The following is a 108,994-nucleotide window of genomic DNA, read 5'->3' on the forward strand; positions in this document are numbered from 1 at the left end:
AAAGCAGTAGCTCGGTGGATCGAAGTGGTCTACAACCGTCGTAGGCGGCACTCCAAGATCGGGATGATCAGTCCCGTAGAGTTCGAAAACCGGATCAACGACCAACGACAACAACAAGCAGCTTAACTACGTGTCCACGATTTGCGGGCAACCCCAGCCGACCTGTGGAGGGTCGATGGATGGCATCTCGGGCACCTCAAAGACCGGTAGCCGCTACTACTCCTGTCTCAACCAGCGTAAGAAGAAGTGCTCAGCCAAGACCGTCCGAAAGAACGAGATCGAGCTGAGAATCGAGGAGATCGTCGAGTCCTTCCTTCATGAGCCCGAGATGTTGGCCTCACTCGCAGTGAACCTCGCCGACCACTACAAGAAGACCCACGGACGCGGAGACGAGATCCTCAAGGCCCTAGAAGCCCGACGCACGGACGGGGAGATCAAACTCGCCAACTTCGTCAAGGCCATCTCCCAGGTCATCTTCAACGCGAGCACAGCTGAAGCGATGAACGCTTTGGAGGCACAGAAACAAGAGCTCGACGCTGCCATCCAGGCCGAGCACGTCAAAGCCACCCTCTACGAGGACGAGGCTTCGATTGGCGCGTTCTACAAGAGGTTTGCCGAGGCCACCATGGACACGCCCGAAATCCGCGACCAGCTCTTCGAATACTTCGTAGACAAGATCTTCATCGGACGCGAGCAAATCATCATCGCGCCCTACTACCACGACAGCGCAGGGCCAATCGAGTTCGAAGAGCTTGAAGAGGCGCTGACCAGCGGACACAGAGCGGGGGAAGTGCGAACCTACGCTCGAAAGCGAGAGTTCGACGCTTCCCCCTGGAGTGGAGCTAAGGGGGAAGTGACTCGGAACGTGACTACCTGCAAAAATAAGAAATATGAACGCCTCCGTGGGGTTTACGCGGGGTTCTTTACCTGCGAAAACAGAGAAATCACACCCCACGCGCTTGCGGCCCGGGAGCGTCAGAACTCCACCTCCAGACTAGATCTGAACCCACCACCCAGCCCCCCGCTTACTCTCCTTCCACTTTTCCCACAACAAATCAATCCCCTTCCCGGCAAGAATATTAAATCCAGAGATAAAGGACATACCCAGAAAAAGTAGCGAAAAAACAAACGAAGCCTTAAGAAATCCCCACTCGCTAAACGCATAAACCATAATCGCAATCAGAAACATGAACGCCATTAGCCCGCTCATCAATAGGGGAAATATAACTAGACCACTATCAAGATTAAGCCAATCAAACCTCCCCTTTATCTCCCTACGCCTCTTTCCATCCACCACCGATTGAAGATCCTCCACATCCCCTTCCATACTATCTACCCAACGCTGGTGTGCATCTATCACATCAATCTGTGACCTCTTTCGAGAAACCGCAAAGAAAGTTCCTACCAAAGCAGCAATCACTGGCCCTGCCGTCGAAATAATTGCTATGATTACCTGTTCAGACATCCCTTTACTTTCTTTCCTATATGTTGAGCTTCAACCTCCCTCATTATAATCACGCCTGCGCACAAAAATAAGGCCCCGCCCCAAGAAAAAAAGGGGCGAGGGGCCACAACCTCATATCACCACTACTTCACGTCCTCCCGCAGTACCTCCGGCACCGGCGGGCGGCGGGCCACCGGCACCAGGGGATAGAGCACCACGATGTAGTCCACGGCCACGCGGTAGCGCTCCCGCAGCGCGGCCTCCTCCCCCTCCATCCGGGCTAGATCCCGCCGCAGCTGCTCATACTCCGCCTGCAACGCCCTCAGCTGCGACCGGAGCTCGGAGTTTTCCGCCCACAGCTCCTTGCGCAGCCCCTCCAGGTCATGCACAAGGGACTGATACTGGGAAGCCGCAGTCTCCTCCTGGGCGGAGTGGCGCTGCCACAGGCCCACCATCAGCCCCGACGCGGCGGTCACCACAGCGATAATCAGGCCCTCAGGCATCACGGTGGGCCACCTCCTCAACGACTGCCGGGTCCCCGCGCCCAAAAGCCCAGGTCCCGAGCGCTGCGACGGTGATGTAGCTCAGCGCGGTGACATACCCGCGATCCGAGGCGCCGGCCGCCCAGGCCGCGATGTAGATCCCGCCCCACATCGTATGCAGCGCCACCAGGACCCCGGTGACCACCGGCAAAGCCCGTCGTATGCGACCGGCCACACAGATCATGGCCATCACCCCGGCTCCTAGCCACAGGCCCGACCACGACCACAGCGGCAGGTAATGCTCCAGGGCGGGAATACGATGACCCTCGGGGATCACGGCAGGCAGGTAGCAGATCCCACGGATCAGCGCGGTGACCCCGAGGATGACCTCCCCCGCCCACACCGACCGTAGCCACACCCGCACACGCGGACTCATCGACGCCGCCATGCTAGTGCTGCTCATCGGGGGACAATGCTAAATCCCCACGGGTCTGATCGACCACATCCTCCACCGGAACCGGAGCTGCGGCCTCCAAGCGCGGCGCCATCGACGGAGTAATCGCCCCCGGGGTCGCAGCATGCACGACCACCTGAAGCACACCGACAACCACGGCGATGGCCACCGCCGCCACCGGAGGCCAATCCGTGGCCTGCGCGGCCACGATATTGACCATCTGAAGGATCGTGCCAGCCGTCGCAGCGATCGTGTCTTTTCGGCGAGCAAACCACGGCTGTTCCTCCAGCGCGGCCGCCACTGCCTGCGAAATCGTCACATCCATCTCAAAGTCCTTTCTTGTTGCTACTTCTTCTCGGCCCGGTCCGCCGCAATGGCCTCAGCGATGACCTGGTCGGCATCCACACCGACCTTCTCCGCGATGGCCTTGACCACCTGGAGCATCGACCAGGTATTAAGGTCCTGTACGGCCATCAGCGCCCGCGGGTGAAATTTGACCTTGGGGTTGACCGCTGAGGTGATCGGCTGATCCCAGCTGGCGATCACGTCCCGGGTGGCCTGCGCGGCTAGTTTCGTGTCGTTGAGGGCCGCCTCGTGCACCGCGTTAAACGGCACCGAGCGCGGGCTTATCGAGATAATCGGGGCGGCGGCGTGCTTCGGGCCCTGGGCCTCACGCACATACCCCAGGAAAACGTCCCAGGGGAAGTTCGGGCCGGGGTCGGTGTGGTCCGTCCCGCCCCATGCGCGGGTCGCATCGTGGGTCGTGATCCCCGGCAGCCCGCCCACGCCAACTTGTTTGACTGGCCAGTCATACCGCGAGCACCAGTAGGCGACCACCTCTGCCCCGGCGCGCAGCATCTTTTCCTGGGCTAGCCACTGCGCGCGGCTGTAGTGCGCCCGGAACACGAAGCTAATATGCAACAGCAAATTATTGCCCTGGTTGCCGCTCGACCAGGTGATCCAGTCATCGGTGTTTTCCCGCAGGCGCGTACCTGCGGAGTCCACCAGCATGTGGTAGCTGCCGGACTGGGAGCGGATCTGGTAGTCGGCCACAGCGGACGCGGGGGTACCGGGATCGTTCTCCGTGGTGTGGATACACACTCCCCGCAGGGCGCCGACAGGGCGCGGGCCGCCGAAAGAAAATCTCGGCGACCAATCAACATCAAAATAGGACATGGTTTTACCTCCCATGCGTCGGTGAATTTCCTTAGCTTTCCGGCCACCCTTGCGCGGTCATATATACAGCCGTTCCGTGTACGAGATTGGACGCACTTGGAGCGCGCTCAACAAATATCTTCCTGCGTGAACGGTCAATATTTATCAAGACTACCCCTACTGGATCGGACAGCCATGTTACTGGGGCATAGCACGGCTCCACTACCGGCAGAAATCCAGCCGGAATAACCGCAGGGATGGAGCTGCCTCCATTATGCACCTTTACCGTCACCATATTTCCGATTCGGTAAAATGTTGCCCACCCGGATTCTACTGTCAGCATACGCGGGGAAGATATGCCCTTTTGTATCATATCAAGGACGTATGGACTTAGCCCTGATATTCCATCGGTGCTGTGCGTGTGATTCACCGGGGCGGCCTTTTTTACCTCATCATCGACATACTTCTTCGTTGCAACAGACCCGCCTGTTTTGGGGGGTTTCGCACACAGGTTACCGGAGTTATCGAGACGCACCAGGCGATTGGCGTATGTCGCGGATTGTGACGCGGCCTCCGCATCCACCGCATCGGTAATATCCGCACTGACGTGCTTATGTATCTTAGCAGCCTTGGCTTCCAGGGCTGTAGCGTCAGCCTTTTTGGCAACCTCACGATCTACATAACCTTTATTCGTCAGCGCAGAATCATCTGTTGGGGTTCCGTGCTGGATAATCCCATTTGGGCTATTGGAGGTAATTTTCCCCTTTTGGGAATCCATTACAATGGTTGTACTTAGCCCCATAACCCCAGAACTCGGGATACGGACCAATTTTCCACCGTCACCCGTGAGTCCGTCTACCGCGTCGGTAATGTCCGCGCTCACATGCGTATGCACTTTATCTGCCTTAGTACCCAGGGCCGCGATATCCGCCTTGGCATCTATTTTATCTGTCAGCCGAGATTCAACCGCGTTATCCTGGTCATTGACAAATTTCCTATTGACAGCGTCATTGGGCTGAAAGTTCGTCCCGCCCAGATATATTCGCCCGTCTGGATACACATAAATCCGACTTCGCACATTGAGGTCACCACCACTATCGGCGGCGAGAAGTTTCCCCTGATTGCCTTTATTGACAACACTCGTCGAGTCGGTAATATCCGCACTTACATGCTTATGCGCCTTGTCCGCCTTGGCCCCCAGACCTTCTGCCACCTCCGCCTTGGTAGCCTTGGCGTCGATGTCCGCGCGGACCTCGGGGGAAATCCCCGACACCGCCGTGGAGGCCGCCTGCTCAGCGCGATCAGCCTCCCCTGATGCGCGGGTGGCCTGCTCCCCAGCGCGCTGCGCAGCAGCATCCGCGGCGGTGCGCGCGGCGGTGACAGCCTCGGCGGTACCGATACGATCCGCACCCGCAACCGCCCGGCGTGCCGCCTCTTCCGAGCGATCCGCTTCCTGCGCGGCGCGAGTGATCTGCCCGGCGGTCTCAGTGGCGGACCTACCCGCCTGCGTAGCCGAGTTTTCCGCATCACGGGCAGCCCCCTCCGCCGCAGATTGCCCTTGCATGGCACGGGTAGCTGCCTGCCCCGCACTCGTAGCAGACGTGCCCGCCGTGGAGGCCGCCTGCTGCGCACGCTGCGCCGCCCCGTCAGCCTCGGTCGCGGACCGCCCCGCCTGAGTCGCAGACGCGGCAGCCTGATCCCGCAGCGCAGTCGCACCATCCCTAGCGGCCTTAGCCTGAGTAGCGGCAGTACGAGCCTCATCACGGGAGGCCTCTGCTCGGCGGGCGGCTGTTTCGGCTTTAGCTTGGGTTTTTTGTACTTCGGAGATGACTTCAGGTTCCCAGGTGTAGACCTTGCTGAGAAGATCAGTGAAGTTCACATCACTGTCGGGGATAGTCACAACGAGGTCATGAGCGATGTTGTTTCCGGTGATTGTGAATCGTGTGGGGCCAGGAGCAAGGTTGTCGAAGGTGAACTGGCCCTGGGTGATCCGAGTGGTGCGGCGTTCGCTGGTGATAGCGACTTTTCCTGCGGGGCGGAGGTCTACGGACCAGGCGGTGATAGTGCCTTCGGTAGGCATTCCGTCGGTGGCTTTGAGGGTGCCGGTGATGCGGGACATAGGCGTTTCCTTACTGTTCGTCTGCGGGGCGGGGGCCTTGGATTGGGTCAGGGGGAGTTTGTGATTCCTCGGCACCAGTAGCGCCGTCTTCCCCTCTGCTTATGTGCTGGACGACGAGGCGGTTCCATGCTGGGCCGCCGAGGATGGTGCGGCCTACGCCTAGGGAGGTGAGCTCGACCTGGACGAGGTATCCAGGTGATGGTACGACGACGGAGGACACCAGGGTTTGCGTGAGACGGCTACTGGATGTCACGGTCGCACGCTGTACGGAGTAGATGCCACCCTGGGGATTTTTGACCACTACCCGCCATTCCATACGGCCGGTGACGATGATCGCGGCATCCGCTGTCAGCTGGGCTCGGATGTCCCAGAGGCCCTGGTCATCTAGCCGAATACCGTTAGCGTCTAGGTGGCAGCCGCGCATGGGGCCGATTTGGGTACGAAATGGCATGACCCCCGTGACATCGAATCCTGAGAGGTTGCCCATGTAAGCGCTGCCGTAGTCCAGTAGCGGGGAGAGCAGATCCGTGCGTCGAGTCAGGGCTTCCTGGCCATCACGGTAATCTTGGCCTGCGCGCCCGATAGGGGCGAACCAGCTGGTGGGATCGAAGATTCCTCTAAGGGCTTGACCGATGCCGGTGAGCATTCCACGTAGGCCTTCGGCTACATGTTGGGATCCAGTGGTGTGGCGAATACGGATGAGGTCTTTAACTGACGCTTCGGTGACATCCTGAAGGCGAGCCAGAGTAGCGGCGGTGTCTACGCCTTCGGGGACAGGCTTTTGCTTGGGGACGATGCTCACAGGGCCTCTCCTTCGTCCGGGTCGTTGGTGGTGAGTCTGCGGCGCAGCTCCTCGCGCGCGGCAGGACTAAGCGCGGTGAGTACCTCGTCGATCTCGTCGCCCTGGGGTGGGTGATCCTCCCACCTACCGGAGGATTGCTCCCACAGGGCATCACTGGCAGGCGGGTGATACCAGCGCTGCTGGGCTGTAGGGTCATGGCGGAAACCACAGGCATACAGGTGCGCGGAGAGGTCCTCCATCATCGGGCGCGGGAGGAGTAACGGCGCTCCGATTTTTCCGCCCATCGACACCAGGGCCCACAGCAGGTGCTCGCGGGGATTATCCATATCCATCTGAGGTTGCAGCGGTATAGCCATTTAGACCACTCCTATATCGTGTAGTGCATCCGTGAGGCCACGGATCTTGCTCAGCGCATACTCCAACGGGTCTTGATCCACCGCCAGATCACCTAGTGTGATGTCCCACTGGTGCGGAGTCTCCGCATCCCATGCCAGACTCAGTGCTGAGACCCGCTCGACAACGACCTGACCATCAGGAGCACCCGGTATCTGGCCACCTACACGGTCACCTAGCCAGAAGTGCCCTCGGCCACGCTCCCCCACCAGGTACGGTGCCCCATCGCCGACCTTCATCGTGTGGCTCGTGCGCTGCCTCGACCTATAAAACCCGGCGCGCAGAGCCATGACAGCGCTCAGGGTGTAGGCCTTGTCGGCACCGTCTTCGAAGTTCTCGTAGTAGTGGGACCATCCGAGGCTGCGAGTTCTGAGGGGTGATTTGAGGGATTGGAAGGCCAGCAGGACGTCGGAGTAGAGGGGTTGGAGGATGGTGTCGAGGGGGCCGCCGAGGTTGGGGATGAAGGGGATGAAGGCGGAGAGGAGGGCCGGGCCCATTTGGATGGCGGCGGAGATGCCTTCATTGATGCCGGGCATGGAGGAGCCACCGACGGTGATTTGTCCGACGGTGGCGGGTTGCCAGGTGAAGCTGGTGGTTTCGGCGGTGTTGGTTCCTTGTTCGGTATCGGTGCGGTAGACCACCCAGGGTTGGGAGGGGACGACACCGAGGAAGCCGGGGATGGTGTATTGGTCGGTGAGGGTGACTTTTTCGAGGGCGAATCGGGTTTCGTCGATGAGGTTTTCGGCGATGTCTACGCCGGTGCGGATGAGGCCACCGGCGATGGTGCCGCCGATGGCGGTTTCTTCGAACCACCCGGACTTGTCCTCGATGTCGATGATGAGTTGCCCGTTGCGGTTGAGGTTTGCTCCTGGCCAGGGTTGGGGGTCGCCGATAAGCCAGCGGCGGCAGGTGACCATGAGCTGGCCGTCCTCCAGAGTGGGGGTGGCCATATCTGCCCAGGTTTTAAAACGGGAGTTGATGATCGTCCATTGGGAGTCATCGAGGAGCAGGGAACTGGGCTGAACCAGGATGGGCCAGTCCCTGTAGTTCAGGGATTGGACCCAGGAGCGAAAGTCCAGGGGGTCATCGGGCAGTCTCCAGAGGTTTCCTTGTAGGCGGAAGAGATTGAGGAACAGGGCGCATTTCAGGGTCCAGATGGCAGGTCCTGCCAGGAGGAAGGTTTTGGGGAATTGCACGGCAGCAGGGGTAAAGGGGTTGGGCCAGACCTGGATGTGGCGTAGCTCCTCAAAATCATGGAGGAACGTGAGCGTGGTGGTACGTAGCCCCATGTCATCTTGGGAGGTGGTGACTTCGCTGAGGCGGCCCGACCAGCGGGCCCCGTCTTTGTCCACGGTGATGTGGATGTTTTGGGTGCGGCGCTTCCAGTACTGGGCTACCCAGCGGGCAAGGTGATGCTCGGCGGGGAGTTCCACCGTGCCGGTGCCAGTGTCGTTGAGCTTCCACTCAAAGGAGGCGGCATATTCCCCGGAGATGCGGCCGCGAAGTTCCCAGGCAGCATCCCACAGGCGCACCAGCGGCGGCTCGCGGCGAGTGCGGGCACGCCCGGCGCGCTGGGACATGGCGGTGTCCCAGATGCGGTCGAGTTCTTGGGTGGTGGACATGAGTTACTCCAATCCCCAGGGTCGGGACCACTGGCGGTTGATACGTACCTGGGCGGTGGCTCCGGCCATGTTCGCTACCGAGCCGTACGCGCGCACGATGGCCTCTGAGATCACCTCCGGTAGTAGCCCACCAATCAGGGTTGGTGAGAGGCGCTCTAGTGCGTCGGGGGTGAGGGCGAGGATGATCTCGCGGATCTTCTGTCCCATCTGTTGCGGGGTCACCGCAACGAATTTCGATAGGCCTAGTGCGCGGGCCCATTTTTCTACCTCGGTGGCCACGATCTTTTTCAGCCATGTGGGTACGATCCACCCGGTGTGCGGCAGCGGGTCCACCGCGACCGGGATTCTCGTGGGTGGGGTGTGTGGTGGAATGGGGTAAGAGAAGAACTGTCCTTCCATCTGCGCCCACAACAGGGTCGCATCGTTGGCGACGATCATCTCCTCCAGCGGGTCGGTATCCACGACCACTTCGCGGCCTAGGGGTTGGAACGGGAGGTCGATCATGCGATCCTGGTGCTCGCCAGCGCGGAAGGACACGTCCGGCAAAATGAACTTCGCCGGTGCAGTGAGCACCCATTTCGGCCACGCGGGCTGGTCGGTGGGGTTGGAGACCTCCACGGATCCTGAGAACCAATTCAGCCCATCGAAGGTGAACGAGTCCTTGTGTTGCTCGGACTCCCACATCGGGTTCGCGGCTACTAGGGGGTAGAGCCACTGGCTGACTCCGTGGCGATTCGGGTTGATCTCGCCTCGGTACTGCGGCTGTTCCGCTAGACGAACCTTCAGCTGGCGTGCCCCAGATAAATCGGTTTCCACAGTAAGCGTGGCGTCCTCGGTGTAAGAAAACGCGCGGCGGAAATCCGAATCCAAGCGCGCCCACTCCAACCGGTCGCGGTGATGCACCGTGATCGGTAGCGCGAGGTGACGCTCTAGGTGGCGGGCAGCAGTAAACGTAGACCCGGACTGCCCGACCCTTGGTTTATAGCTGGTGGTGGTCGGCGCGTCGAAGAGGTCGCCTACCCCGCCTTGTTCGATGAACACGGACTTATCACGGTGAGAGTGGAGATCCCACCGTGATCCGTCTACGCCGGTGAGGGTGATACGCACCCCACTGGTGATCGCCATTTATCGTGCTCCTTTCACCCCGGCATGTGCGCTCGACAGCGCACGCCGGTACATCTGATACATCTCATCGGTATTAGATGCCATGAACGTGATCCCGCCGGAGGCGATTGCCCCTGCGGCATTACCCACCTGCACCGCCCCCGGCACACCAGCAGCCTGAGCTGCGGCCCCCAAGGCCACCGAGCCTGCCGAGACCGCCTGCGCAGTTGTCTCCAGCGCCATCGATGCCCCCGCAGACACCGCCGCACCGGCACCGTCAAGCACCGAAAACGCCGCATCAGCAGTCGTATCAATCGCCGCATCCAGTGCCCCTTTCCCTAGCTGCATGGCCGTATCCACCGCACTATCAAAGAGCTCCTGGCCCCAGGTAGAGACCTGCTCCACCATCGGGGTGATCGACTCCTCAACAAACTGCGCCACAGGGGAGTTCTCCGCCTGCTCCTTAGCCCAATCCCCCAGAATGTCTTTCGCCTCCCCTGCGGCCTTGACCGCAGGAATGCTCTCAGGATCAGGCAAGCCCAGCACCTCACGGGCATCTGCCAGCTGCCCATCTACCGCCGTCTGGCCGACCTTGATCGCCTCATCACGCGCCTGGAGTCCTACCTCATGGATACGCTTACGCGCCTCCTGAAACTCCTCCGAGGCTTGCCCGGCGCGCTTTTCGATGTGTCCGAGGAATCGGTTGGTGATCTCTTCGGCTGAGAGGCTCTTGGTGATGGTATCGGAGATCTCGGTGATTTTGCGGGCCAGGGGTGTGTTTTTCAGGTCCTCGGTGATTTCGCCTAGTGCGGCGGCCGCGTTAGCGAGGTCGCGGCCGTTGTCCTCGCCGACGAATTGGGAGAGTGCGCCGTAACCCCAGTCGCCGCCTTTGTAGGCGACGTTGAGTTCTTCCCAGGCTGCGGTGGCATCAGCATGGAGGTCAGCCTGTCCGGTGCTGATTTCTGCGAGGTAGCCGGTAGCAGCGTCCCAGGCCTGCGGTCCACGGTGAGCTAGATTATCGAGGGCTGGAACGATACTCGGGAGTGCAGCAGCCACGTCTGGGAGAGTTGCTACTGCGTCCCACTGAGATGAGGTCAGCACGGCTTCCGGTTTCCCGGAGAGATTGAGTGCCACACCACCGTGGGGCAGCAGCCCGCCGGTGTCGTAGAGACCACCACGGGCAGCGTCTTCCACGTCGCTGGCTCCACCCAGGGCTTCGCGGATGAGGTCATCGACATTGGTGATTGCCCGCCAGACGGTGCCTAGAGCGTTGCCGATACCGTCGATGGCAGCAAAGGCCCCATCGATGACCGCATCTGTGCCCCTATCCAGGACGCTGCCGGGGATGGCGGACCACTGCGGCGGCGGGGAGGGCAGTAGACCCTTGATTGGCTCGGTGACCTTATCCATGACCTTGTGGACTGCACCGCGTATGGCCTCCACCATCATCGAGGCGGACATGCCACCGCCTTCCCCACCGGAGATAAACGCTCCGTCTGCCCCGATAGGAAGGTGGTACTGCATGGTGAACTGGGGGTCGTCGGCTCCGGCAGCGCCGATGCCGTACTTGACCATCGAGGGCGCGCCACCGGATTCGACGTTGGTGGCCCCGTAGCTGCCCGCAGGCCCAAGGGTTCCTGCGGTGTGCCCACCATAGGGACCACCGTTGAAGATGCCGATGGAGAACCCCGAATCCAGGCCCGGCGCGAATCCCTGGGCACCAGGGCTGGGGAAGCTCATGGTGGCCCAGTAGCGCTGCCAGGGGTTGGTGCCCTGGATGACGGCGGCAATCGCAGCCATGAACCCCGAGCAGTCGAAGGAAGAGCCTTCGCCGGTGGGACCTGCCCACTGATACGGCTTGCCGTGTTGGGCTTGGGCGAACTCGTGGGCTGCTTCAAGCTGGATCTCGTACATGGGGCGGATTTCGCCGCCGTCTTTGTAGCCGGGAAGCATCAGGCCGGGGGCAGCACCAGCGAGGTCACCTGCACGGTTGTTGGTGTGGGGTAGGCCGGTGAGTTGGCCTTCCGCATCCACAGTGAACGGCTGGCCTGCCATGAGCATATGCCGCATGGCATAGACTGCGCTCTGTCCACCGAGGCGGTGCACCTCAGCAGCAGTGAGCATGTGCTCGCCGTTAGACCCCCACATCAGCACATCATCAGATGTGCCGGTGCCAGGGCCCTTGACCGCACCACCGATAGCGTGCTCAGGGATCCCATCAATCGGCGATCCTTCAGAGAGCCCAGGCAGGAATCCTGCCATGACGTTCCAGGCGCGCAGAATGCCGTTGTTGTAGACGGTATTGATCATGAAGTTGATCGGCTTGGCCAGCTTGCCGCGCAGGGAATCCCAGACCTTGCCGATGGCTTCGACTGCGCTACCAAAGAAGCTCTTGACCGCCTCCACGCCCTGCTGGACCTTGTCGAAAGTGGGCTGGATGATGGTGTTGCGGACGTACTCAATACCATCGCTCATCACCGACCAGGCTTTCTTAATCCCGTCAAAGGCAGGCGCCAAAATGGTGTTCCACAACCACTGTGCCGCCGTGGCCACCGCATCCCAGGCGGGTTTCAGTACGTTATCCCAGGCGGCCTTCATGAGGCTGGTCATGCTCTCCCAGGTGGCCTTAATGCCGTCGAAAGCGGGAACCAGAACCGTGTTCCACAACCACTGTGCCGCCGTGGCCACCGCATCCCAGACAGGCTTGAGTACGTTGTCCCACGCCCACTTAATGCCATCGCTTAAGGCTTTCCACGCGGTTTTGATCCCCTCAAAAGCAGGAACCAGAACCGTGTTCCACAACCACTGTGCCGCCGTGGCCACCGCATCCCAGGCGGTCTTAATGATGGTCTCCCAGATGACCTTGATCGCGGTGGCCATGACCTGCCAGTGGTCCTTGATCCAGGTAAATGCCGGAGAGAGGACCGATTCCCAAAGCCACTGGGCAGCTGTGGCTATTGCGTCCCAGGCAGGTTTAATCAGACTTTCCCACGCCCACTTGATCCCCTCACTCATCGAATTCCACGCAATGAGCAGCGGGGCGAGAATGACCGTACCGATCACACCAAGGGTGACCTGGGCTACCTGCCAGATGAAGTTGAACACCGGCTGGATAATCGAATCCCAAGCCCACTGGATCGCCCCAGTAAACGTATCCCAGGCACCCTGGATATAGCCCCAGGCCTCGTTCCACATCGGAACCAGCGTGCCGGCGATGAAGCCGACGAAGGGATCCCACACGGTGGTTTTGATCCACTCCCAGCCTGTCGAGAGAACCTCGGTAAACCAATTCCACGCATCACGCAGAACACCCATCGCCTGGCTCCACACGCGCTGACCGGTTTCTGTCTCGGAGAAGAACCACGTCAGCGCACCCACAGCCAAGGTGATACCCGCCACCCAAGGATTGACGAAACGCAGCGCAGTCATCAATCCCTTTCCTATGGGCTTAAGGATCTTCCCGGCAATACCGGCCGCTTTACCGAAGCCCTCCACGCTCTTACCAGCCTTAGCCAGCACCGGGTTGGCGTCACCGGAGTACTTCCCCAGCTCCTTAACGCCAGCTACCAATCCCCCGGCGCGCACGAGAGTGGAAGCGGTGGAGGCGGCTTTGCCGACGTTGCCAATAGCTGTGGCTGCCCCCACCAGCGGGCCAGCCACAGCAGAGGCTACTTTAAAGCCGCCGATGGCGACCACCATCGCTTTGACCGCACCGGGATTTTCCTCAGCCAGGCGGGCCACATCCTCTAGCGCGGGAACCAAGAGGTCACGCACGAGGGGCGCAGTGGCATTGATGACGTCCCCGAGAGCCTGCCAGGTAGCCACTGAAATCTGCTGGCCGATCGTAAACAAAGTTCCGCCGAGGGACTCCACAGCAGGCCACAGGTTCTCTGCTTCACTACGCACCGAGGAGAACACTTCTCCGATGCGCTCCCAGGTGGCAGGATCCACGGCTACCTCGGTGATCTTGACGGCCCACTCCCCTGCCTTCCGCGCGCCCTCGCCCAAAGCCGGGGCAAGGCGGGTTTCAATCAAGCCGGAGACCTTCTCCACCGCAGGGGCCAGCAACTCTCCGATCTCGGTGGCAGCGGGTTTCAGCGCGGTGGAAAGAGCATCGAAGCTCTTGCCGATCGCGCCGAACAGTGGCGGGGCGGCAGCGAAGGCCGGGGCGACAAGCTGCTCGCCGAACCGCCCCATTGCGGCATGCATGTTCTTAAATGCGCCTTGGACGGTCTCACCGGTGCGCTGAGCAGCACCACCTAAGTGTTCTTCCATTGCGGCCTGGAAGGTCTGGAAGTCCACCTCGCCGTTAGAGACCTTCTCTCGCATCTCCTCGATAGAGACACCCAGGTGATTAGCAATAGCAGCTCCTGCGCCCGTGGCGCGGTCATCGAGCTGGGCGAGGGTTTCACCTGTGACCTTCCCCGCTCCGGCAATCTTGGCCATAATGGAGGAAACATCATCCATCGAGGTTTGCCCCTGAGCAGCAATATCAGCTGTGAGCTTCAGCGTGCGATCAAGGTTCTCACCGACCGCCACACCCACCGCAGAGAGCTTCGCTGCCGAGCCGGAGGCCTCATCAAGCCCAAACGCCGTGCCCTTCACGGAAGCAGACACACCATCCATCGCGCGGGCGACATCATCGGAAGACATCTTTAAGCCCCGCATCATCGACTGGGCATTATCCAGAGAGGTCAGTCGGCCTAGCCCCTTAGCAATGGACACACCCAGCACGCCACCGGCGGCCACACCGGCGGTAGCCACACCCGCTTTCAGGGTCGTTCCCAGACCGCTGGCGATCTTGGAGCCTAGTCCCTTGCCTGTGGTCTCCCCGGAAGCCTCTACCCCACCGAGAGCCTTTTTGACCTCCTTAGTGAGCTGGCCGGTATCAGCAACAATGCTGACGTACCCTGTGCCTAGTTCTACAGCCATAAGAAGCCTCCTTATAAGCGGTGCATTACTCCCAGCCCAACCACGTGTTAAGCGCATCCACAGGGGTTGGCACACCCATAAACACGCCAGATTCTTCTTCCTTGAACGGGTCACCCTGTGGTGCCTCCCGGCGCGCGGCTGTGGGTGTGCCGTGGGAGCGGATACCTGGGCGTGGGATGGGTTTGGGTTTGGTGTGTGCTTTGCCGCCGGAGCGTTGCCAGTTGGCTCCGTTGAGTGCGTCTACGGCGGCGGCGAGGAGTTGTTCGGTCAGACCCCAGGGTTCGTCCTCGCCGGTGAGGTGGGCGTAGATCGCGTCACCGTGTCGTGTGGTGCGGATGAGAGTGATCAAGTCACCCCAGCTGAGGCGGTCGGTGCCGTCGGCGAGCCATCGTAGGCGGAGGCCTGCGGTGATGAGGTCGCGCTCAACGGCGAGGCGGAAATCATCGTTGAGCGCCAGATCGTCGGCTAGGCCTCGGATTCCCCCAGGGAAGCGGATCGGCCTTCCTGCCAGGAACGGGAGAAGCGATTGAACTCCCGGAGGGGGAGATCAAGGATCTTCTCGTATGCCTTGGCGTTGGTGTCGTTCATGGCGGCGACGTGCTCAAGGGCAGGCCAGACTCCTTCCTCGTTGAGGCGGGTGGCGTTGTCGCGGGCCCAGCGAGCGGATACGACGTCTTCCATATAGGGGAAGGCAATCTTGGTGTCACCATCGGTGGTGGCGAAGTGGAACTTTTCAAGAGCCATGACGAGTGTCCTTTCAGTTGAGTTATGTAGGGGTTGGTGTGTCCTTCGCTTCCGCACATTGGCGGTGGGAAGGGTCGAGGTGAGGAGAAAGGACACAGTAAAGTCCTCACCTCGACCAGCTGTTGGGGGTTATTTAGCCTTCGGAGAGACCCTCAGACCGACCAACCCCTGCTGTGGTGGCCTTTTCGTCAGCACGCTTAATCAGCGAGATCAGCTTCTTGTTGTCCACGTCGAAGCATTCCAAGGTCGCCTCGTACTTGATGACGTCGGCACGCACGTAGGAGACGTCGCCCACGGAGGTGCACTGGACGTCCGGGGCGAAGACGCGAATCTTCGAGCCCCGGCCGCCCTTGATCTCAAAGGCGATGGATCGGTGCGGTAGTTCATCGGCGTTGTCGATGACCTTGATCGTGTCGCCTTCTTCGACGGTGACGTTATCTTCGCCTGCGATGATCTTCAGGACATCGGCATTAGCAGCCTCCATGAACGTCAGCGTCAGGGTCACAGAGTGGTCAGACTGGGTGATCAGGATGGTGTCGCCGTTCCAGTCCTTGATCTTTTCGGTGGAGCGGTCCACGGTCTTCGAGACACCGTCTTCGGAGATGTAGCCTGCGGGCACCATCTTGAGCTCGGTGGAGAGCTCCTCGGTAGCAGAGCTCGGGAAATGCTCGGATTTGGTGGCCACGGGTCCGATAAGGATACCGCCGGACGCAGTAACGTCGGGCGCTCCGACGAGGACGTTGCGGCGGTTACGCATGTCAGCCATGAGAAATTTTTGCCTTTCTGATGTGAAATCCCCCACCTGGTTTAGGTGAGGGTGTAGATCAACTGCCCGGTGAGCTGCCACCGGGTATCGGGAATGTCGGGATCGGGGAACTCCACAAGCGTGTGCTCACCCCACCCAAATACGAGGGGGTCGTCTGCGTCGATGCGATCGGTCAGGTACTGGCGGCACGCGGAGACCGTGGTGAGGACTTCTTCAAGATCGAGGCCGTAGACCTGAATTATGACCAAGGCCTGAGCGTGGACGGGTGACAGGGCTCGTGAGGTGGAAGAGTCCACCCGCACGAACAGCGGTGGGCGCGGGTTAGGCACCTTGGAGACCACCGGGGCGGTGGTCACGCGGCGCAGCCCGCGTTGAACGAGTTCGATGGGGGTTATCACCAGCCACCGCCTAGATGCTTAACCAGGGTGTTATTCCGGGCGTTATCGCGGGCAGCCTTGCGGGTCGCTGGGTAGACAATCGCGCGGTAGCGGCCCTGGTAGCCCGCGCCTCTACGCGGGTTCCAGGCAGGGGCTGGGCCTTTCTCGCCCTGGCGGGCATCCCACTCGTATCCGCGCCCAGAAGCCATAGCGATGCGCTCGGCGTGGCGCTCGACCTCACGCTGCACCGGCGGAGAACGGCGCAGCTGCTCAAAGCCCTTGTTAAAGGGCACGAACCGAATACCCATGATCTATCTCCCCTGATCCTGGGTAGTGGTAGCCAATCGGAATCTCACCCACTGGCCCGGCGCGAATCCGGCGAGGAAGCCGGATTGGTCTGCGCGGTAGACCACGAGTGCTCCTTCCATGATCTCGATGGCGGTGGAGGGGAATCGGTAGATGGTTAGTGATTCGTGTTCATCAGTAGCGAGGACTTCGAGCATGGTTATCCTTCCGTCTTGGTGCAGGTGATGGTAACGAGGCCGGGTTGCCACCAGGGGCCGTTATCGAAGCGTTGGGGGTGGCCTTGGACTTCCCAGGTGGTGTTATCGGGCAGGCGGATGAGGTCGGCTGGTTGGGCGGGGTGGTTGGCGTCCATGTAAACCAGGAGGCGCTCGGTGGTACGAAGCGCTGAGTCGCCGGTTTCCTCTTGGGTTGAGTTGATTGCCCAGCCTGCTACCGCGTGGGTTTCCCAGTGGCCGGGGCCTGCTATTTGGTCGCCGAAGCGGTTGGTGGTGACCGTGGGGGTGTAGACCTCTACGGTTTGGCGCAGGGGGACGAAAGGGCTCATGGGTAGTGGCCTTTCGGCGTGAGGTGGTCTGGGCCGTTGACCCAGGCAGATTCTAGGGGGTGGCGCGGCGGTGATGCCGGGGTCATGTCAAGCCCGGCGTGGCGCTTCGCGCCGCCGGTGAGGATCGCGCGGTGCATCGGGGTGAGATGCAGGCCTGTGCCGATGGTCTCGGTGCCGAAGGTGGTCTGCTCGGTGAACACGCCTGCGGTGTTGGATTTCTGGCGCACCCCGTCGGGGTTTTTGAGCACCTGGGAGACCAGCTGTACCTCCACGAGAGTGACGCGGCGTAGCCACTCCCCTCCGGGGTCATGGGCCATTTTCTCGGCCACGTGCGGGTACTCGGCCAGGATGAGTGTCTCGGCGTCATCGAGCCAGGCCTGGATGAGGGTGTCCGCAGGTAGTGCCTCGGTGGCGACCCAGCGGGCGCGGACATCGGCGGGGGTGGCCCAGGTGTTCGCCATGATGGTCCCTTTTCGCTAGCTGTTGGTCTCGGCGGCGAGCTTGGCCGGGGTGAGCACGCCTGCGGGGTAGATCTTCTTGCTGCGGCCTACCCGGGTGGCGGGGGCGGCTACCTGGTAGCCCAGGCGCATCACCACGCGCAGAGCCTTGGCGTCCTGCTGCATGAGGTTGAAGAGGACCTTGCCGTTCGCGTCGGTGATCACGCCCTCGGAGAAGAGGTCATAGGTGACATCCTGGCGGATACCGACGACGAATCGGGACCAGTCCACGGCGATCAGCTTGGCTTTGGCGGCATCGAAGCCGCCGGTGTAGACCTCATCGAGCGGGCGGCCAAAGAGGGTGTCCGGCTGCCCCTCGGCAATCGAGGGAGCGTAGATCGGTGCTCCCTGGGCGGTGCGCAGGCCGATGAGTTCCCAGTTCAGCCCTGGCTCCGAGAGGAAACCGTTGACCTGGTAGCCCTGCTTGGCAACCTTGCCTGCCAAAGTGGCCACATCCACGCCCAAATCAGCACCGTCTCCTGCAGCCACGGTGTTGCCCGCCTTGATCGCGGCCGGAACTAGACCCTCGGGCCACGAGTCCGGCTTATCCACCCCAAATAGGGCTGCGGCGTCGATCTTCTGCCCGATGGCCTCCACGATCAGCGGCTTGATCTGCTCCCACAGCGGCACCTGGGCATCAGCGACCAGGGCGTCCGGGATGGGCACAATGACAGCCAGCTCCTCAGCAGTCATCGTGAGGTTCTCCCAGCCCGTGGTGGTGGTCTGCTTTAAGCCTGTGTCACCATCGACCCAGAACGCTTCTGGCAGAGTGCTCAAAACCGGCTGCTTGGACTTCGCCGAACTCATCGCCACCCGGCGCGCCCGGGATAGGACGACGGACTGGGCGGGGGCCTCGGCGAAGATTTCGGTGAGGACCTGGTCGGGTAGGTGCGCCTCGGATACGGCGGCGCGACCGACGATGTCATTGTATGCCATGATGTTCTCCTTCGATTGAGGCTTTTAGTGTTGGCTGAGCTTGTTGCGCAGCCAGTCGGTGTGCGGGGTGGAGACCTGGCCACGACCCTCCCCGGGCACGACCGGGGCCGTCGGCGCGGGTGCTGCGGCCTTAATCGCTGCGGCGATCTTTTCTGCGTGTGCGGCCAGCTCCTCTTCGGTGGCCCCGGCAAGCAGGTCGGCGTCGAGGTGATGCTCGGCAGCGATACGAGCCCGCGCACCGGCAAGCCGCTCGGCAGCGAGCTCGGCTTCCAGAGCGGTGATACGCTCGGTGGCCTTCTGCTCTGCGGTCTTCTTGGCCTCCTGGGCCTCGTCGTACTTGGCGGCCTTGGCCTTGTACTCGTCATGGCCCTGGTACTTCGCTCGTTCGCGGGCAATGCGGGCCTCGATGATGCGGTCCAGATCCTCCTGCGTGGCCGGGGGCTGGTAGTCGCTCGTGCTGGCCGGGGCCGGCGCGGGCGCGTCCGGGGCGTCGGTGGTTTCGGTGGTCATGGTCTCCCTTTCTTCTCCCCCGCTACCAAGGGCGGGGTGGTGATGGTGTCCGTCCCTCCCCAAAGGTGGGCAGGGTCGTGGGTTTCCACCCGCGCATGACAAAACCCCGGCCACCATGACGATGATCGGGGTTTAACCTGGGGGTGTGGTTCCTCGCCCGGGAGTCGAACCCGGCGCGCCCACCGTACCAGGGGCGAGGATGTGCTTGGTTATGCGGCCTGTGCCGCCGCCGAGCGCAGTGTGGTGATGCTGGCGACGAGCCCGCAGTAGTCCTTCGTGCGGTTCATCTCATCTTCGACCTCATCGAGCAAGCTGCCGGGGACGGTTAGTCCGTGGTGCGCGGCGTACCACAGCGCGTAATCCATGCCGACCCATGCGTCCCCGTAGTATCCGTCCTCAACAACCTGAGCCTGTACTTCATGCGGCAGGTTGCCCCAGAGCAGCGACACCACGTTGAAAGGAATCGGATCATCTTCGTACTCGTTTTTCATGCCCTCGAAAGTTACTGCGAGCTTCATCGTTTGCTCTCCATTCCTTTCTCATCAAACGGTTCAATCAAGCGAGTTCCGTCTTTCGTATTACGGTACACCGCATCGCCGGATTTGGGATATGCCGTACGGAAAATCGGCGTGCCCGTGGCCTCGTCGGGCACGTAGTACTGTGCCTCGACGATCACCCGGGATCCGTGGCGCTGGACGATGCGTCTGAGCACGCGGCGGTCACCGATGTAGATAGAGCTATGCGGGTCATCGAATGTTTCCTGCACGCTGTCGATAATATCTGCATCCGACCAGCTGGGAGGAAACTCCGTTTTGCGTCGCCTGCTGGTACCTGCTCTATGCCCACCTTGGCGGGGATTATCTGGCTCCCCATCAAGGATGTGTCGGATGGCCTTGTCTGTAAGCGCCGGGCGTGGATCATCTGCTGGAACCTCCATGATAAACCGTGCGCTGCGGCGTGTGGGGCGTGTGCGCTTGATGTGTTCGCGCCACGCGGCCGCTTGGTCGGCTACCGGGCCGCGCCCAGTGTAGGTGGCTTCGTACCACTCTGCCTCCAAGTCCTTGACGATCTGAGGCACATCAGCGTCGCTGAGCACCTCCCTGGCACTGCACGAGCAGTTGTCGTGATACCGCGCGCCTTCCGGGCGCTTCGCTTTCTTTCCTACCGCCAGCACGGTGTCTTTGGCATATACCGCGCCACGGGAGGCCAGCATGAGGCAAAACGCACACGCCCTGGGGCCCGGTACTCGGACATAGCCGGTCCCGGCTACCCTCGTGGACTCCCAGACCGTATCGCGCGCTGCCTGCCGCACCATCCGCCCCACCGGGCCCGCAAGCCTGCGCGCCGCAGTGGGAAAATCACCGTCTGCTTGGTTGATCGCCCAGGACACCGTGGAGCGTGTCTGATCGATGTTCACCGGCTCGGCGGGCACCGGGGCCGGAAGATCCCGTGCACCGGCTTCCAAGCGGCCGGACTCCAACGCAATGAGTGCCGAGGCCACCGCCACCTGCCCGTACTGCTGCACCAGCAGGGTCACGAGCGCCTCGAACTCTAACTTGCTCATGGAAGGCCGCGCATCGGTGGTCTTTATCAGCGTATCCACCGCACGAATCACCGCCAGGCGCAGGTGCTCATTGTGCTCATCCCACACACCCACCTACCCCACCTCCCTTTCTATGGGGCCATAGTCACCCCGGTGTGCTCCTCGTCGCTGGCAGCGATCAGGGCCTCCGGGGTGGGCTCTTCATCCTCGTTGGCCATGAGGTCGTGGAGCATCTGCTGGCCTTGGTCGCGGAGGGCCTCGGCTTCTAGGCGGCTGATAGTGACAGGGTCGAGGCCCAAGCGTTCCCAGGTGACCCGGGAGCGCGCGGGGTACACCCCGGCCTGCACCAGGGACATCACCGATTGGGCGTCCGCCGCCCGCGTAGGGGTGGCAGGATCGCGCCACTGGGCCTGGAGACCTGCCATGCGCTCATCCGGGATGCCATCGCGGATGTGCTGGGCGATGCGAATGACCTCGACCCACTCGGCGCCGTAGACGGCCTGGGCGCGCTCGGCGATCTTGACCAGCTCGGCTTCTCCGACGCGGATAGCGTCTGCCGAGGAGGGATTGTCATGGATGATGCCGAGTGCTCCAGGTGGGATGCCGGTTTCCCCGGAGACCAGCATGGCAATCGCCTTGAGCTGTTCGATGTGCGGGGCTGGGGAGGCCGCGCCGAAGGTTCCTACTTCAGGCTTCGCGCCGCCGTCCTCGGCGGGGCTGAGCACTAGCAGGCGGTTGAGGTAGGTGGTGAAGGTGTCCTGGTCGAAGTCCTCCGGCTGGGCGTTGAGGATGTAGCGCTGGGGGAAGGAGAAGAACTCCGCGGTTCCCTCCATCCGTAGCAGGGTGCGCGCGGCGGAATCCGTGGCATCCATCAAGGGCCGCGAGATCCGCGACATGCCGTAACGCTTAGTCATACGAGGCCGATACGGCAGCATCACCATCGGCACCCGGCCCAGGCTATGCGGGCGACGGTCGATGGCCACGGCGTTGCCGTCCTGCCAGCAGGTGACCACGCGGTCTTCCATCCACAGGCAGACCTGATCAGGCTCCACTCCGGGGATACCCGGGTTGATGGTCATGCCCGCGACGATGCGGCGAGCACGGTTGGACCACAAGGCCGAAGCCTCGGTCGCGGAGCGCGCGGAGATCACCACGTCCGGCTCACCGGCTAGCGGGTCACCCTGGGTGATCGTCACGAAGGCGACGCCGTGGATCATGGAGTCAATGTGGATCATCGAGGACTCGGTGAGCAGGTGGTTATCGGTGACGATCTCCTGGACACCCTCATCCTGGTCGGCCTCGCCCCGAATCACAAAGCCCTGGAGGTCCAGGCGGTTATCGAGTACCTCGATGGCTTTGGCAGGCCATCCCAGCACCGTGGAGATACGCTCCATGACCGGCGGAATGGCAATCCCCATCCGGCCTGCGGCGCGCAGCGAGTGCTCACCGTCGTAGTACGCGCTGCGCAGCAGGTTCCGGCTGAGGTTGGCTGACCAGGTTGAGGCGAGCTGGCCCAGGAGCCGGGCCTCGACGGCATCCAGGCCCGGCGCGCTGAGGATGCGGTGGATCATGTTTGTGGTGGTCATGAAAGTTTGATCCTCCTTGCTCCGCGCGGGCGGTGAGTGGTGACCTTGGGGTTGCGGAGGGCGATCTGGCGGCCCATGCGCGCGCCGACCATCGTGACGGCGTAGTCCACGCGCTTATCCGATGATCTGTTGATCTTGCCGAGGCCTACGCCCCATTGGTTGGGACGGCGGCGGGCGTTGTGGACGTGGCGGCGCAACATGGGGTCACCGTCGTGGGTGAGGGTGCCCTCGTCGATGTCGGTGACGGTCTGCATCGCGGCATCCGTGAAGGCCCTGTTGCGGGCGACGGATCCTGGCTGGGAGGTACGCATGTCAAATAGGACGCTGTGGCCGCCTGCGCCGGGGGTGGCCCAGACTTTGAGTTTCCGTTGGAAGTCCCGGTGCCAGGCGTCGATGAGTGGCATCCAGTAGAGGTGCTCGGTCTCATCATCGGTCGCTGGTGAGGGATCAACCCCAAACCACGCCACGCGGTAGAAGGCGAAGGCCTCGCGGACCACGGCATCGACGACTTCGCGGGGTGCGAGCCAGTCCTCGCCGCGCGCGCCGTGCGGGCGCTGCCAACCACCAAGGCTGATGACGTGCCCGTCGGAGAGGCGGCACGCCGAAAGTGTGGTCGCGTCGCTGGATTTCGAGCAGTCTAAGAACATCGCTATTGGTTCGCCTTCGTCTACGACGATGTCCCGGCGCGCGCACCCGTCGAATGCTGCAGGGTCTACCCAGGCGTCCTCGGCGGTGGCTAAGCCGTTGAAGTAGAACCGGATGGTATCCGCCGCGCTGGTGCGGCTATCTGTAGCCTCCGCTGCGAGTCGATCCAGGTCTGCCCACGGTGCATCCGAGTATGCCTGGACTAGGCCGTTGCGTAGTTGCTCTGGCTTGGTGATGTCGAGACGGGGGTCTGCCTCCACGGAGTCGTAGAGGATGTCTGTACGCTCCGCGCCGTGTTCGGCGACCTGTTCCTGCCAGGCTTCAAAGGATTTCTCGGCAACGGAATCTTGCCCCACCTGGTGGGCATTGGTCAGCTCCAGCAGGCGGGCTTGGATGGATGCGGGGGATTTGCCGACGTTGCGGCGTGCCACCTTCGCCAGACGTCCCCCGCCAGATGAGGCAGTCATGTGGTGGGTCTCGTTGAGCAGTACGGCAGTCGCCGGTGTGCCCTCTGTGGAGCGCTCCGAGGCGGTCAGCAGCTCGATGCGCGAGCCGGAGGGCAGCATGGTGCGTGTCTGGCCGATTTCTAGGCCGAGCGTGGCCCGCAGCCTGGGGCTGATCATCTGGTTGACCACTTGCAACACCTCCTTGGCCTGGTCTTGGGAGTTCGCTCCGATCTGGACTTTCGCCGCCCGGCGCGGGCGGCCTACCGGGTGGCCGTTGCTGATCTTCCCGGTGTACTCGACCGGGCCACATAGCTCGGCGAGAGCGATGACCGCGGCGACGGGGTCTTTGCCCACGCCCTTGGCACCGCGCTTGATCCCGGAGCGGTAGCGCAGGCGGCCGGTGGCTGGGTCAAGTGCCCACCACATGTGGATGAAGCGGCGTTGCCCGGGGGTGAGCACGATAGGGTCGCCGGTCTGATGGTGGACGAGCCAGTGCTGGGCCCACAAGATGATCTGTGGGCCCAGGGAAGGCGGAAGGAGCGCAAGGCGCTCCGGTGCGGCCATCGGTAGCCCAGGGTCACCCGGCCACGGCAGCGTGGTCCATGCCCCTGTCTCGGCGTCGATCTGGTAGCCCGGCAGCAGTAGCTCAGGTCTACCCATAGATCGCCTCCGGGGCGATCGTCACGACCTCCGCGCCATCGTCGTGCTGCCCGGCGCGCTCCAGCTCAACGCGGACGCGGCGCCGCGCACCCTCCGTGGTCAGCAGGTCAGTCATCATCGAGAGGATCTGGGAGATCATCCCGGCGCGGGGTTTCTCGCGCCGCATCTCGTCGCTGAGGAGTGTGGCGCACAGCTGGGCGTGCGCCCAGTCCGATGGCTCGTAGAAAATCGCTTGGCCGGAGTGCCGTAGGCTGCGGTACCAGCGCTTTGCGGCGATGTGCCACGAGCGATCCTCCGCTGGTGGTCTAACCTGCGCCGCCCCGGCGATACGGGTGACCTCAGGGGTGACGTTACGTCTGACACGCTGGTCAGAGCGTTTCGGAACAGGGCCACGCATAGGATCACCTCCTTCAGAGCAACCCCGCTAGCGCGGGGAAAATCGCGATCCTGCCGTAGTGCGGCGGAGCGTCCGGGGCTCACCCCCGCTAGCGCGGGAAAATACTTATCTACCAGCAAAAACGCTGAAACCCGTACACAGTTTTAGGCCCTATGCCCTCCGGTAAGTCGGATCAAGGGGAGGGGGTATCCCCCACCCCCTCCTGGCGGCGTTCCCACTCGGGGTAGTTGTAGTAGATCGATCCATCGTCCCGGTAAAGGTAGCCAGGAGGCAGCTTGCCAGGCGTTGGATCAGACCCAGGCCGAGGAGCCGGTGGCCGTTTACGGGAGAACTTCGCGCGAGCGCGTTGCGCTTCCTCCTGTGTCTTGATCTTGTGGCACGATTCGCACACGGATTGGAGGTTGTGCACCTTGTCCGTGCCTCCCTCGGCCACAGGAATGATGTGATCCACCATCGTCGCAGTGACTGAGCAATATGGGCCCTGGATTTGGCACACCTTGCGATCCCTAGCAAGGATTCGTCGGCGTAGCTTCGTGGGCACACCACGAGAGCGAGGGCCAAGCGAGTTCGACGTGAATCCAGACATCCGATTCACCTCCTTACACCAGGTGGTTGATGCAGGTGACCTAGTCACACGCACATCATGCGAACAGCATAGCATTAGTGCTGTTTCACTTGGCACACTTTGCACCTTGACCAGCAAAAACGCGCTTCTGTCGCAGCAATGAACGCACCTCATCAACCCACACATGGATCACACCATGATGAACCTCAGACGTCACGATCTCATCGCGCGCCCAACGCCACAGCGTCGCACGCGAACACGCAAAGCCTTGACGTGAAAGCAGCTGAGCTGCTGCTGCACAAGGCATCGACACCGAAGCCCGCGCTACCAGCACCTGCGGAGACTCACCCTCACGGCGCACCAGTGGTGCAGGATCCACCAGCCGCCGCAGCGCGGCCACAGGAGGCACGATCTCCCCCAGAGCATCCGGTGCCCATGAGGCGGTGGCCATCTGCCCCAGGTGGATACGCATCCACCTAGCCCGAGGTACAAGACCCCGCACCCCAGGTGGAGATACCCCCCGGTCATCCGCCAACACCGCAGACCAACCAAACACCGGGGGCTCTAAACCACGCTTGACCTCTAGGACATCGGCCACCAAGGGCACGCGAGAACCAGGGGATGTACGACCACCTACCCGATCACCAGCAGCGCGCGGTGTCGGCAGCAACATCCCATCGAGAAACGGCACCAGCCGCTCTATATCCACCAGAGCAGATTCAAGAACATAGCGATCAGCATCATCGATCATTCTGCTTACCCTCCCCGGTTCTTGCCCAGAACCTCCAAGATTTTAAAGACCCTCCCTTATTGATCCTGCGATCCTTCCTACGTTCCAGGGGTAGAGGTATGTAACCTTCCCGTCCCGTCCCGGCGAATCCCGACCCGTCACCCTTCGGAGTTGAATCCCGGCTCAATTCCGGCTCAATTTTCTCACCCAGTGAGATAGCAGCGTTATCGCAGGTGGAGGCGTCATTTTCGTCCGTATGCTCCTCCGAAGTGGGCAGATTAGTGGGATCGTGGTCGGTCGAGATGGCAGTGGCAGTCGGCTCAGTCGAGGCAGGAACATCTGGTGCGGCGGCACGTGGGGTAGCGATCGGGCCGGTGACCCAATCCGGGGCATCATCGAGGGGATCATCAAACCCAGCAGCAGGCGCAGCAGAGGCACCAGCCGCACGCTTGATCACCCCGGGTATCGGTAGGCGCGTCTGGCTCGCCGCGATACGCACGCCGTTGTCCCTCGCCCACGAGGAGGCGTTGATGAACTCTGCGGTCTTTTCGGTGTACCACGGTGTCTCCGGGGCAGGACGCAACGTGAGCTCTTCTCCTCGACCGCGCTTGGAATTGCACGTGCGGCAGGACACCACGAGGGTATCCACGGTGGAGTCCACATGACCGTTGAGGCTGTCGATGGTCGCACCCCTCCCGGATTTCTGATCGCCCCACTTAACTGATTTGCCACACCAACGGCACTGATCCCCGTCCCTGATCTTGACTGGGATCATCAGATCCGGGCGGCGGCCATCGTTCTTCCGGCGGCGGTCAATATCCACCTCCGCCTTAAGCCGCATGTGGAGAAGCTCATCGATGTCGGTGATCTTCCACATCTCGTAGCCGTCCTCGTCTGTGATCTTGCTGACGAGTCCCGCGGTCTCGAGGACGTCCATAATCTCCGGGAAGCGACCTGGGGCGATCATGGCCACCAGTCCCGGATCAACGACGTAGTCCGTGCATTGCTGGGCAGACACCGAGGCCATGAGCACGAGCGCGCCGTAGGCCTCGTTGCGCAGCGCGATGTTGCCGCCACAGGCACGCAGCAACTTAAACATCATGGGGTGGGTTAGGGTCTCATCGCCGATACGGAGCCAGGGCATGGGGGGTTCCTTTCGTTTAGGGGTGAGTAAAACCAGCAAGCAACGGCGCTTGCTGGCAAGGTGCTTTATGCAGCGGATCACCGAAGCTCTGCTGCGGTGTCAGGGGTATGGGCAGCGCGGTAGCAGCTGCGGCATAGGTTGTCTCTGAAAAGCCGGATTCGGTATTTACTAGGAGGCTGGTCTTTCCGTCTGGTCATACGTCCGCATCCGCGGCAGTGGCTGGTGCGGTCTGCTGGGGTGAGTGCGGCGACAACCCCGTCGATCTCTATACCTAGAGCGCTATACCGCTTGGTGCGCTTTAGGCAAGCATCGAGTGCGGGGCACTGCTGGCACAATGCGGTGGCCCGAGCGAAGCGGCGATCACGATCTGCCGGGCGCTCATTATGCTGCGATTCCCATAAAGAGGGTTCCCCTGCGCGTGGAGCGTAGTCCTCCAAGCAACAAATCGCCTGGTCGAAGCGGCCCATAAAATCGGATTCGATGCGATGCTGGGAGTCCATTTCATACCGCCCTCAGCGGGGAGACAGTCACCCGCGCGACATCCGGGGTGTGGTGGGGCGATGGGGTCTCCCCCGACTGCTCAGCACCCTCATCATCAAAGGAGCACTCCACGCCACCTAGCAGGGCATCCTCGGAGTCCGGGGTGCCCTCAGCTATCTGGGCTCGGGCGCAGATCACGCTCATCCGGGCACAGCCAGAGAGCATCAGTACTCGGGTTCTGCGCTCGGGAGTCGGCGGGAGCGCCATCATCACCATCGGCTCATCAAGTGCCATAGCGACCTTTCCTATCAGCGACCACTGCTGCGGGGTCAGCTCCGGGACGATCTCGCTGCTTTCCGGTGGGGCCTCGTCCAATTCTGCTGCGAGCCCCTCTAGCGAGACGGGGATGTTTCCCAAGGTCTCCGGGTGAGCGCGGCGTACTCGTACCTGGCGGATACCCAGGCCCAGGCCAGACTCATCGGTACGGCGCACAGAGCGCTCCCCGATGAGCAGCCCCACCCGAGGTTTATCCTCGGGGTCCTCCTTGGCCATCTTCATCGCAGACAGCACACGGGCCTCAGCACGGGTGATCTCCACTGCCTCATCCCGGCCGCTAATGATGTCAGCCATCATCGTAGAGACCACCATCGAGAACACCTGCCCATCACCTGCCGCGCAGACATGCAGCATTCCTTGGTGGGTGCGCAGTTGGATCACGGCGCGGGGGTCATTGGCCTTGGTCGGGGCCACGGCGATAGCGGCGCGCAAGGCCGTGGCAAATTCGCCTGCGTCTACCACGATCTTGGAAATGTCAGTCTCCATGAGATACGTCCTCCTCATCCCAAAAAGGCAACTGCCCAGGGGCCATAGCCTCATAGGTGGGGGTGCTGATCCAGCGGTGAATCTGCTCTTTGCGGGTGGTGGGCAGGCTGGCCCACCAGGTATCCGGATCCATCTCGCTCATGCGCGTAGCTCCTCAACCTGGCCGTCGCCGCCGAGGGCATCCCAAGCGTCCTCATCGTGCAAGACCTCGGGGACACCCTCGACCTGCCAACGGCCCCGGCGCAGTTTCGTGGCCACGATAGGCTGCATGCCGTCATGACCTCGGACCACCGCCTGCGACTCTAGGACAACGAACTCGCTCCACCCGATCGGGGTGGCCTCAGCCAAGACTGGCTTAGCATCATCGACTGCTGCGGGCGTCTCGGTGCCACTGGGGTGTGCCTCCTCCGGATACTCGTCTGCCTCGTCCTCCACCACAGCCTCATCGTCCTCATCTCCCTCGATAGGCAGGAGCTCCTCCCAGTCCGCTGGCGGGACAGGATGCCCCCGGTAATCCCAGGCCCTGGCCTGGGAAAGCACCGTGATCTCGTCGAGATCTACAGTCACCAGGTCTGGGGACGGCGACGTGGAGGAGCACAACATCGCTCGGGCATCGTCGATGACCGCGACAGCCACCCACAAGCCCCTGTGTCCCTCGATAAGGCAGAAAGCTCCTGGTAGGTGAGCGCGTTCAGCGGCAGGCAGGTCAGCGGCGGTCGTGCGCGGGATCATCTCAGCGATGGTCTCCGCCAAGGCCGTGGCCATCTGGCCGGCCTCCGGTAACCCGCCGGTGTGGCATGCGGCAATCAGGACGTTGAGGTCCTGGGCGATCTGGCGCAGGTCAGCCTCGGCCACGGTAGTCGTGCGAGTAGTCGTCATTGCGAGTCTCCTTTGGTGATTCCTAGTGCAGCACGCAGGTGCGGCGGGCAAGGGATGCCTCTACGAGTCGGCAGCCCGGTACAGGCAGTGCGGTGGTGCGCCCACAGGGGTGTGCCCTCAGCGTGGGCGACATCTAGATCCACATCGCTTAAGCGGCGGACCCTCCCCGGGGAGACCTCCTCGTAGACTCCCTGCGGGTCAGGCGAGGGAATCAACGCGATCTTTTTCCCATTGGTGGTGGTAGCCACGCGGATAGGCTGGCTACAGACCTTGCAGTAGCTGGGCATCTAAACCACCCCGAGAGCCCACATCATCGCGTAGGCAATCACGCCGAGGATCACGGCAGTGACCAGGATGGTGGTGAAGGGATCACGGCGCCGGCGCGGTATGCGGTGCCTGGGGTACGCGCGGTGAGTCATCAGGCTGCCTCCCGTTCGTATTCAACTGGGGCCGTGGCGGCCTTCTCTGCGGCGGGATCAGGGATCACCTGGTAGGCCTTGATCTCGGCATCAAGGCGGGTGATGATCGCCTCAGCTTTGGTGAGGTCATCATCCATAGCGTTGTTGGCGGTGATGATCTCGGCGATCTTTTTCTCTTGCCGCCACTGGGTCCAGGCCACCAGAGCGAGGGCTGCCAAGCAGATCAGAACGAGGGTGAAGCTCATGAGGGGTCCTTTCTCGAGGAGGTTGAGGGCGTGTGCCTTCCCCAGCACGCGCCCTATGCGGGGTGGTTAGGCGATTTTGTAGGTGCCTTCTTTAGCCAGGCCGTCGATCTCGTCGCGGATGTAGAGCAGCTTGCGGGGGCTGATCCGTACCCGGGAGATACGGCCCTGGCGGGCATACCGGCGCAAGGTGTCCGGGGAGACATGCAGGTGCTCGCACGCCTGTGCCACGGTCATGTATGCCTGGGTCATCGCTGTTCCTTTCGAGCCGGTGGGATAGTGCGGGTGGCCGCCGCGCGGGCGCGGGCCTGCTGGATCGGGGTGGTCTTAGGCTCCCGGGCGGCACCGCGCATGCGTTGGTGGGCGCCGCCACGGAGACGGCCACGGCGGAGAAAATTCGCCATTTCCCGGATCATTACTGCTTCCTCCCGGTAGAGTCCTGGTCATGGGTTTTCTGCTTCTCGTCTCGTCCCGCCGCCGCGTCGAACTCCCCGATGTGGTTCTGGCTAACGCTTTGGATGCCGTTCAGCTCGCCTTCCTGCGCCGGGGGTTGGTCTCGGTGTGCTTCTGGGAGGGGGACCAGGGCGGCTACGTCCAGGTAGATGCGTCCCGGGCCGTCGATCCCAACGAGAGAATCAGCAACGGCCGTCAGGGGGAGTACGGTCTTGCTGCGACGGCGGTTTATGCCGGAGACTCTGATGAGGCGGAGGCTGCCATCGACGAGATATTCGTCGAGAAGCTCGCGGACCTCATGGAGAAAACGGGAGGCTGTCTTGTTATCTCCCGCGATCAAGAGCTTGTCAGCGACCTTGATACGGCACGGCACATACTCCGTGGGGCCACTCGGATCAGCCGCCCCATCCTTGACCACCCCGGGGTCTAGATCCCCGTGCCAGTCGGCCTCATCTTTGGGTGAGGCCTCGTTGATTTTTTGATTATTGAGCATGGGTTTTCTTCTCCTAGTCCCCCTCTCGCCGGGTAGCGTTACCGCTAGGGCAACCAGCCCTGGGAGGGAGGTGATTATCTATGGCTCCGCAAGAGATTTCGTTTGAAGAGTTCGAAGATTTCTTCGATGGACGTGACGGTGAAGGTGTAGCGACCTTGACTGTCGGTGACTGTGCCCTCAATGGGCATCCGTTGCTCATCGAGTACCTGGCAGCACGAATTGAGCGAATCCTTGAATCGGATCGGGGGTTCGACTGGTTGGAATTCGGCACGGGCAAGCCGGACGCGCCCTACAGGTCGGTCTTGGTCACTAGTTCCACACCGATCACGATTCAATGGCCACCCGGTTTTGAACCGTTCGTTCAGCCGAATGAGCTGGTTGAGAAACTTCAAGGAACAGACACGAAGTAGTCTCACCAACCCTGCGCGTATAGGTGTGCAGCCACCGAGCGCGCGGGGGCTTTGCTTCCCATTCATAGCTCTCACCCCTACGCCGCGAGGGGTTCTGCTGTGCGGACAACCGCAGCGCGAATGTCCGTGATTCGGGCGGCTTGGATGAGCTTCATCGCGGTGGCGAAGCTGGGCTGCCGGCCTCGGCGGATTCCACTGATGGTGCCGAGGGAGAGTCCTAGCTCGCGGGCGAGATGCTCGTCGGAGCTTAGGCCTCTGTCGGCGCGGATCTTGTCGAGCACCTGTGGTCGTATCTGATAGGTCATGGACACCTCCGAGTATGCAACGTGCGTTACATTTCGCAAATATACATATACAGCGCGTCATGCGCAACAGTGCCTGGAAAATTGCCTCCCCAACAGGGGAAATGTGGCTTCGCATGTTGCGCACACACCTCAGTGCGTGTACATTTGCGCAGCATGGAACACACGAAGTGGTTCACCCGACTCACCAACGGAGCATCAGCGCTGGCAGCCTCAAAGCAGGCATCGCCGCAGCTCAACAACGCCACACTTTCCCGACAGCTCAACCGAGGAACCTTCAGCGCCGAAGTAGTCATCGCGCTCGCACGCGGCTACAACGCCTCCCCCGTAGAAGCCCTCGCACAGACTGGCTACCTGCGCACCTCTGAGGCGACAGGCCAGGCCCCCGAGGCCATCGCGCAGCTACTCAGTGATCAGGATCTGATCCGGGAGCTGGCGCGGCGGATCGACGATGATGCCAGCGCGTGGAGCGACACCTTCGACCACACCCTCCAGTCCGCCACCACAAGCGTACCCGCTGCGGAGGATGATTTGGCCGCTCGGCGGGAGGGAAAACCCGAGGCGAAATCCGAGACAGGCGCCCCGGCGGCGGCTTATGATGATATGAGCGATGATGAGCTGATTGATCGGATTAACGCTGGTCAGGAGCGGATCGTCGCGCAGAAGCGGACTCCCCCGCTTGAGGAGGAGTGGACCTAGTCGCTAGGGGTCAATTATGTCCAGTACCGGGGACGTGCATCTGGATCGGTGGGCAGAGGAGCTGGGCGTGGTCATCGTGGACACTCCTCGGCTGCACCCGAGGCTAAATGCGTGCTATCACCACGGCGCGCGGCGCGTGTTCGTCTCGAGCCGGATTGATGGGGTGACGCGGCGGTGTGCGATCGCGCACGAGCTTGGCCATGCAGCGTATGGGCATGAGCGCGCGGAGGACGAGGAGTACACCCAGCGGCAGGAGCGGCAGGCGGACCTCGCCGCGCTCGAACGGCTGATCACCGTGGAGGCGTACCGGCAGGCTGAACAGGCGGTGGGGCATCACCCTAGCGCGATCGCGGCGGAGCTACGGGTCACCCCGTACTACGTGGAGCTGTGGCGCAGCCGCCACCAACGAGAGTCCAGCGCGTAGGGCTGACTCTAGACACAGGTGCTCTGACCACGTTTTCTTTATAAAATTTTACCTCCTGGTTGTGTACCAGCACCGCGCGCTATAGACTAGTCAACCTAGGCACCAACCCGAAAAGGATCAGAGCTGGGTTCCCGAATGGGAGTAGGGCTTTTACGTCCGAGAATTCCTTTGCCCCAGGGGTCGGTGCCTATTTATTTTATGTAAAGCCTTTTACTAACACGACCAAGGCACCCGTATAGTGGCAGAATTAGTAAAGATTTCAACCCACCGGGATCGAACAGAGGCACTACCTCCGACTATTCAGATAAACTAAACGGAAATATAGCTTTCACCACAATACATGCTACAACAAATATAATCATCGCTATCACGATAAAGCGAAGCGCTAGATCTAAAAAGGTGCATATTTTTGATACCCACGCATGATCTTTGCAGTAGGCGGCTATTCTTTCTTCTTCTGTGGGACTGTTGTATTGCCTTACAGCACGGTAGGCGATATAGTCAAAAAATGGGTTTACGGATAGTAGTGAACTCAGCGCCGCACCACCCGGTATGGAATCAATCCCACCAGATGATACGGACAAAGATGCAGTCTGCGCTGACCTATCCACCTCCTCACCTTGGCTATATAGTGAATCAAACTCACCTTGGCTAACCTGGTAGCTTTCGCCACAGGGGTCATCTGCGCTCATGGACGTAACCCGAGATTCTTGATACGGAACTCAACAGAATCAAGAGAAACTTGCAACCGCTTAGCAATACTTAGATCATCAAAGCCAGAATCAACGAGATGTGCCATCACATCGCGAGGCATCAGCAAAGACGCCGCGAAGCCATTAGCAAATATCTCTTCTTCATCGGTTCCGCAGGAAGCAAGGTATGCTCTTTTGAGAGCGTACTTATCACATGCGGGTGGAGCCATTTCCTTGCGTTGAAAATAATGCCCTAGTTCATGCGCTACCGTGAAGCGCTGCCGCACGGGGGCATGTTGCTCATTGATGAATATGTCTGGTGCATATTCCGCGCCGCGCTTGATGATGTAACCCGAGATACCGGCGGCCATTGGAGCCTTATAGACATTGATGCCTAGATCACGGGCAATAATGATAGGATCCACAGACATAGCACCCGGCATGCTGTCATACCATCGTTCATCAAGAACCTTTTGAGCCGCAGCTTCGTAGCTCACTACCATCACCCCTATCTATGTGGCACACATGCTAGTCGTCTAGCAGGAAAAATCCTAGCCATCAGCCCAAGATTTTTTGGTTCACCTGGTCCAAGATCTGATCTCGAGCTGCTTTCGAGTACCGCATGTACACCTCGGTGATCGTGCGTAGATCTCGCTGGCCCAGGATCTCCCCCACTGCGGGGATCGGCATGCCTGCCTCCGCGAGCGTGGTGATCAGCCAGACTCGCCCGTAGTGCGGACTCAGCCGCACGTCTGCATACCCGGCGCGTTGTTTGGCGCGGGTGAGGGTGGTTCTGTAGGAGGTGTCCATGACGATGTTGCCTTCTGCGGTGGCGCAGAGGGGTGCGTCGGGGTGGTCGCGGGTGATGTGGGTGAGGTGCCAGCGGATGTCGTTGTGGAATCGGGCGAAGATGGGGACGTCGCGGTAGCCTGCGGTGGTTTTGGTGGTGTCTTTGCGGATCATGCCGCCGTCTTTTGATCGGTAGGCGTTGCCTTTGATGTGGATGGTGATGGTGTCTCCATCATCGGTGATGTCGCGGCGGCGGAGGCCGAGGGCTTCGCCGATGCGGAGGCCGTGGAAGAAGGTGAGGATGGCGATGATTTTGTAGCGGCCGTCGATGCGGGGGTGGCGGTGGTCAAGGGCGTCGGTGATGGCGTTCATGACGTCGGCTTCGGGGAGGTCTTTGCGGTGGGGTGTGGGGCGTTTGCGGGCATCGGGCACGCTGACGGGGTTGGTGGTGATGAGGTCGCGGTCGACGGCGGCTTGGATGGCGGTGTGGAGGCGTAGGTAGGCGGCGCGGTTGGTGGGTGGGGTGTCGAAGGTGGTGGTAATGGCGTCCCACCAGGAGGCGACGTCGCGGCGGGTGAGCCGGGAGAGGGGTATGGCGCGGAGTTTGGCGGCATCGCCGGTGGTGTCCAGGATGCGCCAGCGGAGGGTTTTCTCGTAGTTTTCCCAGGTGGAGGGTTCTAGGGCTGTGGTGCCTCGGCGGCGCATGTCGAGCCATTTTGTGAGCCATTCGCCGACGGTGGTGTCGGCGGTGCGGGTTGAGGATTCTGGTGGTGTCCAGGCGTCGAACTCGATGAGTTTTTCTTGTTGGCGTAGCCAGCCTGCGGCGTCGTCACGGGAGTGGTAGGTCTGGGGTGCTTTGTGGCGGCGGCCATCGGGCCCGGTGTAGCGGGCGCGGTAGCGCCCGGAGGGGAGCTTGGAGATCTCGCCGAAGGAGCGTCGCTGTGCCATGCGGTTCCTTGTCTGGGGTTCAAAATTCTGCGCTCCCCCAGGTCGCGGTGTGGTGACTGTGTGGGGAGTGCATGGGGCAAATGTGGGGCTATCGTGGGGTTGTGGGGTAGAAATGGGGAGCGAAAGCGTCTTACTGCACGCTACTGCACGCTATAGCACACTTGCCATACCCGCAGGTCAGGGCGTTGCATCAAAGAAAAAATCCCCCTCACCTTGGCACTTGGTGAGAGGGTGTGGTGGAGCTAAGGGGAATCGAACCCCTGACCTTTGCATTGCGAACGCAACGCTCTACCAACTGAGCTATAGCCCCAATGGCTCACTATGCTAGCACCGCGCCGCGAATTGCACGAATCCGCAGGTCAATCACACCGCGGCCCGGCGCTCGTAGCCATTATCCGGGGCGTTGTCCCTCCCCATTCCCGCAGTGGAACGCACCTCCAGGTGGTGGAAGTCGGGGCTTTCGTCGTCCATCTCCACCACCACGGCGCCGGGTCGCAGGAGCTGGCGGGGAATCTTGAGGGCCTCGTCGTCGCGATGACGCACGCCCATGCGGGCACGACGCAGCTGGCGGATGCGGCGACGCCGCAGGGCCTCCTCCTGGCGCACCTGGGCGCGTAGCGCGAAGAGGTAGACGAGCAGCAGCAGGGCGAAGGCCCCCGGCGCGGCCCAGACCCAGCCGCCGAAGATCAACGCCAGGATGGCGGCCAGGGCGGTGGCTCCGCCGAGCCCCATGAGGGTGCGCTGGCGGCGCTGGTAGCGATCGGCGGAGTGGGCGGCGTCGGTCTCGGGGTCCCAGCCGCCGCGACCGCGCCTGCTGGCGGCGAACTCCAGTTCCTCCTCGCTGAGTTCATCCTCGTTCCCCTCCGCCTCGGCCGGGATTTCTTCGGCCTGCGGGGCCTCGGCGGCCCGCGCCTCCGGGGCCTGCTCGCCGGTGCGGTAGAGCAGGTCCTCCGGGGTGGTGTAGGTCTCGTCCACCTCGTAAGTTTCGGCGTCCTCCGCCTCGTCGGTGGTCTCGGGCTCCTCCTCGGCCTCCGTTTCCCTGGCGCCCGCCTCCAGCTCGTGCACCACGTCGCCCTCGAGGTACACCTCGGGCACCTCGTCCTCGCGTTCCTCGGCGCGATCGGACTGCACCTCCTCGGAGGCCACGACCTCGTAGTCCTCGGCGGGCTTGTCCTCGGGGTAACGGATGTCCTCGGCCTTAATCTTGGGTTTGCGCCGCATGATCCCGGAGAGCGCGCTGCCGCCCTCGTAGACCACGCGGGTCTCCTCGAGGGCCTCCCCGGTCTTGCGGATGGGTTTATTATCTCGCTGCAAAAGGGGGATGAGTACAAAGAGCCAGAGCACGATGATGAGGAGAATCAGCAAGCCACCGGTCGTCACGAGATTGCACCTTCCAGGGTAGGGGTAAACGCCTGTAGAATAGCCGCCCGCGCGGTCGGGACGGTCGAGGCACGCCGAGGTGCGGATCTCAGCGGATCAGCCCGGCGCGCCGCAGCCTGCTCACACAACTTCCGCCGTGCTCCCCGGCCACCTGGGCCACGAGGTGGTGGTCGCGCCAGGCACCATCGATGTGGAGGTTGGCCCGCAGGTAGCCCTCCTCGCGGTACCCGTTGCGGTGGAGCACGGTGCCGGAGGCGGGGTTGGTTGGCAGGTAGGTGGCGGTCACGCGGTGCAGGCCGAGCGGGCCCAGCGCATAGTCGGTGCCCAGGGCGCAGGCGGCGGTGGCCACGCCCCTGCCGGTGTAGCCCGCGTGCACCCAGTAGCCGATCCAGCATTCCGAGGCCGCGCCGCGCTGGATGCCGCCGAGGGTGAGCTGTCCGGCAAACTGCCCATCGACCTCGATGGCCAGGGCCACGGTATCGCCCCGCCTGGTGCTGCGTCGCAAGTGACGGTGGTAGCGCCACCACTGCCACGGGGTGTGGTGGGCGGCCCAGTCGCCGCGCAGGGTGGGTTCCACGGGGCGCAGCTGCGCCTCGTTGGCCCGGCGTTGCCGGCACCATTGGGGTCCGTCGCTCAGGCGCAGCGGGCGCAGGAGCACCGTGGCACCGTCGGGCAGGACGACGCTCATGACCCCTGGGAAAGGAAGAGAACCTCCACGATGTCGCCGGGACGGATCTCGGCGGCGGAATCGGGGATGCGGATCATGGCGTTGGCCGCCGATAGCCCGGCCAGCAGGTGGGCGGGCGCGCCGGTGGCCCCGCCCAATCCCTCCACGAGGTAATCGTGGGTCTCGGCGTCGCGCATGAGCCGGGCGCGCACGAATCCTCGCCGCCCCGGTATCGAGGTGACGTGGTTGAGCGCGCGGGCGCGCACCACGCGACGCTGGGCGTTGCGTTTGCCCAGGCAGAGCCGCACCAGAGGGCGCGCGAAGACCTCGAAGGTGACGAGCGCGGAGACGGGGTTGGCGGGCAGCAGGAACACCGGGACGCGGTCGTCTCCGAGCAGGCCGAATCCCTGCACGGAACCGGGGTGCATAGCCACGCGGGTGGTGTCAATGTCCCCGAGTTCCTCAAGGACGGCACGCACGCGCTGGGAGCCGGTGCCGCCCACGGCCCCGGAGATCACCAAGATCTCGCTGCGCATCATCTGGCCCTCGATGATCTCGCGCAGGCGGCGGCTCTCCCCCTCCGCGATGCCCACGCGGTGCACGTCCGCGCCAGCCTCTTTGGCGGCGGCGGACAGGCAATAGGAATTGACATCGTAGACCTGCCCGAGGCCGGGGTCGCGGTGGATGTCCACCAGCTCCGCCCCCACGGAAATCACGGAGACGCGGGGGCGCGGGTAGACCAGCACCTTGGAGCGGCCCACGGCGGCGAGCAAGCCGATCTGAGCCGGTCCCAGCACCGCCCCGGAGGAGACCGCCACGTCGCCCTTGTTGATGTCGTCGCCCGCCCGGCGCACGAAATCCCCGGAGCGCACGGGGCGCTGGGCGGAAACGCGCTTGCGCCCGCGGTCGCTCCAGTCGAGCGGCAGGACGGCGTCGGCCAACGTGGGCAGGGGTGCCCCGGTGTGCACGCGCACGGCCTGCTTGGGTTGCAGCCGCAGGGGTTGCTGGGAGCCCGCGGCCACCTCCCCCACCACGGGCAGGGATTTTTCTAGGGGCACCAGCGGCCCGGCGGAGGAGCTCAAGCCCCGCTCCCCGCCCACGTCCACGGCGCGCACGGCGTAGCCGTCGATGGCCGCCTGGGCGAAACCGGGAAGCGGGTTGCTCGCCTGCACCTCCTCGGCGCACATGAGCCCGAGCGCGTCCGCGATGGAAATACGCACCGGCTCGGGGGTCACCGCAGCATCCGTCACCAGGGCTAGCTGCTCGTCCACGGACCGCACTGGCCGCCTCCTTACTCCTTGTGCCCTCGTGATCCTAGCCGGGTTTCTTCCTCGTACCGGGCCAGGATCTCCTCGATGGCCTCCTTCAGCCCCGGCCCGTACACCGGGTGGCGCAGCCCAAAGTCCACGCAGGCCGGGATGTAGCCGCCCGGGTTGCCGAGGTCGTGCCGGGTACCCTCGTGGATCACCACGTGCACCGGGTGGCCCTCAGTGATCAGCAGCTCGATGGCGTCGGTGAGCTGCAGCTCGCCGCCCTTGCCGGGGGTGATGCGGCGCAGCGCATCGAAGATCGCCCGGTCGAGCAGGTAACGCCCGGTGGCCACGAAGTTCGAGGGGGCCTGGGCGGGGTCCGGCTTTTCCACCATGCCCACCACGCGCTTGACGTCCCCGCGCTCGGTGTCCTGCACGTCAAACACGCCATAGTTGTACACCTCCTGGTGCGGCACCACGAAGGCGCACAGCACCGACCCACCGTATTCTGCGCGCACGGCGGCCATCTTTTCCATCACGCCCATGGGAAGCACCAGGTCGTCGGGGAGCATGACGGCCACCACGTCCTCGTCTTCATCCAGGATGCTCTCCGCCAGGCCCACGGCATGCCCCAGGCCGAGGGGGTGCTCCTGGGTGACGGGCACGGCGTCGATGATGCCGCTGGCGTGACGAACCTTGCGCAGCTGCTCGTCCTTACCGCGGGTGTGCAGGGTGTCCTCCAGCTCCGGGGCGGGGGCAAAGTGCGCTAGCACTCCCTCCTTGTGCGGCGCGGTGACCACGGCCAGGCGCGAGGCCCCCAGGGCCACGGCCTCATCCGCGATGAGCTCGATGCCCGGCGTGTCTACCACCGGGAGCAGTTCCTTGGGCACCGTCTTGGTGGCGGGAAGGAAGCGGGTACCCAGCCCGGCGGCGGGAACAACGACCGTTTTGACCGCGTGCGGGTGTTCCGAAGTGGGTGCATTCATAACCTCACACCCTACCCATGCCCGCCCCGCCTCCCGTGCAGCGCCACGGTAGCCTGGGATAGGTGAGCAAAGAAGAACTGCGCCGCCTCCTGCTCCAGGCCCGCCGCCACCGCCGCGACAAGTCGCGTGACGACGCCGCCCTGGCCACCCAGTGTCTGCTCCTGTTGGAGACCTGCGGCCCCGGCCCCGTGGCCGCCTATCACCCGCTCCCCACCGAGCCCGGTCACGGCGCCCTGGTCGAGGTGCTGCGCGCCACCGGCCGCCGCCCTTTGCTCCCCATCGCGCTGCCCGACGGCACCCTGGCCTGGGCCTTCGACGGCCCCACCGCCCCCGGCGCGCTGGGGATAGCGGAACCCACCGGATCTCGATACGGCGTGTCCGCGCTCCGAGAGTGCGCCCTGATCCTGGTGCCCGCCCTGGGGATCACCCCGCGCGGGTACCGGCTGGGCAAGGGCGGCGGTTACTACGATCGCACGCTGGCCGAGCTCTCCTCCCCGCGACCGCCCGTAGCGGCCCTGGCCTATCCGGAGGAGATCCGCCCCGACATCCCCGTGGAACCCCACGACCAGGCGGTGGACTACCTCGTGGAACCGAGCGGGTGGCGCCCGCAGTCCAAGGAGGTATGTTCGCCCGGCTCCTGCTGATCCTGCGCACCCCCGGCTGGCGGCGCACCACCCTGCTGCGGCGCGCCCTGGCCGCGATGCTGCTGCTGTGCGCCCTCGTCCTCGCGGTCACGCCCCAAGGTACCCCGGTGCTCTTCTTCCGAGCGGAGCTGGCCACCGGCCAGGAGATCGCGGCGGGGGACGTGGAAATCCGCCGAGCCGCGCCCGCCCTCGTCCCCGGCACCGCGTTGCGCCGCCCCGAAGATGCCCTGGGCAAGGTTCTCATCGCCCCGGCGGTGCCCGGCGAACCGGTAACCCCCTCCCGGCTCCTCACCCCGGCCGCCCTGGACGGGCAGGTGGCGGTTCCCGTGCCGCTGTCCACCCCGGAGATCATGCACCACGGCGACGTAGTCTCCGTGGTCGCCCAGGGCGAGGAGGCTCAGCCGGACGTCATCGCCGCCGGGGTGACGGTACTCTTACCCCCTGGCCCGGATCGCCCCACGGCCCTGCTGTCTCTGCCGGAACGCGACGCCGCCCGGGTGGCCACCGCGGCCTTATCCACCCCGCTCACGGTGTTTTTTACTAGGGTAGGTTACGCATCTGTCGAATAATGTCTCATAGGAGGTTCCGCATGCTGAAGGGCTTTAAGGACTTCATTTTGCGCGGTAACGTCATCGAATTAGCCGTGGCCGTGGTCATCGGCTCCGCCTTTACCGCGATCGTCACCGCCTTTACCGATAGCATCATCAACCCCCTCATCGCCGCGCTGGGCACGAGCCCGGAGGTCGATGGCCTGGCCATCGAGCTGCGCGCGGGCGACGCCGCCACCCGCGTCGATTTCGGCGCCGTGATCAGCGCCGGACTCAACTTCCTCATCATCGCCGCCGTGGTGTACTTCATCCTGGTGGCCCCGATGAACAAGCTCAACGAGATGCAGGCCAAGCGCCACGGGATCGAGGAGGACAAGGAGGAGAAGGTGTCTATCGAGGCCAACCTGCTCTCCGAGATCCGCGACCTGCTCAAGGAGCAGGAGGCCGACGCTACGGGCGGGAATCACCGCGCATAGTGATGCGGCGGGCGCTGCTGGCGAAAGAACTCCTCGCTGCGGCGCTCAAAGAACTCCCGGTGCGGGGTATCGGCCCGGCGGTCGATATTCTGCGCCGAGCTGGGGCGTATCTTCCTGCGTCTCTTCTTCATCGCACTCACCTAGGGCAACTCGTCGATGACGTGGTGCGCCAGGGGCGCCAGGGTGGCCATGCCATCGCGGATCGCCGGACGCGATCCCGCTAGGTTCACGATCACGGTGGAGCCGGACACCCCGGCGATCCCCCGCGAGGTCGCCGCGTCCACCGCCCCACAGCCCAGCCCCGAGGAGCGGAGCGCCTGGGCGATGCCGGGAACCAGCTGATCGAGCACCGCCCGAGTGGCCTCCGGGGTCTTATCCCTGGGGCCCACCCCCGTACCGCCGACGGTGAGCACCAGATCCACCCCGCCCACCACGGCGGTCTCGATCGCCTGGCGGATGCGCGACTTCTTAGACTTGACCGTCACGATCCCGCCCACGCTAAACTCCGCTTCCTCCAACAGCTCGGCCACCAGTGCGCCGGTGCTCGCATCGCCCTGGTCGCTGACCAGCACCACCAAGGCCTTGTGTCGTTCCCGCGGTTGATCCTCCCGCTCGGCGGCCAGCAGGTCACCGACATCGGGTTCCAGATCGGGCAAAGGCGACGAGGACACGGAGGCCAGGCGATGTTCCATAGGGAATAACTTAGCTGTCCGTGAGCGTTACCTCTACTGAATGCGGCCCCGACTCCCCCGGGGAGAGCACCTCCAGGGTCACCGTTTCCCCAAAGTCGTGGGAGCGGGCGGCCGCGATGAGGGCATCCGAGGAGTCGATCGGGCGGTCGTTGAGCCTGGTCACCACGTCGCCCTCCTTGAGGCCCGCGCGGGCGGCGGGCCCGTCCGGGTTCACCCCGTTGATCACCGCCCCCTTCACCGGCGTGCGAGCAACCATGCCGAGGTCGTCGCGCAGCACGCTGACCCCCAGCATGGGCTGGCTGGCCTTGCCCTCGCGCACCAATTGATCCGCCACCCTCTTGGCAAAGGAGGAGGGGATGGCAAAGCCCAGGCCGATGGAACCAGCCTGATCCGTGCCGCTGCTCAGCGAGGCGATCACGGAGTTCATGCCAATGAGGTTGCCGCTCATGTCCACCAACGGCCCACCGGAGTTGCCGGGATTGATGGCGGCATCGGTCTGAATGGCATCGATGAGCGAGGACTCACCACCGGCCGCCGAGGCCCGCACGGGGCGATCCATCGCGGAGACGATGCCCGTGGTCACCGTGGAGGACAGCCCCAGCGGGGAACCGATGGCGATCACGGACTGCCCCACCTGCACCTGGTGGGAATCGCCGAAGGAGATGGCCGGCAGATCCTTCACGTCGCGGATCTTTATCACGGCGATATCCGTGGCGGCGTCCGCGCCCACCAGGTCGGCCGGGTGGACGCTGCCGTCGTTCAAAGTGACCTGAAGCTGAGAGTTGCGATCCCCCGCCACGTGCGCGTTGGTGAGCACCAGGCCGTCGGAGGAGATGATCGACCCGGAGCCCTCCTCCCCGCCGCGCATGCTCGCCACCTGGATGGAAACCACGGAGGGCAGCACCGACTGCGCCACCTGCTCCACGGAGCCGGCGGGGGCCTCCCGCTTAGCGGTCTGCTGCAGGGACGGCTGCTGTAAGGAGTTCACCACCTGGGTATTCTCGCTCTGCCGACTGACCACCATCCCGGTCACCGCGCCCGCTGCGATGGCGGAGACAGTCATGAGCGCCACGGTGGGCACCACGCCGAAGGAAACCCTCTTTTTTTCATCCCGTCGAGGTTGCGCGATTACCTCGGTCTCCTCGTGACGCGGCTGCTCCCAGCCCCAATTCTGCCCGTTGGTGCCGTTGTTCTTATCCATGGCACCCGATTATGCCCCCGACCGCTGACGCTTCGCTGCGAGGGGCGTTCCAGCTCCATGAGAGTTACTGCCCACTTCCTGTGCGCTTACTGCATAAAAAAAATCGTGCCCCGAGGGGCACGACAGGGCCGGGACCGGAGCCTAGAACTGCTCCACGTCCACCAGGCCGAGCTGGGCGGCCTTGACCAGGCGGCGCGGGATGCGCACGGTCTGGCCGTCGATGGTCACCTCCTGGAGGGCGACGTTGTTGGCCTTCCACTGCGAGCGACGCGCGTGCGTGTTGGCGCGGGACTTGCGGAACTTAGGTACTGCCATTTTCTTCTTCCCTCCTTACCTTAAGCCTGGGTCTTCTTCTTACGGCGAGCCATGCCACCGAAGCGACGCTGGAACTTCTCCACGCGGCCGGCGGTATCCATGACGCGCTGAGCGCCGGTCCAGAACGGGTGCGACTCGCTGGTCACGTCCACCACGATGAGCGGGTACTCGTTGCCGTCCTCCCACTCCACGGTGCGGTTGCTGGTGGCGGTGGAACGCGTCAGGAACTTCTGGCCAGTGCCAGCGTCCTGGAACACCACCGGGTGGTAATCCGGGTGGATATCCTTCTTCATATCTCTCGATTCCTAAGGTTGTACACTAGGTCGGTTCCCAGGGGGATCGTGCCTAGGTCGGCTCGGTCAAATCCTTTAGCACCCTACTATATGGGGTCCGCGTTCCGAAAATCCCCGCCGCCGCAGGATCCCCGCCGCCACCAGCGCCTGCACACCGCCGAACAACGCCACCCAGGCCGCATCACAACCCTGCGGCACCACCAGCCAGGGAATCAGGCTATTGATCATGTGCATGCCTCCGTGAGTGGCCACCCCAGCCCAGAGGGAACCCGTAGTCAGCCGCAGCGCCCCCGCCAACAGCCCCATCCCCAGGGGAAGTATCAGGTAGATCACCCGGTCCCCCGGGCTCTCCTGCCCACCGGAGGAAAGAAGATGGATGATCGTGAAGGCCGCCGTGGTCCAGGCCAGGGTAAGGCGCGGATATCGCGCGTGACGTCGGCCAGCCAGCCGCGATAGACCAGCTCCTCCGGCAACCCCTGAAGAATATAGGAACGCACGAAGGCAAAGATCACGCTGCCCACCAACACCCACCCGGTGGGATACTGCCCCAGAAACTCCGTGGTGACCGCGCCCCGCAGGTAGCCGATCCCGATATAAAGAAGATGCACCACGAGCATCAACGGCACGATGATCGCGGTACCCAGCCAGAAGGTTCCCGGCCGCGCCAGAACCCCCCGCATCGGCCGTCCTTCCACCCAGCGCATCCACGCCACCGTGAACGCGACGATGAGCAGGCAGCTCATCAGGTACCACGCCGCCCACCGCCGCGGGGTTGTCCTCGCCCCGCGGACGCACCGCATTGCCTGTAAAAAGCACCGCACAGGCCATCACCGCGCGCAGCGTAAGGCCCCACCAGTTCACCGGAATACGCGGAAAAGTCGTCATGGCTTCACTCAACCGCCGCCGCGACCCACGCACCAGGCCCCGCGGTCACGCATAATCATGACCCCGGTCATGGGTAGACCTAGGTAGCGTGGAAACCATGCCCGCCGTCCCGCGCTTTTACCTCCACCTGCTTTTCGGCCTGGCACTTGTCCTCTATACCTTGGCCTTCGTCGGATCGCGGCACGCGCCGCTTGGCGCCGCCCTCGGACTCGCGCTGTGCGCCCTGTGGTCGCGCGGCGTCGCTCCCCGCCTGACCGGGCTAGCCTTTTGCCTGGTATCCCTAGCCTGCTACATCACCGCCAATTGGGTATCCAGCGCCATCGTTTTGTTCCTGGCCATCCTTGTGCCCGTCTTCAGCATTCACCGGGTAGCGGCGCTGATCTTCCTAGCCCTCGTCACGGCCCTCACCGGTATCATCCATCTCTCTACGGGTCATCCCACCCGGGCCCTGTCCGAATCCCTCTCTATCGGCGCGCTGCTGGGCGTGGGCTACGCCTTCGCCGCCCAGATCCAGCAGCTCCAGCGCCAGGCCACCATGGCTCAGGATCTTCTCCTGACCCGCGAGCGCGAGCGCACGGCCCGCTCGCTCTACGACGGCCTGGGCCACCGCCTCACCGCCGTCGTCCTCGGCATCGACGCCGCGCTGCGACTGCCCGCCGATCCAGCCCGCCGGGAACTCACCAGGGCCCGCGACACCGCTATCGCGGCCCTGGACGACATGGGCGCCACGGTGCGGGCCATGACGCCCATCGAGCTGCGCGACGGCGACCTCATACAGACCCTGCGCTCCGTAGCCGACTCCTTTTCCTCTACCACGCTGCGCGTCCACGTCACGGGCGGCGGGCAGGCCCCGGAACCCCTGGCGTTGCTGGCCCTGCGCTTTACCCAGGAGGCCCTGACCAACGTAGTACGCCACAGCGACGCCGGTACGCATCGAAGTCCAGGCCGAGCACGGCGGGTTACGCATCCAGGCCCGGGACGACGGCTCCCCCACCTCTTTTACTCCCGGTTATGAGATCACCTCGCTCGATCGCCGCGCCCGGGAGATCGGCGGGCGCGTCACCGCCTCCGCCGACGAGGGGTTCCGCCTGCGCATGGAGGTGCTGTGCGCGTCATACTGATCGACGATCATCAGGTGGTTCTCCACGGCCTGCGCATGGTGCTGGAAACGTTCCCGGACGTCGAGGTCGTCGCCACCGCCACCGATGGTTCCCTGGTGAGCGCCCTGATCCGCGCCCACCACCCGGACATCGTGGTCACCGACGCCGCCATGCCGGGTTGCAGCGGCCTGGACGTGCTGGTGCTCACCACCTTCGACCAACCGGGCTTGGTCTCCTCCCTCATCGAGGCCGGCGCCTCCGGTTATATCCTCAAGGGGGTATCCCCGGAGGAACTTGTCTCCGCCATGCGCGCGGCTCTCGCTGGCGGCCTGGCGCTCGATCCCCGGGTGACCCGTTATGCCCACAGCGAGCTGGCCCTGCTGACCCGCACGGAAAAGACCGTGGCACGACTCGTGGCGTGGGGCCTGAGCAACAGGGAGATCGCCGAGGAATTGGTCCTGGCCGAGGGCACCGTGAAAAATCACGTCTCCGCCCTGCTGCGCAAGCTGCGCGCTCGCGACCGCACCAACCTGGCCCTCCGGCTGGCCCGACAATTAGGAGATTTGGGCCCGAGGCGCTAGGATTGTCGATTGCTGTTGTCGAAAAACATTCGTCTTCGCCCCCGTCTGCTGACTTTTAGTGCTTTGACGTGGGCGGCTAGGAGAAAGTTACACCCATGTCGGCTATTTGCCAGGTCACGGGACGCAAGCCGCAGTTCGGCAAGTCCGTCTCGCACTCGCACCGCCGTACGTCGCGCCGTTGGAACCCCAACATCCAGCGCCGTCGGTTCTATCTGCCCTCCGAGGGCCGTACCATCACCCTCAACGTGTCCACCAAGGGCCTGAAGGTCATCGACCGCGATGGCATTGAGGCCGTGGTCGCCAAGATTCGAGCACGTGGGGAGAAGATCTAACAGATGGCACGCAACGACGTTCGCCCGATCATCAAGCTGAAGTCGACGGCTGGCACCGGTTACACCTATGTCACCCGGAAGAACAAGCGCAACAACCCGGATCGCATCACGCTGAAGAAGTACGATCCGGTAGCCCGCAAGCACGTCGAGTTCCGCGAGGAGCGATAATTCATGGCTAAGAAGTCCAAGATCGCCAAGAATGAGCAGCGCAAGGAAGTTGTCGCCCGCTACGCGGAGCGTCGCGCCGAGCTCAAGGCCATTATCAAGAACCCGAACTCGTCCGATGAGGAGCGCCTGGACGCGCAGTTCGAGCTGAACCGTCAGCCGCGCGACGCCTCCCCCGTCCGTGTTCGCAACCGTGACTCCCACGACGGCCGTCCGCGCGGTTACCTCCGCAAGTTCGGCCTCTCTCGCGTGCGCATGCGCGAGATGGCTCACCGCGGTGAGCTGCCGGGTGTCCGTAAGTCCAGCTGGTAGGAGTTGTGCATCAATGAAGCGTAACAACGCAAAGCGCGCTCGCGTGGAGCAGAGCCGTCGCCCCAAGAAGAACCCGCTGAAGGCAGCGGGCATCGAAACGGTGGACTACAAGGACATCAACACCCTTCGTCAGTTCATCTCCGATCGCCACAAGATCCGTTCGCGCCGCGTCACGGGGCTGACCCCAAAGCAGCAGCGCGAGGTCGCCACCGCCGTGAAGAACGCGCGCGAGATGGCTCTCCTGCCGTTCACCAGTCGCTAACTGGGAAGAATCACAACAGCGGATGAACCCGCCCACTCTTGGTAGTGGGCGGGTTCCTGCCATTTATGCTAGTACCCATGCACCCTTCGCTGACCGATCTTCTCGACCAGGCTCCCGCCTGCGCCGAGCCCGCCCAGCTGCGCGGCTTCATCGCGGAGTCCCACGACCTGGCCCGCAACGCGCTGCGCCACGGCGAGGCGGCCGTGACCGTGGCACGGTGGTACTCCCGGCTCACCGCACGCCTCCTGGGTTCCCCCTCCCTGGCAGATGAGCCCCCCGTGATCCCGGTGGGCGCGCTCGCCCGCGGCGAGGCGCTGCCCTCCACGCCCCTGCTGTGGGTGGCCCCGCGGATCCCCAGTGTGCAATCCGGTTTCTGGGAGATGGGCCGTGATCTTGGCACGTCCCCGGCCCCGCCCTCGCTCGACCAGGCCCTGCGGCAGCGCCCACCGGCCATGCGCACCCTCGACGGCCTGCCGGATCTCGATGCCACCGTGAGCATCCAGGAGCATCTCCTCGGCCCGGCCGCCCTCCTACGGCAGTGCGCACACCACCTCACGCAGGAGGAAAACGAGTCCCTCACCCAGGCCTGGATCACCGGCATGGAGCTAGAGGCGCAGCGCTGGCGCGATCGCGTCCCCTCCACGCTGCCCGCGCGCGACCTACCGGCCCTACAGCGCAGCGCCTTCGGCGCCGCCGCCCGATCGCTCTCCCTCGTGATCCGCTCGGTGGCCGCGCGCAATACCATCACCATCGACACCGACGTTTCATAAGGAGCCAGCGCTATGGCAGGAGCAGTGGGACGACCCCGCAAGAACAGCCCGCGCCGTCGCGGCAATACCGCGCGCGAGGAGATCCTCGACGCCGCCTCGGAGCTTTTTACCGTGCAGGGCTTTGCCACCACCTCCACGCATCAGATCGCCGATGCCGTGGGAATCCGGCAGGCCTCCCTGTACTATCACTTCCCGTCCAAGGCGGAGATCTTCCTCACCCTCTTGAAGTCCACCATCGAACCCTCGGCGCAGCTCGCGGACTACCTGGGGGCCACGGAGGCCTCCGCGCCCCAGCGGCTGTGGTCGCTGGTGGCGGCGGAATCCCGACTCCTGCTTTCGAGCCGGTGGAACGTGGGGCGACTCTACCAGCTGCCCATCGCCGCCTCCGAGGAATTCGCGGAGTACCACGCCCAGCGCGAGGGCCTGCGCACCACCTTCGAGGCCCTGGCGGCGGACATCGTGGGGGCCGGAGATCCCCGCTGTATGCTGCCCTTCCACATCGCCATGTCCGTGATCGAGATGCGCGATAATACCGGCGTGGCCCCCCACCAGGGCGAGGGTCTGCCCCCCACGGCCATCATGCTGGCGGACGCCGCCCTCGACGTGTTGCACACCCCCCCGCCCGAGGAACGGGTGGCACGCACCCTCGAGTTGCTCAGTGCGCGAAGTGCCGCGCGCCCGTGAGGTACATCGTCACCCCGGCCTTCTTCGCGGCCTCGATCACCTCGTCGTCGCGGATGGAGCCGCCAGGCTGCACCACGGCCTTGACCCCGGCCTGAGCCAGCACCTCGAAGCCGTCGGCGAAGGGGAAGAAGGCGTCGGAGGCCGCCACGGCCCCCTCCGTGCGATTGCCCTCGCCCAAGGTGTTGGCGCGCTCCACCGCGAGCTTGGCGGAGTCCACGCGATTGACCTGCCCCATGCCCACCCCCACGGTGGCTCCCTCGCGGGCAATGAGGATGGCGTTGGACTTCACCGCGCGCACGGTGCGCCAGGCAAACTCCAGTTCCTTGCGCACCTGCTCGGAATCCTCGCCGGCCACCAGCGTCCAGGCGGCGGGATCGTCGCCCTCGGCGTCGAGAGCGTCGCTGCGCTGCACCAGCAGGCCGCCGGAAATCTGCTTGATCTCCTTCGCCCCGCGCTCGGGGGCCTCGGCCTCCAGGATGCGCAGGTTCTTCTTGGTCCGGAGCAGGTCCAGCGCCTCCGGGGCGTAGGAGGGTGCGATGACCACCTCGGTGAAGATCGGCTTGATCTGCTCGGCCATCGCCAGGGTCACCTCGCGGTTAGCGGCGATCACCCCGCCGTACGCGGAGAGCGAATCGCAGGCGTGGGCGGCGGCGTGAGCGGCGGCGATGTCCCCGGCCACCGCGATGCCGCAGGGATTGGCGTGCTTGATGATGGCCACGCACGGCTCGGCGTGATCCCAGGCGGCACGCCAGGCGGCGTCGGCGTCCTGGTAGTTGTTGTAGCTCATCTCCTTGCCGTGGTGCTGGGTGGCACCGGCCAGGCCACCGCCGGCCACGTACAGCGCGGCGTCCTGGTGCGGGTTCTCGCCGTAGCGCAGCTCGTGGGCCAGGCGGTAGGAGCCCCCCACCCACTGCCCCTCGGAGATCCAGGTGGCCACGGCGATGTCGTACTCGGCGGTGTGTCGGAAGGCCTCGGCGGCCAGCGCCCGGCGCTGCTCCAGGTCAAATCCGCCGTCCGCCACGGCGCGGGCCACCTCCGCGTAGCGTTCGGGATTGACCACCACGGCCACCGAGGGGTGGTTCTTGGCCGCGGCGCGCACCATCGAGGGGCCTCCGATATCGATCTGCTCCACGCAGGCGTCAAAATCCGCCCCCGAGGCCACCGTTTGGCTAAACGGGTAGAGGTTGACCACCACCAGCTCGAACGGCTCCACGCCCAGCTCCTCGAGCTGGGCCAGGTGATCCTCCTTGCGGGTATCGGCCAGGATGCCGGCGTGGACGCGCGGGTGCAGGGTCTTGACCCGGCCCTCCAGGCACTCCGGGAAGCCGGTGAGTTCCTCCACCCGGGTCACCGGCAGCCCGGCGCCCGCCACGGTCGCGGCGGTGGAGCCGGTGGAGACGATCTCCACCCCCGCCTGGTGCAGGGCGGTGGCCAGTTCCACCAGGCCGGTCTTGTCATAGACGCTCAGCAGGGCGCGCTTGATGCCCTTGCGGCTTTCGCTCATCTGAGATTCTCCTGTTGCTGTGCGGATAGCACCCGCACAATGAGTTGGCGTTCAACGGTCTTAATGCGCTCGTGCAGCATGGCCTCGTCGTCCCCCGGCTCCACCCGCACCGGCTCCTGCGCGATGATCGGGCCGGTGTCCACGCCCTCATCGACGTAGTGCACGGTCGAACCGGTGACCTTCACCCCGTAGGCAAGGGCGTCGCGCACGGCGTGCGCCCCGGGGAAGGCCGGCAGCAGGGCCGGGTGGGTATTGATGGTGCGCCCCCCGAAGCGATCGAGGAAGGCCGGTCCCAGGATCTTCATGAACCCGGCGGAGACCACCAGGTCGGGGGAGCCCACGGCGTCGGCAAGCGTGACATTCCAGGCGTGGCGATCGGGCTGCATGGCCACGACCTCGGTGGGCACCCCGACGTCCGCCGCGCGCTCCAGGGCGCGACAGGGTTGATCGGCGATCACCTTGGTCACCCGGTAGCCCCCCTGATGATCCAGGATAGCCTGGAGCAGCGTTCCGCTGCCGGATACCAAAACCACAACATTCAATGTCACGCGCTCAGCCTACCCGCCGCGGTGCGCACCAACCCAGCCGCGACCCCCACCCCGGCCACCCAGACAAAGGCCAGCGGTCCCGCCAGCCAGGCCAGCGGCCCGGTCGCCCCGTAGACCCCCAGCTCACCGCCGGCCAGGTGGGTACCCACCAGGGTCAGCACCCCCGCGCAGCCGCCCGCGTACACCGCCTCGCGCCAGGTCGGTGTCCGCCGCCACCACAGCGTCACGGCCGCCCCGGCCGGGATCGCCAACAGACTCACGGCCCAGGGCCAGGCCTGCCCCGGCACCGCGAAGAGCGGCAGCGGCGGCAGCGGCACCAGGTGAATACTAAAGAGGCTGATCGACGCCTCCCCCGCATGGAACTCCGCCCCCAGTAACACTGCCGCCGCCGCGATCACCGCGTTGGGCAGATAGAGCAGGCTCACCGCCACCGCGCCGGGTCCCACCTCCCGCCAGTTCCACACCAACGCCACCAGCCACACCACCGCCGCGGCGCCGAGGAGATACAGGAGGTAACGCACCGCGTCCCGGGCCCACTGCGGCCGGGGGCGGCCCAGCAGCAGCGCCAGGGTATGCACGATGAGGGTGGTGAGGAAGGCCCAGGGGGAGGGCACATCGACGGGGTAGACAGCGCGGGCATCGAGAAGCATGAGCCAGGCGATCCCGGTGAGCGCCAGCGGCACACCCAGCAACAGGCCCACCTCGAATCGGCGGGTGGGTCGGGCACGGCTGAGCAGCCAAATCATGCCCGCGGCGGGCAGCAGGGGTAGAAAGCCCAGGGTGATCCCGCCCAGCCGAATGGGGGCCATGTTGAGGATCAGCCAGAGTTGCGCCGTCGCGGCGGGCATGGCCCCCAGGGAGGTGGAGGTCACGAGCAGGCCGGTCATGGCGATGACCACGATGACTAACAGCACCACCACGTGCGGCAAGAGCACCGTGGGCAGGTAGCGCTGAGCGGCCTTATCCCGCTGCGCGGTGGGCGCGGTCACCTCGCGGTGGGCGCGGCGCCGGGAATCTCCGGGGCGTCTATTACTGCTCATCTTCTTGCTCACCGTGCCAGCATATCTCCGATATAGGGCAAAACAGGTTGCCCCGCTCCCACCGAGACGCTATCGTTACACTTCGTAGATAACGAAAGGGTCACGATTCGCTAACGTGGCGTTACTTCGACGGATGGAAGTGAACGAGTTGGGCAGGCACCACAAATTCAATCCCTCTCAGACGACCAAGGGCCGCATCGCCCTCATGGCCGTAGCCACGGGCGCCGTTTCTACCGCGGGGGCGGGCGGGGCCGCCGCCGCGCAGCACTCCGGCTCCCACTCCGTCAATTACGCCCTGGCCAGCGATGCCGAGGAGCTTCCCGCCTCCTCCCCGCAGATCCTGGCGATCTCCGAGTTCAAGCCGGCCACCGGCATCGAAGATCAGCTCGGCAAGGCCGTCAAGTACGCCTCCGAGCGCGCCGAGGCGGCCAAGGCCGCCCTGCTGACCGCCCAGTCCTCCACCGCCCCCGGCCAGGAGGGCTCCTCCACCGCCGTGGCCAACGCCCTCGGTGCGGTCAAGCCCGCCATCGGGGTATTCACCTCCGCCTTCGAGGTGCGCTGGGGCACCTTCCACAAGGGCGTGGACATCGCCAACGCCGAGGGCACCCCCATCCGGGCCGTGCTCGACGGCACCGTGATCGACTCCGGCCCGGCCTCCGGCTTCGGCCAGTGGATCCGCATCCGCCACGATGACGGCACCGTCACCGTCTACGGCCACATGTCCACCCTCTCGGTCAGCGTGGGCGAGCGCGTCACCGCCGGCCAGGTCATCGCCGGGATGGGCAGCCTGGGCTTCTCCACCGGCCCCCACCTCCACTTCGAGGTGCACCCCGCCGGCGGCGACGCCATCGACCCCGTGCCGTGGCTCGCCGCGCACGGCATCTCCCTATAGCTTCTCCATCGGCAACCCGCCGATGAGCATCAGGCGCACCGTCCCGGCCGAACCGAAATCGATAGTCACCGTAGCGTGTGCGCCTATTCCGTCTGCGGCAATCACGGTGCCCAGGCCGTACTTGGCGTGATTGACCCGATCCCCCACCACCAGGTGCAGGCTGTTGTTCCTGGTGCGCTGGGGGGCCATCTTTTTCTTCCCTTTCTCCTCGTCCTTCCACTCGATAAGGTTCGAGGGGATCTCCTGCAGAAAGCGGCTGGGCGGATTGTTGATCGGGTTGCCCCAGGCCGAGCGCAGCGTGGCGCGGGTAAGGTACAGCCGCTCCCGCGCGCGAGTAATCCCCACGTAGGCTAATCGACGCTCCTCCGCCAGCTCCCTGGGATCGCCCAGGGAACGCAGGTGCGGGAACTGACCGTCCTCCCACCCAATGAGGAACACCACCGGGAACTCCAGTCCCTTGGCCGTGTGCAGGGTCATCAGCGTCACCATGCCCTGTTCCTCGTCCGGGATCTGATCCGCGTCCGCCACCAGGGAGACGCGCTCGAGGAAGGCCTGGAGGCTGCCGTCGAAGTCCTCCCGGTGGGCGGCCTCGGAGGAAAACTCGCGCCCCACGGAGACCAGCTCGTTGAGGTTGTCTAGCCTCGCACCGTCCTGAGGATCGCTGGATCCCTCCAGCTGCGTGCGATAGCCGGTGGCCTCCAGGATCTCGTTGATGAGCTCCCCGATGTTCTCGGACATGTTCTCCCGCAGCCTAGCCATCATCTGCACGAAGCGCCCCACCGCGTTGCGGCCCCGAACCCCAAGCATGTCCACCTTACCCGCCGCGGCATCCTCCAGCGCCCGGCTAAAAGAGATCCCCTCCTGCTCGGCGTGCAGCGCGATGAACGACTGCGCGCGCTCACCGATCCCGCGCTTGGGCGTATTGACGATCCGCCGCGCACTCACCGTGTCCTCCGGGTTATCCAGGACCCGCAGGTAGGCCACCACGTCGCGGATCTCGCGGCGCTCATAAAAGCGAGTACCGCCCACCACCTTGTACGGCACCCCCGTGCGGATGAACACGTCCTCCAGCGCCCGCGAGGAGTTATTGGTGCGATACATCACCGCGATGTCGGAGTACGTCATTCCGCTATCGACGAGCCGATCCACCTCCGCCGCGATATAACGAGCCTCGTCGTGCTCGTTATCCGCCACATAGCCCAGGATCTTCTCCCCCTGTCCCAGGGCGGTCCACAGGCGCTTGTCTCGGCGATTCTCGTTCCGCGCGATCACCGCGTTGGCGGCGTCCAGGATGGTCTGGGTGGAGCGGTAATTCTGTTCCAGCAGCACCGTGCGCGCGTCCGGAAAATCCCGTTCGAACTCCTCGATGTTGCGGATCGTGGCCCCGCGGAAGGCGTAGATGGACTGGTCGGAATCGCCCACCACGCACAGCTCGCTGGCCCCCTCGCCGCGGCCCACCAGGGTAGACACCAGCTCGTACTGGGCGTGGTTGGTGTCCTGGTATTCGTCGATGAGCACGTGCCGGAAGCGGCGCCGATAGTACTCCACTACCTGCGGATAGTCCCAGAAGATCCGCACCACCTCCCCGATGAGGTCGTCAAAGTCCACGGCATTGGCCTGGCGCAGGCGCGCCTGGTATTCCGCGTAGACCCGCGCCAGCGTCGCCTCCTCGGGCTCGGTAAGCTCGTTTTTGGCATGGGAGATCGCCGCGGCCAGCGCCCGAGGGGTCAGCCGCTTGGGATCGAGGTTCATTTCCTTGGCGATCATGCCCAGCAGGCGGCGGGAATCGTCCGCATCGTAAATGGTGAAGTTCTGCTTCAGGCCCGCAAGCTGCGCCTGCTGGCGCAGGATCCGCACGCACACGGAGTGGAAGGTAGACACCCACATGCGCTGCGCAATGGGCCCCAGCCGCTCGCGCATTTCCGCGGCCGCCTTATTGGTGAAGGTGATGGCCAGGATCTGCCCCGGCTGCACCCCCCGGTGGCGCATCAGGTAGTCGATGCGCCGGGTGAGCACGGCGGTCTTGCCCGAGCCCGCACCCGCCACGATGAGCAGCGGGGAGCCCGTGTGCTCCACCGCCGCGCGTTGCTGTTCATTGAGAGAATAATCCATGATGCCTACCAACCTACCCGGCGGCCGTGGCAATATAGTTCCATGAGCACCGAGGACGAGATCCAGCGCTACCGCGAGGAAATCAACAGGCTCGACCAGGAGATTCTCGACGCCGTCAAGCGCCGCACCGAGATCTCCCGGATCATCGGCCGCACCCGCCGCGACTCCGGCGGCACCCGCCTGGTGCACGCCCGCGAGGTGGCCATCATCAATCACTTCCGCGAGGAGATCGGGGAGGAAGGACCCGCCCTGGCCGCTATTCTGCTGCGCATGGGGCGGGGAAAATTGGGTTAATAAAATGGATCACGCCCAGGCAAGCAATCAGTATTTCTACCGCTGCCAGGACGGGCGAAATGCCAAGGCCCGTCGAATTGCCGAATAGGAAGAATAGGGACGGAAACCAGCCCGTGCTTCCCAGAAACAAGGCGACGATAAGGGCCAACCACGCCGCGAGGCGGCGAGAAAAACCCCAAAGAATGAGAAGAATGCCGACCGCCAGCGCACTGTGGAGGCACACCACGAGGATAAGGCTCGGCACGCAATAGCGGGCTACGAGCACCAAGACAAGCAATCCCACTTCGGCCGTCACCAGGGCGATGAGCAGTGCTTTTGCGCCCCGCACGTCCCTGGCCGTAATGGATCGCTCGTACAAGTAATCCCATCGGGATAACAGCAGCAGGAACAGCACCACGACCACCGCGCAGGGGAGGAAATTGGCCAGATGATTCTCTGGTTGAATAAAATCTCCCAGGGGGTGCGGCAGCGCCGTATCGTACTTCCATGCCGCCGCCAGCGCCATGAGAAAAACCAGGGAACTCGCGCCCCACTGGCGCACGTGAAAATAACCTACCACGGCCCCACCGCCGTATTGGGATCTGCGCACTTCTCCAACTCCATGACGTAGGGCTTTATCTCCCGGGCGAGCGCATCGGCATCGGTTCGATCCCCCATCCAGTCGCTAATCCTGCCATCGTGCGTAGAAAAAGAAACATACCTGGGAGCACCCGGAAAAAGAATCCTTTTGGCCACAAGCCCAATCTCGAATCCTATAGTCTCGTAGAAACTGGGATCATAATCCACGCATCCCCGCATCTGATCACGAAGATACGACGAAGCTACAGTAGACAGCATCGCCGCCTGGTGTCTGATGGAATCCAGCGTGGGATTGCCATCTGCCCTCGGAAAATCGCGCAAAGAATGCGTGGTGGTTATGCCCTCGGGAACGCGCACCCCGGCCCCCCGGAGGAAATCGACATATTCGGGCCACTTGCCGTTCAAGGCCTCGATATAGACACGACTTTCCTCCCACCCGCAGACCCTGCTTCCCCGATACTCATCGGTGCAGGAAAGCCTCTGCGGAAGGGCTCGGGGCACCAGGTCATACCCCGGGACCAGGACCGCAAGAAGAATCAGCAACGCGGCACACAGCGAGGATACCGCCACCCTCCCCTTTCTTCCCACCAGAAGAAATAAAAGGCAAAGCCAAAGGAACACCATGAGGGAGAAGACCGAGGCAATGCCATGCCCCACGGAGAGAGAAAGATCTACCCGATCGCCCAGCCCCTCCGCCGGGGGAACCACGATCGGGAGGGGAGAAAACGCATGGTGATACTTCCCCGCAAGAACTAGGAGGGCGGCGAAGAAAAAGGCCGCCACGGGGGCCAGAATCTTTTTACCGTGCAGCACCACCCCCATCGCCATCCCGGCGGCGCCGGCCGCAGGCGGCCAGAGAAGATAGTACCCTGCCAACCACCACCAGGGCTCGCCGCCCGGGGTCACCGCCATCAGCTTCCAGAGCAGGATACCGAGAGAGGCCCCGAGGAAAAGATACCCGCCCATCAGCACGGGGAGCATGAGTAAGAAGAAGAACCTCACCCCAGACCTGGAGCAGGATCGCAGGTACTCCACGCGGGCACCCGCCACCGACCACGCGGCCCCCAGGGCAAGGAGCATACCGCCGAGGGTGATCACGTTCCAGGCCTGGGCGTTAAAGGAGGGCCAGTACCCAAAAACCTGCGCCCCGCCCAGGGCATAGGCCAAGACGGGCAGAGGCATCAAAGGTATTATTATCCTCAGAAAACGAAACCCAAGCACGACTACCCCTCCGTGAGCATCTCGAAGGCGGATTCCATATCGCCATATTCCCGCATGAAGCTATCCGCTTTTCCGCTCGCAACGATTCTTCCGTGCGCGAGGAATGCGACGCGATCCGTCTGCATGACATCCTCGGCCACGTGCGTGCTCATCACAATGGCCGTCCCCGCCGCTGCCCGTTTTTGCAAAATGGACATGATCGATCGCCTGTTCTTGGGATCCAATCCCGCGGTCGGTTCATCGAGCAGCAGCAGCGAGGGATCGTGCACCAGCCCGGCGGCAATCACCAGCCTCCTGCGCAGTCCGCCGGACAGATTGCCGGCCTTATCGCCACCGCGATCCTCCAGACCCACCTGCCGCAGGGAACGGGCGATGGCCTCCTCCCTATCGGCGCGCTTCACGCCCCGCAACCAGGCGACATCGCGCATAATGGACTGTACTTTCTGCGATGAATCGAAGGGAAAATCCTGGGGCACCCATCCCACGGAGGAGCGAATCCTCCGCACCGATCCCCCATCAAGGTCCTCACCGGCCACCACCACCGTGCCGTCATATCCGGAGGTCACCTCCGTGGCCAGGATCCTCATGAGGGTCGATTTTCCCGCGCCGTTTTCACCCAACAGAGAGACCAGCCCTTCTTTATGGGAAAAGCTGACCCCGTTGAGAACGGGCCGAGAGCGAGAATACCGGTAGTGAAGATTCTCCACCTCGATCATCGCGGCCTCACCTAGCCCAGCCACGCACTGGCGGAAACGATCCTGGACCAGCCACCACACTTGGTAGAGAAGGACACCGTTTCCCCAGGACCAATAGACTTCCGCACATGCGGGTTGTGCCAATTAGGCTGGCAATCAACGTACAGATTAGCAGTGGTCACCGATCCGGTGGGGTTATGGCAGATGGCGGTCACCCCCGAATTATCATTATTAAGCGCCGTTTTGCAGTTTTCATCCGCCGACGCCGTGGCGACCGTCATGCCGCCGAGAGAAATGAACGCTGCCGCAAAAGCGGCAGCGGCCTTACGAGATATGCGCATAGCACCCTCCCATATCCTTAGTGTCCGGCATTACCATTTAGTAATTCCGGACACTAAGCTACACCCCTGCGGGTTAGCTGTAAAGAGCACGCCAAAAAATAGGCACTAAAGTATATTTGTCCCCGTAGCCCCTACCCCGTCAAAGAAAGCAGAGGCCATGACCGCTTGGCAGAAACTCCAGTCCCGCCCCACCGACCTCGACCTGCGCGAACTCTTTCGCGATCCCCAGCGCGCCGCCAGCCTCACCTTCGACGCCGCCGGCCTCCACGTCGATCTCTCTAAGAACCTCATCGACGCCGCCACCCTCAGCGACCTGCTGACCCTGGCCGAGGAGTCGGGCGTGCGCGAACGCACCGAGGCCATGTTCCGCGGCGAGCACATCAACACCACCGAGGATCGCGCCGTGCTGCACACCGCGCTGCGCCTGCCCGCCTCCGCCGAGCTCACCGTGGACGGCCAGGACGTGGCCGCCGACGTCCACGAGGTGCTCGGCCGGATGCGAGACTTCGCCGCCGGCCTGCGCTCCGGGGCCTGGCGGGGCCACACCGGGCACACGATCAAGAAGGTCGTCAACATCGGCATCGGCGGTTCCGACCTCGGCCCCGCGATGGTGACCCGGGCCCTGCGCCCCTACGCCACCGCGGGCATTACCGCGGAGTTCGTCTCCAACATCGACCCCGCCGACATGGCGGCCACCCTCGACGGCCTCGATCCCGCCTCCACCCTCTTCATCGTGGCCTCCAAGACCTTCACCACCCAGGAAACCCTGACCAACGCGGCCGTGGCCAAGCGGTGGATTCTCGACGCCTTCGACGGCGACGAGGCCGCCGTGGCCAAGCACTTCGTGGCGGTATCTACCAACGCGAAAAAGGTCGCGGAGTTCGGCATCGACACCGCCAATATGTTCGGCTTCTGGGACTGGGTGGGGGGCCGTTATTCCGTGGACTCCGCCATCGGGCTTTCCATCATGGCGGTGATCGGCCCCCGGGACTTCATGCATTTCCTAGAGGGCTTCCACGCGATGGACGAGCACTTCCGCACCACTCCGTTCGAGCGCAACGTGCCAGTGCTCATGGCCATGCTGAACGTCTGGTACTCCAACTTCCTGGGCGCGCAGACCCACGCGGTGCTGCCCTATTCCCAGGATCTGTCCCGTTTCCCCGCGTATCTCCAGCAGCTCACCATGGAGTCCAATGGCAAGTCCGTGGACCGCCACGGCAACCCCGTGGCCCATGACACCGGGGAGATCTTCTGGGGCGAGCCGGGCACCAACGGCCAACACGCCTTCTTCCAGCTCATGCACCAGGGAACGCGGCTGATCCCGGCGGACTTCATCGGCTTCGTTCGCCCCAAGGAGGGCGATGAGGCCATGCACGACCTGCTCATGGGCAATTTCTTCGCCCAGACCAAGGTGCTGGCCTTCGGCACGCAGGGTGAACTGCCCGCACACCGCGTCATGCCGGGCAATCGCCCCTCCACCACCATCCTAGCCGAGGAACTCACCCCCCATTGCCTGGGCGCGCTCATCGCCCTCTACGAGCACATCACCTTCGTGCAGGGCGTGGTATGGGGCATCAACTCCTTCGATCAGTGGGGCGTGGAGCTGGGCAAGAAGCAGGCCAACGAGCTTGCTTCCGCCGTCTCCGGGCGCGTGGAGCCCGATACCGGCGATTCCTCCACCGACGATCTGATCTCCTGGTACCGCCGCCGCAAGTAGTGCCCCCAGTTATAGGACCAGGTCGCGTACCGCGGCCTGGCCAACGGGCCTTCGGGCAGCGTGGCGAGGGTGGTGCCGTCCCGGAACGTCCATCGACACACTCCGGAGTGCGTCATGAACATCCTAGCCTCGTCGAAAGTCAGCATGTTGTGGTGCTTCCGGCACAGGCAGGCCAGGTTAGTCAGCGCGGTCGGGCCGCCCACCTCGTACTCAATGACGTGGTGCAACTCCGTGCGCTGCGCGCTACACCCCGGGTAGCGGCAGCCGCCGTCGCGCAGCCGAACTGCGACCGCGAGCACCTCGGAGGGATCGTGGCCGATCGACTCGCGCACCGTGCTTAAGTCGCGGCGATGCGTAATCCGCCTCGCCCAGAATCTCCCCTGCGCGGCCACGAGATCGCCCGCTCCCACCATGTGTACCGGGCCGGTACCGTCACCGAAGAGGTGCAGGGTCACCCGGAACTCCCCCGCCTGCGTGGCCAGGTGGAACAACGCCTCAGAGAGACAGCAGTCTTCCCGCCGAGCGATCGCCGCGAGCGCCTGATAGACCGCGTGTGCCTGATCCCTCGGCAGACGCAGATCAAAACGGGACAGCCCCTCGCCGTGGCGCAGCACCCGCCGCGGGGCTTCTCGTGCATAAAAATTCGGTAGTAGGGAGTCCACAAAGGAACGCAGGCGCCGCACGATGGCGCGTCGGCTGGGCAGAACCTGCATCGGTACCTGCGGGGTGAGGTAGTCGGACAGGTGAGCATCGACGGCCGCCCAGTGCTCCTCCGGCACTCCGCGCAGGCTTAAGGCCACGCCCACCACCCGATCCATGTCTAGCAGGCCCGCACCGGCAACTTTGGCGTAAAGCCTCGGTAGCTTGTGCAACACGGCAGCTGCATAGATGTGATGGCGCACCGAGGCTGGGCTGCACCCCATGCGCGGAGCCAGGGACTCCACGACCTGGCTAAACTCGTCTTCCTCCAAGTCCGGTACCATCGCCTCCCACAGGGCTAGATCCTCCTTGTTCCGGCTCATGTAGCGCCGGGCCATGGGATCCTCGGGTGCGGCACACAGGTAGCACGGCGTATCTAGTACCAGCCGGTGCGCCAGCGCGGTATCCAGTGCCTCGTCGGCAAAACTAACGGTCATCGTGTCCCCCTCGTGAGCGTTCCCCTGCCCACAAGAATAGCACCTTCTCCCGCACCGAACAAACATACGTTCGATGAACATCCTTGCCCACCCTCCGCGATATGAGCCAGCAGGACGTCCCCCGAGTTGCCCCCGTTCACAATCCTCTCGTTCCGGATTGCGCTTTTCCAGATCACGGGTATTCGTCACCTGCAGATTTCCCGTTTGCGCAGGTCAAGGCCATACGTCAAATGTGACTAAAATGGGAAAAATGGTCGCTATGGAGGCTCGTGCGGGATTTTTGCGGGATTGCACGAGACGTATAGCGGCTGCTCTAGCCTGGGATCATGCTGCTGATCGACGCCGATAATGGCCACTGGCAAGCCGTCGACACCCCCGCCGAGCTGACCGCCACGCTGATTGCCCGCCTGCCCACACCCTAGAGGGCGGTGACCTCGCCACGCTCACCGCTCTTGCGGTGGGCTGCCAGCCCGGCGACGTCATCATCGAGGACGTCGCCCAACCTCGACAGGCCAGGTGAGATAAAGGTCATATCATATCAAGTTGGCATAAATATACCCAGTTGGTATATACTAGGGGTACAAGCAAAACAGAAAGGAATAACAAAATGAGCACCTACTTCCGTATCCAGCCCGCCGACCGCCCCAACATCCTCAATCCCGAGAACCAGACCTCCAGCTCCTGGAACGACCTTGGCGACGACGACCGCATCCGCCACGGCGTGAGCGTCTGCGACTCCCGCGAAGAACTCGCCGAATATCTCGCCCAGGTCGCCATCCCCTTCACCGACACCTGGGAGCTACTCGAGGTCGAGGGCCATGACTCCGGCGACACCGACGAAGATGCCCACCTCGGCGCTCGACTAATCATCCCGACTGCGATCGTTGCCCGCGAGCCCCTCGGTGAGAGCTTCGCCGAGGAAATCATGGACGCATACGAAGCCCTCGCCGCCTAACACCAGCCCCACCCAACCCGAATAGGAGCACCCCAATGACCACCTGGACCGACCTCATCACCCGCATCGCCACCACCAATGACCTCGACTACGACGTAGCCGAAAATCTCACCCAGGCCTACGCAGATCAGCTCCACGACCTCGACGGCACCACCATCGACGAGGACAACATCGATGACGACACCGCTGGCTTCCTCGCCGGATGCGTAGCCACCAGCCAGGAAGACCGCACCGTCGTGCCCCTGCAACGAGTCGAGGAGCACGCCGAAGAGTACCGCGCAGCCGCGCAGACCGCCCAGGACTACCGCAGCGAGCTTGAGAAGGCGATTCGGCACGCACGCGCAGAAGGAGCGACCTACGCGCAGCTTATTGCTGCCTCCGGGCTGTCTACCTCTCAGATACAAAAAGCTGTCCAGGCCGGCAATGCACAATGACCGCAGTGTGTAAAGTCCCCGGATGTCACAAACCCATCTTCACCAAGAAATCCGGTCTATGCGGCACCCACTACAAGCAGCAGCGCAATGGCCGCCTTGAAGACAGTGCCCCACCGCCGGTAGGCAGCCTTGACGGCTATGGCCTCTATGGGATTCTTGACGATGACGGGCAGACGGTGCTGTGCCACGAGTGCGGGTTTCGCTACCCCGCCCTGGGAAATCACGTATTCGCTGTCCATGAAATGACTGCCCGTGACTACAAGGTAGCCCACGGGCTGCCAAAAACCCGGTCGTTGAACTCCACAGCGGTAAGCAAAAAGCAGTCCAAGCGAGCAAAAGAGCGCGTGGGCTCTGCTGGGTGGAAGGCCTTTGAGGCGCGTCGTGATCCTGTCATGGCGTCGCACTCTCGTGATGAGGAAGCATTCAAGCTCCCCGCTGCCCGGGACTTTGCCATCGCGGCATTTACGCAGAATCTCACGTCGGCGGGCCGGGCTGCTAAGAAACACACCTGCCCTATCTGTGAAGCCTCCTATACGGGCTCAGGGGCGACATGCGGTGATGAAGTTTGCCGTCGTTTAGCGCGCGAAAAACCGCTCGATCTGGATGCACTTATCGAGCGGGTCTACCTCATCGAGGTAGAGGGCTGTTCGTATTCTGAGGCAGGGCGCAGGCTCGGAATTAGTCATGCCGCAGTACGCAACTCCTACCTACGGTATAAGCGCCGCCTAGAGAATCAGCGTGTGATCGCCCGAAGAAAAGGCCCACACCAGCGTAGCTGCGTGGTATGCGGCGACCCCCTTTACAATAATAATCCCCAAGCGACGTCTTGCGGTGATCCCGCGTGCAGGCGCTCCCTGTTGCTGAAGAACACTCAGATTAATGTAGAGGAGGCTCGCGCCCGGGTGCAGCTTATTGATGTTGAGGGGATGACGTTTATGGCTGCTGCGCGCAAGCTCAATATGAGCCACCAAGCATTGAGAAGATCTTACCGCGCGTACAAAAAGCAGCAACGTGATTTAGTATTGATTAACCACCGACGCTTCATCAACGACCTACCCGCCCTGGACTCCATACACCCTAGCCCGCCCCCCTTAAGAGGCGACTAGGACACATCGCCGCGCAGCTCCTCGGGCACCGGCGGGCGGCGAGCCACCGGCACCAGGCCACGCAGCCGGACGATATAATCCACCGCCGCACGATACCGCTCCCGCCAGGAGCGCATATCCTCCTCCACCTTCGCCAGAGCAGTACGCAGAAGCGTGGTCTCCTCCTGTAGCGCCTGGATACGCGCATCACGCTCCTCCAGGCGCTCATTCGTCCACTGCCGCATCTCCGCCACCAGGCCCCGGTACTGCTCAGAGACGGACTTCTCCTTAGCGCCACGGCTGGTGACCCACGACCCCGCCAGACCAGACAGCGCAGTCATGACGACTCCCGCAAAGGCCAGTATTGCTGCGGTCATAGGTCAATCGTCTCCTTGGCCTCGCCCGAATCCCCAGTATGTCAGGGCCACAACCATAAAGTAGGTCAAAGCGCTCGCGTAGCCGCGTGAGGATTCATGGAGTGCCCAGGCAGACAGGTACAGTAGCCCCCACAGGAAGTGCAGCGATACGCACACGCCGACAGCGGGGGCGAGTCCACGGCGCGTCGCTAGGCACACGAGACAAAACGCCCCAGCCGATAGCCACACGACCGCCCATACAGTCAGCGGCAGCACGCCCTCTAGGGCGGGGATGCGATAGTCAGCGGGCACCGCTGTCGGCAGGTAGCACACGCCACGCAGCAGCACGCCTACCGTGAGGATCAAGAGCCCTACCCACCGGGAGCGCAGGATCAACTCCACCGGGGGCCTGTGCATCACCCGCTGACACATCGCCTACCCCTCCTGACCGCGGAGGCCAGACACAACCGCAGCGGTCCCAGACTCCCCCACCCCCGCAGACGCGATCGACGTCAGCACGGAGATCACCGCAGCGGTAGCCGCAATACCCAGCGCCTCTACCCAGGCGATCTCATAGATCGGGGTGCCCACCGCAAGCACCGCAATCAGCGCCTGAGCCAGCGTCTTGATCGCCCGCTCAGCGGTATCAGTCCAAAAGCTCCTCGTTCGCATGTTTCCCTCCTCCTTGTAACACCGCATGTAGCAGCGTCGATATGGCTCGTGAAACCATCATCGGAAAGGACCCATTATGAGACTCAATCTGCGACTCGCCACCGCCGCCGTAGCCGCCACCACCGCACTGAGCAGCACCGTCACCGCCGGGGCTACCGAGATCAGCTCAGAAAGCTCTGCAGAGGACTTCCTCTCCCCCGTGCTGATCTATGAGGACCTGCCGGAGCCAATTCGTGAGGGCATCGACGCCTACGGGCGCATGTCGGTACTCCTCAGCGGCCCCGGCACTCTGGAGCAGAAAATGGAGCCCCTGACGGACTACGCCGCCAAGTACTTCCCCCTCCTGGCCTTCTAGGCGGCCTTAACGGCGCGGAGCGTGGCTACCTCGCCGCGCAGCGCCTTGACTTCAGCAGCGAGGGCACGCTGCTCGTGGATCGACACAGCCAGAAGCTCTACGAGGGTACCCCTGTTCAGGTTCTCATCACGCTTCCGGGCGGCGTCCACGAGCCACGGCACCTCCCAACCCTGGTCCTTCGGGCCTCGCAGCTGCGTGCGGTTATCCGCGGAATCACCGGCGGATGCTCGGGCCGCGAGCTTTGCCTCGTTGAGTGCGGCCGGGCCGTCCTTGTCGAATCGGCAGGTCATAGCTTCCTCTCCTTTTGCGGCATTCGTGCCGCTTACGTGTTGCTGTACTTTCTGAATGAAAATATCCCAGGGGAAATTCGCCCCAGGATCGGTGTGGTCAGTTTCGTGCCACGCCGCGGCAGCATCACCGTGTCCAGCGATACCACGCTTGCCCGCACGCAGGTCGGCCCCATTGATCTTCACTGCGGGAATGCCGTAGCGCTTGCACCAGTCCGCTACCACTGCCGCGCCAAGCTCCAGCTGGTGATCGGCTGCCAGCCAATCACCCCGGCGGGACGAGGCGTAGGCCAGGAAGCTCAGGTGCAGCCCCCTCCGGTTGGCGGTGTAGCCCGCGGACCACGGGGCATAATCATCGTCATTGGCGCGTAGCGTCCGATTCGTGCCCACCAGAATCGTGTACGAGCCAGTCCTGGAGCTGTTCTGCCAGTCCGCCCGGGATTCTAGATCATCGCCACGTGGGCACTCGTAGGTGTGGATAAATACCGCCTGGCACCCTTTGGGGTCACGCCAACCAGAATCATTGCTGGTCAGACGAGTTACGCTCGCCTGGAATTGATCTATCGCCATATTCTCCTCCTTCCTCCATGAGGAAACCCCACCTGTAGGGAGGCGGGGTGTTCTGCGACACGGCTCTAGGCCAAAATCTTTAGCGGGCCTCGGAATCCATAAACGCCGTACCCCGAGGAAATCGAGACGGACTGGCTAGGGTCTGCCTTATGGGCCGGGTTGGGCGCATGCGGCCACGAGGACAGGTGCAGGAAGGCGTTGGACAGCGTGCTCTTGGGATGCAGGCTCGGAGCATACATTGAGGGGAGCAGAGTGTGCGGCACCATGAGGTATTCGCGCGACCATAACGTGTCCGGACGGTCGGCGATCTGACACACCGCGCCCAGCGGGGACACGTAAGAAAGCACGACCTTGCCGCCGATGACCTGAGCATCGATCTCGCCGATAGGCCAACCCGCCTTGGGGGTGATAATCGGCGTCGGCGGCACATGAATTTGCCACTGCCAGCGCCCGCCCGTATGCGCCCAGAACTCCCAGGCTTTATCATCCGTGAGGCGCGTCCAGTGCGCGCGCCGCAGGTAGATACCCGCCTCGCGGCCCTTCTTCCGCCCTTCGGGGGTTCCAAAAACATAAACGTGCTCATCGCCGGGCACCATCACCATGCTGGTGTTCTGGAAGAAACGCTCCCAGCCGGAATTCTCCCACTGGTAGAGGCGTCCCAGGTTATTTGCGTGGCGGCATTCCTGCCAGTTCTCCGCGTGCTGCTCATTCGACCAAAACCACGCATTTCCATAGGTGGTGCACATATCTTGGTCGCCAGATGTGACCCACTGCCTCACACGGAATCCGTTACCCATGTAAATCCCATTCGGGAGCTGAATCACGTCGTTGGGGATGATGGTGAAGGCGTCGAAGCTGCCCGGGCGCGGCGCGCCATTTCCGATACGCCGGTAGGGCCACACTTCCTTGGCTCGCCCACCGCCGACAGCATTATCCCACTTCGGGCCGCCCAGGCCAAGGCCGTTGAAGGAGCTGGTGCGTAGGATCACCGGGGATCGCCAGCCGCGGCCCTTGGCGCTGTCCGGGTCGGTGGCATCGAAGGTGTCTCCGAAGATCGCGCCGACCCACTGGCCCTTACCGCCGGTGAAAAAGTACCCGAGGTCGGTGCCTAGGAATCCGAATCGTGCCGTGGGCTTGATGACGTTGCCGGTCAGGGTGTCCCAGCCCGCCGAGAGTCCTGTAGGGACCATTACCATGCCAGTACCTCCTTAAGGTATCGAGGAATACATACAGGGCTGACCCTACGACGAGATCAAAACACCAGTTCGATTCACGACAACGCCCCCGCCCTTTACACCGGGAAGCGGACATTCCCCTTCAAAGAAGAACCATTCGCATCAAGAAGGAACTTCGGATTCGCAGGAATACCAGTATCGGCCCGCGTGCGCCCATTCCACAGTTGGAAATGCGACTGGAGGAGAAGATTTCCATTACGGGGCACCATGAACCGCATTTCGCGGCCACCGGCAGAAACTAGTGGGGTTACATCCATGCCGAATTGCCCTGCGGCAGACCAATAAGAACCCACCCCAACAGCCTCCATACCCCCAGCGGGGGCCTGCGGGAGCTGGATACGTAGCGCCCCGCCCCGCGAGGATGCGGAAGCGCCCCAGCGAATATCAAAAAAGCACTCGAAAATGCCTCTATCCACGCGGTGACAGTATCGAAATGCCCCACCACTGCCTAGACCCATCGTGCCGTTATCCTGGAGGGTCAGCCCCGTGGTGGACCATGCAGGCAGCTGGTAATCTCGCCCCGACTCCCCCGCCGGGCCGCGTTCACCTGCAGGACCACGATCCCCAGGATCACCCTTTGGCCCAGGATTACCCTGGAGGCCCCGCGCTCCCTGCAGACCTTGTGGGCCGCGCTCTCCAGCGGGGCCGCGCAGTGACCCAGTACGTCTCCAGACCATCATCCACCTCTAGCTGCTGACGTAGACGATGCCCGTGGTGGTGTCCATATAGCAGTCCCCGGGCTGCGTCTCTGCGATCGCGCCCGGTGCACCATCGCCAAAGAACCACCGAGAACCACGCTCACCTGCCGGACCACGCTCCCCGGGATTGCCCTGCTCACCGCGCAAGCCACGCTCTCCAGGAGGGCCGATAGGCCCTCGATCGCCCTGCTTTCCGGGAGGGCCCTGCTCTCCACGCGGGCCAACGAAGTCTACGCCTGAACCTTCCTCCGGGAAGTGCTCTCCGCCCCAGATGTACAGGTCACCGTCTGTATCGACAATGTAGCCGGAGCCCGCATCATCGGCGGTGAGGTTCTTTGGCAGATCCGCGTAGCGGGCTACCTGCCCGGCAATGCTGATCCCCTTGCCTGCAGGGCCTTCCGGCCCGCGCTCTCCGGAGGAGCCTGCAGGACCGCGTTCGCCGCGCGGCCCACGCTCACCGGGAGGGCCTTGCTCCCCGCGGGGACCGCGGTCCCCGGGGATGCCCTGTGCCCCTGGTTCGCCCTTCGGCCCTTTGAGGCTGCCACGTTGTATCCATGCCATAGTTATCTCCTATGTCAGCTCGTAGATAATGCCGGTCAGTGTGTCGATCCAGGTGTCCCCAGGCTTTGCTCCGGGCACAAAATCTGGGGGTTCCCCTGCGCCGTACCAGGTCGCCGGGAACTCGTTTGCTGGGCCGACTGGCCCTTGTGGCCCTTCCGGGCCGCGCTGTCCCATCGGCCCAGCCACGGGGGTTAGAATCACATCCCCGGCGATCATCTGACCTCCAGGGAAATCACCTATTGACGGCATTGCTGCCGCACCTCCAAACTTTAGTCACGTGACCTCTGGCTAGAGTTTCCCATCCTGCTCCAGTATCAACTTCGATAAGCGCCACGGCACGATCCGTCACCCTATCGACAATCTCCGGCGGCACAATAATTTGTGCCCCATCCTCAGAAAAGACGAAATCTTGAGTATGGTCACCAAGGCGAGCGCGAAGCCCTGGAAGCTCTCCTTGTACGTGAAATGTCACGCGGAACGCTCCCCCAGGAGTAAGCACAGGTTCCCACCTGTACGGGCCCCATTCCATTGACGTCATGGCAGGGCATTTCCGATATGTGTGCCCGCAAAAGATGTATTCCCTACGGGCCATCCAGGTTCAGCAGCCCAGGTAATCGACCCGGTTAGTGGGAGCTTAGGCATCTCCCATACCGTTAAGTTCCAGCGATTAGCCTCCCTATTAAAGTACCACTGCACAGAATCCCGTTCATTGCGGGAACTGGATTTGACAGGAAAGACCCCCATATAATCCGCCATTGGGAAAAATCCACTTAATGCCGCTTGCCTAAAAAGTACAACTTTACTGGCAGAATACGGGTGCTCATAACCTTTAAGACAAAGGGTAACAAGATCACCCACTCGCCTTATGTAAGCATTTCCCATGGCGCCGCTACTATCCCGCAAGCTAGTTATGTCATACCAGCCAGAATCCTGCACAGACAAACCCTTTAGCTGGTCATCGACATACCCCTTCGTCGCAACCGACCCTCTTGTCTTGGGGGTTTTCGCACATAAATTACCCGATCCATCAAGCCGAACTATACGCTTAGCGTAAGTAGCACTCTGCGAACTTGCCTCCGCATCAACAGTATCGGTAATATCTGCACTCACATGTGTGTGTGCCAGATTAGCCTTTTTATCCACATAGGATTTAGGCACAAGAGCGCGGGAATTATCCGGCTCGCCGTACACGAAAATGTAGCCCTCACGGCTCGTTTTCACGTACTTATTCCCGAATCGCTCCTCCCCAATATCCCAAGTCGCATTATCCACCACCTGCGCCACAGCCTGCTCAGACTTAACCTTGGCAGCTTGCTCCGCGAGCTTGCGGGTACGGTCCACCACCGCAGGCTCCCATACTGTCTCCTCCTCCACCAGACGGAGAAAATCGGCATCCACCCCATCAGGGACATTCACTTGAAAAAGATGCTGTGAGTGCGGGGCAATGATACGCACCCGCGTAGGCCCAGGCTCCACGTCCACACGGAATGACCCCCCAGTCATCTCCACCACCACAGGATCAGACGTGATCACCGCAGACATGCCCGCCCGGTAATAGGCACTAGATACCTCCACCCGCCCCTCCATCGGCAGGCCATCGGTACGGGTGATAGAAGCACTAATTGTCGTCACAGTGGCTCCTCCTATACGTCCACAGGGTAGGACAACTCGAAGGTATAGATTGTTCCGGCTGACCAGCCCCCCGGATTGTGGGGCAACCCCGTACCCGCAGCACCAGTGCCCGGCGCGGAGGACTGGTGGATGCCCAGCCGCGCATCATCTTTATTCAGCGGAGCCCAGATAAGCCCGCGCGTCCAGCCAACTTTGATGAGCAGCTGTGCAGGCCAGTCCGCTGACGTAGAGCCGCCATTACTGCGATCCCAGTAGATGTGCCCTTGATTCCACACATCGGATTGCCAGTCCGCGCACGGCAGCGGCAGGTCAATCGTAAGCGGTCCCGCACCGAATTGGTTACCTGTGCCGGTACGGATCGACACCATGCCCTTGAGCCACCCATCGGTGACCACATAGCGCGCGGAGACCTGCGGAGCATTACCCAGCCCCACCAGCTTCCCGCCGGTGGGAGGATTTACAGAGTCCTGATCGTAGAACCGCAGCGTAGGGTTCCAGGTCTTGTACGGATTGGCCTGGGTGCCAATCGCCCGCCACGCACCATCATCATCCAGGCGCTTCGTCTCCGTGGAGCGATCCGTGGCGATCCACGTCCCTACACGCGCATCCAGGTGTTGTGCGTTGGCAAGGCCATTCGCGGTGACCCGGTAGGGGCCGCCGTCGCCGCCCCACATCCGCATATCCAGCAGAGACTCCACGGTGGAGCGCCCCGCAGTAACCCGCACCAAGGCCAGCAGCGCATCGTAGCGGGTCCCCGGAATGCGGTTGATCGACGTGGCGCGCCCGCTGCCGCTGGTCACCGCTGAAGGCGGCGAGCTCGCCGTGCCCTGAACAGCCACGACATCAGCGGTAGACTTCTGCCAGTCGATCCGCAGCACCACCGCGTCCCACCTAGAGCCCGAGGACGGCGCGCTGATCGTCACCGACTCCGTGGACGTGGAGTTGATGCGCGCCCCGGCGGCGAACCCAGCCCCGGCGGCCACGCTAATCCGCAGACCCGACCCCGCCGAGGGTTTGAGGTCATTTGGCCCGTCCACCTTGAATCGCGCCGTGACCGATTGGGTCATATCCGCGTACTGGCTCGGCCCAATCGTGGTATTCGCTGTTCCCAGCACACTCACCGCCACCGGCACCCACCTCCTAGTCCACTCTGTCTGATCTAGCGCCTATCATCCGGCGTTCCAACCTTCGGGGAGACGGTCAGCGACACAGGGGTTAGCTCCACCACTACCTCCGTAATTACCTGCTCCACCCGCCCCAGCTCTGGGATGTCCAGCTGCACATAGTCCCCCACCTGGTACTGGCGAGGATAAGCCCCATCGGCGCCGAACTCCCACCCCGGCCCCGGAGAAACAGTCACCTGCGTAGAAGTAGTAGCCTCCGCCCCCTCCAGCGCGCGGTTACCCACATCGGTGAGATTATCCTTCTCGTCTCGCTGCGCCGCGGTCACCTCCCGGCGCGCCCACGGTGACGGCACGGGCGCATACCGCATCGGGTACATACGCTGAGCAATTCCCTCCCCACGATCCAAGATGATGACCTGCGTTGCCGACGGACGCGTATTCTTCTGCTCCCAGGAGGCAATATCCTCACCGGCGACTGACCACACCAGCCCATCGACGTGGCGCAGCGGCTCCACCTGTGCGTACAGTACTGGAGCTGTGGGCAGCTGCATACCACCCACCGGCGGGTCACCCGGCAGCCACCCATCCAACCGCAACTGAAACCCTGACTCCCGCAGTACATCCTCTACGAGGTCGGCGGTGGTATCTAAGCGAGCGCGGACAGTGCGCTGCGGACCACGCCCCAAATCTGGTGGTACTACGATGGGGTGCCCAATACGGTCTGAGCCGATGCTCACCAGCCGCTTGACCACCGTCTCCACTGGCCCAGACAGCGTGTAGTACTCTGCGGATTCCTGCTGAGAGAGTGGCTTATCCGGCACCGGGGGGATGTGCTGGGCGTCTAGCATCGACCATCCAGAGGCCGTGGTGACCCGAATCCTCGGGTCATGCGGGGCTGCATCATCGGTGTAGGCCACCGTCTCCACCGGCACACCAATGTGGCGTAGGCCGTTGAAATGTGCCACCAGGAGGTACTGGCCATCGGCGGGCAGTAGCAGTGCCGTTGTCGCCGTCAGCGGGGCTTCTAGCACGCACGTACCCGCGCCCTTGAGTGCCCAGGTGACCTCCACGCGCTCTGGCATCTCCACCCTGCCGACTGGGCCGGTACCGTCATGCGGCCACACCTCAACTACTAGCGGGTCGTATTGCACCCCGCGCGGGGTTTGATACATCGTGACCATCGCTTACTCCTTCCTAGAACGGTCTGCGGTACTGGGGGCGACCGCGAGCGATGATCCGGCTCCCCGCGCTCATCCCCTCCGCGGCGGCCACCAGCGGCACATCCACACCGACCGGCACCGGCGCATAAGCGCCCGACACCAGCCCAAATCGGGACTGGCCGGAACCAAGCTCGGTGACGGCGCGGCGGCCGGGCTCCGTAGTGATCTCCACGACCTCGCCCGCGGGGATTGCGCCGCGGTAGGCCAGCACCGAGTCTCCGATCCCTACGCGAGGGTTGCTCATGGGGCCGACGAGCCGCCACGTTAGCCACATCGCCCCCTGGCCCCGGTTAGTGAATGTCGCGGTGCTGCCCTGGTCTACCTCCAGCTCAGGCTGAGAGATGTACAGCGGCCACCCGTAGCCGCGCGTCCCGAAAAACGGGGTCCCGGCGCTCGTGTTCTGGCGGCCACCCACCACACCGATGCCGAAGGCGGATTCTTGGCGGCGGCCCTGCCACATCGCCGTGGACCCGGCCAGCAACCATGCCTCCACGCGGTCTGACTCCTCCCGGAATGGCTGCCCAGGATCGTAGGTGAAGCTGGTGCCGGGGGCGGCGCGGAGACGGCACCGCATCTCGCGCACCTCCCCGTCCGGGCGCGTCACCCGCAGCACACCCTCCTTAAACGGGGAGTTGGCCTCGCTCCACCACTCATCCGCCAGCGCATAGTACGGCTGCCCGGTCAGCCCATCGCCCACGAGGACGCGCAGCGACGGCTCCGCACGCTGAATCTGCGCCCCCACCCACAGCGTGCCGCCACGCGCCCACTGGTGCTCCACGCCCGAGACCTCCAGGCCCTCCTGCCCCAGATCAAGCAGCACGCCCTCCTCCCCAGAGGTGAGGTTCCAGATTTTCCCGCGCGGGTCGATCCATTCAATCCGCAGGTGCTCCACAAACCCTGTCACTGGTCGCCCTTCCTGATCCTGTTCTTGAGCTGCATCTCCTCCATGTCACGCACCGGCTTGGACATGTCCGCAGCCTGGTAGGTATCGATGTGGATGCTGTAGTCGCCACCGGCGCCGCTACGGCCACCGGCAGACGCGCCGACCGCCGCCACCGCGTGCGCGTCCGCCCGGTACCCCGCGAGGTTGCGGTGTGCCGCCGCCGCCAGCTTCCCCGAGGCCGCCGCCGCGTCAGCAGCCGTATCCTCGATACCGCCCGCAAAGTCCTTGCCGAGCGCACGGCCCGAATACAGCGTGTACCCATGCCCCGAAAATGGCCCCTTCTTCGCCGGAGAGAACGGGAAGAAGTTTCGCGCCGCCTGCACCGCTGACTTAGCCGCATCCGCCACCGCCCCGATCATGGACTTAATGCCGTCGATAAAGCCCTGGATCACGGCCTTACCGGAGGCCACCAGCAGGCTGCCCATATCCCCCAACGCAGAGAGAACTTTTCCAGGTAGCGATCCCATTAGGGAAACCACAGTGGAAATACCGGAGGAGAATATCGCAGTAACCATTCCCCATAAATTATTTATCTGTGAATACCAGGTGGATACTAACGAACCGATAATAGCCAGCAGTCGAGAGACGAATCCCCCCACTGCAGCTATCACCGTAGAGATCATGGACACAAACCCTGAGATCACCCCGGCCACCAGTGAGGCGATCAGGCCCAGTACCGAACCAACGAAGCCGACGATCTCAGCCAATAGCGCGATAAATCCGGCGGCGACCTGCACAAGAATGGCGATCAGCGGAGCGATGGCCGACACCACCGAGGAGAAAATGCTAATCAGGGAGGACATCACCGGCAGCAGCGAGGTGACCACGGGCATGAGCGCGCTGATAATCACCCCCGCCAGCTGGAAAATCGCGGCGATGATCGGGGTGAGTGCCACCACGACCTGCGCGATGACCTGCACAATCTGAATGATGATCGGCACCAGCGCGGCGACCACGGGCATCAGCGCCCCCATGAGGGTCTGTACCAGCTCCATGAAGATCGGTACAAGCGGCATGATCGCCTCAACGACCTGCATAAACGCGGCCTTCATCGGCTCCATGACACCCGGCACGGTCATCATGGCAGCCACCAAAGCGGCGATACCGGCCACGACGAGCGTCATAGGGCCACCGAGCAGGCTCACCGCTGTACCGACCATCTGGATGATAGGGATGATCTTGGAGAAGCCCGCGAACGCGGCCACCACAGCCACAATCGCGGGGATCGCCGCAGTCAGCACACCACCGAAGCGCTCAAGCAACCCCGCCCCGATACTCAACGCAGAGGCCAACACACCGCTGATTTGGCCCGCAATCTGCCCCAAAGCGGGCAGCAACGGAGCCGCAGCCAGCAACACGGAATTGAGTGCGGAGCCGAGCGGGGCGGCTCCCGCCGCCGCGTTCTGGAGGCCCTGGCCGAGGCCATCGACTACAGCAGACAGCCCCGGCCCGAGGGCCTGGATCGTCGCGGCTATCGCTGGGGCGAGGGTACCACCCACAATCTCAGCAAGCTGTCCGAAGATCGGCAGCAGCGTCCCCACGGCAGCCTGCATCGCGGAGAAAAAGCTCACCAGCGTGGAGAACCCCTCGGCCGAGTTCACCCACCGGTTCGTCGCCTCAATCGCCTGACTGATGGTGCCCAGCAGCGGCGCACCGGCGGCGTTCATGGCGGCCCAGACCCCGGAGATAATACCCCCGAGCTGCTGCATGACCGCCCAGAACTCCTTCGCTTTTGCTACCGCATTCTCGAAATATGCCTGGAGGCTACCATCCTGGAAACCGGCCACCATGCGATCTGACCAAGCGGCCGCGGCCTGGTTAATGTGCGCGGTCAGCCGCTCAAAAATAGGGCCTGCTGCTGCGCCCACCGCGATGATTCCCCGGGTCAGGGACGCAAACGCGAAGCTGAGGTTAGAGGCGGAAACTTGGGCCGTCCCGATGAGCTGAGCAACCGCGCTAAGCCCAGTGCCCTGGGAGACGAAGTCCACAAGACCAGCCGCAGCTTTACCCATGTCAGCAGCAACGACCTGCATGGCCAGTCGCAGCGGCTCCACGAACTGATTAAGCTGCCCAAAGTTGGATAGCGGCTCCCAGAACGACTGCTTAATGTCGTCGCCCATGCCCATAAATGACGCTCGAAGGCCACGCAGCGACAGGGCCGCTTCCTGCGCCGCCGGAGGCAGCTCCCCGAGTGCGTCGGCTAGATCCTCTGGGGTGGCGGCGGTGATCGCCGCCCCCATGCCCTTGAATACCTGGACGAGCGCACCTATAGACAGCGCTGTCGCGCCGATGGCAGCTGGGCTCATCGCCGCGGTGAGCGCGAGGACGGGGCCGAGCGTACCTGCCGCCGCAGAGCCGATAGCAGCGATAGCCGGAGCGATGCCACCGATAGCGACCTTGGAGGCCGCCAGCATGCCCATTGTCGCGGGCAGAGCCGTGAGATGGGGCAGCATACTAGAGCCAAAGAAATGGCTCGTTGTACGCATAAGCGCCATCGTGGCGAGCAGGCTCGTCTTGTCTACCTTGAGCTTGGCCCAGATCGTCAGCCCTGTGGATGCGGCCTTGGTGGCGGCGCGCGCGGCTATCGCCAGCCCCATTGTGTTGGGCCGCATTTTTACATCGATCTTGCCCGATGCGGCTTGTGCGGCGGAGACCGCGCGCCGGACCGAGGTGATCAGTTCGGCTTCACGGGTGTCAAACCCGATGCGCACGTCCCCTGCGGCGGCCTGGGCGGCCTGTATCGCCGTGCGCACGGCTGCGGTGAACCCCGATTGGTCTAATTCAAGGTTCACCTGCAGTCGATTTTGGCGCTCCATGCGCTCCAAGAACCGCTTAAGTGACGCGGCAAAGTTCTTGGTATTCGGCATGATGCGGATGTTTGCCGCACCAATCGTTTTCCCCATTTCCGCCACGGGCCACACCTCGCACAAGATCGTCTAATCTAGGGATATCATTTCCCCTACGGCAGCAATCTTGCGCCACGCTGTGCGCTTCTTTTTCAGTTTGCGACGCTTCTCCGCCGCCGCCCCCGGATAGTGCTTCCACTCCCGGAAATCCGGCTTGCGTTTCTTCTTGCCTTCCGCAACCTTCATGGCGCGCATGGCCTCCACGGCATTGCGGAGATCGAAAAGCAGCCAGTGAGCTTCTGACCAGCCGCGTCCGGACTCTTCGCCCATTAGGCGCGCAGCGTAGCGCGAGGTGGGGGGTAGCCCTGCGATGAGCAGCAGCACCTCCGCCGGGTGCCAATCAAGCGCTACCTGGGATAGCCTCAGCCCGTAATGCTCCTGAAAATCAGGCACCAACGCGGAACCGTAGCGCTCAATCTGCTCATGCAGGGCCGCTAGTTTCCCAGAGCCTCGGAAGCTTTACTAAACGCGAGCATCACCGCGGATTCGCCCTGCTCCTGCTCGATGAGCCACGCTTCCATCGCGTCCCTGTCCTGTGCCATATCCAGCACAAACGTTTCGGCGGCCTCGATCATGTCCGCGACCTCACCCAGGTGATTGAGGAGCACACTCTCGTCCACCCCTTCGACCCTGAGCGCATCTACTCCCTGCGCGCGCTGAGCAATGCTCGCCACCTGTGCCTTGATCTTCGTGCGCTTCGACGGCAGCAGTCGGGACAGCTCCTTTAACGGCGGCATGGATTCCACATCCACGCCCTCAGCGGCCTCAGCGGGCAAGAACTCCGGGCCCACTCCCGCCAGAGCCGGGGCAGCATCGGTGATGGCCTCCTGTTCAACATCGCGCGGTGTCTCGGAAGGTGCGGTGATATTCGACATGTTTCTGGTTTCCTTTCTTGTGGAGATAAAAGACGGGCCTTTACCCACGAGAATCATCCCGCAAGTAAAAGCCCGACCGCCTGTTCTGCGCCGTTTTTACGACCCCAAAGTCGGCTTAGTTGGGATTGCCCCCAGACGCCCCACACTCATCTTCTTCTTCCCTGTCATCGTCAAGATAGTGTACTTAATCGGCATGCCCGCGAAGCTCTCCGGGTCAAACTCAATGCCACCTTCTGGGGCGGAAGCAACCTTAGAAAGGTGGAACACGAGGAAGCCCTTGCCGTCCATGATGATCACCAACATGGCCGATTCGGTGGCGGTATAGACATCCGGCACTTCAAAATAGCCGTTCTTGTTCACGGTGCCGGGGCCGAAGCGGTGCTGCATGGGCTCCTCGGACCACTGGATAGGCGTCACAGTGATGGTTTCCGTCACCTTCGTGGCCGTGGTGCGCAGCGAAGGATTCTCCCAGGAGCCCTTCTTTTCGCCACCCTCCACATCCGCCTCGATATTGGGCAGCTCCTCCTCTGAGGTGTGCCCCAGCGGGTGGTAGGCCCCCAGGATGCCCTTCGCGCCGCTACTGATCCAGGTCTGTATCGCCGTCAGCTCCGGCGGCTCAGTACCTGCCTCTGCGATCAGCACCGCACCCCGCCCGGGGATAAAGACGGCATTATCGTCGTAGTACTGCGTTTCAGCCATTGCTCCTCCTGACAATCATGCTGTACGTCGAGGCCACCATCTGCGCACCGCTGGGATTATGAGGCGGCAGCTCAGCTGGCTCGCTATCGCACCTCACGCTAGAAAAATGCACGCCACAGGCATCGCTCAGCGACAAAATCCCGTCCGCTAGGGCCTCGTGAGCTTCCATGACCTCATCCCAGGAGGGGCCAGTAGTAGACAGCGCCACCACCGCTCGGAACGCTAAGCGAGCACCCGGCAGAGACATCGCAGGGCGTAGAGACACCTGCTGGACCACCGTCACCGTCTCATCGGGCCGGTACGTCGCATCCCTGCCAAGCTCCACGGCCGCGCCCGGGGCGACCGCGCGTAGCGCGTCCCGGATCACCAGTGCCAGGTCGATTCGGTTACTGCCCATAGAGCGCCCCCAGAAGGTTAAATTGCCCCGGCACCCACACGCCCGTGGATCCGTCCCGTTTCTCCGTGAAATGCCCGTATTCGATCGGCAGCGCTGCGGCGTGGTCGTTGTACACCACCCGATCTGTCACCCCGCGTCCTTTAGGGCTTTTGCTGCGCGCTGTCTTGAAGTTCCCGGAGTACTCGCCGGTGTCGCGGTGCCTAGCCGCCCGCGCGGACGCCGCCACACACAGCTTCTCCGCAGCTTCATCCATAATCGCGTGATTGCCTGCCATCCGCGCCATTTGTGTGCCCGCGCCTTTGTACACCTCAGCCATCGCGCAGTCCCCTTTTCACGCCCGCTTGGCGCAGCGTGACCACATCGCGGGCCGTGCGCCGCGACCCACGGTGCCGCTTCGGCTCACCCACGACGTTGTAAAGCACACCCTCCGCGTCCATCACCTGCGAGAGATCATCACCCGGGAAACTCCGGCAGTACAGGCGCTTCGTGTTGAGTACCTGCGTCTCCCCGGCGGCCGCCAAGGCCTCGATGTCCTCGGTGCGGGACTGCTGGATACGGCCCCACACCGTGACCCGCCCAGTCTCCACAGCCTCCATCCGCCCACGCACGCCCTCACGACGTTCCCGAAGGATCACCGTGACCTGGTGGTGCGCGCCCTGGAGATTCCTCAGCATCAGACCACATCCTCCCCGTACCACGGGAACCCGTACTCGGAGCCGTCGGGCACGTAGCCGGTGCGCCGTATGCCCGTATCACCCCGATAGGTGCTCAGCGTGGATAGGCCACGCACGCGCTGTACCGCGCGGTGATCCTCCAGCACCGCCACTTCGTTTGGAGTAAAAACATCTGCTTTCGTCACAGACGAATCTAGGCCATAGGAGTAATCACCCTCAGCCTCGCGGGTCATCCGGTCGGGATTCACGTACAGGCGACGAGCCGCCAGCGCGAGCACCGCCATCACCCCCGGTGGCACATCCAGTGGATCAGCCCACCGCCGCCGCGTGATCGCCAGCGCCGCCGCCGAAACGATCTCGATAGCCCACACCGCCAGCCCCTCATCAATCGGGCCATGGTCCGAGGTCAGCGACCGCTCCAGATCCACCACGTCGAGCAGCCTTACCCGCTCTACCATGTCCATCTCTCCTTCCTTCTGATAAGAAAAAGCCCGCCCCTTGTCCCCACGTGGGGCTAGGGACGGGCCTTTACCTGCGGCGGCTAGTTCGTAGACCCACCAGCCGTTTCCGGGGTGTCCGGCTTCGCCTCGATCATGGTGTCCGCGCCGGTGAGCTTCACGATGCGCTGCGCATCAAGCACCTGCGCACCCGCGAAAGTATCCACCACGGCACGGTCGGTGAGGATGTCCGGGTCGTAGTCCTGGAGGTAGCGCAGGGAGAACCCCTGGGCGGCAGTGCGAGCCGCGAAAGCCACACCGCGCGGAGCCATCGTGGTACGAGTCGCCAGGGTGATCGCGTCACGCTGGAAAGCCCAAGCTTCATTAACACCCACGGTGTAGTCCGCAATGACCGTGAAGCCGTAGAGGTTACCGAGGGTGGCTTGGCGCAGCAGGCCGGAATCCCCGGCCTCGTTGACCTTCTGCAGCTGCGGGTGATCCAGAAGCGCTGCCTCCCAGTTTGCACCCACCACGAGCACGCGGCCCGTCAGAGGCACGCCGCGCTGGGAGAGTAGCTGGTGCGCGGAGCGGATCGCGGGCAGCACATCCTCACGGTAGGTGGCCTTAAGCTGGTTCGGCTTCACCGAGATGCTCGCGGCGGCACCGAAGCCCGCGAACTCCGTCCCGGCCTCACGCAGAGCGTTGATGGTGTCGTAGCTCTTACCGTCCACGCCCACGTAGGGCTTGGTGGACTTGTCCACGGCGGTCAGGCCAGCGGGCACGGACTGGAACGCGGCCACCACGGCAGCGTTGATCTGCGCAGCCACGGACTCCGCCATCGGGGCGACCACCTGGGACTCCAGATCAGTCAGCGTGAACGTGACGAAATCATCCGGGAGCTGCACCGCGTTATAGACCTGATCGGTCAAGGTGACCGAGGTGTGCGGCTGGTACAGCTCGCTATACTCGATCTTGTCCTGGTTCTTGCGATTGTCCTGGGTGTACACCTTGGCCTTGTCGATCATCACCGGGCGCTTCACGGTGACCGACGCGCCACGCCCAGGGGTGAACTCACTGGAGTAATCGGTGTTCACCATGCGTGCGAGAGTGGACTGGTACTTGAGGGCGGCCAGCATCGAGCGTGCGGCCTGCTCCGGGGTGTACAGAAGGTGCTGAGGTGCAGCCATTATGTCTTACCTTTCGTAGATACGGTTGCCGATCTTGGACAGATCGGTCTCATCCTCGGGCCGGGTAGCCCGCACATCGCCACGACGCAGCCCATCACGCGGCACCGCCCCCGGGATGAAGCTCCGCTGCTCAAACTGGCTGAGAAGTGCCTTCGCATCCTCCACCAGGGCCTCCCGAGTGTCACCAACGAGACGAGTAGCCATACCGAGCGGCAGACCCACCTCATCGGCCACGTCGCGCTGGAGGAGCTTCCGCTCCGCCTCCACCGCGCGGGCGCGCAGCGCCTTATTCTCCGAGTTCTTCTTCCGCAGCTGGCGGTGAAGCTTCACGACGTCCTCGGAAGTATCCTCCTCAGTGTCGGTATCCTCCGCCTCATCGTCGGGAGTCTCCGTGGACTCCTCTGCTTCGGCGGGCTCCTCGGCCTCGGCAGCAGCAGCGAGGTCGTTCGGGGTTACCGGGGTCTCCTCGGCGGCGGCCTCCGGGACCGCATCCACCTCGGGAGCCTCAGTAGTCATGGCGTTGTCTGACATGCTCGTTTTCCTTTCGCACCAGGCGACCAGGGGTACTCCCCGGCCACCAGGGCCGGGCTTTATTCACATCCTCATCGCAGCCGCCCGGTACCTCTCGATCCGCGACAAAAGGGCTCGCCGCTGCTCCTCCAGCGCCACCACCGGAATATCGTGGTCCCCCTGACCCGCCGATCTCAGGTCAGCGATCTCAGCCTCCACCCCTGCCAGGCGGCGCTGGAGATCATCGGCGTGATCCAAATAGTCCTGCGCCGACCAATCCGCCGCCTTCTTCACGGTGCCCTTACGCTCGGAGGCCTTCCGGGGCGCTGGGCGCTTCTTCCTCCCCGTGGCTTGACCGCGTACCGGCGCTGGGCGCCGCGCCCCCTCCAGCGGGCCGTCGTAGTCCTCCGGGAGCGTGCCGGACTCCCGCCACCTCCGCCACGCCGCCATCGGGTCCACCTGGCCTGCGGCCACCTCTGCCCACTCCCGAGCCAGCTCATTACCATTACCAGGTAGCCGCAGCCTGCCGTCCACCTTGTACACCGGCTCCAGGGTGCATTCGCACAGGTCATGGACCTTAAAATTGCCGCCGCCTTCAAACCGCGAGTTCGACTCCGCGAACGAGTCCGAGCGGTACAGCCCCTCCCCCTCGCCCATGAGCCCTGTGTAGGATACGCCGCGGCTCGCCAGCATCGCGCAAAACGGGCACGGGTCGGCATCCACCACCCGCGCGTACCCAATCGGCCCATGCCCGCGCTTGACATCCTCCTCGATGACGCGGCGGCCCCCATCCGCAGCGAGCTTGGTGGCCTTGCCTGCCACTGCGCGCTCGCCCGCCTCCATCGCGTCCGCCGTGCTGTAGCCCTTCCTGCTCACCGCTTTGAGGACCCCACGCACCGTGCTCACCAGCTCACGGTAGGCGTCCCCCTCATCGTAGGGGTCCGGGGCCTCGTAGATCGGCTCATGCTGCTCATCCTCCACCTGCGAAAAGGCGTGTAGGTAGTCCAGGGAGGTGTAGTGGCTCAGCGTCCGATACTGGACCACCTTCGGCGCGGCCTCGCGGGCGAATACCTCCACGGTCTCATCAATCCGCGCGTAGTCTACCGTGCGGCGGAAAAGCCGCGCGATCCACCGCCGCAACGACTCCCCCAGACTTACCTGCTCCAGCCGGTGCCGCTCCGTGAGCGCACGCCCCTTAGCTGTCCTCGCCACCGGATACATCCTCCACCGAGGCGAGGCTGTGGCGGCGCGCCACAGCCGTCATCGGATCCCGCTCCGTCTCCTTCTCGGCCTCCTCATCAGCGATGCGCTCCCACTCGGCAACCTGAGAGCGCTCCACACCCGGCACCATCTGCCACAAAGCCCGATGCGGGGCGTGGAGCATCTGCGCGAGCTTACCCAGCGCGTCCGCTGCCTGCGACAAGGAACGAATCTCCGTGTCCTGCCACGTCACGCGCAGCATATCGTCCTCCGCGATGCTGGACATTCCAGCCATCGCCGCCGCGACGCGCAGCAGCCGCGCATACGACGCGCCCGCGCTGACCTGCCGCTCATGCACCTTCTGCGCCAGCGGGGCGCGCGCCGCCGCCAGCGCCTCCGCGCTCAAGTTCACCAGCTGGCCGGTCAAGGCATACGCGGGAGTCTGGGACACCGCCGCCAGGGCCTCAATATCCGACCGCCACGAGGACACGAAAGGGTCAAGCGCTGTGGCGTCCAAGGTCCCGAAGCGGGTATCAGGGGACTCACCTATGAGCACGTCATCCTGGGCTAGCTTAAGGCGCAGCTCATCCGCCTTCACATGGTCGGTCTCCTCCGTGGGGTCGCCGTCCTCATCCAGCAGCGACGGAATCTCTAAGCCCGTCGCGGTCTTGACCTTCCATGAGTTGAAATGCTGAGCCAACAACCTGTCATATGCAGTTTTGTTGATACGTTGGGCGGTGGGGATAAACGGCTCCACATCCCCCACCGTGCGGCCCTGCAAATCCACCTGGTTAGCGAACCGTACCACCGGCACGAAGCTCACCCCCGTGGGGCGCTCCTCTACCACCCGGAAACCGCCCAGTCTCGTCCCCACACGCTCAGGGCCCTGCTCCACCAGGTACGCCACCCCCGGCACGTGAAGGAGGTACCGCGTACGCTTTCCCTCAGTGCTCAACGCCTCCAGAGCCACCGAGGGATACTCGCCCAGGCCACGCCCCTCATACTCGACCGCCATGTGGCACGGCGACAAGAACGAAATCCTGGACTTACCCCGCTCCTCCGCGTGAGACACCACCCCGTAGGAATGCCCGTAGGCGATCATCGCCCGGTGGTTGGCGATCTGCTGCACGGACATGTCGTTAGCCATCCACAGCCGCCATGCCTCCTCCACAGGCCCCCCATCACCCTCAACACCGTCTACATACATCGCCTGAACAACGTTGCTCACCACGAGGAGCAGCCACGGTGTGCGGGACAGGGCGCTGAGTGCTCTGTGCTCATGGGTGGCCTTCGGCGGCAGGTCAAACCCCGTTTCCAACTCCGGCCGCAACCACGAATCTACGCGCTGGCACGCTAACTCCTGCTTGCACATCTTCGCGCTCAGACGGTCAAAGACCTCTTTCAGCTCCAGCTCCGTCACGCCACTCTCCCTCGTTTCTTCTGGGCCACCGGCTCCATCGTCAGCCCCCGCACAGCCAGGGTGATCGCGCGGAGGGGTTCGATAGCCACCTCACCAAATTGCTCCCATGTCCAGGCGGTTTGCGACGATCCCACGAGCCGCTTGCGGGCCGTGTGCGCCGCATCATCCAGCAGCGGGTGCTGCGAGTGCAGCAGCGTCGGCTCCGCCTCCCCATCCTCATCGACGTGCGTCAGCCGGTCGTACACCTCCTCCGTCGCCCGGGTCAGGTCCCGGGTGCTCGCCAGCGATACCGGCACCCCTGCGTTCGCCAGCTGCATACCCAGCGATGCCGCACCAGACATCGAATCCACCACCACCCCCGCCTTCGGCTTGTGTTTCTTCACCACGCGGGCCACTTCATCTTGCACCCAGGACACACCGGACTCCGCCGCGATCAGGTCTACTACCACTCGCCCGTCCTTGAGGAGCGCCGCGCCCGCGAGGAACGCCTTATCGCGGTCCCTCGTGACCTCCAGCGCGAGGGACCGTCGCTTTGCCTTCGCGCCGAGCATCGCCTCCGGCGTCACCAAAGCCCGCGCCCACACGTCCACGCCGATCACCGCATCCAGTGATGCCTCCGTCCAAATCCCTAGCCGCTCCCGCTTGTACGCCTCCTCCGACATACCACGCAGATCGACCTCCTGAATCCAATCCCACGACTGCACGTAGCCCAGCGATGGGTTGGACTGCACCACGGCCTCCATCGAGTCCCACGGCACCACATCCAGGTCCGCCGCCCACTCGAAAAACGCCAGGTGCCGGTTCTTTTCCGGCTCATCCAGCGCGCGATCCCGCACCGACCGCAGCACCGTCGAATAGTCAAACCCAGTCGAGGAGGTATACCACAGCTGCGGTGCCGGGCGCGCCGACAGAGTAGGCAGCAGATCAGACACCAGCGTCTCATCCAGCTGAAAAGCCTCATCGAGCACCACAAGATCACCGGAGAAGCCACGGCCACCGCCGCCCTGGCGGGCCAGGAAGTCAATCCTGCGCCCGTCTTTGAGCACGATGCTCACGTTGTCCGAGGACTCCGACATGCGCTTGACGTGGCTCATCAGTTCCGGGCTGCGCTCAATCACCCGCTTCAAATCGCGGTACGCACCCTTCGCGGTCTTGAACTTATGCGCCGTGTGGATGATCTGCTCCTCCCCGAACAAGAACAGGCCCGCGAGTTCGCGGGCCATGAGCACCACGTTCTTACCGTTCTGGCGAGGCACCACCAACCCCACCTCGAACGCCTCCCACGCCCCATTTAGACGCTCGCCCAAGGCGTTGCGCAAAACCAGCTTCTGCCACGGGAACAGGTGCAGGCCGAAAGCATCCGCGAGATCACACGCATCATCCCCGGCGGTGGTTCTCCACGCCGGGGCCAAGAAATGCGGCGGTACCTGCGCCCCCACCGGCTGCGAACGCACCGGAAACTCCGAGTCCGGCACCACCAGCTGCCGGTCACGCACCATCCCCATCTACGCACCCTCCCGCTGTGCCTTCGCCAAGCGGGCCTGGCGCTTCTCCATGAGCTGATCCAGCGCGGAGCGCTCCTTGGCCTTGGCCTCCGCCTGCTTAAGCACCCCGATAGCGCTCAGGGTGCGAGTCACCGCCGCCTGCATCTGGCGGGCCTCCGAGATCATGCCGGTCACCACCACCTGCACCTGCGTGGAGCCATCATCAAGCTCCTGCGGGTCCCCCAGCTCGAACCAGAGTGTCGAGTCCGTGCTAAGCGCCGCAGCGAATCGTTGCAGACGGTCGGTCATGCGGCACGCCTCCAAGAGGGCGACCTGCGCCCCGGCATCCAGGTCGTACTCACTGGTGATCGCCTCCCACAGGGCGCGGCCCGCGCGCTTGAGGAACGTCGGAGTCTCCGGCGAGCCAGCCTCCGCCGAGGCCAGTACCTTCTCCCCGGTTGCTTCGTCCTCCACGCGCTTTTTCACCATCGAGCGGCGCGGCTTCTTCTCCCCCGAGGCGAGCTTCGCGCGGTGCTCGCGGGCGTGCGCGTTGTACGCGGCGCGGCACTCATCGCAGGTGCGTTCCTTCTTGCGCACGTGCTGCCGGTAGCCCGCGACGCTGCCGCACTTCGGGCGCTTCTGCGGTGGCTTCTTCTCGTCCATGCCTGCTATCTCAGCGGAGCGCGCGGAATGTGAACCGCTCCGCGACATGTAAACCGCCTGGGATTTGAGAAATCCGGCCCCTGCCGGATTTTAGCAACGTGGCCAAAAAGAAGAACCAGCCAGCAGAATTAGGCCGGGGCGGATGGATGGCTATACCGGGAGGTGCCGGGGGTTGTGCCCTTGGGGGAGTCCTCCCCCTCCCTGGTGGTGGTTGCCCCTCTCTTGGTGTCCTGACCTTGCGTTTTGTTCACTTCGTCGTTGCTTGCTGTTGTTTTGTTTTATTTATTTTTCTTATTCTTTTCCATCTTCGTTCACTTTACTTATCTTATCTTCAATCATTCTTCGTTCATTTAATCTTCTTCTTCACTTCTTCATCTTACTTTCTTCACCATTCAATTAACGTTGTTGTTTGCTTTGTCTTTCTTCCTTTTCCTCGACTTGAATTGCATTCTCGGTGTGCTGGTCGTGTCTCGCCGTGGAGTTGTCCTGCGCGTGCGATGGGAACGACATGGTCGAGGGTGAAGGCTCGTGCGTGGTGTGGTGGCAGGGCCATGTCGATGGGCTGGCCGCAGAGCCAGCAGACGGCGCGCGCGGGGTCGCGCTCTAAGCGGCGACGTTCGCGGGCGACGCGGCGGCCCCAGCGGGCCTTATCTCCGTGGCGGTCAAAGCGTGGCATGGGGGCCTCCTGTCTTGCGGGGTGAGGGTATGAGTAAAGCCCCGGCCATCGTAAGGTGATGACCGGGGCTGTGGCAGTGGTGGGCGACAGCGGTTAGGGCCAGAGGGGCATCTGCTCGCCTACGGCGGCCCCCAGGTCGATGTCAGCTTGAAGGCGGGCGTGCTGGGCGCGGGCGATGGCCTCGGCCAGCTCTTCCCAGGTGGCGGAGCGGAGGACAGGCCAGTGGCGGTGACGGACGTGGTGAATGGTGTCTTTGGGGATTCCAAGGCGGCGTGCGAGTGCCCGGTCGCGTTCGCCGGGGCGGCGTTCGGTTTCGATAAGGTGGGCGGCGGCTTCGACGGGGTACTCGCGCACGCGGGGGTTGTGGTCGGCTCCGATGGTGCCGGCATGGAGCTGGCGGTAGTGGCCTAGGCAGAGTCCGAGGCCCTCATGGTCTGGTGCGGCGCGGGGTCGTGGGCAGCCGACGCGGAGGCATTTGGGCATGGATTTTCACCCCCTTTCTGTAGTGTTTGTGCTGGTGGTGGCCCGATTACGCAATACAACAGATTTGATGTATTATGGGTCTTGTGAGGGTGAGAGACTCACAACCTCCCGGCCCAGCCGGGCAGGGAGAACTAGATAGAGGAGGTGAAGATGATGGATTCCATCACCGCCCTAGCCGGAGCGATCAGCGGCCTCATCACCGCAATCACCGCGCTACTACGGCTCATCTGGACGATCTACCAGGATCAAAAAGAAAAGCCCCCGCACGGTAAGCACCGCAGAGACTAGAGCACCCCGCCCCGGCTCCTGGCTACTCGAACTAGCCAGGCTCCCCGGGTGCGGGGCACCCCTCCACCCTAACCCCTCAACGAAAGGACTCCCATGAAAACAACCGCCATACTGATCTACATAGCCGCAGCGCTCAGCGTCTTTGCCATCGCCTTCACCGGCTTAAGCGGCTGGTGGGCCGCTCTCGTACTGACCCCGGTTGCTCTTATGGCCGGGTATGACCTCCGTGGACGAATCGGGGGTGCTCATGCTGGCCGTAGCTGACCTAGAGACCGGGCGGGTGTACTGGACGGCCACACAGTGCGCCGACCATATCGGCATCTCCCGGGCGACTTGGGCAGCCTATGCCTCCCGCGACCAGTGCCCTGCCCCCGCTGAGCGTTTTGAGGGCCTGCGCTTGTGGGACGCCTCGGAGGTGCGGGCGTGGCACGCGGCACGCCCGTCGCAGCAGCGGCGCGGCTAGGCCCCGGTGGACCCGAACCCGCCTTCGCCGCGCTCTGTGTCCGGCAGGCTTTTTACCAGCTCCATCCTGGGGGCGATAATCGGATGGAGCACCAGCTGAGCAATCCGATCCCCCCGATTGACCATGACCGGTCTACCACCATGGTTGATCATGAGGACTTGGATTTCTCCTCGATAACCTGCATCGATGGTGCCCGGGGCGTTGAGGATCGTCAGCCCGTGGGCACTAGCTAGCCCAGACCGGGGGGTGATATAGCCGACATGCCCGTGGGGGATGGCGACACGTACTCCGGTGTGGATGAGCACACGAGACCCAGGGGCGATACGCACGTCCTCTGCTGACTGGAGGTCTAGGCCGGCGTCATCGGGGTGGGCGCGGACAGGGTCGTATCCGAGGTAGGAGACCACCAGGAGGGGCTGATCTAGAGCGGGCTCCGGCGCGGCGGGCATGTAGATGTTTTTGAATGCATGGCATAGAGCGTTAGCCCTGCGGGAAATGATTTTCATAGTGCCTCCTTGAGGGTGTAGATGGTGATGAGTGCCCCGGTGGGGGCGTTGTGGAGTGCGCGGTGCTTGTGGCCGATAAGCCGGGTGACTTGGGAGTCATCGCGGAAAGCGACGCCGGTGAGGGCGTCATCGACGGCGCGCAGGAGCTTGTCGAGGTCGGGGCGCTGGATCATCGGGTCATTGCGTTTGCAGCCCCAGTTTTTAGGGCGGGGCATGTGGAAATCCACGTGGAGCTCGATGGGCCCTTCGAGTGGTTGGGTGATGTGCTCGCGGGCTGTGCGGGCGATGGTGCTGCGCCAGGACTTGACGTTTTTCGAGGATTCCACCAGCCTGCCGCCACCAACATGCCTTTTGCTTCCTTGGGGCGCGGGCAGGCCCGGCACAAAGAGCTTAATCCTGGTCATGGTGCTGTCACCGCCTGTTCGGTGTCGGTGCCTGCGGGGGTGTGGGTGAGCCAGACGGTCCAGCCACGCTTGATCTGAAACCGCAAGGCGTTGATGTGGCGCATGGCTTCATAGCGGCTGGTGTGGGTCGCCACGATCGGACTCACATCGGGTGTGGGTTGGATGTGGACTTTCCATAGATCACGCATCGGGGGCCTTTTCTCCCCACAGCTCACGTAGCTGGTCAATTACGTCGGCTTGATCGGCCATGTGGACCTCGCAGAGCGTGAGTGCGGCTTCGAGGTATGGGCGGCGGCGGGGGATTTCGTTGCCTTCGGCTTCAGGCCAGTCGTCGTCCTGGGCGATGAGGGTGCGTAGCTGGCTGGGGGTGCCGTCCCAGCAGCCGACGCGCATGTGCCAGCCGTCGGGGGTGGGGACGAGGTAGACCTGGCCGGAGGGCAGGCGCTCGATGACCAGCCCATCCCAGTAGGCGCCCCATAGGTTAGTCCACCGTAGGGCAGTGTCTCGTAGGTCAGCGTCTCGTAGGTTAGCCCACCGTAGGTCAGCCCACTGTAGGTTAGCGCCCCGTAGGGCGAGATGGCTCAGGTCGAGGCCGCTGAGGTCTTGATTTGAGAGGTCGAGAGGACGGTCGTTGTCGTGGGCCTCCTGGATGCGGGCCTTGATGTCGGCTCGGGTGAGGGTGCTCATGCTTCCCACCCCCAGCGCAGCACACGGCGCTTCTTTTGGGCCATCTTTTCCGGCCAGACGGTATCGGTGGACATTATCCAGCCTCCGTTGCCTGCGCCCCAGTAGGCACCTTCTCCATCAGCCGCCACGATGGTGCCCCTCGGTGCGTTCTTGTAGTCTCCTTCAGTTTCGAGGTATTCCGGGTGGTGAGTTTCCAGGTTGGTTCCCTCGATTTCTGTGATGTCGTCGAGGATGTCTTGGATTTTCCCGAGCTGTTTGTGGGTGGTGGCGAGGTGTTGTTTTAGGGCGGTGATTTCTCCGATTATTTGTCGGAGGTCGTTAATATTCGTCGTGTTCATATTCCCATTCCCTTTCGTATTCGTATTGGTTTTCTGCGCGTATTTCTTCTATGCGCGCTTGTGTGGCTCCGGGGTCGTATTCGAGTTCCACTTCGACTTCTGCGGCGTCGCGGTCGGCGAGGGCTTGGCGGAGGTAGGTGTCTACCTCGCGGTCGTCGGTGGGGTCTTCGAGGTGTCCGCTGGTGGTAATGGTGGCGCGGATTTCGTAGACGCCGGGCTGGTCGGCGGGGTGTGTGGGTTCTTGCATGGGGTCTCCTTTCCGGGTTTTGGTCTAGCCATATCCTGTGGGTTGGCTGTGGGTGTGGCGGGGTGGGGCGTGTGGGTGCGGCGCTTAAAGGCCGTTTTCCCGCTTCGAGATATCCGAAATGAACACGAGTACCAGGGAGGGGGTAAAAGTCCGCGAGAGCCCACCTCTCGTTCGTTTTTGGGCCACTCTAGGCCTGGCCGATCTTCCCGATCATCGCCGTGAGACGCTGACGCGCCCCCGCCGCCTCCCCCACATCCGGAGCAACTTCCCCAGCATCAGCACGCCGCTGCGCCAGCGACTTATAGCCTCTGAGCTGCCCAAACGTACCCTCCGCGAGCTGCCGGTCACGCTCCTCACGCAGCTGCTCACGATGCGCCGCCAGCGCCTCCCGCCGTGCAGGGTCCGCCTCCCACCGATCCCGCACCACAAAAGCGGCTTCCCGCAGGTCACGCGGGGTAACCATACGATCCCCCGCCATCTCCAGACACCACACCTTCACCGCCTCCAGCCACACCTGCGGAGGCAGCGACACCCGGCCCAAAACCTCCCCCCACGCCGTGGCCGTCACGCCGTCTTCATCAGGCTGCGGGAAGCGATCCGGAGCCAGAACCTTCCCCGCCGATAGCACGTAATGCCCCAGGTCATAGGCGGTTTCATGCACTGGTGATCTCCTTCGGGTAGCGAGGATTACTCGGCCATGTCAACGCCCCCTGAGCCGGTGGCGACACCACGGTCTGCCTGCCTGGCATTGGCCCCCAATCCTCGGGCCTAGTGCCCCGCAAGCGCCGAGGTTTCTGCTGCTCACCGGCATTTCTCACAGGCAGAGGTTCGTCCTCCCAGCCGTCGCGGTTCAGCCACGTCGCCGGGTGCGGGATGAACTGCCGCTCGGGCAGGTTCGGGTCGCTGGCCAGGCGTTTCGCCCCATCGAGCACCGCCTGCTCCCCACCCCGCCCCTTCGCACGCCTCCACGCCTCCAGAGCCTTGCGCTTGCCCGTGCGACGCGGATAAGCCGCCCAAAACATCTCGAACCCGACCGGGTACTCAGCACGCTTTCGAGAGGGTTCCCCCGAGGCACGATCACGCTCAAACGGCCCGTTTGAGCAAGAGCCCGATAGGGCTCTCTTACTGTTCCCCTGTTCCCCTGTTCCTACTCCGAGTTTTCCCGAAACTTCGGCGGACTCCCCCGAATCCTCGATGTATCCCTCCGAGTCCTCGGCGGGAACCTGTCTGAACAGGGGCTTTGTCGGATCAAACGGCGTTCCATCCTCCGGGGCAGGGTGTTTTGACCTCTTCGCCCGCTTGTCGATCTTCTGGTGCTTCTCCCACGTCGAAATCGAGTAGTAGGGACGTCCCGAAACTTGGTAAAACTTTACGCCGAACACTCGATGTATCCCCCCGAGTCCTCGGCGGAAATCTTCGAGGGTGATGTTTTCATCCCTCGGGAACGCGAACCCCATCAGCTCCCGAGGCTCCGCCGTCCCTCTCCCGTAGTCATCCGCCCACTGCCACATCGCAATGAAAAGCAACCGCCACTGATACTCCAGTGTCTCGATTCCCGGCGAGGACCACAGCTCCGGCTTCACACTCCGAATACGCGCCACCCCCGTCACCTCCTTCCCCTTATGGTCTACCCCAGTGTGGGGTGGTGGACACCGCCTAGAACGGTGGCTCCTCACCACCCCGCCCCGCGCCGAACCCTCCCTGCGGCGGAGCGGAGTTCCACGGATCCGAAGACCCCTGCGAGGCCTGCCGCGCAGGACCCCACCCCTGCTGGGATTTACGAGGCCAGGCATGCACATACTCCGCATCCATGACGACGTTCTTATATTCCTTGCCGTCCTTGCCCGTGGACTGCTCCTCATAAAGCCGCCCGAAGGCATTTACCGTGTCCCCCTTCTGGGGCACGTGCATAGTGGGATCAGCCCCAAAAAGCCGCACGGAAATGAAGATGGAACGCAAAGTGTCCCACTCATTTTCACCTACCTTTTTGGAGTCATTGCACCCCACGGTCACCATCAAATATGGATTGCCGTTCTTATCGGTGCCCGTAAAGGCATCCCTGACAGCATTTCCCCTGATCTCCGCTCGTGGTGTGGGCATTACGCGGCCTCCTGCTCGGGTAGCTCCTCGGCGCGGGTGGCGGCGGCCTCGGCCAGCTCGGTGAGCTGCTCGGGGGGCATCCCAATGCCCTGGGCGTGGGTGATGATCCGGTCCAGGTGCTCCCGGTCCTCCACCTGCGCCAGCGCCGCTAGAGCCTTGTCGAGCTGGGTACGGTCCCCTCCGGTCTGCTGCTTTTTGGCCTCCAGGGCGGCGCGCACCGCGTCTGCGCCACGCTCCTGCCCCTGGCCGTCCATGCGCCTAGCGGTGGCCTTCACGGGGCGCGGCTCCAGCTCCAGGTCCTCCGCCGTGTAGCGGATACCCAGCAGCACATCCGGGGCGAGCTTGCGGCACACCTCAGACAGGGCCTTGGCGTACAGCATCGCCTGCGGGTCCGAGGCGTATTTCTTGTTGCTGGTGTACCCGGCCTTCTTCGCCCGGTCGATGCTCCACGTGGAGGTCTCCGTCTCCCCGCGCGGCGACGTGCCGGTCACCGTCACCGACTCATCCGTGGACTCCACCGTCTCAAAGCAATACCCCTTGGCTTTGAGGAGGCCTGCCATCGTGCGGGCGTAGATCGCGGGCTGCCCATGCACCACGAAAACCTGTTGCAACGCCTGTTGCGGCTTCAATCCGAGTTCCGCGCCGTAGAGGATCGCCGCCGCCGCATCATCGGGCTTGCTACGGAAAACTTGCGGCACCATCGCAGTGTTGCATAGCGCGGTGGCGAGCTTGTGGGCCGCGTCCATCGCTTCAGCCTGCCGCACCAGCAGCGCCAGGCCCTCATCCGTCGTATCCGGCACACCCCCACCGAGGGGTTGAATCTCCGTACTCATTTCTTCTCCTTCTTGTTGTTCTTCGGGTCGCCGTGGGTTTTCACCCGGCGCTTCATCCACCGACGCTGAGCCTTCTTCACCCAGTGCTTGGACCACTTATTGCTCCATATCGGTGACCGCCGCAATTTCCTTATCTAGCGGATGAGGCTTACGGGGCTTCATTACTCCCGGAGCGGGGATTTCTCCCTCTTCAACAAAACGCAGTTCCATGTTTAGGCTGCCTTTCTGAATCGGTAGGTAGGTGCCCCGGTGGCCGCAGCCACAACCTCCGGGTACTTCGCTTTGAACTTTGCGGCGTCGAGCTTCGGGGTGAGCACGTCCGGGTCTTTGAGCAGGTGCCGGGCTTCCTTTGGTACCGCCCGGGCGGAGAATCGGCCCGCCACCGGCGACATGAAGGCTTTACCGTCCACGGTGGCCTTGCGGCCGCCCGCCAGCTCCTCCAGGGCGCGTTTTTCGGCCTCCAGGGCCTCCTCCACCCGGGCCTTTTCCTCCAGGAGGCGGTGGTACTCGGCCACCTGCCCCACGGTGAGCTCCACGGTCTCCTCCCCCACGGTGGGGGCCTGGGCGGTGTCCACGGCGCGCAGGAGGTCTGCTGGGGGCCGTGGTGGCTCCGCCTCCCCCAGACTCGCTACGAAATCCGCGACCTGGGCGACGACGCCCTCCCACAAATCAGCGTCCCACGCCACCTCGTAGAGGCGCGGTACCGTCGAGCCGACCTGAGCGACCACCGTGGCCTGGTGGATACCCGAGATGCCCATCTGTGCGAGCACCTGGGGGTAGATATGCGCCGGGAGCTCGGTCTCAGAGTCCCATACGGACAAGCTGTTGGAGGTCTTACACTCGATGATCCAATGCCCCCGCCCTCGTGCCGCACGCCTATCCAGTGTGGCCTGATTCGCAAACGGCAAGTTCTCGTCGGTGTAGGCGACCTCCCCCCGCCCGGTGCGCCACCCTGGATGGTGGCGTCGCCACCACGCCACTAGGGAGTCCTCCGCATCATGCCCCCAGTCCAGGTAATCCCCAGACAATGCCTCCGGCTCGGCCATCCCGGACATCACCATCCACAGCTCAGAGGGTGTCTCCCACGGATTCAGCCCCAGGATGGTGGGGATTTTCGAGGCGGTCACCAGCCGAGCGTGCTCCGGGCTGCCCGGGGCCGCCATCTCCGCAGGCACTAGGACGCGGCTCATGCCACCACCCCCTGAGTCCAGTACGCCAGCCTAGGGGCAGGGTCATGCTCATCAGCCCAGGACCGGACCGTATTCTCCGTGCACTGAAAGGCATCCGCGAGGCGATAAATCGCCGCTTCCCGGCCCATCAGCGCTTTGAAATGTGACCATTCGTCCGCCAGTTTTTCCGGGATTGAGCGATCCGCCTCAGGGAAATAGGCGGTGTTGTGGCGGTGCCTGTAGCAGGCCCAGCACCGATCCCGAGCGGCGATTTTCATACTCCGCCCGCAGTTCACACACGCCCCTATGCGGGTTATGGTGGTCATTTTTGCCCCTTTCGTGAGGCGAGGTTGAGGGCCTTGCTGCCGAGCGTGGTGGTGTAGTACTTACCGTCGATCTCGATGACAAGGCCCAGATTTTCTAGGTCTCTTAGGGATTCTGAGTTGAGTTTCCCTCCACCCCTGGCGACATTTTGTAGGCACAAAATATCATAAAACTCAAGCCGATTGAGTGCTTCATTTGGCGTCATTCTACCTCCCCTTGCGCTATATCAAGAGCATTATCCAGTGCATTATAAAGAGCAGGACTAAGGCAGGAATGGTAACGCAGGATAATCCACTGAAGTTTCCTTACAATTTCGTGTTCAGGGCTAGTCATGGCAGGAGCTCCATCCCCGCGTACACGCCCAAGCAGTAGAGCATGAGTGCAAGGAGGAACCCCACGCCCACCTCATCGCCCGGGGTGATGTATTCCTCCGTGAGCACCCCAGTCACATCCGCAAGACGCAACAAATCCGACTCGCGCGACTCAAACTCACCGACAGTCACGATTTGCCTGCCTTTCTCTCTGCGACACGCGCCAAATCGCCCAAAACGCGCTCCGCCTCATGAATCTGAATCCGCTGCTTAGGCGTAAGGAACGCCGAATCCCGACGGATCATCGCCAACAGCCCAACGACGCCCCGCAGTCGCTTAGCCGCCACCTGTGGGGCCATACCCGGGTACTCCATCACGCCACCTCCTGCACGGGCGGGAAAAGCCGATCGATCACAGCCCTCGGGAACACAGTTTTTGTTCCGGTGCGGATTCCCCGCAGCTGCGGGTCGAGACGCCCCTCGCGGGACTGCTCACACAGCGTGGAATACGCAATGCCGCTGATCTCGGCAACCTCCTGTAGGGAGTAGCACCGCGACACACGCGGTAGTCTTGCTATCCTGGACATTTGGTTCCTCCTCATCTGGGAATCACCCCCGTGCGCCTGGTGCTAGCAGGCACGCGGGGCTTTACATTTCAGGGGTGGAGTGCAGGTGCCACCTCGACGCAGAGATATGTGCGCCATCATGGGTGGCCCTTAAGCAGGGAAAGATCACGAAACCCGCCTTTGACGCCCCACCCCAGTGCGCGCGCCCGGACTCGAACCGGGAAAATTACACCTGTCGCGCGCCGTGCCGCCTGGAGGAATTGAACCCCCAGTGTTGTGTCGCCATGCTTGCACATCCCAATTCCAATACGGATATAGTCACGGTGACACCACGCTCCACCCTGGGGCGGCCTTGATTTGTATCCGCGCTGGTCGTTCCCTCGCGTGGGGGCGCTACCCCACCACACGGTGTAGCCGCAGGCCCGGGTGGGTCACGGCGATCTAAGAACCACGCTCACCACCCGACTGCCTGCACCCGTATCACACCAGCGCTATGCACTATTGAGTTTGCAGTACTACAACACACACAGAGATTCATCACTGTGTCGATAATCTGGGATACACGTATCCCCGCACCCGCGGCAGGAATCGAACCCGCCCAACAGCCACCAGGCCCAGGCCACCGGCACAACACGCCAGCTACATCACGCAGCCCCCTCAACCCGGAACCGACCATCAAGAAAACGGGAGATGAAGTACTCCTGCCCCTTGCCCGTCACCTTCGGCGTCTTGGACAGCGACGTATGCCCATCCGAATGCACCACCGTGGTCTCCTTAACACGGAACAGTCCTAACTCCATCGCACGCTGCGTGGGCATATTCCAGTCCATACCCTTCCGGGACACCAGGAACCCGTGACTGCGCAGCCACGCAAACAGCCGGTTCGCACCCACCGGGACGCCATTGCCACGCAAGATTTTCGCCAGGTCACCCACGAGAATGCTGGTCTTTGACGCACTCACAGCGTCCGCGAACAGGACCTTCGGCGCAGTCAACTCGGCCTGGGCCTCCAGCTCCGCACGGCGCGCCCGCTCCTCCTTCAAGTCCGTAGCCAGGCGGATGATGAAGTCCGGGTTCGTCAGTGCCTCCTCCGCCGCCGCTGGAGTGAGATACCCGCCGCGCTTACGAATCGAGGGAAGTACCTCGCCGGTGACCCAGCGCTTGAACTCACGCGCCTCGGGGCGCTTACTCCCCAGGATCACGGAGTACAGACCAGACTCCGTGATGGTGGCCATCTGCTGTGTGCCGCCGGGGGTACTCACTGAGTGAGTATCCTTTTCGTCCTCATCTAGGCGACGGGCCAGGTTCGCAGCGTCACGGTATCCGAGCACCTTGGCGACGTCGCTGGCGACCCAGCACGGCTCACCGTCCTCGGCCACGACCACACGCACCTGGTGGTCGCGGAAGTTGAACAACTGAACGTCCATCGTGTTATATTCTCCTTTGGATTCTTAGTTGCCCCGCTTCGTGCGGGGCTTCTTCATTTATGCGGCTTATGCGGTGCGATCCGATTTATGCGGCGGCGGTCGCGCTTTCGTGGATCATCATGGTGTCGAGGGGGCGGCCGGTGATGTTCTTGAGTCGCATCAGGCTCACAACATCTGGGTTGGTGGCCCCTCGTCGCCACTTCCGTACCGTCTCCCCGGTCTTGTAGAGGAACATCTGCCCCAACTGCTCGTCTGAGCGGGCTCCGCTCGCAGCCTTCGCGTGATCCAAGACCGTGGGGTCCAGTCGATACTCCATAGGTTCACCTCCTAAGTCTTTGCGGTCATTTCCTGACCGGCATGTCTCAATCATGCACGATGCGTTCACAGATTGCAAACTTTGAACGGTGGACTCACAAAACCGCAGGTAAACGTGTCTCAAAGTTGCACACACCGACTCGTCCATGTAGCCTCTAGGGCATGAAACATGGCACCTGGATCGCTCAGATCACCGAAGGGGACAGCGAACGCGAGATAGCCCGCAAAGCGGGATTCTCGAATCGCACCCTCAACTCCCAGCTACAGCGCGACCGCATCTCAGCCGAGAACGTCATTGCCATCGCCATCGCCTATGGCCATCACCCCGTCGGCGCGCTCGTGGACACCGGGTACCTCGATGAGCAGTGGGCGCAGCAGATCGACCCCGCCCGTATCCTCCAGGAGGTCTCCGAGGAGCAGCTGGCCTATGAGGTGCTGCGCCGCATGAAGATCGGCGCAAAGACCGACTACCTCACCACGGACGTGAACGAACTCGCTGCTCGTCGCGCACGGCGTGCGGGTGGGGGTGACGGAAGCACCCCTACTGTCCCGACCGAGGCCTATGCTGCGGACAGCACACCAGACGAAGACGAGCTGAGGTGGGAGTATGGCGAGGACCCTATCGACTGAGACCCTGATCGACCTGGCCGAGGCCGAGGGCATCTCCGTGCACTGGCACACCGGCGGCCCCAAAGGCGCGTGGATACCCGAGACCCAGCGGATCAGTATCCGCTACGGCATGTCCGAGGCGCAGACGCGCTGCACCCTCGCCCACGAGCTAGGGCACGCCCGCTACGGACACCCCGCAGGCCACGACGAACGGCACGAAAAAATCGCGTGGCGGTACGCCGCGCAGCTGCTCATCTCCGAGGCGGACTACGCCGCTGCCGAGCGCGCCTACGGGCACGATCATAGGATCATCGCCGCACGGCTGGGTGTTACCCAGCACCTGGTGGGGGTGTGGGCTGAGACCTGGGAGCGCAAGCGCCTCGCAGCATGACCCCCGCTAGGCACCCCCAATACCCCCGGCGGTGTAACACAATCCCATCTAATAGCAATATTATTCACAGTAAAACCCCAGCCCACCACGAAAGGACACCCCCATGCCCAACCAACACAAGCCCCCTACCTGGAAAAAAGTCCTCGCATGGACCACCATCATCGCCGGGCTAATACTCGTACTGGGCGGCGCTTTCGGCACCAATGGCGACGAAAGTAGACTCCAGTCCGCGCTCGCGGGGCTCCTTTTTGGAGGGGCGTTCTGCGCTCCCGGCGTGTGGTGGATGTACTGCGAGAAGCGCGACCAGGCGGCCCGCGAGACTGCTGCCCAGCACGCGACCAACTACGGCCTGCTCTCGGAGACTGACCGTGCGCTCCTGGGTGAGCCGCCCGCAGCCGAGACGATCGGCCGCCGCTGGCCTACCGTCGCCATCGCCTCCGTCGTAGCCCTTTTCACCGGCGCCGCGATCACCCCCGGGACGGAAACCGAAACAGAAGAGGCTGGCTTTACACCCAGGCTGGTGACAGAGACCTCCGTGGAGGTGCAGACCAGCGTCGTGAAAATCACCTCAGAAGAGGTGGTCACCGTCACCGAGACCGCTACCGAGGAGCCCCAAGAGGCAAACCAGGAGGAGGAAAGGGCGGAGCCTGCCGAGCAGGACGCCCCAGACGCCGCGAGCGAGGACCAGGCCGCACAGGAACCTGAGCCAGTGGCCTACAACCCCGCGCCCGAGCCTGCCCCGGCACCGGCGTCCGTGTACTACGCCAGCTGCCGCCAGGCCAAAGCCGCCGGAGCCGCGCCCCTCTACGCCGGAAGCCCCGGCTACCGCCCCGGCCTCGACCGCGACGGCGACGGCATCGCCTGCGAACACTAACCCGGAGGACCCCATGAAAAAGCACATCACCCTTGCTACCGCTGCGGCGGGCATGACCCTCGCCATCACCGCTTGCAGCTCAGACAGCATCGGCCACGAGGATCTCACTGCGACCACCACGCCGACCACGGCCAGCAGCACTACCCAGGCGACAAGCACCATGGCCCCCAGCGACACAGAGGAACCCGGCAGCGAAGAGCCCTCCCCCATCGAGGAAGCCGAGGTGCCTCCCGTCGCCCCGGAGGCCCCTCCCGTACAACCAGAAGCCGCGGCCCCTGCCCAGCAGCCGGAGGAGGTCTACGAGCCTCCCGCAGCCAAACCCCCCTCGCCCGGGGTATACGGCACCCAGGGCGCCCTACAGGTGGAACCACCGAGGATACTGGACAAGGCCATCGACCACTGCGGTACCACCGACATGTACGAGCGCGGCACGACATTTTTCACCGACGGGACTACCGGGTGGACCCAGGAGTGCTCCACCCAAATGGGCAGCTGAGCACAAAAAGAACCCCCGTAGCCACCACGCTACGGGGGTTTCTCAACCATTACTCCCCAGACCCAATGAAAGGAGCAGTTTTAACTATACCATGCCACAGAAGAAAAAGACCACCGCGGGCAAGGTCCGGTGGGTAGGGCGCTACCGCGACCGCCAGGGCAAAGAGCACTCCAAGACCTTTGATACGCAGCGTGAGGCCAAGGCCTGGGAGGCGGAGCAGCAGCGGGCCATGCGCCGCGGAGAATGGGTAGACCCCTCCACACACAAGATCACCGTGTCCGAGGCCCTGGAGCGGTGGGCCAGCCGCCCTGGACTCCGCGAGTCTAGCAGGGCTGCCTACGCCACCGTCGCAGCGAATCTCGGCCCCATCGCGGACGTACCCCTCGCCGAGCTGCGCAGGCGCGATACCGATGACTGGGCCACCATGCTCATCAAGGGCCGCCCATGGAGGGGCGGCCAGACAGTCTCGGAGGGCACGGCCCAGCGGTGGGTACACGTCGTCTCCGCCGCCGTGAGCCTCGCCGTGGATGATGGTCTCATCGCCCGCAATCCCATCAAGGCCCCGCGGGTAAAGGCATCTCGGAGCGTGTCGCGCTCCCAGATCCCCACCAGCGCGCAGGTCGCAGCGATCGTGGAGCGCCTGGAGGCAGGTGGGGCGGAATACATGGAGCGCGGGACTCTCCGTACCCAGGGGCCGCGGCCAGATATTGCAGACATGGTGCGCACTGCAGTGGGTACGGGTATGCGTATCTCGGAGCTGTGTGGCCTGCGGGTGCAGGACGTGGATTTTTTGCGTCGTGTAGTGCGTGTGGAGCAGCAGGCTGCTCCTGCTGGGGATGGGCTGCTGCCGCTGAAAACGCGAGCGTCGCGGCGTGAGATCGCGGTGGCCGATGACCTGCTGGAGGTGCTGGATCGATGGTGCGCGGGGCAGCCGATGGGCGAGAGAGTCTTTCGGCGGGCCGGTGGGCATCCGATAGGGCGTGTGGGGGCGGGGGCCGCGCTGCGGATCACGACAGGCTTCCTCGGGCTTCCGGTGACGTTCCACTCGCTGCGGCATTACTATGCTTCGCTGCTGATTGATAGTGGGGTGTCGGTGGCTGGTGTGCGGGCTGCGATGGGGCATGAGTCGGCGTCGATGACGCTATCGGTCTATGTGCATCTGTGGCCGGGTGCGGAGGATCAGACTCGTGCGGCGATTTCGGGGGCGGTGTCTCGTGCGGGATTTTTGCGGGATCGTGGAGAGGATTCCGGAGGGAGATTTTATGTTTCCGCAGGTTAATCGGGGTTTGTGTGGGGCATTTTGGCGTATCGTTCCGGATTGCGCTTATCCTGCTGGACACTTACCGTGGTGCGTCCAACCCGCTGCCCACAGCCTAGATCATCTTTTGGTACAAGAAAACTGGTTTTACACACACTACATTTGGCAACCGCAAAAAATATTAAAACCGCAGGCCACGAGGGCAATCTCAGCTCCCGCCGCCCGGAAATCGACCAGGAGGGGGTGAGTAAGGGTTGGTTCCCCGTCGATCTTTTCCACCACCCCGGCACCACGCAGGGCCGCCACGATCTCCCCCGGTTGCCCCAGGAGAAACAAACTTTTCCCGCGCAGATATGCCCGTAATTGCCCTCCCGTCAGCACCACCACGGCCCCGGAGGAGCGCGATAATCCCGGCTGGGGCCACGGCAGGGCCACGCCAAAGGGATTGGCCGGATCGCTCGCGGCAAGAACCACGGTGGGCGCCTCCGGGGCGTCACGCAGCAGGTCTACCACCGCCGAGGAAGAAAACTGCGCCGCCCCCAGCCCCTCGATAAACATGCCACGCATGGCCTTGCCGGACTCCTCGTACGTGGAGAGCACCTTGTAGGCGCGGGCGAAGTTCCCGCCCTCCGCCGTCACGCTGCCGCGCGCCACCACCCCGTAGCGCCAGGCTCCACCTGCCCAGCGTGTCCGCGGGGTGCGCCGCCGCACCTCGTCGGTCTCCCGCGCACGCAGTCGGACAAAGGAATCCAGACTCACCGCCCCCGCGCCGACCAGCGACCATAGCGTGGTGCACAGTGTCGCGGAATCCAGCAACACCTTGCCAGGAGTTCCTGGAACAGATAGGCGCCGCCGTCGAAGGCCTCCAGCACCTCCTGCTGCTCGGGGGCGTAGTCCGCCACGCGCGCGAGCTGCTCGATAGCCTCGTAGGCTCCGTCGATACCGGCCCAGGGTGTCCGGATCACAGTACTCTTGTTCCTCGATTCCCTCCCGGAATCGTCCGCGCACCAAGGGCAAGGCGTCCAGCACCTCCGGGGTGATCCCCAACGCCTCGCGGGCTTCCGACGCCGTGGAGGGGCCGCGATGGCGCGCCCAGCGGGCGGCCAATTGCGCGGGTTGGTCGAGGATGGGCACGTCGGCCAGGTCGATGCGGATGACACGGTCACCGAGTTCTCAGTCGAAGGCCTCATTATCCGCCGTGACCGGGGCCCGCTCCACATCCGCCCCCAGGGCCTTCAGCGGGGAGATATAGAGGACCTTGACCCCGGGCGGGGCGTCGATCAGCCCGCTGATCGCGGTGAGGAAAGCCGCCAGCGTCTTGCCCGAGCCGGTGGGCGCCACCACCAGCGCGTTGCGTCCCTTCCCGATGGCCTCCCAGGCCTGTTTCTGCACCGGGGTGGGCTCGCCCAGGCGCTGCTGAAACCAGGCGAATACCCGGGGGTGAAATCGGTCAAAACGGCCATGCCTAAATCTAACCAAAGGGATAAAATGGCGGGCATGACTGAGCTTTCCGACGCCCGCCTGACCCATCACCTCGCGCAGGGGGCCGCAGAGATCCTCAAGGGCATCCGCAACGTGGGCCTGCTGGGCGGCAGAAACCTCGGGGACGCCGGCGACGAGCTGGCCCAAAGCTGGATCTCCCGGGTGCTCGGACAACACCGCCCCCACGATGGTTTCCTCTCCGAGGAGGCCTCCGACGATCTCGATCGCCTGGGCAAGGAGCGGGTGTGGATCGTCGATCCGCTCGACGGCACCAAGGAGTTTGCCACCGGCCGCCAGGACTGGGCCGTGCACATTGCGCTCGTCGAAAACGGGGTCCCCATTCACGCCGCCGTGGGCCTGCCCGACCTGGGCGTGGTGTTCGATTCCCAGGACGTGCGCGCCGTCACCGGCCCCTACGCCCGCACGATCGCCGTGTCCCGGCACCGCCCACCCGCGATCGCCACCACCGTGGCCGAGGAACTCGGTTTCGACCTCACCCCCCTTGGTTCCGCCGGGGCCAAGGCCATGCACGTGCTGCTGGGCGACTGCGACGCCTACGTGCACGCCGGGGGCCAGTACGAATGGGATCAGGCCGCCCCCGTGGGCGTGGCCAAGGCCGCCGGCCTGCACTGTTCCCGCCTCGACGGCAGCGAGTTGACCTACAACAACAAGGACACCTACATCCCCGACCTCCTCATCTGCCGCCCCGAGCTTGCAGAGGACATCTTGGAAACGGTGGCCCGCCACGGGTAATTTAAAGGCCTATGAAGATCACCCGCGCCCTCTTCGGGGTGGCCATCGCCCTTAGTGCCACCCTCACACCCGCGGCACACGCCAGCACCATCGTTCACCAGGCCATGGCGATCAAGGCCGCCGAGGGCTACCAGTGCACCCTCACGGTGGTCGATGAGACCACTGCTTATACCGCCCTGCACTGCGGATTCGGCAACTGGCGGGTGGGCGACACTATCCGCTCCCTCGACACCGGGCAGCCCCTGGGCACCATCACCGCCCTGGGTTCTGACCTCGCCCAGCCCCTCGACGCCGTGCAAATCGCCCTCGATCCCGACGTGCAGGTGGCCGACGAGGTAGCCCGAGGCGACTCCGCCGCCCTGCGCACCGGGGACATCGTGCAGTTCCAGGCACCCGGCAACTACGCGGTGGGCGTCATCACCGAGGACGTGCCCCGCTACGTCTCCGTGGGCAGCAACCTCTACCCCAGCCTGCTCATCAACTCCAACGTGGTGACCTACGCCGGCAACTCCGGCGGACCGCTCATGGACGAGGAGGGCAACGTGGTGGCCGTGCTCTCCGCCGGGAATCAGGAGGACAACTCCCTGTTTACGCCCCTGCACCTCATCGAGGAGGGGTTCGGGGAGCATAGCCGGGACACACGCAGCTCGTAGTCGCCGACGCGGTCCATGAGCTCCCGGTCGTGCGTCACCAGGATCACCACGGCCCCCTCCTCGGCGCAGGATCGGATGACCATGGCCATCTGCTCCATCGCCCTGAGATCCAGCCCGGACGTCGGCTCGTCGAAGACGATGACCTCCGAGCCCGCGATCCGCGCGGTCGCCACCGCCAGGCGCTGTCTCTGCCCACCGGAAAGGCTCAGCGGGTGTCGATCGCCCAGGCCCGCCAACCCGAGCGAGGCAAGCAGCACCTCCTCATCCCTCGCGCCGCGCGCGCTAAGTCGCAGCTCATCCTCGACGCTCTCGCCGAACAGCTGACGATTCACGTCCTGCATCACGGCCGAGCACACCGCCCGGCGTCGCCGGAGGGAGAGCTCCTGCCCATCCAACCGCACGACGCCCTCGGCCTTCTGTAGGCCGACAAGCACGCGGAGCAGCGTCGATTTCCCCGCACCGTTGCGGCCGGTCACGCAGGTCACCGCTCCCCGGGGAAACCGCGCGGCCGGGAGGGACAGCCTCTTCTTCCCCGATCGGCGCACGACGAGGTTCTCCGCGGTCAGGCCGTCCCCTCCGGTCCGCGGCACCGGGGCGAGCCCGTCTTCCGGTGGCTCCTCGAATGCGCGTAATCCCCCGGCGATGCGCTGCTGCGGGGTCATGGCCCAAAAATCGTCGGCGGACCGGTCGCCGACGATACGACCGCCCTCCATCTGCACCACCCGGTCCACGACGCCCACGAGGTGGTGCATCCGGTGCTCGGCGATGATGACCGTCGCCCCGGCCTTCCGCACGCGCCAGACCGCCTCGGTAAAGCGACGGGTGCTCTCGATGTCAAGGTTCGCGGTCGGTTCGTCGAGCAGGTAGAGCTGCGGCCGGGACACCACGGCGGCGGCGAGCGCCACCCGTTGCCGCTCACCGCCGCTGAGCTCCGCCATGCCTCGACTCAGGAGCCCGGTGAGCTCAAAACGACCGGCGGCGGCATCCACCCTCGCGAGGATCTCGTCTCGAGGTAGCTCCGCGTTCGATACCCCGAAAGCGATCTCGGACAGGACGTCCGTGGCAAAGAATTGGGTGCGGGGATTCTGGAACACGGTCGCGGCGGTACGCCCGGCGGTGGCGAGATCGATTCTCGACGGGTCCTGCCCTCCGACCTCAACGTGGCCGGAGACGCGCCCAGGGTACACGTGCGGAACGAGTCCGTTGACCACGCGCAGCAGGGAAGACTTCCCCGCCCCGGAATGCCCGGTGACGAGGACGATCTCACCGGGATCGATCCGGAGTGTGACGTCATCGAGGAGCGCCTCGCCGCCGGGATCGGTGGTGAGGGTGAGGCCGCGGATATCGACGACCGGGCGGGAAGAATCGGGTATCGGGTCGGTAATCATGGATCTCCTGGAGGTCAGGGGCGTTCAGAGGGACTGCTGCACGGCGAGCACGCCCACCGCAACCGCGACGATAAGCAGCAGCGCATCGACCCACCCCAGCCGCAGGGACACGACGGAGGTGGGCGTGCGCGTGCAACCGAGGCCCCGGAGCAGCGCGGAGGCAGAGAGCTCGTCGCCGGTGTGCACGGAACTCGCCACGAGCGGCAACACCGCCCGGCGAATCGCCGTCACCGGGTGCAGGAAGAGGGCCGCCCCCGAGGAAACGATCCCCCGGAGGACGAGATTGTCACGGATGGTGCGAGCATCATCGACGACGACCGGCAGGAAACGCACCGCGACGACCGCCGGGACCGCCAGTACCCGAGGCACTCTCCCCCACCTCATCGCCGCGAGGAGCGAACCGGTGGTGATCCCGCCGAGGAGCACCCACGACAGCAATCCCACGAGGAAGAAACGATAGGTGAAGGTAAGGGCGAAGACGACGAGGACGGGCACTACGCCGTGCACGCCGAAGACCAGCGCCGCCTCCAGGACCAGAACAACGACGGCGAGAACCGGCCGACCGACGGCGAGCAGGGCCGCGATGACGATCGCCGCGCCGACGACCTCGACCAGCTCGGTGCCGACGGTCAACAGGGAAATATTGATGATGACGAGGGAGACGACGGCGACGCGGGCATCGCACCCGGGATTAGAGGCCCGCACGAGAGAAATACGATCGTAGGACGCGCTGACCGATCCACCCGCCGATGAGCGCGGCGAGGAAGAAGAGAACAATCATCGCGATGACCATCGGCGTGGAGAGAAAGTCGCTGAAGCGCTGGGCCCACTCGGGGTCAGAGTTCTCTGCGTACCGGGTAATGATCTCGTCCCGCATGAACAGCAACGGCAGCAAGGACCCGATGGGGTAGATGCCGAAGATACCGTAGCCGAGGATCGTGCGCCCGGCGTCCCGGTAGCCGCCGCTACGGATGATGAGATCGGCGATGAGGCCAAGGAGGAAGGCAATCGGGACGCCGACAAAGGCGTCGCCGAGCAGGCCGGAGATGAGACTCAGCAGCGTGGCGGCGGTCGTCACGAGACCAAATCCGTGAACGCGCCGGATAAACAGCGCGAAGGGGATGCCATTGACGATGATCGCGGCGACGGCTCCGAAGGGCTGCACCTCCGGCCCGAGCACCCCGATGACGTTGAACAGCACGTTGATCACCGCAAAGATCACCGTGAAGATGCCGACGGTCACGAGGTCACGGCCGGTGATCCCACCGGAGCGGGTGGGGGTGTTCTCAGGAATAGTCACTGGAAGAGATCCTTTCGTGAAGGGAGGTTCGTGGTTGGTTCTCGCCGGTCGGCCGCGAGGTTCCAGCGGCCGGCTTCCTCGCGGAGGGACCAGAATCGTCGATAGCGATCGTCGTCACGCGCAAGTTCCTCGTGGGTTCCCTGGGCGACGATCCGCCCGCCTTCGAGCAGAAGTATCTGATCGGCGCTGCGGATGGTCTCCAGCTGGTGGGCGACAACGATGACGGTCGCGTCGCGGGACAGGTCCGCGAGGGCCTCGGTCACGGCCCGGCGGGTGATGGAGTCGAGGGCGCTACTCGGCTCGTCGCACAGGACGAGCGGGGCCTTGCGCAGCAGCGCCCGGGCAATGGATACGCGCTGGCGCTCGCCCCCGGAGAGCAAGCTGCCGCCCTCCCCGACGCGGGTATCCCAGCCGTCGGCGAGGCGGTCGGCGATCTCCGTGACGTGCGCCCAGTCGGCGGCCGCGCGGATGTCTTCCGGGGACGCCGACGGGTCCCCGAGGGCAATATTCGCCCACAGGGTGTCGTCGAAGAGGTAGACGTCCTGAAAAATCATCGACAGGTTACCGTAGAGATCGGTCGTCGTCATGTCCCGCAGGTCTACGCCGCCGATCTCCACGGAGCCGGAATCGACGTCCCACAGCCGGGCGAGGAGCCGCACGATGGTGGTCTTGCCGGAACCGGAAGGACCGACGAGCGCGGTATAGGTCCGGTCCGGGATCGTGAGGTCCACACCATCGAGGATCCGGTGTCCGGTCGAGTCACCGTCGTAGCTGAAGCGAACATCGCGAAGGCGGACGTCGGCCCGCTCCGGGAAAGACACCGCAGCGGCCGGCTCAGGCAGGCCCGGCGTGTCCAAGAGCGCGCGGACCTCATCAATCTCTTTCTTTGATTGATGCAGGGCCGTGGACATGGACGACACCACCCGCAGCGGCCCCGCGGCAAGGGTAACGAGGCCGATAAGCGCCACCGCCGTTACGGCATCACCATCGCCTCCCACGTCCGTCCACAGCGCGAGCGCCGCAACCGCGCCGAGGATGAGCTGAATGATAAATCCCTGGAGCACCATCCCGCCGACGGATAACCACAGCGCCCTGCGGCTCATCGCCCGTTGCCGGTCGATGGCCCGGTGCAGCGGAGGGTAGTCCGCGGCGATGCCGGAGGAACGCAGGACCTGCTGGCCCCGGGCGAACTCCAGCAGCCGGAAATCCGTCTCCGCGCGCACCTCCCGCACCCGCTCTTCCCCGGCGGACTCCCACCGGGCGGCGACGCGAGAGGATAGGTACACGATCGGCCCGGCGAGAACGAGCGCCAGGCCGACCCGCCAGTCCAGCAGCAGCGCCCCGACGGCGATCGTCGCCGGGGCGGTGATATTCACGGTCAGGGGGACCAGGACGTCCATCGCCGCCGTGGCGACGAAGAGCGTTCCGCGCACCGCCGAGTGGGATGCCCGGCCCTGTGATTCCGGGCCGAACCAGCTCAGCGGTAAACGGAGCAGTGTCTCCCCGAGGCCTCGGTGCATCGACCGGATAACGCCGAGGGAGCCGGTGAACCCGCGATTCGTGGCGACGGTCATGATGACGGAGTGGATAACGACCGCGACGGCGAGAACGGCGAGTGCCCGCCCCGTGGCGGACCAGTCGGCGCGGAAAAGCGAGGTGAGAACGGGAACCATGAGCAGGACGGCGATGCCCTGCGTGATCCCGGCCGCGACGGCGAGAGCGAGCACCTGGCGCATACGCCGGGTGTCCTGTCCGTCGGTGAGGGCGAGTAGTGAACGGATCATCGGGTGGCCTCCTGTTCCATGTCCTCCCACATGCGGGCGTACAACCCGCCACAGGCGACGAGTTCTCCGTGCGTCCCCGATTCGACGAGGGCTCCCCGATCCATGACGAGGATGCGGTCGGCATCCGCGATGGTCGTGAGCCGGTGGGCGATGACGACAATGGTCCGGCCACGCGTGAGGCGGGTCAGCCCCTCCTGGATGGCCGTCTCGGATTCGGGGTCGGTTGCAGACGTGGCTTCGTCGAGAATGAGCACCGGGGTGTCGGCGAGGAGAGCGCGGGCAATGCCGATGCGCTGGGCCTCCCCGCCGGAGAGACGGGCGTCCTCACCCACCACCGAGTCATACCCGCGGGGCAGGGCGAGGATGCGGTCGTGGATATTCGCCGCGCGGGCGGCCTCGATCACCCGCTCCTCCGGTGCGTCCGGGGCGCCGAGCCGGATGTTGTCGATGACGGACATGGACAGCAACCCCGCGTCCTGGAAGACGGTGCCGACGGTGCGGCGCAGAACCTCCGGGGCGATGTCCCGCACATCGACCCCGCCGACGGCGACGGTTCCGGCATCCGCGTCCCGGAATCGGGCGATGAGGGCGGCAAGCGTCGACTTGCCGGAACCGGACGGTCCGACGAGGGCGGTGACGCCGCCGGCGGGGATCTCTGCGGTCACTTTATCCACGGCCGGGGTGTCCGCGCCGTAGGAGAAGGTGACATCGCGCAGCGAGACGCCGTAGCTCGATCCGTTCGGATGTGGGCGGCGTGGGGAGTCGGTCACGGGCAGCTCGGGTTCGTCGAGGATCTCGACGATGCGCCCGGCGGCATCGACGGCCTGGGTGCGGGCCTGGTTGCCGAGGGCAAGGGTCTGGAGGCTCACGGGGAGAAACATCGCGATGATGGTGACGACGAGCACGTCGGCGGGGCGGGTCCATCCCACGTGCACAAACCACGCGCCGAAGGCGAGTTCGACGGCCCCGGCGAAGGCCGCGGACAGGAAGATCACCGCGACAGACTGGGCGCGCATCTGCGGCGCGACCATCGCGGCGAAGGATCGAAGGAAGGTATCCGAGCGCTCCGCGAACCGGCGAGAGCCCTCCTCACCGTGGTTGAAGATCTTGAGGACGGCGATGCCATTGACGTATTCCACGACCGCGTCAGAAACCCCGGCGAGTCCCTCGTGGATGCGATCCATGACCTCCCGATTGGAACCGCTGGCGAGGGCGCTGAACGCCGCGAGATAGAGCACACCCGGCAGCAGGGCGACGAGGCCGAGTCGCCAGTCGAGAAGGAAACACACGATGATGCTCGCAAGAGGCGTGAGTGCGCCGGCGACGAGCTCGACGACGGTGTGGGCGACGAGCTGGTGCAGCGAATCGACGTCGTTCTGGACGGCCTGGCGCACCCGCCCGGAGGAGCGGTCATCGAACCACCCGAGGGGTAGCCGGGAGAGTTTCGCCGCGAGGGTGCGGCGCAGGCGAGCCTGGAGGCTCACGTCCGCAAAGTGCGTGATGAGCAGGGCCAGAGCACCGAAAAGAGCGCTGAGCCCGAGGCCGGTGAGAAACCACAGGAGGGGTCCGGTCACGGCGGTATCGCCATCGAGGAGACGGTCGGCCAGGGCCGCGAGGGCCAGGTAGGTCACGACGGTTGCCGCCGAGCCGAGCACCTGGAGGATCACGCCGGCCGTGAGCGCGGGCACGACCGGGCGCAGGATACGAGTCATCG

137 protein-coding genes, 1 tRNA gene and 1 pseudogene (1 of these 139 cut by a window edge) are annotated in these 108,994 nt (G+C 63.7%); 33 read left to right on the forward strand and 106 right to left on the reverse strand.

Features of this window, described 5'->3' with window-relative positions:
- The first annotated feature begins 18 nt into the window (after positions 1-18).
- Together H7347_RS10975 and H7347_RS10595 are read left to right on the forward strand one after the other, a co-directional pair.
- Positions 19-126 (forward strand): IS3 family transposase, encoded by a 108-nt coding sequence (locus H7347_RS10975; RefSeq protein ID WP_370513941.1) that lies wholly within the window; start codon positions 19-21, stop codon positions 124-126.
- A 4-nt stretch (positions 127-130) separates the two neighbouring features.
- The gene (locus H7347_RS10595) at positions 131-1,117 is read left to right on the forward strand and encodes a zinc ribbon domain-containing protein (protein ID WP_370513936.1); all 987 of its coding nucleotides are present in this window, start codon (positions 131-133) and stop codon (positions 1,115-1,117) included.
- A gap of 470 nt (positions 1,118-1,587) precedes the next feature.
- Here H7347_RS10595 and H7347_RS06780 read toward each other — a convergent pair whose 3' ends face one another.
- The 34 genes from H7347_RS06780 to H7347_RS06940 all read right to left on the reverse strand — a co-directional run bounded on the left by H7347_RS06780 (position 1,588) and on the right by H7347_RS06940 (position 29,997).
- Complete coding sequence (locus H7347_RS06780) at positions 1,588-1,947, reverse strand: hypothetical protein (RefSeq protein ID WP_152822638.1); 360 nt, start codon at positions 1,945-1,947, stop codon at positions 1,588-1,590.
- Complete coding sequence (locus tag H7347_RS06785; protein WP_227659057.1) at positions 1,940-2,389, reverse strand: hypothetical protein; 450 nt, start codon at positions 2,387-2,389, stop codon at positions 1,940-1,942. Before H7347_RS06785 ends, H7347_RS06780 begins: the two co-directional genes overlap by 8 nt.
- Positions 2,376-2,699: a hypothetical protein gene (locus H7347_RS06790; RefSeq protein WP_370513937.1), complete on the reverse strand. Its 324-nt coding sequence runs from the start codon at positions 2,697-2,699 to the stop codon at positions 2,376-2,378. The genes H7347_RS06785 and H7347_RS06790 overlap by 14 nt, the downstream gene beginning before the upstream one ends.
- 26 nt (positions 2,700-2,725) lie before the next feature.
- Positions 2,726-3,556: an N-acetylmuramoyl-L-alanine amidase gene (locus H7347_RS06795; protein ID WP_152822640.1), complete on the reverse strand. Its 831-nt coding sequence runs from the start codon at positions 3,554-3,556 to the stop codon at positions 2,726-2,728.
- 31 nt (positions 3,557-3,587) lie between these two features.
- Positions 3,588-5,654: a hypothetical protein gene (locus H7347_RS06800; protein WP_152822641.1), complete on the reverse strand. Its 2,067-nt coding sequence runs from the start codon at positions 5,652-5,654 to the stop codon at positions 3,588-3,590.
- A 10-nt stretch (positions 5,655-5,664) separates the two neighbouring features.
- A complete protein-coding gene (locus H7347_RS06805; protein WP_152822642.1) occupies positions 5,665-6,300 on the reverse strand; it encodes a hypothetical protein in 636 nt (211 codons plus the stop codon).
- Positions 6,301-6,452: 152 nt separating this feature from the next.
- Positions 6,453-6,812: a DUF2744 domain-containing protein gene (locus tag H7347_RS06810; protein WP_152822643.1), complete on the reverse strand. Its 360-nt coding sequence runs from the start codon at positions 6,810-6,812 to the stop codon at positions 6,453-6,455.
- Positions 6,813-8,471, reverse strand: a complete 1,659-nt coding sequence (locus H7347_RS06815) for a phage tail protein (protein ID WP_152822644.1) — start codon at positions 8,469-8,471, stop codon at positions 6,813-6,815. It abuts the gene before it with no gap.
- Positions 8,472-8,474: 3 nt separating this feature from the next.
- Entirely contained in the window at positions 8,475-9,596 is a 1,122-nt protein-coding gene (locus tag H7347_RS06820; RefSeq protein ID WP_152822645.1) for a hypothetical protein, read from the reverse strand.
- The gene (locus tag H7347_RS06825; RefSeq protein WP_186337341.1) at positions 9,597-14,507 is read right to left on the reverse strand and encodes a tape measure protein; all 4,911 of its coding nucleotides are present in this window, start codon (positions 14,505-14,507) and stop codon (positions 9,597-9,599) included.
- A 25-nt stretch (positions 14,508-14,532) separates the two neighbouring features.
- Complete coding sequence (locus tag H7347_RS06830; protein WP_152822647.1) at positions 14,533-14,856, reverse strand: hypothetical protein; 324 nt, start codon at positions 14,854-14,856, stop codon at positions 14,533-14,535.
- A 116-nt stretch (positions 14,857-14,972) separates the two neighbouring features.
- Positions 14,973-15,251 (reverse strand): hypothetical protein, encoded by a 279-nt coding sequence (locus H7347_RS06835; protein WP_152822648.1) that lies wholly within the window; start codon positions 15,249-15,251, stop codon positions 14,973-14,975.
- 133 nt (positions 15,252-15,384) lie between these two features.
- On the reverse strand, positions 15,385-16,017 hold the full coding sequence (locus H7347_RS06840; RefSeq protein ID WP_152822649.1) for a hypothetical protein: 633 nt from the start codon (positions 16,015-16,017) through the stop codon (positions 15,385-15,387).
- A gap of 41 nt (positions 16,018-16,058) precedes the next feature.
- Positions 16,059-16,415 (reverse strand): hypothetical protein, encoded by a 357-nt coding sequence (locus tag H7347_RS06845; RefSeq protein WP_152822651.1) that lies wholly within the window; start codon positions 16,413-16,415, stop codon positions 16,059-16,061.
- Complete coding sequence (locus H7347_RS06850; RefSeq protein ID WP_152822652.1) at positions 16,412-16,702, reverse strand: hypothetical protein; 291 nt, start codon at positions 16,700-16,702, stop codon at positions 16,412-16,414. The genes H7347_RS06845 and H7347_RS06850 overlap by 4 nt, the downstream gene beginning before the upstream one ends.
- 3 nt (positions 16,703-16,705) lie before the next feature.
- Positions 16,706-16,897 (reverse strand): hypothetical protein, encoded by a 192-nt coding sequence (locus H7347_RS06855; protein WP_152822654.1) that lies wholly within the window; start codon positions 16,895-16,897, stop codon positions 16,706-16,708.
- A 2-nt stretch (positions 16,898-16,899) separates the two neighbouring features.
- A complete protein-coding gene (locus H7347_RS06860) occupies positions 16,900-17,244 on the reverse strand; it encodes a hypothetical protein (protein WP_152822656.1) in 345 nt (114 codons plus the stop codon).
- Complete coding sequence (locus tag H7347_RS06865; RefSeq protein WP_152822658.1) at positions 17,241-17,705, reverse strand: hypothetical protein; 465 nt, start codon at positions 17,703-17,705, stop codon at positions 17,241-17,243. The genes H7347_RS06860 and H7347_RS06865 overlap by 4 nt, the downstream gene beginning before the upstream one ends.
- A gap of 15 nt (positions 17,706-17,720) precedes the next feature.
- A complete protein-coding gene (locus H7347_RS06870; protein WP_152822660.1) occupies positions 17,721-18,677 on the reverse strand; it encodes a phage major capsid protein in 957 nt (318 codons plus the stop codon).
- A 24-nt stretch (positions 18,678-18,701) separates the two neighbouring features.
- Positions 18,702-19,187: a DUF4355 domain-containing protein gene (locus H7347_RS06875; protein WP_186337342.1), complete on the reverse strand. Its 486-nt coding sequence runs from the start codon at positions 19,185-19,187 to the stop codon at positions 18,702-18,704.
- A gap of 209 nt (positions 19,188-19,396) precedes the next feature.
- Positions 19,397-19,705: a hypothetical protein gene (locus H7347_RS06880; RefSeq protein WP_152822663.1), complete on the reverse strand. Its 309-nt coding sequence runs from the start codon at positions 19,703-19,705 to the stop codon at positions 19,397-19,399.
- Entirely contained in the window at positions 19,702-20,844 is a 1,143-nt protein-coding gene (locus H7347_RS10980; protein ID WP_152822667.1) for an EndoU domain-containing protein, read from the reverse strand. The genes H7347_RS06880 and H7347_RS10980 overlap by 4 nt, the downstream gene beginning before the upstream one ends.
- Positions 20,845-20,861: 17 nt before the next feature.
- A complete protein-coding gene (locus H7347_RS06890; RefSeq protein ID WP_152822670.1) occupies positions 20,862-22,316 on the reverse strand; it encodes a phage portal protein in 1,455 nt (484 codons plus the stop codon).
- Complete coding sequence (locus tag H7347_RS06895) at positions 22,313-24,067, reverse strand: terminase (protein WP_227659058.1); 1,755 nt, start codon at positions 24,065-24,067, stop codon at positions 22,313-22,315. The genes H7347_RS06890 and H7347_RS06895 overlap by 4 nt, the downstream gene beginning before the upstream one ends.
- Positions 24,060-24,464: a hypothetical protein gene (locus H7347_RS06900; RefSeq protein WP_152822672.1), complete on the reverse strand. Its 405-nt coding sequence runs from the start codon at positions 24,462-24,464 to the stop codon at positions 24,060-24,062. Before H7347_RS06900 ends, H7347_RS06895 begins: the two co-directional genes overlap by 8 nt.
- A gap of 172 nt (positions 24,465-24,636) precedes the next feature.
- Positions 24,637-25,215: an HNH endonuclease gene (locus H7347_RS10985; RefSeq protein WP_152822674.1), complete on the reverse strand. Its 579-nt coding sequence runs from the start codon at positions 25,213-25,215 to the stop codon at positions 24,637-24,639.
- The gene (locus H7347_RS06910) at positions 25,136-25,780 is read right to left on the reverse strand and encodes a hypothetical protein (RefSeq protein WP_152822676.1); all 645 of its coding nucleotides are present in this window, start codon (positions 25,778-25,780) and stop codon (positions 25,136-25,138) included. Before H7347_RS06910 ends, H7347_RS10985 begins: the two co-directional genes overlap by 80 nt.
- Entirely contained in the window at positions 25,770-26,903 is a 1,134-nt protein-coding gene (locus H7347_RS06915) for an HNH endonuclease (RefSeq protein WP_152822678.1), read from the reverse strand. The genes H7347_RS06910 and H7347_RS06915 overlap by 11 nt, the downstream gene beginning before the upstream one ends.
- 501 nt (positions 26,904-27,404) lie before the next feature.
- The gene (locus tag H7347_RS06920) at positions 27,405-28,205 is read right to left on the reverse strand and encodes a hypothetical protein (RefSeq protein WP_152822680.1); all 801 of its coding nucleotides are present in this window, start codon (positions 28,203-28,205) and stop codon (positions 27,405-27,407) included.
- The gene (locus H7347_RS06925) at positions 28,195-28,347 is read right to left on the reverse strand and encodes a hypothetical protein (RefSeq protein WP_186337344.1); all 153 of its coding nucleotides are present in this window, start codon (positions 28,345-28,347) and stop codon (positions 28,195-28,197) included. Before H7347_RS06925 ends, H7347_RS06920 begins: the two co-directional genes overlap by 11 nt.
- On the reverse strand, positions 28,344-29,084 hold the full coding sequence (locus tag H7347_RS06930) for a hypothetical protein (RefSeq protein WP_152822682.1): 741 nt from the start codon (positions 29,082-29,084) through the stop codon (positions 28,344-28,346). Before H7347_RS06930 ends, H7347_RS06925 begins: the two co-directional genes overlap by 4 nt.
- Positions 29,085-29,371: 287 nt before the next feature.
- On the reverse strand, positions 29,372-29,503 hold the full coding sequence (locus H7347_RS10765; protein WP_255476849.1) for a hypothetical protein: 132 nt from the start codon (positions 29,501-29,503) through the stop codon (positions 29,372-29,374).
- On the reverse strand, positions 29,503-29,748 hold the full coding sequence (locus H7347_RS06935; protein ID WP_152822684.1) for a hypothetical protein: 246 nt from the start codon (positions 29,746-29,748) through the stop codon (positions 29,503-29,505). The genes H7347_RS10765 and H7347_RS06935 overlap by 1 nt, the downstream gene beginning before the upstream one ends.
- A gap of 66 nt (positions 29,749-29,814) precedes the next feature.
- Positions 29,815-29,997 (reverse strand): helix-turn-helix domain-containing protein, encoded by a 183-nt coding sequence (locus H7347_RS06940; RefSeq protein ID WP_152822686.1) that lies wholly within the window; start codon positions 29,995-29,997, stop codon positions 29,815-29,817.
- Positions 29,998-30,190: 193 nt separating this feature from the next.
- Between H7347_RS06940 and H7347_RS06945 the strand changes: the two genes are divergently transcribed.
- Both H7347_RS06945 and H7347_RS06950 read left to right on the forward strand, forming a co-directional pair.
- Entirely contained in the window at positions 30,191-30,628 is a 438-nt protein-coding gene (locus H7347_RS06945; RefSeq protein WP_152822688.1) for a hypothetical protein, read from the forward strand.
- A gap of 143 nt (positions 30,629-30,771) precedes the next feature.
- A complete protein-coding gene (locus H7347_RS06950; protein ID WP_152822691.1) occupies positions 30,772-31,101 on the forward strand; it encodes a hypothetical protein in 330 nt (109 codons plus the stop codon).
- A gap of 77 nt (positions 31,102-31,178) precedes the next feature.
- On the opposite strand, the gene H7347_RS06955 is transcribed toward H7347_RS06950, so the two are convergent.
- Complete coding sequence (locus H7347_RS06955; protein ID WP_152822693.1) at positions 31,179-31,406, reverse strand: helix-turn-helix transcriptional regulator; 228 nt, start codon at positions 31,404-31,406, stop codon at positions 31,179-31,181.
- Between the two features lie 153 nt (positions 31,407-31,559).
- Between H7347_RS06955 and H7347_RS06960 the strand changes: the two genes are divergently transcribed.
- Both H7347_RS06960 and H7347_RS06965 read left to right on the forward strand, forming a co-directional pair.
- A complete protein-coding gene (locus H7347_RS06960; RefSeq protein ID WP_152822695.1) occupies positions 31,560-32,102 on the forward strand; it encodes a hypothetical protein in 543 nt (180 codons plus the stop codon).
- Between the two features lie 16 nt (positions 32,103-32,118).
- Positions 32,119-32,526, forward strand: a complete 408-nt coding sequence (locus tag H7347_RS06965; protein ID WP_152822697.1) for an ImmA/IrrE family metallo-endopeptidase — start codon at positions 32,119-32,121, stop codon at positions 32,524-32,526.
- 296 nt (positions 32,527-32,822) lie between these two features.
- Here H7347_RS06965 and H7347_RS06970 read toward each other — a convergent pair whose 3' ends face one another.
- The 8 genes from H7347_RS06970 to H7347_RS07005 form a co-directional block, all read right to left on the reverse strand.
- Entirely contained in the window at positions 32,823-33,218 is a 396-nt protein-coding gene (locus H7347_RS06970) for a hypothetical protein (protein WP_152822699.1), read from the reverse strand.
- Positions 33,215-33,715 (reverse strand): ImmA/IrrE family metallo-endopeptidase, encoded by a 501-nt coding sequence (locus H7347_RS06975; protein WP_186337345.1) that lies wholly within the window; start codon positions 33,713-33,715, stop codon positions 33,215-33,217. Before H7347_RS06975 ends, H7347_RS06970 begins: the two co-directional genes overlap by 4 nt.
- Before the next feature lie 61 nt (positions 33,716-33,776).
- Positions 33,777-34,955 carry a site-specific integrase gene (locus H7347_RS06980; RefSeq protein WP_152822704.1) on the reverse strand — a complete coding sequence of 393 codons (1,179 nt, stop codon included), beginning with the start codon at positions 34,953-34,955 and terminating at the stop codon, positions 33,777-33,779.
- Between the two features lie 234 nt (positions 34,956-35,189).
- A tRNA-Ala gene (locus H7347_RS06985) sits at positions 35,190-35,265 on the reverse strand.
- Between the two features lie 53 nt (positions 35,266-35,318).
- Entirely contained in the window at positions 35,319-36,335 is a 1,017-nt protein-coding gene (gene glpR / locus H7347_RS06990) for a gephyrin-like molybdotransferase receptor GlpR (RefSeq protein WP_186337346.1), read from the reverse strand.
- A gap of 88 nt (positions 36,336-36,423) precedes the next feature.
- A complete protein-coding gene (locus H7347_RS06995; RefSeq protein WP_152822706.1) occupies positions 36,424-37,023 on the reverse strand; it encodes a GNAT family N-acetyltransferase in 600 nt (199 codons plus the stop codon).
- Entirely contained in the window at positions 37,020-38,282 is a 1,263-nt protein-coding gene (glp, locus tag H7347_RS07000; protein ID WP_186337347.1) for a gephyrin-like molybdotransferase Glp, read from the reverse strand. Before glp ends, H7347_RS06995 begins: the two co-directional genes overlap by 4 nt.
- A gap of 11 nt (positions 38,283-38,293) precedes the next feature.
- Entirely contained in the window at positions 38,294-39,238 is a 945-nt protein-coding gene (locus H7347_RS07005) for a UTP--glucose-1-phosphate uridylyltransferase (protein WP_152822709.1), read from the reverse strand.
- A 62-nt stretch (positions 39,239-39,300) separates the two neighbouring features.
- Here H7347_RS07005 and H7347_RS07010 point away from each other — a divergent pair, with 62 nt between their 5' ends.
- The 3 genes from H7347_RS07010 to mscL are packed head-to-tail and all read left to right on the forward strand — an operon-like array spanning position 39,301 to position 40,906.
- Positions 39,301-39,882: a 5-formyltetrahydrofolate cyclo-ligase gene (locus H7347_RS07010; RefSeq protein ID WP_370513938.1), complete on the forward strand. Its 582-nt coding sequence runs from the start codon at positions 39,301-39,303 to the stop codon at positions 39,880-39,882.
- Positions 39,861-40,451, forward strand: coding sequence for an SAF domain-containing protein (locus tag H7347_RS07015; protein WP_152822711.1), 591 nt, complete (start codon positions 39,861-39,863; stop codon positions 40,449-40,451). The genes H7347_RS07010 and H7347_RS07015 overlap by 22 nt, the downstream gene beginning before the upstream one ends.
- A gap of 20 nt (positions 40,452-40,471) precedes the next feature.
- A complete protein-coding gene (gene mscL / locus H7347_RS07020) occupies positions 40,472-40,906 on the forward strand; it encodes a large-conductance mechanosensitive channel protein MscL (protein ID WP_152822713.1) in 435 nt (144 codons plus the stop codon).
- Here mscL and H7347_RS07025 read toward each other — a convergent pair.
- The 7 genes from H7347_RS07025 to H7347_RS10775 form a co-directional block, all read right to left on the reverse strand.
- Positions 40,894-41,037, reverse strand: a complete 144-nt coding sequence (locus H7347_RS07025; protein ID WP_186337348.1) for a hypothetical protein — start codon at positions 41,035-41,037, stop codon at positions 40,894-40,896. The two genes, mscL and H7347_RS07025, sit on opposite strands and share 13 nt — an antisense overlap.
- Positions 41,038-41,046: 9 nt before the next feature.
- Positions 41,047-41,598 carry a molybdenum cofactor biosynthesis protein B gene (locus H7347_RS07030; protein ID WP_152822714.1) on the reverse strand — a complete coding sequence of 184 codons (552 nt, stop codon included), beginning with the start codon at positions 41,596-41,598 and terminating at the stop codon, positions 41,047-41,049.
- A 10-nt stretch (positions 41,599-41,608) separates the two neighbouring features.
- A complete protein-coding gene (locus H7347_RS07035; protein ID WP_152822716.1) occupies positions 41,609-42,799 on the reverse strand; it encodes a trypsin-like peptidase domain-containing protein in 1,191 nt (396 codons plus the stop codon).
- A 141-nt stretch (positions 42,800-42,940) separates the two neighbouring features.
- Positions 42,941-43,114 carry a 50S ribosomal protein L32 gene (gene rpmF / locus H7347_RS07040; RefSeq protein WP_055122723.1) on the reverse strand — a complete coding sequence of 58 codons (174 nt, stop codon included), beginning with the start codon at positions 43,112-43,114 and terminating at the stop codon, positions 42,941-42,943.
- 20 nt (positions 43,115-43,134) lie between these two features.
- The gene (locus H7347_RS07045; protein WP_152822718.1) at positions 43,135-43,407 is read right to left on the reverse strand and encodes a type B 50S ribosomal protein L31; all 273 of its coding nucleotides are present in this window, start codon (positions 43,405-43,407) and stop codon (positions 43,135-43,137) included.
- 75 nt (positions 43,408-43,482) lie between these two features.
- Positions 43,483-43,854 carry a type II CAAX prenyl endopeptidase Rce1 family protein gene (locus tag H7347_RS10770; protein ID WP_227659065.1) on the reverse strand — a complete coding sequence of 124 codons (372 nt, stop codon included), beginning with the start codon at positions 43,852-43,854 and terminating at the stop codon, positions 43,483-43,485.
- On the reverse strand, positions 43,737-44,150 hold the full coding sequence (locus tag H7347_RS10775) for a hypothetical protein (protein WP_227659076.1): 414 nt from the start codon (positions 44,148-44,150) through the stop codon (positions 43,737-43,739). The genes H7347_RS10770 and H7347_RS10775 overlap by 118 nt, the downstream gene beginning before the upstream one ends.
- A gap of 239 nt (positions 44,151-44,389) precedes the next feature.
- On the opposite strand from H7347_RS10775, the gene H7347_RS07055 reads away from it, so the two are divergent.
- The 8 genes from H7347_RS07055 (at position 44,390) to H7347_RS07090 (ending at position 48,498) form a co-directional block, all read left to right on the forward strand.
- On the forward strand, positions 44,390-45,307 hold the full coding sequence (locus H7347_RS07055; protein WP_152822721.1) for a histidine kinase: 918 nt from the start codon (positions 44,390-44,392) through the stop codon (positions 45,305-45,307).
- Between the two features lie 90 nt (positions 45,308-45,397).
- Complete coding sequence (locus H7347_RS07060; RefSeq protein ID WP_186337349.1) at positions 45,398-45,973, forward strand: response regulator transcription factor; 576 nt, start codon at positions 45,398-45,400, stop codon at positions 45,971-45,973.
- Positions 45,974-46,068: 95 nt separating this feature from the next.
- A complete protein-coding gene (rpmB, locus tag H7347_RS07065) occupies positions 46,069-46,305 on the forward strand; it encodes a 50S ribosomal protein L28 (protein ID WP_018119125.1) in 237 nt (78 codons plus the stop codon).
- A gap of 3 nt (positions 46,306-46,308) precedes the next feature.
- Positions 46,309-46,473, forward strand: a complete 165-nt coding sequence (gene rpmG, locus H7347_RS07070; RefSeq protein WP_055122719.1) for a 50S ribosomal protein L33 — start codon at positions 46,309-46,311, stop codon at positions 46,471-46,473.
- Between the two features lie 3 nt (positions 46,474-46,476).
- Positions 46,477-46,782 (forward strand): 30S ribosomal protein S14, encoded by a 306-nt coding sequence (rpsN, locus tag H7347_RS07075; protein WP_152822723.1) that lies wholly within the window; start codon positions 46,477-46,479, stop codon positions 46,780-46,782.
- Positions 46,783-46,795: 13 nt separating this feature from the next.
- Entirely contained in the window at positions 46,796-47,044 is a 249-nt protein-coding gene (rpsR, locus tag H7347_RS07080; protein WP_018119127.1) for a 30S ribosomal protein S18, read from the forward strand.
- 77 nt (positions 47,045-47,121) lie between these two features.
- Positions 47,122-47,814 carry a hypothetical protein gene (locus H7347_RS07085; RefSeq protein WP_152822725.1) on the forward strand — a complete coding sequence of 231 codons (693 nt, stop codon included), beginning with the start codon at positions 47,122-47,124 and terminating at the stop codon, positions 47,812-47,814.
- A gap of 12 nt (positions 47,815-47,826) precedes the next feature.
- A complete protein-coding gene (locus tag H7347_RS07090; RefSeq protein WP_152822727.1) occupies positions 47,827-48,498 on the forward strand; it encodes a TetR/AcrR family transcriptional regulator in 672 nt (223 codons plus the stop codon).
- Here the strand turns inward: H7347_RS07090 and purH are convergent.
- Genes purH through H7347_RS07105 form a run of 3 tightly spaced genes read right to left on the reverse strand, consistent with a single transcriptional unit; the run spans position 48,470 to position 51,590 of the window.
- Positions 48,470-50,002, reverse strand: coding sequence for a bifunctional phosphoribosylaminoimidazolecarboxamide formyltransferase/IMP cyclohydrolase (purH, locus tag H7347_RS07095; protein ID WP_152822728.1), 1,533 nt, complete (start codon positions 50,000-50,002; stop codon positions 48,470-48,472). The genes H7347_RS07090 and purH overlap by 29 nt on opposite strands.
- Positions 49,999-50,550, reverse strand: a complete 552-nt coding sequence (gene purN, locus H7347_RS07100; protein WP_186337350.1) for a phosphoribosylglycinamide formyltransferase — start codon at positions 50,548-50,550, stop codon at positions 49,999-50,001. The genes purH and purN overlap by 4 nt, the downstream gene beginning before the upstream one ends.
- Entirely contained in the window at positions 50,547-51,590 is a 1,044-nt protein-coding gene (locus tag H7347_RS07105; protein WP_152822730.1) for a DUF6350 family protein, read from the reverse strand. The genes purN and H7347_RS07105 overlap by 4 nt, the downstream gene beginning before the upstream one ends.
- Before the next feature lie 133 nt (positions 51,591-51,723).
- Between H7347_RS07105 and H7347_RS07110 the strand changes: the two genes are divergently transcribed.
- Positions 51,724-52,482 carry a M23 family metallopeptidase gene (locus H7347_RS07110; RefSeq protein WP_152822732.1) on the forward strand — a complete coding sequence of 253 codons (759 nt, stop codon included), beginning with the start codon at positions 51,724-51,726 and terminating at the stop codon, positions 52,480-52,482.
- On the opposite strand, the gene H7347_RS07115 is transcribed toward H7347_RS07110, so the two are convergent.
- Positions 52,477-54,594 carry a UvrD-helicase domain-containing protein gene (locus tag H7347_RS07115; RefSeq protein WP_152822734.1) on the reverse strand — a complete coding sequence of 706 codons (2,118 nt, stop codon included), beginning with the start codon at positions 54,592-54,594 and terminating at the stop codon, positions 52,477-52,479. The genes H7347_RS07110 and H7347_RS07115 overlap by 6 nt on opposite strands.
- A 42-nt stretch (positions 54,595-54,636) precedes the next feature.
- Here H7347_RS07115 and H7347_RS07120 point away from each other — a divergent pair, with 42 nt between their 5' ends.
- Entirely contained in the window at positions 54,637-54,888 is a 252-nt protein-coding gene (locus H7347_RS07120; RefSeq protein ID WP_152822736.1) for a chorismate mutase, read from the forward strand.
- Here H7347_RS07120 and H7347_RS07125 read toward each other — a convergent pair.
- From H7347_RS07125 to H7347_RS07135, 3 genes are read right to left on the reverse strand one after another with little or no spacing between them, the layout of a single operon-like run.
- A complete protein-coding gene (locus tag H7347_RS07125) occupies positions 54,851-55,447 on the reverse strand; it encodes a hypothetical protein (RefSeq protein ID WP_186337351.1) in 597 nt (198 codons plus the stop codon). The genes H7347_RS07120 and H7347_RS07125 overlap by 38 nt on opposite strands.
- The gene (locus H7347_RS07130) at positions 55,441-56,649 is read right to left on the reverse strand and encodes a hypothetical protein (protein WP_152822739.1); all 1,209 of its coding nucleotides are present in this window, start codon (positions 56,647-56,649) and stop codon (positions 55,441-55,443) included. The genes H7347_RS07125 and H7347_RS07130 overlap by 7 nt, the downstream gene beginning before the upstream one ends.
- A 41-nt stretch (positions 56,650-56,690) precedes the next feature.
- Positions 56,691-57,464 carry an ABC transporter ATP-binding protein gene (locus H7347_RS07135; RefSeq protein WP_152822741.1) on the reverse strand — a complete coding sequence of 258 codons (774 nt, stop codon included), beginning with the start codon at positions 57,462-57,464 and terminating at the stop codon, positions 56,691-56,693.
- A gap of 417 nt (positions 57,465-57,881) precedes the next feature.
- Between H7347_RS07135 and pgi the strand changes: the two genes are divergently transcribed.
- Entirely contained in the window at positions 57,882-59,441 is a 1,560-nt protein-coding gene (gene pgi, locus H7347_RS10780; protein ID WP_152822742.1) for a glucose-6-phosphate isomerase, read from the forward strand.
- A gap of 152 nt (positions 59,442-59,593) precedes the next feature.
- On the opposite strand, the pseudogene H7347_RS07140 reads toward pgi, so the two are convergent.
- A pseudogene (locus H7347_RS07140) lies at positions 59,594-60,658 on the reverse strand (DUF222 domain-containing protein); the annotation flags it as partial.
- 526 nt (positions 60,659-61,184) lie between these two features.
- Here H7347_RS07140 and H7347_RS07145 point away from each other — a divergent pair.
- From H7347_RS07145 to H7347_RS07155, 3 genes are read left to right on the forward strand one after another with little or no spacing between them, the layout of a single operon-like run.
- Entirely contained in the window at positions 61,185-61,532 is a 348-nt protein-coding gene (locus tag H7347_RS07145; RefSeq protein WP_152822746.1) for a hypothetical protein, read from the forward strand.
- A 35-nt stretch (positions 61,533-61,567) separates the two neighbouring features.
- Positions 61,568-61,966 carry a hypothetical protein gene (locus H7347_RS07150; RefSeq protein ID WP_152822748.1) on the forward strand — a complete coding sequence of 133 codons (399 nt, stop codon included), beginning with the start codon at positions 61,568-61,570 and terminating at the stop codon, positions 61,964-61,966.
- A 5-nt stretch (positions 61,967-61,971) separates the two neighbouring features.
- Positions 61,972-63,072 carry a MucR family transcriptional regulator gene (locus H7347_RS07155; RefSeq protein WP_186337353.1) on the forward strand — a complete coding sequence of 367 codons (1,101 nt, stop codon included), beginning with the start codon at positions 61,972-61,974 and terminating at the stop codon, positions 63,070-63,072.
- Here the strand turns inward: H7347_RS07155 and H7347_RS07160 are convergent.
- Complete coding sequence (locus H7347_RS07160) at positions 63,069-63,428, reverse strand: hypothetical protein (RefSeq protein ID WP_152822751.1); 360 nt, start codon at positions 63,426-63,428, stop codon at positions 63,069-63,071. The two genes, H7347_RS07155 and H7347_RS07160, sit on opposite strands and share 4 nt — an antisense overlap.
- Positions 63,429-63,842: 414 nt before the next feature.
- Complete coding sequence (locus tag H7347_RS07165; protein WP_152822755.1) at positions 63,843-64,079, reverse strand: holin; 237 nt, start codon at positions 64,077-64,079, stop codon at positions 63,843-63,845.
- 76 nt (positions 64,080-64,155) lie between these two features.
- Here H7347_RS07165 and H7347_RS07170 point away from each other — a divergent pair, with 76 nt between their 5' ends.
- The gene (locus H7347_RS07170; RefSeq protein ID WP_152822757.1) at positions 64,156-64,434 is read left to right on the forward strand and encodes a hypothetical protein; all 279 of its coding nucleotides are present in this window, start codon (positions 64,156-64,158) and stop codon (positions 64,432-64,434) included.
- On the opposite strand, the gene H7347_RS07175 is transcribed toward H7347_RS07170, so the two are convergent.
- The 22 genes from H7347_RS07175 to H7347_RS07285 form a co-directional block, all read right to left on the reverse strand.
- A complete protein-coding gene (locus tag H7347_RS07175) occupies positions 64,431-65,291 on the reverse strand; it encodes an N-acetylmuramoyl-L-alanine amidase (protein ID WP_152822759.1) in 861 nt (286 codons plus the stop codon). The two genes, H7347_RS07170 and H7347_RS07175, sit on opposite strands and share 4 nt — an antisense overlap.
- A gap of 65 nt (positions 65,292-65,356) precedes the next feature.
- Entirely contained in the window at positions 65,357-66,481 is a 1,125-nt protein-coding gene (locus H7347_RS07180) for a DUF4185 domain-containing protein (RefSeq protein ID WP_186337354.1), read from the reverse strand.
- A 731-nt stretch (positions 66,482-67,212) separates the two neighbouring features.
- Positions 67,213-67,371, reverse strand: a complete 159-nt coding sequence (locus H7347_RS10600; protein WP_222129918.1) for a hypothetical protein — start codon at positions 67,369-67,371, stop codon at positions 67,213-67,215.
- Between the two features lie 948 nt (positions 67,372-68,319).
- Entirely contained in the window at positions 68,320-69,417 is a 1,098-nt protein-coding gene (locus tag H7347_RS07195; RefSeq protein WP_152822763.1) for a hypothetical protein, read from the reverse strand.
- A gap of 11 nt (positions 69,418-69,428) precedes the next feature.
- Positions 69,429-70,484 carry a hypothetical protein gene (locus H7347_RS07200; protein ID WP_152822765.1) on the reverse strand — a complete coding sequence of 352 codons (1,056 nt, stop codon included), beginning with the start codon at positions 70,482-70,484 and terminating at the stop codon, positions 69,429-69,431.
- Positions 70,485-70,576: 92 nt separating this feature from the next.
- Entirely contained in the window at positions 70,577-71,623 is a 1,047-nt protein-coding gene (locus tag H7347_RS07205; protein WP_186337356.1) for a hypothetical protein, read from the reverse strand.
- A 112-nt stretch (positions 71,624-71,735) separates the two neighbouring features.
- Positions 71,736-72,665, reverse strand: a complete 930-nt coding sequence (locus H7347_RS07210; RefSeq protein WP_152822768.1) for a hypothetical protein — start codon at positions 72,663-72,665, stop codon at positions 71,736-71,738.
- Positions 72,662-75,616 (reverse strand): hypothetical protein, encoded by a 2,955-nt coding sequence (locus H7347_RS07215; protein ID WP_152822769.1) that lies wholly within the window; start codon positions 75,614-75,616, stop codon positions 72,662-72,664. The genes H7347_RS07210 and H7347_RS07215 overlap by 4 nt, the downstream gene beginning before the upstream one ends.
- A 24-nt stretch (positions 75,617-75,640) precedes the next feature.
- Positions 75,641-76,003: a hypothetical protein gene (locus tag H7347_RS07220; RefSeq protein ID WP_152822771.1), complete on the reverse strand. Its 363-nt coding sequence runs from the start codon at positions 76,001-76,003 to the stop codon at positions 75,641-75,643.
- Positions 76,004-76,044: 41 nt separating this feature from the next.
- Positions 76,045-76,485, reverse strand: coding sequence for a hypothetical protein (locus H7347_RS07225; protein ID WP_152822773.1), 441 nt, complete (start codon positions 76,483-76,485; stop codon positions 76,045-76,047).
- Positions 76,486-76,581: 96 nt separating this feature from the next.
- On the reverse strand, positions 76,582-77,184 hold the full coding sequence (locus H7347_RS07230) for a hypothetical protein (RefSeq protein WP_152822775.1): 603 nt from the start codon (positions 77,182-77,184) through the stop codon (positions 76,582-76,584).
- Complete coding sequence (locus H7347_RS07235; RefSeq protein ID WP_152822776.1) at positions 77,177-77,581, reverse strand: hypothetical protein; 405 nt, start codon at positions 77,579-77,581, stop codon at positions 77,177-77,179. The genes H7347_RS07230 and H7347_RS07235 overlap by 8 nt, the downstream gene beginning before the upstream one ends.
- Positions 77,571-77,897: a DUF5403 family protein gene (locus H7347_RS07240; RefSeq protein ID WP_152822777.1), complete on the reverse strand. Its 327-nt coding sequence runs from the start codon at positions 77,895-77,897 to the stop codon at positions 77,571-77,573. The genes H7347_RS07235 and H7347_RS07240 overlap by 11 nt, the downstream gene beginning before the upstream one ends.
- Positions 77,890-78,255: a hypothetical protein gene (locus tag H7347_RS07245; protein ID WP_152822779.1), complete on the reverse strand. Its 366-nt coding sequence runs from the start codon at positions 78,253-78,255 to the stop codon at positions 77,890-77,892. The genes H7347_RS07240 and H7347_RS07245 overlap by 8 nt, the downstream gene beginning before the upstream one ends.
- Positions 78,255-78,713, reverse strand: a complete 459-nt coding sequence (locus H7347_RS07250; protein ID WP_152822780.1) for a hypothetical protein — start codon at positions 78,711-78,713, stop codon at positions 78,255-78,257. The genes H7347_RS07245 and H7347_RS07250 overlap by 1 nt, the downstream gene beginning before the upstream one ends.
- An 83-nt stretch (positions 78,714-78,796) precedes the next feature.
- Complete coding sequence (locus H7347_RS07255; protein ID WP_152822782.1) at positions 78,797-79,879, reverse strand: P22 phage major capsid protein family protein; 1,083 nt, start codon at positions 79,877-79,879, stop codon at positions 78,797-78,799.
- Between the two features lie 6 nt (positions 79,880-79,885).
- Complete coding sequence (locus tag H7347_RS07260) at positions 79,886-80,410, reverse strand: hypothetical protein (protein ID WP_152822784.1); 525 nt, start codon at positions 80,408-80,410, stop codon at positions 79,886-79,888.
- Positions 80,411-80,473: 63 nt separating this feature from the next.
- Positions 80,474-81,601: a hypothetical protein gene (locus tag H7347_RS07265; RefSeq protein ID WP_152822786.1), complete on the reverse strand. Its 1,128-nt coding sequence runs from the start codon at positions 81,599-81,601 to the stop codon at positions 80,474-80,476.
- Positions 81,585-83,009, reverse strand: coding sequence for a phage portal protein (locus H7347_RS07270; protein ID WP_152822788.1), 1,425 nt, complete (start codon positions 83,007-83,009; stop codon positions 81,585-81,587). The genes H7347_RS07265 and H7347_RS07270 overlap by 17 nt, the downstream gene beginning before the upstream one ends.
- A complete protein-coding gene (locus H7347_RS07275) occupies positions 83,006-84,514 on the reverse strand; it encodes a terminase large subunit domain-containing protein (RefSeq protein WP_152822790.1) in 1,509 nt (502 codons plus the stop codon). The genes H7347_RS07270 and H7347_RS07275 overlap by 4 nt, the downstream gene beginning before the upstream one ends.
- The gene (locus H7347_RS07280; RefSeq protein WP_152822792.1) at positions 84,515-85,156 is read right to left on the reverse strand and encodes a hypothetical protein; all 642 of its coding nucleotides are present in this window, start codon (positions 85,154-85,156) and stop codon (positions 84,515-84,517) included.
- A gap of 769 nt (positions 85,157-85,925) precedes the next feature.
- The gene (locus H7347_RS07285) at positions 85,926-86,315 is read right to left on the reverse strand and encodes a hypothetical protein (RefSeq protein ID WP_152822793.1); all 390 of its coding nucleotides are present in this window, start codon (positions 86,313-86,315) and stop codon (positions 85,926-85,928) included.
- 150 nt (positions 86,316-86,465) lie between these two features.
- Between H7347_RS07285 and H7347_RS07290 the strand changes: the two genes are divergently transcribed.
- Positions 86,466-86,603: a hypothetical protein gene (locus H7347_RS07290; protein WP_186337357.1), complete on the forward strand. Its 138-nt coding sequence runs from the start codon at positions 86,466-86,468 to the stop codon at positions 86,601-86,603.
- 217 nt (positions 86,604-86,820) lie between these two features.
- Positions 86,821-87,066, forward strand: a complete 246-nt coding sequence (locus H7347_RS07295) for an AlpA family transcriptional regulator (RefSeq protein ID WP_227659059.1) — start codon at positions 86,821-86,823, stop codon at positions 87,064-87,066.
- Here H7347_RS07295 and dut read toward each other — a convergent pair.
- From dut to H7347_RS07375, 16 genes are all read right to left on the reverse strand, one after another.
- Positions 87,063-87,572 (reverse strand): dUTP diphosphatase, encoded by a 510-nt coding sequence (gene dut, locus H7347_RS07300; RefSeq protein WP_227659060.1) that lies wholly within the window; start codon positions 87,570-87,572, stop codon positions 87,063-87,065. The genes H7347_RS07295 and dut overlap by 4 nt on opposite strands.
- The gene (locus H7347_RS07305) at positions 87,569-87,976 is read right to left on the reverse strand and encodes a RusA family crossover junction endodeoxyribonuclease (protein ID WP_152822795.1); all 408 of its coding nucleotides are present in this window, start codon (positions 87,974-87,976) and stop codon (positions 87,569-87,571) included. Before H7347_RS07305 ends, dut begins: the two co-directional genes overlap by 4 nt.
- Positions 87,973-88,164 carry a hypothetical protein gene (locus tag H7347_RS07310; RefSeq protein WP_152822797.1) on the reverse strand — a complete coding sequence of 64 codons (192 nt, stop codon included), beginning with the start codon at positions 88,162-88,164 and terminating at the stop codon, positions 87,973-87,975. Before H7347_RS07310 ends, H7347_RS07305 begins: the two co-directional genes overlap by 4 nt.
- On the reverse strand, positions 88,157-88,663 hold the full coding sequence (locus H7347_RS07315; protein WP_152822798.1) for a pentapeptide repeat-containing protein: 507 nt from the start codon (positions 88,661-88,663) through the stop codon (positions 88,157-88,159). The genes H7347_RS07310 and H7347_RS07315 overlap by 8 nt, the downstream gene beginning before the upstream one ends.
- Positions 88,660-89,001, reverse strand: coding sequence for a hypothetical protein (locus tag H7347_RS07320; protein ID WP_152822800.1), 342 nt, complete (start codon positions 88,999-89,001; stop codon positions 88,660-88,662). Before H7347_RS07320 ends, H7347_RS07315 begins: the two co-directional genes overlap by 4 nt.
- Complete coding sequence (locus H7347_RS07325; RefSeq protein ID WP_152822802.1) at positions 88,982-89,248, reverse strand: hypothetical protein; 267 nt, start codon at positions 89,246-89,248, stop codon at positions 88,982-88,984. Before H7347_RS07325 ends, H7347_RS07320 begins: the two co-directional genes overlap by 20 nt.
- Positions 89,249-89,435: 187 nt before the next feature.
- Entirely contained in the window at positions 89,436-89,909 is a 474-nt protein-coding gene (locus tag H7347_RS07330) for a hypothetical protein (protein ID WP_152822804.1), read from the reverse strand.
- Positions 89,902-90,849, reverse strand: coding sequence for a hypothetical protein (locus H7347_RS07335; protein WP_152822806.1), 948 nt, complete (start codon positions 90,847-90,849; stop codon positions 89,902-89,904). The genes H7347_RS07330 and H7347_RS07335 overlap by 8 nt, the downstream gene beginning before the upstream one ends.
- 55 nt (positions 90,850-90,904) lie before the next feature.
- Positions 90,905-91,348: a hypothetical protein gene (locus H7347_RS07340; protein WP_152822808.1), complete on the reverse strand. Its 444-nt coding sequence runs from the start codon at positions 91,346-91,348 to the stop codon at positions 90,905-90,907.
- Positions 91,348-92,181 carry a hypothetical protein gene (locus tag H7347_RS07345; RefSeq protein ID WP_152822809.1) on the reverse strand — a complete coding sequence of 278 codons (834 nt, stop codon included), beginning with the start codon at positions 92,179-92,181 and terminating at the stop codon, positions 91,348-91,350. Before H7347_RS07345 ends, H7347_RS07340 begins: the two co-directional genes overlap by 1 nt.
- A gap of 212 nt (positions 92,182-92,393) precedes the next feature.
- On the reverse strand, positions 92,394-93,371 hold the full coding sequence (locus tag H7347_RS07350; RefSeq protein ID WP_152822811.1) for a YqaJ viral recombinase family protein: 978 nt from the start codon (positions 93,369-93,371) through the stop codon (positions 92,394-92,396).
- Between the two features lie 301 nt (positions 93,372-93,672).
- A complete protein-coding gene (locus H7347_RS07355; RefSeq protein ID WP_152822813.1) occupies positions 93,673-93,879 on the reverse strand; it encodes a hypothetical protein in 207 nt (68 codons plus the stop codon).
- 124 nt (positions 93,880-94,003) lie between these two features.
- On the reverse strand, positions 94,004-94,177 hold the full coding sequence (locus tag H7347_RS07360) for a hypothetical protein (RefSeq protein WP_186337358.1): 174 nt from the start codon (positions 94,175-94,177) through the stop codon (positions 94,004-94,006).
- A 181-nt stretch (positions 94,178-94,358) separates the two neighbouring features.
- A complete protein-coding gene (locus tag H7347_RS07365; protein ID WP_152822815.1) occupies positions 94,359-94,544 on the reverse strand; it encodes a hypothetical protein in 186 nt (61 codons plus the stop codon).
- A 650-nt stretch (positions 94,545-95,194) separates the two neighbouring features.
- Positions 95,195-95,977 carry a phage antirepressor KilAC domain-containing protein gene (locus H7347_RS07370; protein WP_152822817.1) on the reverse strand — a complete coding sequence of 261 codons (783 nt, stop codon included), beginning with the start codon at positions 95,975-95,977 and terminating at the stop codon, positions 95,195-95,197.
- A gap of 85 nt (positions 95,978-96,062) precedes the next feature.
- Positions 96,063-96,293 (reverse strand): transcriptional regulator, encoded by a 231-nt coding sequence (locus H7347_RS07375; RefSeq protein WP_152822819.1) that lies wholly within the window; start codon positions 96,291-96,293, stop codon positions 96,063-96,065.
- Between the two features lie 161 nt (positions 96,294-96,454).
- Here H7347_RS07375 and H7347_RS07380 point away from each other — a divergent pair, with 161 nt between their 5' ends.
- From H7347_RS07380 to H7347_RS07400, 5 genes are all read left to right on the forward strand, one after another.
- Positions 96,455-96,922: a hypothetical protein gene (locus tag H7347_RS07380; RefSeq protein WP_152822821.1), complete on the forward strand. Its 468-nt coding sequence runs from the start codon at positions 96,455-96,457 to the stop codon at positions 96,920-96,922.
- A complete protein-coding gene (locus tag H7347_RS07385) occupies positions 96,900-97,292 on the forward strand; it encodes an ImmA/IrrE family metallo-endopeptidase (protein WP_152822822.1) in 393 nt (130 codons plus the stop codon). The genes H7347_RS07380 and H7347_RS07385 overlap by 23 nt, the downstream gene beginning before the upstream one ends.
- 103 nt (positions 97,293-97,395) lie before the next feature.
- Positions 97,396-98,166, forward strand: coding sequence for an excalibur calcium-binding domain-containing protein (locus H7347_RS07390; protein ID WP_227659061.1), 771 nt, complete (start codon positions 97,396-97,398; stop codon positions 98,164-98,166).
- Between the two features lie 13 nt (positions 98,167-98,179).
- On the forward strand, positions 98,180-98,662 hold the full coding sequence (locus tag H7347_RS07395) for a hypothetical protein (protein ID WP_152822824.1): 483 nt from the start codon (positions 98,180-98,182) through the stop codon (positions 98,660-98,662).
- A 91-nt stretch (positions 98,663-98,753) separates the two neighbouring features.
- A complete protein-coding gene (locus H7347_RS07400; protein WP_152822826.1) occupies positions 98,754-99,941 on the forward strand; it encodes a tyrosine-type recombinase/integrase in 1,188 nt (395 codons plus the stop codon).
- A gap of 135 nt (positions 99,942-100,076) precedes the next feature.
- Here H7347_RS07400 and H7347_RS10990 read toward each other — a convergent pair whose 3' ends face one another.
- The 3 genes from H7347_RS10990 to H7347_RS11000 form a co-directional block, all read right to left on the reverse strand.
- On the reverse strand, positions 100,077-100,739 hold the full coding sequence (locus H7347_RS10990; RefSeq protein WP_186337359.1) for a hypothetical protein: 663 nt from the start codon (positions 100,737-100,739) through the stop codon (positions 100,077-100,079).
- A complete protein-coding gene (locus H7347_RS10995) occupies positions 100,676-100,885 on the reverse strand; it encodes a hypothetical protein (protein ID WP_186337360.1) in 210 nt (69 codons plus the stop codon). Before H7347_RS10995 ends, H7347_RS10990 begins: the two co-directional genes overlap by 64 nt.
- A 208-nt stretch (positions 100,886-101,093) precedes the next feature.
- Positions 101,094-101,399, reverse strand: a complete 306-nt coding sequence (locus tag H7347_RS11000) for a DEAD/DEAH box helicase (RefSeq protein ID WP_370513939.1) — start codon at positions 101,397-101,399, stop codon at positions 101,094-101,096.
- An 18-nt stretch (positions 101,400-101,417) separates the two neighbouring features.
- On the opposite strand from H7347_RS11000, the gene H7347_RS07420 reads away from it, so the two are divergent.
- Positions 101,418-102,155, forward strand: coding sequence for a 3'(2'),5'-bisphosphate nucleotidase CysQ (locus H7347_RS07420; RefSeq protein WP_152822832.1), 738 nt, complete (start codon positions 101,418-101,420; stop codon positions 102,153-102,155).
- Positions 102,156-102,166: 11 nt separating this feature from the next.
- The gene (locus tag H7347_RS07425) at positions 102,167-102,808 is read left to right on the forward strand and encodes a trypsin-like serine protease (RefSeq protein ID WP_152822834.1); all 642 of its coding nucleotides are present in this window, start codon (positions 102,167-102,169) and stop codon (positions 102,806-102,808) included.
- On the opposite strand, the gene H7347_RS07430 is transcribed toward H7347_RS07425, so the two are convergent.
- The 5 genes in view from H7347_RS07430 to H7347_RS07450 are tightly spaced (at most 24 nt apart) and all read right to left on the reverse strand, a layout consistent with a single transcriptional unit that may run on beyond the window.
- Entirely contained in the window at positions 102,724-104,196 is a 1,473-nt protein-coding gene (locus H7347_RS07430; RefSeq protein ID WP_152822836.1) for an ABC transporter ATP-binding protein, read from the reverse strand. The two genes, H7347_RS07425 and H7347_RS07430, sit on opposite strands and share 85 nt — an antisense overlap.
- Before the next feature lie 24 nt (positions 104,197-104,220).
- Entirely contained in the window at positions 104,221-104,901 is a 681-nt protein-coding gene (locus H7347_RS07435) for a CbiQ family ECF transporter T component (RefSeq protein WP_186337361.1), read from the reverse strand.
- Positions 104,888-105,496: an MptD family putative ECF transporter S component gene (locus H7347_RS07440; RefSeq protein WP_370513940.1), complete on the reverse strand. Its 609-nt coding sequence runs from the start codon at positions 105,494-105,496 to the stop codon at positions 104,888-104,890. Before H7347_RS07440 ends, H7347_RS07435 begins: the two co-directional genes overlap by 14 nt.
- Positions 105,493-107,280 (reverse strand): ABC transporter ATP-binding protein, encoded by a 1,788-nt coding sequence (locus H7347_RS07445; RefSeq protein ID WP_152822842.1) that lies wholly within the window; start codon positions 107,278-107,280, stop codon positions 105,493-105,495. The genes H7347_RS07440 and H7347_RS07445 overlap by 4 nt, the downstream gene beginning before the upstream one ends.
- A protein-coding gene (locus H7347_RS07450; RefSeq protein ID WP_152822844.1) for an ABC transporter ATP-binding protein crosses the window boundary here: on the reverse strand, positions 107,277-108,994 show its 3' portion. It continues 67 nt past the right edge of the window; 1,718 of the gene's 1,785 nt are visible here — the last part of the coding sequence; its start codon lies beyond the right edge, outside the window — the gene reads right to left on this strand; the stop codon is at positions 107,277-107,279. Before H7347_RS07450 ends, H7347_RS07445 begins: the two co-directional genes overlap by 4 nt.

This window comes from Corynebacterium sp. zg-331, from assembly GCF_014267345.1.
Lineage (GTDB): Bacteria > Actinomycetota > Actinomycetes > Mycobacteriales > Mycobacteriaceae > Corynebacterium.

Excerpts from the sequence above, each read along its gene's own strand:
- H7347_RS07295 (WP_227659059.1), top strand. The coding sequence starts at position 86,821 with ATGACCTCCGTGGACGAATCGGGGGTGCTCATGCTGGCCGTAGCTGAC.
- H7347_RS07025 (WP_186337348.1), bottom strand. The coding sequence starts at position 41,037 with ATGAAGAAGAGACGCAGGAAGATACGCCCCAGCTCGGCGCAGAATATC.
- H7347_RS07245 (WP_152822779.1), bottom strand. The coding sequence starts at position 78,255 with ATGCTGAGGAATCTCCAGGGCGCGCACCACCAGGTCACGGTGATCCTT.
- H7347_RS07230 (WP_152822775.1), bottom strand. The coding sequence starts at position 77,184 with ATGGCTGAAACGCAGTACTACGACGATAATGCCGTCTTTATCCCCGGG.
- H7347_RS07145 (WP_152822746.1), top strand. The coding sequence starts at position 61,185 with ATGAGCACCTACTTCCGTATCCAGCCCGCCGACCGCCCCAACATCCTC.
- H7347_RS06935 (WP_152822684.1), bottom strand. The coding sequence starts at position 29,748 with ATGAGCTTCACCCTCGTTCTGATCTGCTTGGCAGCCCTCGCTCTGGTG.
- H7347_RS06900 (WP_152822672.1), bottom strand. The coding sequence starts at position 24,464 with ATGCGTGGCCCTGTTCCGAAACGCTCTGACCAGCGTGTCAGACGTAAC.
- H7347_RS07090 (WP_152822727.1), top strand. The coding sequence starts at position 47,827 with ATGGCAGGAGCAGTGGGACGACCCCGCAAGAACAGCCCGCGCCGTCGC.
- H7347_RS07030 (WP_152822714.1), bottom strand. The coding sequence starts at position 41,598 with ATGGAACATCGCCTGGCCTCCGTGTCCTCGTCGCCTTTGCCCGATCTG.
- H7347_RS07395 (WP_152822824.1), top strand. The coding sequence starts at position 98,180 with ATGAAAAAGCACATCACCCTTGCTACCGCTGCGGCGGGCATGACCCTC.
- H7347_RS07275 (WP_152822790.1), bottom strand. The coding sequence starts at position 84,514 with ATGGGGATGGTGCGTGACCGGCAGCTGGTGGTGCCGGACTCGGAGTTT.
- H7347_RS06925 (WP_186337344.1), bottom strand. The coding sequence starts at position 28,347 with ATGAGCGAGATGGATCCGGATACCTGGTGGGCCAGCCTGCCCACCACC.
- H7347_RS07280 (WP_152822792.1), bottom strand. The coding sequence starts at position 85,156 with ATGGACGAGAAGAAGCCACCGCAGAAGCGCCCGAAGTGCGGCAGCGTC.
- H7347_RS06965 (WP_152822697.1), top strand. The coding sequence starts at position 32,119 with ATGTCCAGTACCGGGGACGTGCATCTGGATCGGTGGGCAGAGGAGCTG.
- pgi (WP_152822742.1), top strand. The coding sequence starts at position 57,882 with ATGACCGCTTGGCAGAAACTCCAGTCCCGCCCCACCGACCTCGACCTG.
- purH (WP_152822728.1), bottom strand. The coding sequence starts at position 50,002 with ATGAGCGAAAGCCGCAAGGGCATCAAGCGCGCCCTGCTGAGCGTCTAT.
- H7347_RS06955 (WP_152822693.1), bottom strand. The coding sequence starts at position 31,406 with ATGACCTATCAGATACGACCACAGGTGCTCGACAAGATCCGCGCCGAC.
- H7347_RS07400 (WP_152822826.1), top strand. The coding sequence starts at position 98,754 with ATGCCACAGAAGAAAAAGACCACCGCGGGCAAGGTCCGGTGGGTAGGG.
- H7347_RS07370 (WP_152822817.1), bottom strand. The coding sequence starts at position 95,977 with ATGGACGTTCAGTTGTTCAACTTCCGCGACCACCAGGTGCGTGTGGTC.
- H7347_RS07305 (WP_152822795.1), bottom strand. The coding sequence starts at position 87,976 with ATGACCAGGATTAAGCTCTTTGTGCCGGGCCTGCCCGCGCCCCAAGGA.
- H7347_RS06780 (WP_152822638.1), bottom strand. The coding sequence starts at position 1,947 with ATGCCTGAGGGCCTGATTATCGCTGTGGTGACCGCCGCGTCGGGGCTG.
- H7347_RS07160 (WP_152822751.1), bottom strand. The coding sequence starts at position 63,428 with ATGACCGCAGCAATACTGGCCTTTGCGGGAGTCGTCATGACTGCGCTG.
- H7347_RS06820 (WP_152822645.1), bottom strand. The coding sequence starts at position 9,596 with ATGGCGATCACCAGTGGGGTGCGTATCACCCTCACCGGCGTAGACGGA.
- rpsN (WP_152822723.1), top strand. The coding sequence starts at position 46,477 with ATGGCTAAGAAGTCCAAGATCGCCAAGAATGAGCAGCGCAAGGAAGTT.
- H7347_RS06795 (WP_152822640.1), bottom strand. The coding sequence starts at position 3,556 with ATGTCCTATTTTGATGTTGATTGGTCGCCGAGATTTTCTTTCGGCGGC.
- H7347_RS06945 (WP_152822688.1), top strand. The coding sequence starts at position 30,191 with ATGGGTTTTCTGCTTCTCGTCTCGTCCCGCCGCCGCGTCGAACTCCCC.
- H7347_RS07250 (WP_152822780.1), bottom strand. The coding sequence starts at position 78,713 with ATGGTAGAGCGGGTAAGGCTGCTCGACGTGGTGGATCTGGAGCGGTCG.
- H7347_RS07325 (WP_152822802.1), bottom strand. The coding sequence starts at position 89,248 with ATGCAAGAACCCACACACCCCGCCGACCAGCCCGGCGTCTACGAAATC.
- H7347_RS06995 (WP_152822706.1), bottom strand. The coding sequence starts at position 37,023 with ATGAGCGTCGTCCTGCCCGACGGTGCCACGGTGCTCCTGCGCCCGCTG.
- H7347_RS06850 (WP_152822652.1), bottom strand. The coding sequence starts at position 16,702 with ATGGGTATTCGGTTCGTGCCCTTTAACAAGGGCTTTGAGCAGCTGCGC.
- H7347_RS07225 (WP_152822773.1), bottom strand. The coding sequence starts at position 76,485 with ATGTCGAATATCACCGCACCTTCCGAGACACCGCGCGATGTTGAACAG.
- H7347_RS07425 (WP_152822834.1), top strand. The coding sequence starts at position 102,167 with ATGAAGATCACCCGCGCCCTCTTCGGGGTGGCCATCGCCCTTAGTGCC.
- H7347_RS06825 (WP_186337341.1), bottom strand. The coding sequence starts at position 14,507 with ATGGCTGTAGAACTAGGCACAGGGTACGTCAGCATTGTTGCTGATACC.
- H7347_RS06910 (WP_152822676.1), bottom strand. The coding sequence starts at position 25,780 with ATGATCGATGATGCTGATCGCTATGTTCTTGAATCTGCTCTGGTGGAT.
- H7347_RS06880 (WP_152822663.1), bottom strand. The coding sequence starts at position 19,705 with ATGAAGCTCGCAGTAACTTTCGAGGGCATGAAAAACGAGTACGAAGAT.
- H7347_RS06875 (WP_186337342.1), bottom strand. The coding sequence starts at position 19,187 with ATGACCACCGAAACCACCGACGCCCCGGACGCGCCCGCGCCGGCCCCG.
- H7347_RS07320 (WP_152822800.1), bottom strand. The coding sequence starts at position 89,001 with ATGAACACGACGAATATTAACGACCTCCGACAAATAATCGGAGAAATC.
- H7347_RS06970 (WP_152822699.1), bottom strand. The coding sequence starts at position 33,218 with ATGAGCGCAGATGACCCCTGTGGCGAAAGCTACCAGGTTAGCCAAGGT.
- H7347_RS06930 (WP_152822682.1), bottom strand. The coding sequence starts at position 29,084 with ATGACGACTACTCGCACGACTACCGTGGCCGAGGCTGACCTGCGCCAG.
- H7347_RS07115 (WP_152822734.1), bottom strand. The coding sequence starts at position 54,594 with ATGGATTATTCTCTCAATGAACAGCAACGCGCGGCGGTGGAGCACACG.
- H7347_RS07315 (WP_152822798.1), bottom strand. The coding sequence starts at position 88,663 with ATGAGCACCCTCACCCGAGCCGACATCAAGGCCCGCATCCAGGAGGCC.
- H7347_RS07035 (WP_152822716.1), bottom strand. The coding sequence starts at position 42,799 with ATGGATAAGAACAACGGCACCAACGGGCAGAATTGGGGCTGGGAGCAG.
- H7347_RS06915 (WP_152822678.1), bottom strand. The coding sequence starts at position 26,903 with ATGCCCTGGCTCCGTATCGGCGATGAGACCCTAACCCACCCCATGATG.
- H7347_RS07285 (WP_152822793.1), bottom strand. The coding sequence starts at position 86,315 with ATGCCCAAATGCCTCCGCGTCGGCTGCCCACGACCCCGCGCCGCACCA.
- rpmF (WP_055122723.1), bottom strand. The coding sequence starts at position 43,114 with ATGGCAGTACCTAAGTTCCGCAAGTCCCGCGCCAACACGCACGCGCGT.
- H7347_RS07420 (WP_152822832.1), top strand. The coding sequence starts at position 101,418 with ATGACTGAGCTTTCCGACGCCCGCCTGACCCATCACCTCGCGCAGGGG.
- H7347_RS06890 (WP_152822670.1), bottom strand. The coding sequence starts at position 22,316 with ATGACCACCACAAACATGATCCACCGCATCCTCAGCGCGCCGGGCCTG.
- H7347_RS07105 (WP_152822730.1), bottom strand. The coding sequence starts at position 51,590 with ATGAGCAGTAATAGACGCCCCGGAGATTCCCGGCGCCGCGCCCACCGC.
- mscL (WP_152822713.1), top strand. The coding sequence starts at position 40,472 with ATGCTGAAGGGCTTTAAGGACTTCATTTTGCGCGGTAACGTCATCGAA.
- H7347_RS10775 (WP_227659076.1), bottom strand. The coding sequence starts at position 44,150 with ATGAGCTGCCTGCTCATCGTCGCGTTCACGGTGGCGTGGATGCGCTGG.
- H7347_RS06785 (WP_227659057.1), bottom strand. The coding sequence starts at position 2,389 with ATGAGCAGCACTAGCATGGCGGCGTCGATGAGTCCGCGTGTGCGGGTG.
- H7347_RS07055 (WP_152822721.1), top strand. The coding sequence starts at position 44,390 with ATGCCCGCCGTCCCGCGCTTTTACCTCCACCTGCTTTTCGGCCTGGCA.
- H7347_RS07255 (WP_152822782.1), bottom strand. The coding sequence starts at position 79,879 with ATGGCTGCACCTCAGCACCTTCTGTACACCCCGGAGCAGGCCGCACGC.
- H7347_RS07260 (WP_152822784.1), bottom strand. The coding sequence starts at position 80,410 with ATGTCAGACAACGCCATGACTACTGAGGCTCCCGAGGTGGATGCGGTC.
- H7347_RS06950 (WP_152822691.1), top strand. The coding sequence starts at position 30,772 with ATGGCTCCGCAAGAGATTTCGTTTGAAGAGTTCGAAGATTTCTTCGAT.
- H7347_RS06940 (WP_152822686.1), bottom strand. The coding sequence starts at position 29,997 with ATGACCCAGGCATACATGACCGTGGCACAGGCGTGCGAGCACCTGCAT.
- H7347_RS06805 (WP_152822642.1), bottom strand. The coding sequence starts at position 6,300 with ATGCTCACCGGCATCGGTCAAGCCCTTAGAGGAATCTTCGATCCCACC.
- H7347_RS06835 (WP_152822648.1), bottom strand. The coding sequence starts at position 15,251 with ATGGCTCTTGAAAAGTTCCACTTCGCCACCACCGATGGTGACACCAAG.
- H7347_RS07200 (WP_152822765.1), bottom strand. The coding sequence starts at position 70,484 with ATGACCCAATCGGTCACGGCGCGATTCAAGGTGGACGGGCCAAATGAC.
- H7347_RS07350 (WP_152822811.1), bottom strand. The coding sequence starts at position 93,371 with ATGAGCCGCGTCCTAGTGCCTGCGGAGATGGCGGCCCCGGGCAGCCCG.
- H7347_RS06860 (WP_152822656.1), bottom strand. The coding sequence starts at position 17,244 with ATGAGCCCTTTCGTCCCCCTGCGCCAAACCGTAGAGGTCTACACCCCC.
- H7347_RS07205 (WP_186337356.1), bottom strand. The coding sequence starts at position 71,623 with ATGCCAGAGCGCGTGGAGGTCACCTGGGCACTCAAGGGCGCGGGTACG.
- H7347_RS06895 (WP_227659058.1), bottom strand. The coding sequence starts at position 24,067 with ATGGGTAGACCTGAGCTACTGCTGCCGGGCTACCAGATCGACGCCGAG.
- H7347_RS06980 (WP_152822704.1), bottom strand. The coding sequence starts at position 34,955 with ATGGCACAGCGACGCTCCTTCGGCGAGATCTCCAAGCTCCCCTCCGGG.
- H7347_RS06855 (WP_152822654.1), bottom strand. The coding sequence starts at position 16,897 with ATGCTCGAAGTCCTCGCTACTGATGAACACGAATCACTAACCATCTAC.
- H7347_RS07120 (WP_152822736.1), top strand. The coding sequence starts at position 54,637 with ATGAGCACCGAGGACGAGATCCAGCGCTACCGCGAGGAAATCAACAGG.
- H7347_RS06800 (WP_152822641.1), bottom strand. The coding sequence starts at position 5,654 with ATGTCCCGCATCACCGGCACCCTCAAAGCCACCGACGGAATGCCTACC.
- H7347_RS06810 (WP_152822643.1), bottom strand. The coding sequence starts at position 6,812 with ATGGCTATACCGCTGCAACCTCAGATGGATATGGATAATCCCCGCGAG.
- H7347_RS10985 (WP_152822674.1), bottom strand. The coding sequence starts at position 25,215 with ATGTGTGGGTTGATGAGGTGCGTTCATTGCTGCGACAGAAGCGCGTTT.
- H7347_RS06870 (WP_152822660.1), bottom strand. The coding sequence starts at position 18,677 with ATGGCATACAATGACATCGTCGGTCGCGCCGCCGTATCCGAGGCGCAC.
- H7347_RS07170 (WP_152822757.1), top strand. The coding sequence starts at position 64,156 with ATGAGACTCAATCTGCGACTCGCCACCGCCGCCGTAGCCGCCACCACC.
- H7347_RS07380 (WP_152822821.1), top strand. The coding sequence starts at position 96,455 with ATGAAACATGGCACCTGGATCGCTCAGATCACCGAAGGGGACAGCGAA.
- H7347_RS07045 (WP_152822718.1), bottom strand. The coding sequence starts at position 43,407 with ATGAAGAAGGATATCCACCCGGATTACCACCCGGTGGTGTTCCAGGAC.
- H7347_RS07355 (WP_152822813.1), bottom strand. The coding sequence starts at position 93,879 with ATGACGCCAAATGAAGCACTCAATCGGCTTGAGTTTTATGATATTTTG.
- H7347_RS06840 (WP_152822649.1), bottom strand. The coding sequence starts at position 16,017 with ATGGCTGACATGCGTAACCGCCGCAACGTCCTCGTCGGAGCGCCCGAC.
- H7347_RS07390 (WP_227659061.1), top strand. The coding sequence starts at position 97,396 with ATGCCCAACCAACACAAGCCCCCTACCTGGAAAAAAGTCCTCGCATGG.
- rpmB (WP_018119125.1), top strand. The coding sequence starts at position 46,069 with ATGTCGGCTATTTGCCAGGTCACGGGACGCAAGCCGCAGTTCGGCAAG.
- H7347_RS07445 (WP_152822842.1), bottom strand. The coding sequence starts at position 107,280 with ATGATCCGTTCACTACTCGCCCTCACCGACGGACAGGACACCCGGCGT.
- H7347_RS07005 (WP_152822709.1), bottom strand. The coding sequence starts at position 39,238 with ATGAATGCACCCACTTCGGAACACCCGCACGCGGTCAAAACGGTCGTT.
- H7347_RS07240 (WP_152822777.1), bottom strand. The coding sequence starts at position 77,897 with ATGGCTGAGGTGTACAAAGGCGCGGGCACACAAATGGCGCGGATGGCA.
- H7347_RS07110 (WP_152822732.1), top strand. The coding sequence starts at position 51,724 with ATGGAAGTGAACGAGTTGGGCAGGCACCACAAATTCAATCCCTCTCAG.
- H7347_RS07290 (WP_186337357.1), top strand. The coding sequence starts at position 86,466 with ATGATGGATTCCATCACCGCCCTAGCCGGAGCGATCAGCGGCCTCATC.
- H7347_RS07375 (WP_152822819.1), bottom strand. The coding sequence starts at position 96,293 with ATGGAGTATCGACTGGACCCCACGGTCTTGGATCACGCGAAGGCTGCG.
- H7347_RS07180 (WP_186337354.1), bottom strand. The coding sequence starts at position 66,481 with ATGGTCCCTACAGGACTCTCGGCGGGCTGGGACACCCTGACCGGCAAC.
- H7347_RS06960 (WP_152822695.1), top strand. The coding sequence starts at position 31,560 with ATGGAACACACGAAGTGGTTCACCCGACTCACCAACGGAGCATCAGCG.
- H7347_RS07150 (WP_152822748.1), top strand. The coding sequence starts at position 61,568 with ATGACCACCTGGACCGACCTCATCACCCGCATCGCCACCACCAATGAC.
- H7347_RS07345 (WP_152822809.1), bottom strand. The coding sequence starts at position 92,181 with ATGAGTACGGAGATTCAACCCCTCGGTGGGGGTGTGCCGGATACGACG.
- H7347_RS07130 (WP_152822739.1), bottom strand. The coding sequence starts at position 56,649 with ATGCCTCTGCCCGTCTTGGCCTATGCCCTGGGCGGGGCGCAGGTTTTT.
- H7347_RS07085 (WP_152822725.1), top strand. The coding sequence starts at position 47,122 with ATGCACCCTTCGCTGACCGATCTTCTCGACCAGGCTCCCGCCTGCGCC.
- H7347_RS07235 (WP_152822776.1), bottom strand. The coding sequence starts at position 77,581 with ATGGGCAGTAACCGAATCGACCTGGCACTGGTGATCCGGGACGCGCTA.
- H7347_RS10765 (WP_255476849.1), bottom strand. The coding sequence starts at position 29,503 with ATGACTCACCGCGCGTACCCCAGGCACCGCATACCGCGCCGGCGCCGT.
- H7347_RS06920 (WP_152822680.1), bottom strand. The coding sequence starts at position 28,205 with ATGGAGACTGACATTTCCAAGATCGTGGTAGACGCAGGCGAATTTGCC.
- dut (WP_227659060.1), bottom strand. The coding sequence starts at position 87,572 with ATGAAAATCATTTCCCGCAGGGCTAACGCTCTATGCCATGCATTCAAA.
- H7347_RS07165 (WP_152822755.1), bottom strand. The coding sequence starts at position 64,079 with ATGCGAACGAGGAGCTTTTGGACTGATACCGCTGAGCGGGCGATCAAG.
- H7347_RS07385 (WP_152822822.1), top strand. The coding sequence starts at position 96,900 with ATGGCGAGGACCCTATCGACTGAGACCCTGATCGACCTGGCCGAGGCC.
- H7347_RS07015 (WP_152822711.1), top strand. The coding sequence starts at position 39,861 with ATGTTCGCCCGGCTCCTGCTGATCCTGCGCACCCCCGGCTGGCGGCGC.
- rpsR (WP_018119127.1), top strand. The coding sequence starts at position 46,796 with ATGAAGCGTAACAACGCAAAGCGCGCTCGCGTGGAGCAGAGCCGTCGC.
- H7347_RS07175 (WP_152822759.1), bottom strand. The coding sequence starts at position 65,291 with ATGGCGATAGATCAATTCCAGGCGAGCGTAACTCGTCTGACCAGCAAT.
- H7347_RS07430 (WP_152822836.1), bottom strand. The coding sequence starts at position 104,196 with ATGATTACCGACCCGATACCCGATTCTTCCCGCCCGGTCGTCGATATC.
- rpmG (WP_055122719.1), top strand. The coding sequence starts at position 46,309 with ATGGCACGCAACGACGTTCGCCCGATCATCAAGCTGAAGTCGACGGCT.
- H7347_RS06815 (WP_152822644.1), bottom strand. The coding sequence starts at position 8,471 with ATGTCCACCACCCAAGAACTCGACCGCATCTGGGACACCGCCATGTCC.
- H7347_RS06865 (WP_152822658.1), bottom strand. The coding sequence starts at position 17,705 with ATGGCGAACACCTGGGCCACCCCCGCCGATGTCCGCGCCCGCTGGGTC.
- H7347_RS07340 (WP_152822808.1), bottom strand. The coding sequence starts at position 91,348 with ATGCCCACACCACGAGCGGAGATCAGGGGAAATGCTGTCAGGGATGCC.
- H7347_RS07310 (WP_152822797.1), bottom strand. The coding sequence starts at position 88,164 with ATGCGTGATCTATGGAAAGTCCACATCCAACCCACACCCGATGTGAGT.